Origin of the sequence: Streptomyces sp. NPDC021020 (assembly GCF_044333285.1) — a bacterium.
Classification (GTDB): Bacteria; Actinomycetota; Actinomycetes; order Streptomycetales; family Streptomycetaceae; genus Actinacidiphila.
Window position 1 is genome coordinate 1 of record NZ_JBIRQQ010000007.1, and the last position, 113,880, is coordinate 113,880.

General features: G+C 73.9%; 95 protein-coding genes and 2 pseudogenes (1 of these 97 only partly in view). 52 read left to right on the plus strand and 45 right to left on the minus strand.

Annotation, left to right across the window (positions count from 1 at the left end):
* Window positions 1–1,131: 1,131 nt before the first annotated feature.
* From ACH4SL_RS21425 to ACH4SL_RS21435, 3 genes are read left to right on the plus strand one after another with little or no spacing between them, the layout of a single operon-like run.
* A complete protein-coding gene (locus tag ACH4SL_RS21425; RefSeq protein WP_398447832.1) occupies window positions 1,132–1,677 on the plus strand; it encodes a hypothetical protein in 546 nt (181 codons plus the stop codon).
* Window positions 1,674–2,138 carry a hypothetical protein gene (locus ACH4SL_RS21430; RefSeq protein WP_398447834.1) on the plus strand — a complete coding sequence of 155 codons (465 nt, stop codon included), beginning with the start codon at window positions 1,674–1,676 and terminating at the stop codon, window positions 2,136–2,138. The genes ACH4SL_RS21425 and ACH4SL_RS21430 overlap by 4 nt, the downstream gene beginning before the upstream one ends.
* Window positions 2,139–2,140: 2 nt before the next feature.
* Window positions 2,141–4,822, plus strand: a complete 2,682-nt coding sequence (locus ACH4SL_RS21435; RefSeq protein WP_398447836.1) for a Helicase associated domain protein — start codon at window positions 2,141–2,143, stop codon at window positions 4,820–4,822.
* Between the two features lie 126 nt (window positions 4,823–4,948).
* Here ACH4SL_RS21435 and ACH4SL_RS21440 read toward each other — a convergent pair whose 3' ends face one another.
* Window positions 4,949–8,113, minus strand: coding sequence for an AAA family ATPase (locus ACH4SL_RS21440; RefSeq protein ID WP_398447838.1), 3,165 nt, complete (start codon window positions 8,111–8,113; stop codon window positions 4,949–4,951).
* Window positions 8,110–9,432: an exonuclease SbcCD subunit D gene (locus ACH4SL_RS21445; RefSeq protein ID WP_398447840.1), complete on the minus strand. Its 1,323-nt coding sequence runs from the start codon at window positions 9,430–9,432 to the stop codon at window positions 8,110–8,112. The genes ACH4SL_RS21440 and ACH4SL_RS21445 overlap by 4 nt, the downstream gene beginning before the upstream one ends.
* A gap of 124 nt (window positions 9,433–9,556) precedes the next feature.
* Here ACH4SL_RS21445 and ACH4SL_RS21450 point away from each other — a divergent pair, with 124 nt between their 5' ends.
* The 9 genes from ACH4SL_RS21450 to ACH4SL_RS21490 all read left to right on the plus strand — a co-directional run bounded on the left by ACH4SL_RS21450 (window position 9,557) and on the right by ACH4SL_RS21490 (window position 24,132).
* Complete coding sequence (locus ACH4SL_RS21450) at window positions 9,557–10,381, plus strand: hypothetical protein (protein ID WP_398447842.1); 825 nt, start codon at window positions 9,557–9,559, stop codon at window positions 10,379–10,381.
* 45 nt (window positions 10,382–10,426) lie between these two features.
* Window positions 10,427–11,566 (plus strand): hypothetical protein, encoded by a 1,140-nt coding sequence (locus tag ACH4SL_RS21455; RefSeq protein ID WP_398447844.1) that lies wholly within the window; start codon window positions 10,427–10,429, stop codon window positions 11,564–11,566.
* On the plus strand, window positions 11,563–13,062 hold the full coding sequence (locus tag ACH4SL_RS21460; protein ID WP_398447846.1) for a hypothetical protein: 1,500 nt from the start codon (window positions 11,563–11,565) through the stop codon (window positions 13,060–13,062). Before ACH4SL_RS21455 ends, ACH4SL_RS21460 begins: the two co-directional genes overlap by 4 nt.
* Window positions 13,052–14,398: an AAA domain-containing protein gene (locus ACH4SL_RS21465; RefSeq protein ID WP_398447848.1), complete on the plus strand. Its 1,347-nt coding sequence runs from the start codon at window positions 13,052–13,054 to the stop codon at window positions 14,396–14,398. Before ACH4SL_RS21460 ends, ACH4SL_RS21465 begins: the two co-directional genes overlap by 11 nt.
* Window positions 14,399–14,556: 158 nt before the next feature.
* A complete protein-coding gene (locus ACH4SL_RS21470) occupies window positions 14,557–16,092 on the plus strand; it encodes a DUF2397 family protein (protein ID WP_398447850.1) in 1,536 nt (511 codons plus the stop codon).
* A complete protein-coding gene (locus ACH4SL_RS21475) occupies window positions 16,089–17,393 on the plus strand; it encodes a DUF2398 family protein (protein ID WP_398447852.1) in 1,305 nt (434 codons plus the stop codon). The genes ACH4SL_RS21470 and ACH4SL_RS21475 overlap by 4 nt, the downstream gene beginning before the upstream one ends.
* 89 nt (window positions 17,394–17,482) lie before the next feature.
* Window positions 17,483–22,402: an SbcC/MukB-like Walker B domain-containing protein gene (locus ACH4SL_RS21480; protein ID WP_398447854.1), complete on the plus strand. Its 4,920-nt coding sequence runs from the start codon at window positions 17,483–17,485 to the stop codon at window positions 22,400–22,402.
* On the plus strand, window positions 22,402–23,634 hold the full coding sequence (locus ACH4SL_RS21485; RefSeq protein WP_398447856.1) for a DUF2399 domain-containing protein: 1,233 nt from the start codon (window positions 22,402–22,404) through the stop codon (window positions 23,632–23,634). The genes ACH4SL_RS21480 and ACH4SL_RS21485 overlap by 1 nt, the downstream gene beginning before the upstream one ends.
* A 339-nt stretch (window positions 23,635–23,973) precedes the next feature.
* Window positions 23,974–24,132, plus strand: coding sequence for a hypothetical protein (locus tag ACH4SL_RS21490; protein WP_398447858.1), 159 nt, complete (start codon window positions 23,974–23,976; stop codon window positions 24,130–24,132).
* 322 nt (window positions 24,133–24,454) lie between these two features.
* Here ACH4SL_RS21490 and ACH4SL_RS21495 read toward each other — a convergent pair whose 3' ends face one another.
* The 10 genes from ACH4SL_RS21495 to tap all read right to left on the minus strand — a co-directional run bounded on the left by ACH4SL_RS21495 (window position 24,455) and on the right by tap (window position 36,550).
* Window positions 24,455–25,222 carry a TatD family hydrolase gene (locus ACH4SL_RS21495; protein WP_398447860.1) on the minus strand — a complete coding sequence of 256 codons (768 nt, stop codon included), beginning with the start codon at window positions 25,220–25,222 and terminating at the stop codon, window positions 24,455–24,457.
* On the minus strand, window positions 25,219–26,517 hold the full coding sequence (locus ACH4SL_RS21500) for a hypothetical protein (RefSeq protein WP_398447862.1): 1,299 nt from the start codon (window positions 26,515–26,517) through the stop codon (window positions 25,219–25,221). The genes ACH4SL_RS21495 and ACH4SL_RS21500 overlap by 4 nt, the downstream gene beginning before the upstream one ends.
* Entirely contained in the window at window positions 26,510–27,283 is a 774-nt protein-coding gene (locus tag ACH4SL_RS21505; RefSeq protein ID WP_398447864.1) for a hypothetical protein, read from the minus strand. The genes ACH4SL_RS21500 and ACH4SL_RS21505 overlap by 8 nt, the downstream gene beginning before the upstream one ends.
* Entirely contained in the window at window positions 27,283–29,145 is a 1,863-nt protein-coding gene (locus ACH4SL_RS21510; protein ID WP_398447866.1) for a P-loop NTPase fold protein, read from the minus strand. Before ACH4SL_RS21510 ends, ACH4SL_RS21505 begins: the two co-directional genes overlap by 1 nt.
* A 745-nt stretch (window positions 29,146–29,890) precedes the next feature.
* Window positions 29,891–30,640: a transposase family protein gene (locus ACH4SL_RS21515; protein WP_398447868.1), complete on the minus strand. Its 750-nt coding sequence runs from the start codon at window positions 30,638–30,640 to the stop codon at window positions 29,891–29,893.
* Between the two features lie 141 nt (window positions 30,641–30,781).
* A complete protein-coding gene (locus ACH4SL_RS21520) occupies window positions 30,782–31,480 on the minus strand; it encodes an XRE family transcriptional regulator (RefSeq protein ID WP_398447870.1) in 699 nt (232 codons plus the stop codon).
* A gap of 12 nt (window positions 31,481–31,492) precedes the next feature.
* Window positions 31,493–31,792: a hypothetical protein gene (locus tag ACH4SL_RS21525; RefSeq protein WP_398447872.1), complete on the minus strand. Its 300-nt coding sequence runs from the start codon at window positions 31,790–31,792 to the stop codon at window positions 31,493–31,495.
* Between the two features lie 1,509 nt (window positions 31,793–33,301).
* Window positions 33,302–33,859, minus strand: a complete 558-nt coding sequence (tpg, locus tag ACH4SL_RS21530; RefSeq protein WP_398447874.1) for a telomere-protecting terminal protein Tpg — start codon at window positions 33,857–33,859, stop codon at window positions 33,302–33,304.
* Window positions 33,860–33,862: 3 nt separating this feature from the next.
* On the minus strand, window positions 33,863–34,321 hold the full coding sequence (locus ACH4SL_RS21535; protein WP_398447876.1) for a protein kilB: 459 nt from the start codon (window positions 34,319–34,321) through the stop codon (window positions 33,863–33,865).
* 6 nt (window positions 34,322–34,327) lie between these two features.
* Window positions 34,328–36,550, minus strand: coding sequence for a telomere-associated protein Tap (tap, locus tag ACH4SL_RS21540; protein WP_398447878.1), 2,223 nt, complete (start codon window positions 36,548–36,550; stop codon window positions 34,328–34,330).
* A gap of 343 nt (window positions 36,551–36,893) precedes the next feature.
* Here tap and ACH4SL_RS21545 point away from each other — a divergent pair, with 343 nt between their 5' ends.
* Window positions 36,894–37,199, plus strand: a complete 306-nt coding sequence (locus ACH4SL_RS21545) for a hypothetical protein (protein WP_398447880.1) — start codon at window positions 36,894–36,896, stop codon at window positions 37,197–37,199.
* 736 nt (window positions 37,200–37,935) lie between these two features.
* On the opposite strand, the gene ACH4SL_RS21550 is transcribed toward ACH4SL_RS21545, so the two are convergent.
* Together ACH4SL_RS21550 and ACH4SL_RS21555 are read right to left on the minus strand one after the other, a co-directional pair.
* Window positions 37,936–38,331 carry a hypothetical protein gene (locus ACH4SL_RS21550; RefSeq protein ID WP_398447882.1) on the minus strand — a complete coding sequence of 132 codons (396 nt, stop codon included), beginning with the start codon at window positions 38,329–38,331 and terminating at the stop codon, window positions 37,936–37,938.
* Between the two features lie 122 nt (window positions 38,332–38,453).
* Complete coding sequence (locus ACH4SL_RS21555; RefSeq protein WP_398447884.1) at window positions 38,454–38,906, minus strand: hypothetical protein; 453 nt, start codon at window positions 38,904–38,906, stop codon at window positions 38,454–38,456.
* A gap of 108 nt (window positions 38,907–39,014) precedes the next feature.
* Between ACH4SL_RS21555 and ACH4SL_RS21560 the strand changes: the two are divergent.
* Window positions 39,015–39,803 (plus strand): annotated as a pseudogene (locus ACH4SL_RS21560) (transposase); the annotation flags it as partial.
* Window positions 39,804–40,703: 900 nt separating this feature from the next.
* Here ACH4SL_RS21560 and ACH4SL_RS21565 read toward each other — a convergent pair.
* Window positions 40,704–41,150 (minus strand): hypothetical protein, encoded by a 447-nt coding sequence (locus ACH4SL_RS21565; protein WP_398447886.1) that lies wholly within the window; start codon window positions 41,148–41,150, stop codon window positions 40,704–40,706.
* A 386-nt stretch (window positions 41,151–41,536) separates the two neighbouring features.
* Between ACH4SL_RS21565 and ACH4SL_RS21570 the strand changes: the two genes are divergently transcribed.
* Together ACH4SL_RS21570 and ACH4SL_RS21575 are read left to right on the plus strand one after the other, a co-directional pair.
* Window positions 41,537–41,857 carry a hypothetical protein gene (locus ACH4SL_RS21570; protein WP_398447888.1) on the plus strand — a complete coding sequence of 107 codons (321 nt, stop codon included), beginning with the start codon at window positions 41,537–41,539 and terminating at the stop codon, window positions 41,855–41,857.
* Window positions 41,858–41,996: 139 nt separating this feature from the next.
* A complete protein-coding gene (locus ACH4SL_RS21575; protein WP_398447890.1) occupies window positions 41,997–42,935 on the plus strand; it encodes a hypothetical protein in 939 nt (312 codons plus the stop codon).
* 481 nt (window positions 42,936–43,416) lie between these two features.
* Here ACH4SL_RS21575 and ACH4SL_RS21580 read toward each other — a convergent pair whose 3' ends face one another.
* On the minus strand, window positions 43,417–44,094 hold the full coding sequence (locus ACH4SL_RS21580; RefSeq protein ID WP_398447892.1) for a hypothetical protein: 678 nt from the start codon (window positions 44,092–44,094) through the stop codon (window positions 43,417–43,419).
* 366 nt (window positions 44,095–44,460) lie between these two features.
* On the opposite strand from ACH4SL_RS21580, the gene ACH4SL_RS21585 reads away from it, so the two are divergent.
* A complete protein-coding gene (locus tag ACH4SL_RS21585; RefSeq protein ID WP_398447894.1) occupies window positions 44,461–45,240 on the plus strand; it encodes an SDR family NAD(P)-dependent oxidoreductase in 780 nt (259 codons plus the stop codon).
* Window positions 45,241–45,285: 45 nt separating this feature from the next.
* Here the strand turns inward: ACH4SL_RS21585 and ACH4SL_RS21590 are convergent, their stop codons facing one another.
* The 5 genes from ACH4SL_RS21590 to ACH4SL_RS21610 form a co-directional block, all read right to left on the minus strand.
* Window positions 45,286–46,089 carry a family 1 encapsulin nanocompartment shell protein gene (locus ACH4SL_RS21590; RefSeq protein WP_398448739.1) on the minus strand — a complete coding sequence of 268 codons (804 nt, stop codon included), beginning with the start codon at window positions 46,087–46,089 and terminating at the stop codon, window positions 45,286–45,288.
* Window positions 46,090–46,111: 22 nt separating this feature from the next.
* Complete coding sequence (locus ACH4SL_RS21595; RefSeq protein WP_398447896.1) at window positions 46,112–47,104, minus strand: Dyp-type peroxidase; 993 nt, start codon at window positions 47,102–47,104, stop codon at window positions 46,112–46,114.
* 137 nt (window positions 47,105–47,241) lie between these two features.
* A complete protein-coding gene (locus tag ACH4SL_RS21600; RefSeq protein WP_398447898.1) occupies window positions 47,242–49,308 on the minus strand; it encodes an iron ABC transporter permease in 2,067 nt (688 codons plus the stop codon).
* Between the two features lie 4 nt (window positions 49,309–49,312).
* Window positions 49,313–50,326, minus strand: a complete 1,014-nt coding sequence (locus ACH4SL_RS21605) for an iron-siderophore ABC transporter substrate-binding protein (RefSeq protein WP_398447900.1) — start codon at window positions 50,324–50,326, stop codon at window positions 49,313–49,315.
* A complete protein-coding gene (locus ACH4SL_RS21610) occupies window positions 50,323–51,129 on the minus strand; it encodes an ABC transporter ATP-binding protein (protein WP_398448741.1) in 807 nt (268 codons plus the stop codon). The genes ACH4SL_RS21605 and ACH4SL_RS21610 overlap by 4 nt, the downstream gene beginning before the upstream one ends.
* 209 nt (window positions 51,130–51,338) lie before the next feature.
* Between ACH4SL_RS21610 and ACH4SL_RS21615 the strand changes: the two genes are divergently transcribed.
* Window positions 51,339–51,818, plus strand: a complete 480-nt coding sequence (locus ACH4SL_RS21615; protein WP_398447902.1) for a macro domain-containing protein — start codon at window positions 51,339–51,341, stop codon at window positions 51,816–51,818.
* Between the two features lie 11 nt (window positions 51,819–51,829).
* Here the strand turns inward: ACH4SL_RS21615 and ACH4SL_RS21620 are convergent, their stop codons facing one another.
* From ACH4SL_RS21620 to ACH4SL_RS21660, 9 genes are all read right to left on the minus strand, one after another.
* Window positions 51,830–52,300, minus strand: coding sequence for a hypothetical protein (locus ACH4SL_RS21620; protein ID WP_398447904.1), 471 nt, complete (start codon window positions 52,298–52,300; stop codon window positions 51,830–51,832).
* Between the two features lie 22 nt (window positions 52,301–52,322).
* Window positions 52,323–52,694, minus strand: a complete 372-nt coding sequence (locus ACH4SL_RS21625) for a toxin Doc (protein ID WP_398447906.1) — start codon at window positions 52,692–52,694, stop codon at window positions 52,323–52,325.
* Window position 52,695: 1 nt separating this feature from the next.
* Window positions 52,696–52,941, minus strand: a complete 246-nt coding sequence (locus ACH4SL_RS21630; RefSeq protein WP_398447908.1) for a toxin-antitoxin system HicB family antitoxin — start codon at window positions 52,939–52,941, stop codon at window positions 52,696–52,698.
* A gap of 333 nt (window positions 52,942–53,274) precedes the next feature.
* Complete coding sequence (locus tag ACH4SL_RS21635) at window positions 53,275–53,433, minus strand: hypothetical protein (RefSeq protein ID WP_398447910.1); 159 nt, start codon at window positions 53,431–53,433, stop codon at window positions 53,275–53,277.
* A 6-nt stretch (window positions 53,434–53,439) separates the two neighbouring features.
* A complete protein-coding gene (locus tag ACH4SL_RS21640; protein WP_398447913.1) occupies window positions 53,440–56,445 on the minus strand; it encodes an AAA family ATPase in 3,006 nt (1,001 codons plus the stop codon).
* A gap of 254 nt (window positions 56,446–56,699) precedes the next feature.
* Window positions 56,700–58,886, minus strand: a complete 2,187-nt coding sequence (locus tag ACH4SL_RS21645) for a M4 family metallopeptidase (protein ID WP_398447915.1) — start codon at window positions 58,884–58,886, stop codon at window positions 56,700–56,702.
* Window positions 58,887–59,109: 223 nt separating this feature from the next.
* The gene (locus ACH4SL_RS21650) at window positions 59,110–59,868 is read right to left on the minus strand and encodes an EI24 domain-containing protein (RefSeq protein ID WP_398447917.1); all 759 of its coding nucleotides are present in this window, start codon (window positions 59,866–59,868) and stop codon (window positions 59,110–59,112) included.
* Between the two features lie 78 nt (window positions 59,869–59,946).
* Window positions 59,947–60,333 carry a TraR/DksA family transcriptional regulator gene (locus ACH4SL_RS21655; protein ID WP_398447919.1) on the minus strand — a complete coding sequence of 129 codons (387 nt, stop codon included), beginning with the start codon at window positions 60,331–60,333 and terminating at the stop codon, window positions 59,947–59,949.
* 87 nt (window positions 60,334–60,420) lie between these two features.
* Window positions 60,421–61,008: a TetR/AcrR family transcriptional regulator gene (locus ACH4SL_RS21660; RefSeq protein ID WP_398447921.1), complete on the minus strand. Its 588-nt coding sequence runs from the start codon at window positions 61,006–61,008 to the stop codon at window positions 60,421–60,423.
* Between the two features lie 147 nt (window positions 61,009–61,155).
* Here ACH4SL_RS21660 and ACH4SL_RS21665 point away from each other — a divergent pair, with 147 nt between their 5' ends.
* On the plus strand, window positions 61,156–62,067 hold the full coding sequence (locus ACH4SL_RS21665) for an SDR family oxidoreductase (protein WP_398447923.1): 912 nt from the start codon (window positions 61,156–61,158) through the stop codon (window positions 62,065–62,067).
* 25 nt (window positions 62,068–62,092) lie between these two features.
* Here ACH4SL_RS21665 and ACH4SL_RS21670 read toward each other — a convergent pair whose 3' ends face one another.
* Both ACH4SL_RS21670 and ACH4SL_RS21675 read right to left on the minus strand, forming a co-directional pair.
* The gene (locus ACH4SL_RS21670; RefSeq protein ID WP_398447925.1) at window positions 62,093–62,941 is read right to left on the minus strand and encodes a PhzF family phenazine biosynthesis protein; all 849 of its coding nucleotides are present in this window, start codon (window positions 62,939–62,941) and stop codon (window positions 62,093–62,095) included.
* 73 nt (window positions 62,942–63,014) lie between these two features.
* Complete coding sequence (locus tag ACH4SL_RS21675; RefSeq protein WP_398447927.1) at window positions 63,015–63,890, minus strand: hypothetical protein; 876 nt, start codon at window positions 63,888–63,890, stop codon at window positions 63,015–63,017.
* A 425-nt stretch (window positions 63,891–64,315) separates the two neighbouring features.
* Here ACH4SL_RS21675 and ACH4SL_RS21680 point away from each other — a divergent pair, with 425 nt between their 5' ends.
* Window positions 64,316–65,206 (plus strand): cupin domain-containing protein, encoded by an 891-nt coding sequence (locus tag ACH4SL_RS21680; protein ID WP_398447929.1) that lies wholly within the window; start codon window positions 64,316–64,318, stop codon window positions 65,204–65,206.
* A 29-nt stretch (window positions 65,207–65,235) separates the two neighbouring features.
* On the opposite strand, the gene ACH4SL_RS21685 is transcribed toward ACH4SL_RS21680, so the two are convergent.
* Together ACH4SL_RS21685 and ACH4SL_RS21690 are read right to left on the minus strand one after the other, a co-directional pair.
* On the minus strand, window positions 65,236–65,541 hold the full coding sequence (locus ACH4SL_RS21685) for a hypothetical protein (protein WP_398447931.1): 306 nt from the start codon (window positions 65,539–65,541) through the stop codon (window positions 65,236–65,238).
* A 79-nt stretch (window positions 65,542–65,620) separates the two neighbouring features.
* On the minus strand, window positions 65,621–66,178 hold the full coding sequence (locus ACH4SL_RS21690) for an SRPBCC domain-containing protein (RefSeq protein ID WP_398447933.1): 558 nt from the start codon (window positions 66,176–66,178) through the stop codon (window positions 65,621–65,623).
* A gap of 289 nt (window positions 66,179–66,467) precedes the next feature.
* Between ACH4SL_RS21690 and ACH4SL_RS21695 the strand changes: the two genes are divergently transcribed.
* From ACH4SL_RS21695 to ACH4SL_RS21775, 17 genes are all read left to right on the plus strand, one after another.
* Complete coding sequence (locus ACH4SL_RS21695) at window positions 66,468–68,213, plus strand: hydrogenase maturation protein (RefSeq protein WP_398448743.1); 1,746 nt, start codon at window positions 66,468–66,470, stop codon at window positions 68,211–68,213.
* A 39-nt stretch (window positions 68,214–68,252) separates the two neighbouring features.
* The gene (locus ACH4SL_RS21700) at window positions 68,253–69,323 is read left to right on the plus strand and encodes a hydrogenase expression protein HypE (RefSeq protein WP_398447936.1); all 1,071 of its coding nucleotides are present in this window, start codon (window positions 68,253–68,255) and stop codon (window positions 69,321–69,323) included.
* Between the two features lie 82 nt (window positions 69,324–69,405).
* Window positions 69,406–71,193, plus strand: coding sequence for a nickel-dependent hydrogenase large subunit (locus tag ACH4SL_RS21705; RefSeq protein ID WP_398447938.1), 1,788 nt, complete (start codon window positions 69,406–69,408; stop codon window positions 71,191–71,193).
* Window positions 71,190–71,750, plus strand: a complete 561-nt coding sequence (locus tag ACH4SL_RS21710; RefSeq protein WP_398447940.1) for a hypothetical protein — start codon at window positions 71,190–71,192, stop codon at window positions 71,748–71,750. The genes ACH4SL_RS21705 and ACH4SL_RS21710 overlap by 4 nt, the downstream gene beginning before the upstream one ends.
* The gene (locus ACH4SL_RS21715; protein WP_398447942.1) at window positions 71,747–72,394 is read left to right on the plus strand and encodes a DUF5947 family protein; all 648 of its coding nucleotides are present in this window, start codon (window positions 71,747–71,749) and stop codon (window positions 72,392–72,394) included. Before ACH4SL_RS21710 ends, ACH4SL_RS21715 begins: the two co-directional genes overlap by 4 nt.
* Window positions 72,391–73,047 (plus strand): DUF6084 family protein, encoded by a 657-nt coding sequence (locus tag ACH4SL_RS21720; protein ID WP_398447944.1) that lies wholly within the window; start codon window positions 72,391–72,393, stop codon window positions 73,045–73,047. Before ACH4SL_RS21715 ends, ACH4SL_RS21720 begins: the two co-directional genes overlap by 4 nt.
* Window positions 73,044–74,432 (plus strand): hypothetical protein, encoded by a 1,389-nt coding sequence (locus ACH4SL_RS21725; protein WP_398447946.1) that lies wholly within the window; start codon window positions 73,044–73,046, stop codon window positions 74,430–74,432. Before ACH4SL_RS21720 ends, ACH4SL_RS21725 begins: the two co-directional genes overlap by 4 nt.
* Window positions 74,429–75,031: a hydrogenase maturation protease gene (locus tag ACH4SL_RS21730; protein ID WP_398447948.1), complete on the plus strand. Its 603-nt coding sequence runs from the start codon at window positions 74,429–74,431 to the stop codon at window positions 75,029–75,031. The genes ACH4SL_RS21725 and ACH4SL_RS21730 overlap by 4 nt, the downstream gene beginning before the upstream one ends.
* The gene (locus ACH4SL_RS21735) at window positions 75,025–75,132 is read left to right on the plus strand and encodes a DUF6893 family small protein (protein WP_398447950.1); all 108 of its coding nucleotides are present in this window, start codon (window positions 75,025–75,027) and stop codon (window positions 75,130–75,132) included. The genes ACH4SL_RS21730 and ACH4SL_RS21735 overlap by 7 nt, the downstream gene beginning before the upstream one ends.
* A 150-nt stretch (window positions 75,133–75,282) precedes the next feature.
* The gene (locus ACH4SL_RS21740; RefSeq protein WP_398447952.1) at window positions 75,283–75,681 is read left to right on the plus strand and encodes a hydrogenase maturation nickel metallochaperone HypA; all 399 of its coding nucleotides are present in this window, start codon (window positions 75,283–75,285) and stop codon (window positions 75,679–75,681) included.
* A 3-nt stretch (window positions 75,682–75,684) separates the two neighbouring features.
* On the plus strand, window positions 75,685–76,617 hold the full coding sequence (hypB, locus tag ACH4SL_RS21745; protein WP_398447954.1) for a hydrogenase nickel incorporation protein HypB: 933 nt from the start codon (window positions 75,685–75,687) through the stop codon (window positions 76,615–76,617).
* Window positions 76,614–78,950 (plus strand): carbamoyltransferase HypF, encoded by a 2,337-nt coding sequence (gene hypF, locus ACH4SL_RS21750; protein WP_398447956.1) that lies wholly within the window; start codon window positions 76,614–76,616, stop codon window positions 78,948–78,950. Before hypB ends, hypF begins: the two co-directional genes overlap by 4 nt.
* A 65-nt stretch (window positions 78,951–79,015) precedes the next feature.
* A complete protein-coding gene (locus tag ACH4SL_RS21755) occupies window positions 79,016–79,330 on the plus strand; it encodes a HypC/HybG/HupF family hydrogenase formation chaperone (RefSeq protein ID WP_398447958.1) in 315 nt (104 codons plus the stop codon).
* On the plus strand, window positions 79,327–80,451 hold the full coding sequence (gene hypD / locus ACH4SL_RS21760; RefSeq protein ID WP_398447960.1) for a hydrogenase formation protein HypD: 1,125 nt from the start codon (window positions 79,327–79,329) through the stop codon (window positions 80,449–80,451). Before ACH4SL_RS21755 ends, hypD begins: the two co-directional genes overlap by 4 nt.
* The gene (gene hypE / locus ACH4SL_RS21765) at window positions 80,444–81,529 is read left to right on the plus strand and encodes a hydrogenase expression/formation protein HypE (protein ID WP_398447962.1); all 1,086 of its coding nucleotides are present in this window, start codon (window positions 80,444–80,446) and stop codon (window positions 81,527–81,529) included. The genes hypD and hypE overlap by 8 nt, the downstream gene beginning before the upstream one ends.
* A 102-nt stretch (window positions 81,530–81,631) precedes the next feature.
* Window positions 81,632–83,143 (plus strand): N,N-dimethylformamidase beta subunit family domain-containing protein, encoded by a 1,512-nt coding sequence (locus ACH4SL_RS21770; protein ID WP_398447964.1) that lies wholly within the window; start codon window positions 81,632–81,634, stop codon window positions 83,141–83,143.
* A gap of 148 nt (window positions 83,144–83,291) precedes the next feature.
* Window positions 83,292–84,803, plus strand: coding sequence for an alkaline phosphatase family protein (locus tag ACH4SL_RS21775; RefSeq protein WP_398447966.1), 1,512 nt, complete (start codon window positions 83,292–83,294; stop codon window positions 84,801–84,803).
* A gap of 27 nt (window positions 84,804–84,830) precedes the next feature.
* Here ACH4SL_RS21775 and ACH4SL_RS21780 read toward each other — a convergent pair whose 3' ends face one another.
* Window positions 84,831–85,541: a ScbR family autoregulator-binding transcription factor gene (locus ACH4SL_RS21780; protein ID WP_398447968.1), complete on the minus strand. Its 711-nt coding sequence runs from the start codon at window positions 85,539–85,541 to the stop codon at window positions 84,831–84,833.
* A gap of 137 nt (window positions 85,542–85,678) precedes the next feature.
* Between ACH4SL_RS21780 and ACH4SL_RS21785 the strand changes: the two genes are divergently transcribed.
* Window positions 85,679–86,596 carry a ScbA/BarX family gamma-butyrolactone biosynthesis protein gene (locus tag ACH4SL_RS21785; RefSeq protein ID WP_398447970.1) on the plus strand — a complete coding sequence of 306 codons (918 nt, stop codon included), beginning with the start codon at window positions 85,679–85,681 and terminating at the stop codon, window positions 86,594–86,596.
* Between the two features lie 449 nt (window positions 86,597–87,045).
* A complete protein-coding gene (locus ACH4SL_RS21790; RefSeq protein ID WP_398447972.1) occupies window positions 87,046–87,768 on the plus strand; it encodes an HAD family hydrolase in 723 nt (240 codons plus the stop codon).
* Between the two features lie 64 nt (window positions 87,769–87,832).
* Here the strand turns inward: ACH4SL_RS21790 and dhaL are convergent, their stop codons facing one another.
* A complete protein-coding gene (dhaL, locus tag ACH4SL_RS21795) occupies window positions 87,833–88,528 on the minus strand; it encodes a dihydroxyacetone kinase subunit DhaL (protein WP_398447974.1) in 696 nt (231 codons plus the stop codon).
* Window positions 88,525–89,580 (minus strand): dihydroxyacetone kinase subunit DhaK, encoded by a 1,056-nt coding sequence (locus tag ACH4SL_RS21800; protein WP_398447976.1) that lies wholly within the window; start codon window positions 89,578–89,580, stop codon window positions 88,525–88,527. The genes dhaL and ACH4SL_RS21800 overlap by 4 nt, the downstream gene beginning before the upstream one ends.
* A gap of 592 nt (window positions 89,581–90,172) precedes the next feature.
* Between ACH4SL_RS21800 and ACH4SL_RS21805 the strand changes: the two are divergent.
* Window positions 90,173–91,219, plus strand: a pseudogene (locus tag ACH4SL_RS21805) (MFS transporter); the annotation flags it as partial.
* Here ACH4SL_RS21805 and ACH4SL_RS21810 read toward each other — a convergent pair.
* From ACH4SL_RS21810 to ACH4SL_RS21830, 5 genes are all read right to left on the minus strand, one after another.
* Window positions 91,171–92,226 (minus strand): helix-turn-helix transcriptional regulator, encoded by a 1,056-nt coding sequence (locus ACH4SL_RS21810; RefSeq protein ID WP_398447978.1) that lies wholly within the window; start codon window positions 92,224–92,226, stop codon window positions 91,171–91,173. The pseudogene ACH4SL_RS21805 and the gene ACH4SL_RS21810 sit on opposite strands and share 49 nt — an antisense overlap.
* Window positions 92,227–92,376: 150 nt before the next feature.
* Window positions 92,377–92,844 (minus strand): RbsD/FucU family protein, encoded by a 468-nt coding sequence (locus tag ACH4SL_RS21815; protein ID WP_398447980.1) that lies wholly within the window; start codon window positions 92,842–92,844, stop codon window positions 92,377–92,379.
* 33 nt (window positions 92,845–92,877) lie between these two features.
* Entirely contained in the window at window positions 92,878–95,604 is a 2,727-nt protein-coding gene (locus tag ACH4SL_RS21820) for a hypothetical protein (protein WP_398447982.1), read from the minus strand.
* A gap of 257 nt (window positions 95,605–95,861) precedes the next feature.
* Window positions 95,862–97,418: a purine-cytosine permease family protein gene (locus ACH4SL_RS21825; protein ID WP_398447984.1), complete on the minus strand. Its 1,557-nt coding sequence runs from the start codon at window positions 97,416–97,418 to the stop codon at window positions 95,862–95,864.
* A gap of 35 nt (window positions 97,419–97,453) precedes the next feature.
* Entirely contained in the window at window positions 97,454–98,458 is a 1,005-nt protein-coding gene (locus tag ACH4SL_RS21830; RefSeq protein WP_398447986.1) for a PfkB family carbohydrate kinase, read from the minus strand.
* A 92-nt stretch (window positions 98,459–98,550) separates the two neighbouring features.
* On the opposite strand from ACH4SL_RS21830, the gene ACH4SL_RS21835 reads away from it, so the two are divergent.
* Window positions 98,551–99,522 carry a LacI family DNA-binding transcriptional regulator gene (locus ACH4SL_RS21835; protein WP_398447988.1) on the plus strand — a complete coding sequence of 324 codons (972 nt, stop codon included), beginning with the start codon at window positions 98,551–98,553 and terminating at the stop codon, window positions 99,520–99,522.
* Window positions 99,523–99,568: 46 nt separating this feature from the next.
* Here the strand turns inward: ACH4SL_RS21835 and ACH4SL_RS21840 are convergent, their stop codons facing one another.
* A complete protein-coding gene (locus tag ACH4SL_RS21840) occupies window positions 99,569–100,423 on the minus strand; it encodes an NmrA family NAD(P)-binding protein (protein ID WP_398447990.1) in 855 nt (284 codons plus the stop codon).
* Between the two features lie 305 nt (window positions 100,424–100,728).
* On the opposite strand from ACH4SL_RS21840, the gene ACH4SL_RS21845 reads away from it, so the two are divergent.
* Genes ACH4SL_RS21845 through ACH4SL_RS21860 form a run of 4 tightly spaced genes read left to right on the plus strand, consistent with a single transcriptional unit; the run spans window position 100,729 to window position 103,909 of the window.
* Window positions 100,729–101,658, plus strand: coding sequence for an ABC transporter substrate-binding protein (locus tag ACH4SL_RS21845; protein WP_398447992.1), 930 nt, complete (start codon window positions 100,729–100,731; stop codon window positions 101,656–101,658).
* Between the two features lie 54 nt (window positions 101,659–101,712).
* Window positions 101,713–102,600, plus strand: coding sequence for an amino acid ABC transporter permease (locus ACH4SL_RS21850; RefSeq protein ID WP_398447994.1), 888 nt, complete (start codon window positions 101,713–101,715; stop codon window positions 102,598–102,600).
* On the plus strand, window positions 102,597–103,391 hold the full coding sequence (locus ACH4SL_RS21855) for an amino acid ABC transporter ATP-binding protein (protein WP_398447997.1): 795 nt from the start codon (window positions 102,597–102,599) through the stop codon (window positions 103,389–103,391). Before ACH4SL_RS21850 ends, ACH4SL_RS21855 begins: the two co-directional genes overlap by 4 nt.
* Window positions 103,388–103,909, plus strand: coding sequence for a cupin domain-containing protein (locus tag ACH4SL_RS21860; protein ID WP_398447999.1), 522 nt, complete (start codon window positions 103,388–103,390; stop codon window positions 103,907–103,909). Before ACH4SL_RS21855 ends, ACH4SL_RS21860 begins: the two co-directional genes overlap by 4 nt.
* Here the strand turns inward: ACH4SL_RS21860 and ACH4SL_RS21865 are convergent.
* Window positions 103,906–104,712, minus strand: coding sequence for an IclR family transcriptional regulator (locus tag ACH4SL_RS21865; protein WP_398448001.1), 807 nt, complete (start codon window positions 104,710–104,712; stop codon window positions 103,906–103,908). The two genes, ACH4SL_RS21860 and ACH4SL_RS21865, sit on opposite strands and share 4 nt — an antisense overlap.
* A 417-nt stretch (window positions 104,713–105,129) precedes the next feature.
* Here ACH4SL_RS21865 and ACH4SL_RS21870 point away from each other — a divergent pair, with 417 nt between their 5' ends.
* From ACH4SL_RS21870 to ACH4SL_RS21900, 7 genes are read left to right on the plus strand one after another with little or no spacing between them, the layout of a single operon-like run.
* Window positions 105,130–106,149 carry an ABC transporter substrate-binding protein gene (locus ACH4SL_RS21870; protein ID WP_398448003.1) on the plus strand — a complete coding sequence of 340 codons (1,020 nt, stop codon included), beginning with the start codon at window positions 105,130–105,132 and terminating at the stop codon, window positions 106,147–106,149.
* A 41-nt stretch (window positions 106,150–106,190) separates the two neighbouring features.
* Entirely contained in the window at window positions 106,191–107,219 is a 1,029-nt protein-coding gene (locus ACH4SL_RS21875) for an NrtA/SsuA/CpmA family ABC transporter substrate-binding protein (protein WP_398448005.1), read from the plus strand.
* Window positions 107,216–108,082, plus strand: coding sequence for an ABC transporter permease (locus ACH4SL_RS21880; RefSeq protein ID WP_398448007.1), 867 nt, complete (start codon window positions 107,216–107,218; stop codon window positions 108,080–108,082). The genes ACH4SL_RS21875 and ACH4SL_RS21880 overlap by 4 nt, the downstream gene beginning before the upstream one ends.
* Complete coding sequence (locus ACH4SL_RS21885; RefSeq protein WP_398448009.1) at window positions 108,079–109,044, plus strand: ABC transporter ATP-binding protein; 966 nt, start codon at window positions 108,079–108,081, stop codon at window positions 109,042–109,044. Before ACH4SL_RS21880 ends, ACH4SL_RS21885 begins: the two co-directional genes overlap by 4 nt.
* Window positions 109,041–109,949 (plus strand): ABC transporter substrate-binding protein, encoded by a 909-nt coding sequence (locus ACH4SL_RS21890; RefSeq protein ID WP_398448011.1) that lies wholly within the window; start codon window positions 109,041–109,043, stop codon window positions 109,947–109,949. Before ACH4SL_RS21885 ends, ACH4SL_RS21890 begins: the two co-directional genes overlap by 4 nt.
* On the plus strand, window positions 109,946–111,037 hold the full coding sequence (locus tag ACH4SL_RS21895; protein WP_398448013.1) for an LLM class flavin-dependent oxidoreductase: 1,092 nt from the start codon (window positions 109,946–109,948) through the stop codon (window positions 111,035–111,037). The genes ACH4SL_RS21890 and ACH4SL_RS21895 overlap by 4 nt, the downstream gene beginning before the upstream one ends.
* Window positions 111,034–112,197, plus strand: coding sequence for a M20 family metallopeptidase (locus ACH4SL_RS21900; protein ID WP_398448015.1), 1,164 nt, complete (start codon window positions 111,034–111,036; stop codon window positions 112,195–112,197). Before ACH4SL_RS21895 ends, ACH4SL_RS21900 begins: the two co-directional genes overlap by 4 nt.
* Window positions 112,198–112,282: 85 nt before the next feature.
* On the opposite strand, the gene ACH4SL_RS21905 is transcribed toward ACH4SL_RS21900, so the two are convergent.
* A protein-coding gene (locus ACH4SL_RS21905) for a protease pro-enzyme activation domain-containing protein (protein ID WP_398448017.1) crosses the window boundary here: on the minus strand, window positions 112,283–113,880 show its 3' portion. 28 nt of this gene lie beyond the right edge of the window; the window shows 1,598 of its 1,626 coding nt (coding positions 29–1,626); the start codon falls outside the window, past its right edge; it ends in the stop codon at window positions 112,283–112,285.

Below are 113,880 nucleotides of genomic sequence, written 5' to 3' on the forward strand. Positions count from 1 at the left end.
CCCGCGGAGCGGGTACCACAGCGCTGCGCGCTGTGCAAGCGAAACCGCTCGCTACGCTCGCGGTTCGCACCCGCTCCGCGGGTGCGAGGCCACGCTCCGCGTGGCTTGCCCGGCTTCGCCGGGCCAACCCTTTCGCTTCGCTTCAGGGTTGACGGCCCGCCTCCTGGCGGCCCTGGCCCCTCGCTCCGCTCGGGTCACCGCGGCAAGGGAGAAGGGAGCGGGGCAACGGGCGGCTCCCTTGAGGGATGGGGGTGGGGACTGGTTCAAATGCCGGGTCTCAGGCGACCCATTAACCCACCCCCGTTGCCGCGAGTTCCTCACGATCTCCGACCGGCCTACTGCCCACACCGTACAAGCCGGCACCGACATCGAGACTGCACAGGATCCCTTCCGCTCGATTCAGAACAGGTCCGGACGCACAGTCCTACGCGGGGTCGCTCGTTAGTGTTGGGTTCCAGCATGAGGGTGCATCAGACTGATGCAGCATGTACCTTTGGCGGAAGGACAGGACATCCCCGGCTGCCGGAACGGGGTTCTGGAAACGAGGATGCTGTGAATTCTCTGGGCTTCGAAAGGCGCTTTAAAGCGCGGAAGGAAATTAATCGTGAGGTTACCAGACTGACGGCAGAGCGGATTCGCGAACTCTGGGTGACCGCTGGCGGCCTAGAGAATCGGGAAGATCAGCCGGGCCCGCTGAGCGCGGAGGACCGGCTGGCGGCGGTACGCCGGAACGAGTTGAAGCGCATCTGGTCCCTGATGGCCCGCGAGGGTTGGGAGACCTACTCCCCTGAGGGCGACCCGGAGGCGGCCCGCTTGCTCCAGGCGCGGCGGGGATCGTGAGAGCGGTGAAGCCGCAGGGCTGGTGGAGAGCGCGACCAGCGCGGTGCGGGAGTTGGAGGACGCCCGCCGGCGGTACCTGACCGTCATCATGGAGAACGCCGTCGCCACCGTGCGCGGGCGCGAGCCGGACAGTCCGGATCCGGAGCTGCTCAGCCTCCTGGACGACTTCTTCACCCGTGCCGTCGTCTTCCCTGACCCGCACGGTAGCGGGGTGCCCCCCAGGCCACGTTCGGCTGGACCAGCGAGCGGCCCTTCATCGAGCACGCCAGCGACCCCGGCCGTGCCCTGGCCGTGTTCCTGCTGGCCTACCTGGACCACCACGGCGTGGCCCTGGGGGAAGCCGCCCGGCCCGCCCCGCCTGGGGACCGCAGCGGTAATGGCCGGCCTCCTGGCCGAGGTGCGGGCGCGGACGAGGCGGGCGAGGCGCCGGCGGAGCTTGTCGAACGTGTCCTGGCCGTGTGCGAGGAGCACTTCACGGCCGTCACCGGCACCAGCGGCGACCGGTGGGAGGCGGAGTCCCGGGACGTGGTGGGCATCGCACTGCGGACCGTGCACCTGGCACACAGGGACGCCTACCCGCAGGTCCTGGAGGAGTTCCTGCGGGCCAACCGCACCCGGTTGGAGCGGCTGTGGGCCCGCTACGGGCCCGGCGGGCTGTTCGCGGAGGAAGTCGTCCTGGTCGACATGACGGCCTGCTACGTGCTGTGCGAGCGGATCGAGACCGTCCCGCTGTGGCTCGAAGGGGTCTGGGCGGAGCACGGCCAGGAGGAGACGGCGCTGGAGCGGCTGCACGACGCCTGGCGGTACGCCACCAGGGACAAGGACGGCGGGCGATGACCACTCCCGAACCCGGGATTCGCGCCGCCTCGGCACCCGACCTCAGCGCCGACCCCCGCCGCCGCGTGGGCGACTACATGACGATGCAGGTCAACGCCCGCATGCGGATCTTCGCGGCCCTGGCGGCCGTTAAAATCGAGCCGGACGAGGCCGACCAGCTGGTGTGCGCGGTGAAGGCCAGCGCCGTCGCCGGGGGCCACAGCTGGGTCGAGGAGCAGTGCGAACTGGCACCCGATGAGCAGGGCGAGGCCTACCGGCAGGGCTGGGACGGCGCCATCACCGCGGCGACCAACACCCTGGTCTCCACCGCCGACAGCGTGTACCGGCAACGGGGACGCGCTCACACCACAAGCGCGCTCATGAAGTTCGCCGAAATCGTCCACCGCCACCAGCAGACAGACGAAAAGGCCGGACAGGCCGACAGCGTGGACGTTTCGAATACGCCGGAAGCTGGGGTGTAGAAGTGACCGGGATTCAGCTCAAAGAACACCAGGTGAAGCAGAAGGCGGCTGTCCGGAAATGGGTCGGATTTCCCGCAAGATCATCCGTACCCGCCCGGGGAGTGCGGGGCACCATCGTGTCCGCGACCGGCTCCGGTAAAACGATCATGGCCGCTGCGAGCGCGCTGGAGTCCTTCCCCGACGGCAGGATCTTGGTCACCGTCCCGACGCTGGACCTGCTGGTGCAGACCGCCCAGGCGTGGCGGGCCGTGGGCCACCGCTCCCCGATGGTCGCCGTGTGCTCCCTGGAGAACGACGCGGTGCTCAACGAACTGGGCGTGCGCACCACCACCAACCCGATCCAGCTCGCCCTGTGGGCCGGGTCCGGGCCGCTGGTGGCGTTCGCCACGTACGCCTCACTCGTGGACCGTGAGGACCCCGAGGACCCATCGGGCCGGGAGAAGGTCCGCGGGCCGCTGGAGGCCGCCCTGGCGGGCGGGGACCGGCTCTACGGCCAGCGCATGGACGGCTTCAACCTCGCCATCGTTGACGAAGCCCACGGCACGGCGGGTGATCTGGGGCGGCCGTGGGCGGCGATCCACGACAACACCCGCATCCCCGCCGACTTCCGCCTCTACCTCACCGCCACCCCGCGCATCCTGGCCGCGGCCCGCCCGCAGAAGGGCGCGGACGGGGCGGAGCTGGAGATCGCGAGCATGGCCGACGACCCGGACGGCACGTTCGGGGCCTGGCTCCCAGGGGCTGAGTTGGGGCTCTCGGAAGCTGTGGAGAGGGGCGTCCTGGCCGGGTTCGAGATCGACGTGCTGGAGATCGAGGACCCCGACTACTTCGTAGGAATCTCTCAGGAGGCACGGCGCGGGCGGCGCCTGGCGCTGCTGCAGGCCGCGCTGCTGGAGCACGCCGCACGCCTCAACCTCCGCACCGTGATGACGTTCCACCACCGGGTCGAGGAAGCCGAAGCGTTCGCCGACAAGCTCCGTGAGACGGCCGCCGACCTCTACACCGACGCGGTCACCGAGCACGTCCTGGACCAGGCCGACGAGCGCCCGCCCTCCCCCATGGGAGCCGAACCGGACGATCTGTGGGCCGGCCGCCACGTCCCCCCGGACCGGGTCTGGTCCACGTGGCTGTGCGGCGACCACACCGTCGCCGAACGCCGCGAGGCCTTGCACCAGTTCGCCAACGGCATCGACGCCGACGGCCGCCGCGTCCACCGTGCCTTCCTCGCCAGCGTCCGCGTCCTCGGTGAAGGCGTCGACATCACCGGGATCCGGGGCGTCGAGGCGATCTGCTTCGCCGACACCCGCGGCTCCCAGGTCGAGATCGTCCAGAACATCGGCCGCGCCCTACGCCCCAGCCCCGACGGCACCACCAAAATCGCCCGAATCATCGTGCCCGTCTTCCTCGAACCCGGCGAGGACCCCACCGACATGGTCGCCTCCGCCAGTTTCGCGCCCCTCGCAGCCGTCCTCCGAGGGCTCCGCTCGCACGACGAGCGCCTCGTCGAGCAACTCGCCTCCCGCGCTCTCACCCGGGGGAAGCGCAAGGTCCACATACACCGTGACCAGGACGGGCGGATCACCGGGGCCGGCAGCAAGGGCGACGGCGAGGACCAGGAGCAGGACCACGCCGACGCGGCCGCCGAGTCGGCGCTGCTGAACTTCGCCAGCCCCCGCGACGCGGCCACTATCGCGGCATTCCTACGCACCCGCGTCTACCGCCCCGAGTCGCTGGTGTGGCTGGAGGGCTACCAGGCCCTCCTGCGCTGGCGGAAAGATCACGGCATCACCGGCCTGTACGCCGTCCCGTACGACACCGAGACCGAGGTCGGCGTGACGACGGACTTCCCGCTGGGCAGGTGGGTGCACCAGCAGAGGAAGGCGGCGCGGGCCGGGGAGTTGGAGCCGCGCCGCAAGGAGCTGTTGGACGCACCGGCCGCCGGAATGGTCTGGGAGCCGGGTGAGGAGGCGTGGGAGGCCAAGCTGTCCGTCCTGCGGTCCTACCGGCGGGCCACCGGACATCTCGCACCGCGCCAGGACGCGGTGTGGGGTGAGGGCGAAACGATGGTGCCCATCGGACAGCACATGGCCAACCTCCGCAGGAAGGGAACCAAGAACGGACTCGGCAAGGACCCGGAGCGGGCCGCCGCCCGCGCGGCGCAGCTCGCGGAGATAGACCCCGACTGGAACTGCCCCTGGCCACTGGACTGGCAGCGGCACTACCGGGTGCTCGCCGACATCGTCGAAGACGAAGGCGGACTGCCCTACCTCGCGCCCGGCGTCATCTGGGACGGCGACGACCTCGGCAAATGGCGCTGGCGCCAACAAGAACCCGGCACCTGGAAGCAGCTCTCGACCGAGCAGCAGGAACGGCTGACCGCGCTCGGCATCAACGCCCCTGTGACCCCCTCTCCCGCCCCGGCAGCCGGGGGCGCGGCGAACGGGGCGGGCAGGGCGGCGCAGGCGTTCCAGCGCGGCCTGGCAGCCCTGACGCAGTGGGTGGAACGCGAAGGCACCGACCGGCCCGTACCCCGCGCACACACCGAGACGATCGCGGTCGACGGCCAGACCGAACCGGTGACCGTCAAGCTCGGCGTATGGATCTCCAACATCCGCGCGAGGCGCGACAAACTCACCACGGAACAACTGGACGCACTACGAAAGCTCGGCGTCGACTGGATCTGACGGTCATCGGCAAGGTCCGTCTTCTGTGGCGATTGTCCGGGGCGAAGTCAGGGACGCGGGGGCGGGGTGGTGAGGTACGGCGCGAGTTGGGCTTCAAGAGCGGAGCAGGCACGGCACTCCAGGGGTCTACGGTGCGAGGGTTTGGAGGCCGCTTGCCAGGTCGGCCTGTACCAGATCGTCGCGTTCGGCTGCGGTGAGCCAGCGGGCGCTGGAGCCGGAGCTGGTGCGTTCCACCCACAGCACGTCGTCGACGGCTTCGGCGACGGCATGCAGGTGGCTGATCACCACGACCAGGCGGTCTCCGCCAGCCTGGGTGCGCAGGACGTCCAGGGCCGCGTCGAGAGCGGTGGTGTCCAGGGCGGCGAAGCCCTCGTCGAGGAAGAGCGATCCGAGAGCGGGGCCGCTGCGTGAGTGCAGCTCGGCCAGCGCCAGGGCCAAGGCCAGGGAGGCCAGGAACTTCTCGCCGCCCGAGAGCCGGTTCGGGTGGTGGACGACGCCGGAGCTGCGGCTTACGATGTCGAAGCTCTCCGCGAAGCCGAACTGACCGTCCGACATCTGTCCGAGCATGTCGCTGGCGACGCCGAGCAGCGCCTGGGTGCGCAGCATGGTGAGGTGGCCCAGAAACTTGGCGTCGACCAGTTCCCTGCGCAGGACTTCCAATGCCTCGTGGCGGGCGGTGGCTGCGGCGATGGCGTAGTCCAGGTCGGCGGCCGGCTGGATCAGATCCTGCGCCTGCAGCTGCTTGTCGCGCTGGTCCTGTTCCTCCTGGGCAGCGCGGGCGGCCGCGGCAACAAGGGGGTGGACCGCCTGAGAGTTGGTCAGGTCCGCTGCGGGGTCGAATCTGTCGACGTCGGTGAGGGTGGCAGCGTGCCGGCGCAGGTCCGTGGCTGCTGCTTCCGCCCTGGTTCGGGCCTTGTTGGTGCGCTCGGTCAGCGTCCCGGCCAGGGCTGATGCGGTGGTCCGGAGGTCGACGGTGTACTGGCGGATCTCGGTGATCCCGGCGCCGGTGGGGGTCTTGGGGACCTGGTGGTGGGCGGATGCGTCGAGGTGTGCGATGGCGCGGCCGGCTGCCCCGGCCCAGGCGTCCAGATGGCCGCGCAGGTCGTTCAGCGGGCGTTCCACCGTGGTGCGGTGCTCGTTTTCGAGGGCGCGCTGGTCGGCCAGGAGCCCGATCTTCTCCTCGCGTGCTGCTTCCCTGCGGTCGGTCAGCTCCTGGAGTTCGGTGCGTCGGGCGTCCACGGCCGCCGCCGCGGCGGCGGCCTGGTCGGCGGTCACCGTGATCGTCTCGTCAGGCAGCGTCGCCCGGAAGCGGGCTGGTAGGGCGCGGGCGTCGGCGACGGTTCTGGCGAGGGCGCGGGTGTGACGCTCGAAGGCTGTCTTCAGTTCTGTGGTGCTGCGCTGGTGGGATGTGCGGTTCCCGTCTAGGGTCTTGCGGTCCGCTTCCAGGGCTGCGGCCTGTCGGAGCTGTTCGGTGTACAGGTTCTCGGCCTTTGCTTCGGCTGCCTGCTCGCAGACGGTGATCGCGCCGGTGATCGGTGCGGTCGTCTGGTCGCTGTGGGGGGTGGCGGAGCGGATCGCGGTGGTGAGTGCGGTCAGGGTGGCCGTTGCCGCTGCGGCGTCGAAGGCGTCGTTGGTCCGCGTCGCGAGATCCTGGAAGCTGTGTGCCGCGGTGATGGCGGCGCTGTGCTCCTTGTGTTGGGCGTCCTGGTGCTCCTCGGCGCGGTCGAGCACGGCCTGCTCGGCGACCTGCAACGCGCCGTTCGCTTGGGCGAGCCGGCGGCGGGCGGTGTCGCGGGCGGTTTCGGCCTCCTTCAGACGGGTTCTGGCTGCGGTCAGCGCGGTGACGTCGGCTGCTGCTGGTTCGAAGTCGGGGGGAAGTTCCTGGTGGCAGACGGGGCAGTCGCTGCCGGGGTGGAGGTCGGCGGCGACGGCAGCGGCCTGGTCGTGTCGCTTAAGGGTCTCCAGTTGGGTTCGGGCGGCGTCGTGGTCCGCGTTCGCGCGCTGCTCGTCCTCTTCCCGGCGGCCTTCGTCGGCCCGGGCGTTGTGGGCCTTGTGCTGGGCGGCGGCGTGGGCGGCGGCGGTGTCGGCGGTGTGCTGTGCTGCCGTGAGGGTTGCGGTCAGCAGGGTGCGTGCGGCAGCCGCGTGGTCGCGGATCTCGCGGCTGCTCTGCGCGGCCGCGCGTGCCTGCGCTGCCAGCGGCTCGCTGTGTGCGGTTCGCGCCGTGAGATCGGCCTCGGCGGCGGTGAGGGCAGCGTCCTCGTTTGCGAGCTGGTCGGTGAGCGCGGTGAGCCGGTCGCGTTCGCTGCGGTGCCCGTGGGCGTCGGCCGCGAGGGTGCTCAGGGTCGTGGCGGCCTTGGCGAGGGCGTCGCGGCTCTCCCCTGCCGCGTCGGCCGCGTTGATCTCCTCGGCGAGGGCGCGTTCGTCGGTGTCGGCCTGGTCGATGCTGCGCTGGGTTGCGTCGCAGCGCTTGGCGATGTCTGCGGCGAGGGGCTCGAGCGCGTCCAGCACGGCGTCGGCGTTGGCCACGGTGTGCTCGGACAGGTCTTGGGCGACCGTGTTCGCCTGCGCTGCCGTCTCGCGTGCTGCCGTCACCTCTTCCTGTAGCCCGGTGATGTGCTCGACTGCGGCGTTCAGATACTCGGCGCGGGCGGCTGCCGCATCGGCGGCCTCGGCGGCTTCGGCTGCGGCCTGAGCCGGGTCCTGCGGCATGGGGTCGCGTTTGGCCCTCGCTTGGATCAGCAGTCCGTTGAGGGTCTGGGCGTGGCGGGCGGCCAGCTGCTGCACCGACTCCAGCGACTCGGCTCCGAACAGTTCACGCAGGCGTTCGCTGCGCTCCTTGGGTGGCGCGGTCAAGAGCTGGTCGAACCTGCCCTGTGGGAGCAGGCCCACGCGCAGGAAGGTGTCATAGCCCATCTGCAGCACCGCCTTGACGCGGGCGTCGACGGCGGTGGCGCTGTCGACCTGCTCGCCGGTGTCCAGGTTGGCCAGATGGTGGCGTCCCGCGTTCGGGTTGCTGGCATGCATGGTGCGGTGCACCTGCCAGCGCTGCCCGCCCTGCAGGAAGGTGAGCTCGACGCTCATGGCCTGGGCGCCGTCGGCGATGAGCTGGCGCGGTTCCCTGGCATCCCAGGAGCTCTTGCGGAACAGTGCGAACGTGATGGCGTCGAGCAGACTGCTCTTGCCGGCGCCGGTGTCGCCCAGGGCGGCGACCAGGCTCCTGCCGGTGAAGTCGATGGTGGTCCGCGTGGGGTAGCTGCGGAATCCGGTGAGGTCTAGTGTCAGCGGCTTCATCGCTTCGCCTCCATTGCGGTGGTGTCCGTGCCGATGAGCAGGCGCGAGGGGTCGACGGCGGTCACGGGCGTGCCGGCGATGACTGCGGTCAGCAGGGTCTCCTCGCAGCACGGTGCGGGGTCGTCGAGGTCGGGTTCGGCCTGGAGGTGGGCGAAGGCCTTCATGACGCGGTCCCGCGCCGGACCGGAGGTGCCGCGGCCGGACAGGTAGTCGCGCAGCAGGTCCTCGATGGCAGGCAGTTCCCTGCGGGAGGTCTGCCGGTCCAAGACACGGTCGCCTGCTCCGGTGCGGCGCTCGTCGATGTCGACGAGGGTGGCCTGCGGGAGCATCCGGGCGAGGATGTCCGCCAGGCCCGGGGTGAAGGTGTCGACGTTGACCACTGCCTTCACCCAGGCGTCCCCGACGCGGGCGGCACGCTGCTCGATCTCGTCCAGGGTGCCTTCGAGGCGCACCAGGCGGCGGCCGGCGGTCAGCGGCACCAGTTCGGTGCGGGGCGCTGAGCCGGGGCCGACCTCGACCAGGACCACGCTCTTGGTGTCTCCGCTCTCGCCGAAGTCCATCTGCAGGGGGCTGCCGGCGTAGCGGGCGGGGAATCCGGCGCGGTCGACGGCCTGGGGCTTGTGGATATGGCCGAGGGCGCCGTAGGCGACGTCGGGCATATCGGCGGGAGTGATCGCGTAGTCGGAGGCGATAGAGATCTGCCGTTCCGAGTGGGAGGGGGTGGCGCCTTCGACGAACAGGTGGGCGGCGAAGACCAGGACGTCGCGGGCGCCGCGGCCGGCGGTCAGCCGGTGGTGGACGTCGGCCTGGACGGCGCGCATCCGCTGGGCGTACGTCGCGGTCAGCAGGTGCGGGTCGGCGAAGTCGTAGGTGAAGCGGTTGGGGTGCAGGTAGGGCAGGGCGCCGATACGCAGTGTCAGTTCCCCGTCCCGGGTGGGGTAGTCGGCCATCAGGAGGCCTTCGGGGCGGGCGTCGGCCGCGAAGCGCACCCGGATGTCGGCGGTGTCGCGGGTGCCCATGTCGTTGAGGACGAACTCCACGAATGCCAGGACGTTGCGGGTGTCGTGGTTGCCGGCGACCACGACCACGGGGGCGATCTCTGCGAGGCGTCGCAGGGCGTGCGCGGCGCGGCGCAAGTCGTCCAGGCCGGGGCGGGAGCTGTCGAACAGGTCGCCGCTGTGGACGATCAGGTCGGGGGCGAAGTCGGCGGCTATGGCGGTGATCTCGTCCAGGACGGCGTCGACTTCGCCATCGCGGCGGAAGCGGCCGATCTGGCGCCCCAGGTGCCAGTCGGAGGTGTGGAATACGCGTCCCGTCACGGGGCTCTCCAAGGGAAACGGTCTGCGGTCTCGGCGCGGATGCCGGAGGCTTCGGAGCCACTGACCATACACCGGTACTCTGGAAAAATCTGGAAGAGAATGGAAGTCTGGTATGGTCGGCGGCATGAGTGATCCTCTGGACGCCCTGGAGAAGAGCATCAGCGCCCTGCGCCGCGCGATCCGCGACGCTTCCGCCGCCGGTGACACCGAGCGCGCCGGCGAGCTGCGTGGCCAGTTGCGCCGCGCGGAGCGGGCCTGGGACACCCTCGTCGAGACCGACGAGTCAGCCGAGCCGCCTGTCGCCCCTACTGCGGGGCCCGCGGCCCGGGGCGCGAGCCTGCCGGCGCGTGAGCACGTCCACCGGGCCCTGACGCTGCTGCAGACCCCGGCGGCGCCCAAGCTGATCGTCGGGGTGCACGAGGCCTTCTTCCCGGGCGAACTGTCCGCGTCCAAGCTCTCCAGCCTGCGCCGAGACGAGGAGCGCTCGTACCGCTCCAGCCCCGGTGCCCGGCCGTACTACCTGTGCCCGGCGCTCGCGTACGACCTGCTGACGCCAGTGCGGGCACTGATCACGATCAGCACCTGGGATCCGGAGCAGCGCCTCGTCGGCCCGCTGTCGCCGCGCGTGAACTTCCTGCGCAGCGCGGTGCGCGTCGCCGAGACGGTGCACGCCTCGCAGAGCCCGCCGAGCGCGGCGGCGCTGCGGCTGCTGTGGCGCTTCGCGATGAACATCCCCGACGCCGCGCCCGTTGCCACGGTAGGCCGGGCGAGCTCACCGGACCCCCAGCGTGTGATCGATGCCGCCCACAGCGAGCTGGACGTGCACCAGGAGACCGACCGCGCCACCCGGGCCACGGCGGCACGACGCGCCCGCAAGAAGCTGAACGACGACGAACTCCTTTTCGGCGCGCCCCCGCAGGGCGTCATCCGCCTGCAGGCACGCGCCTGACGGCCACACCTCCGTGGTTACCCTCCCCGCAAGGACCCCCAGACCGTGAGAGCACCTGTCGACGACCGCCTGGCCGTACTGCGCGGCCCCGCGCCGCGCCGGGCCTACACCGCCCGGGCGCTGGCCGCCCTGGAGAACAACCCACGCTGCACGCTGCGCGCCCTGCTGGACGCCTCCGGCTCCGACAAGGCCGCCATCGCCGAGCACGCCGGCTACCCGTCCGCCTTCGGCCAGTCGTCCTTCGCCCTGGCCCGGGGCAACGTGTTCGAGGCGCTGGCCAAGGAGGACGGCGGCGCGGAACTGCTGCGCCTCCTGCGCGAGACCCTGGGCCTGACGCTCCCCGAGGTCGGCTACGCGGACCTCAACGACTACGGCGGCGACGGCCGACCCGAGTCCCGCTACCAGTACACCCGCGAGCTGATGGTGGCTGCCGCCCGGGGCGAGGAAGCCCCCACCCTGTACGACCGCCCAATGCTGCGCCTGCAGGTCGCCGGGCACGACGCGTACCTGGAGCCGGACCTGGTAGCCTTCCGCGCCGGCGACCGCTTCCACGTCGTGGAGATCAAGAGCTTCCCCATCATCGACGGTCAGGCGGACCCCGCGCAGGTGCGCTCGGCGACCACGCAGGCCTGCGCGTACATCATCGCGCTGCGCGACCTGCTCGCACGCGCGGGCATCGGCCCGCAGGCCGTGTCCGACGACGTCGTCCTGGTCACGCCGAAGGACTTCACCAACCGCCCGACCGCGGCTTTCGTCGACGCCCGCAAGCAGGTCGCCACCCTGACCCGGCAACTGTCGCGTCTCGAGCGGGTCGGCGACCTGGTCGCGCTGCTCCCCGAAGGCCTGACCTTCGACCTGGACCTCGACGGCACGCGGCCGCAGCGGCCTCCCGCCGAGCTCGTGGCTGCACTGGACGAGGTCGACGCGACGTACCGCCCGGACTGCCTGAACCACTGCGAGATGGCGTTCTACTGCCGCTCGCGAGCCCGCACCGGGGCGTCGCTGGACGTGCTCGGCGCGGCCGTGCGCGAGCAGTTCGGCGGCATCGACACCACGACCATGGTGCTGGGCCTGGCGCGCGGCCAGCTGACGCCCGGGCCCGACCAGAGCGAGATGGCCGTCGCGCTGCGCCACGCCGCACAACTGCGGGCCGAACTGACCGGCACCGATGGAGGGTCGATATGAGCATGCTCTCGGCGCTGGCGCGCGCGGAGGCAATGGAGGCGATGGAGGTGGTTCCCCTGACCGCGTTCCGCCACCGGCGCCTGTCGGACCGGCCGCTGGTGATCGTCCCGCTGACGATGGCCGGGGAGGCCGGCGCGCCCCTGGCCGCGATCGCGGGCACCTCCCGGCGCAGCCCCACGCTGCTGGTCGTACCCCAGCCGCGCAACCGGGACCACCGCTTCGCGTTCGCCGCCGACCTGGGGCAGATCGTGACGCAGTACATCGACTCCTTCCGCCAGGACCGCCGCGGCGAAGGAGCCAAGTCGCGGTACACCGACGCGCCGCAGATCCTCGTCCCCAACCCCGGCGGCATCAAGGCGCTCGCCGATCTGGGGCGCATGTGTCGGTTCCGTTCGACGTCGGGTCCCTACGCCGTCCCGCAGGTCGTGCCCGAGTTCGGCAGGTGGCTCACATTCCTGGTCGAGCAGGCCGAGCAGGCCGGGACCTCGGTGCTGCTGCCCGTCACCGGCCTGCTCGCCGAGCACTGGGCCACCGGACAGAGCTCCCTGGAGGACCAGAACCTCGCCTCCCTCATGGCCTGGATAGCCCCGCCGCCGGGGGTCGGCGTCGAGCAGGCCATGGCCGACGCGGAGAACCCGGACGTGTGCCCACCGGCCGGACCGGCGACCTCGCCCCAGTTCGACAACCGCGAACTGGCTCCGGCAATCAAGCGCTTTGACACCGCTGAGGACGAGCAGGCGCTGGCCGCCGCCGAACAGGAACTGCGGGAACTGGTGGCGGAACAGGTCCACCCGACCTGGCGCATAGTGTGGGACGCCGTCGCATTGCTGCGCTCGGTGCCCCAGGCGCCCCGCGCCGCCCGGCGCTTCGAGGACGACTGCTTTGCCTTCACCCGCTTCTGCGACTACCAGGACTCCGGTACCGCGCTGCCCCAGCGCAAGCGGGACACCGCGATCGGCGCGGCACGGCGGCTGAGCCGGCTGGAGCGGGCGCTGGAGAGCTTCGAGGCCGACAAGGCGTTCGACGACCCGTTCGTGCTGGCCGACCGGCGCAGCGTCGGGGAAGCGTTCGCGGGGCCGGTCACGCAGGCCGAACCGGGCCGGGTCCAGATCGGTGCCGGCAACCGGCGCCTCCCGCGGCCGCTGGTTGCCGTGCGCACCGAGGACCCCGTGCGGCTGACGCCCGGCACCCGGCTGATCAGTCCCGACATGCCCGCCGGCCACAAGGCGCAGATCGTCTCCGTGCAGCCCGAGGGCGAGGCGACGCTGATCGTGGTGGAGGTCACCGGTGGCATGGGCCGCGCCCGCATCCCCCAGGCCGGAAGCGTGCCGGTCCTGGGGCAGCGTCTGGCCTACCTGCCCGACCCGGGCTGGCGGCCGAGCCCGCAGTGGCCCGCGGACGAAGGCACCGCGTGGACGCACCACGGCGCCGGGCCCGACCAGGAGAGCACCACTTCCCAGGACGACGCGGCAGAGGGTTGGGGACATGACGACTGACGACTCCACCACACGGGTGGCGGCCGCCGAAGCCGCGGCCGCCACCGCGGGGATCCTCGCCGACCTCGCCGACCCCGGGCATCGGGCCGTCGTCGTCGACTCGCCTCCCGGCGCCGGCAAGAGCACCCTCGTTGTCAGGGCCGCCCACGAGCTCGCCGACCACGGTGAGCACCCGATCATCGTCGCCCAGACCAACAACCAGGTCGACGACCTGATCGAGCGCATCGCCTCAACCCACCCGGGCATGACGGTCGGTCGGCTCAGCAGCAGCACCTACACGCCGGCACCGGCGCTTTCGGGCCTGGCGAACGCCGCCATCGGGCGCACCCTGGCCGATCTGCGCGGCTGCCAGGTCATCGTCGGCACGGCCGCCAAGTGGGCCACCGTACGTGACGCCACTTTCGGCTGGGCGATCCTGGACGAGTCCTATCAGATGCGCTCGGACATGCTGCTGCAGATCAACCCGCGTTTCGAGCGAGGCCTGTTCGTGGGCGATCCCGGCCAGCTGGACCCCTTCACCATGGTCGACACGGAGCGCTGGATCGGGCTGCCGCACGACCCCACGCAGAACGGCGTCACCGTCATGCTCGAACACAATCCGGGCACCCCGGTACACCGGCTGCCGGTGTCCTGGCGCCTGCCCGCGTCCGCCGCTCCCACTGTCTCCCAGGCGTTCTACCCGTTCACCGGCTTCAGCGCCGGCACCGCGCAGGGCGCACGCTCCCTTCAGTTCGCCACCGCCGGGTTCGGGAACACCTGCGTCGACGAGACCCTCGCGATGGCGTTCACCACCGGCTGGGCGCTGCACGAACTGCCGCGCCGTCACGTGCCGCGCACCGACGCCGAGACGCTGCAGGCCGCCGCGGACATCGCCGCCCGGCTGCTGCACCGCGGCGCGGTGGCAGCCTGCGAACGCCACCCCGGCGGCCGGCCGCTACAGGCCGAGGACATCGCGGTCGGCGTCGCCCACCGCGACCAGGCGGACCTGGTGCGCACCGTGCTCGCCCGCGCCGGCGGCCCCCAGGCCGCTCGCGTGGCGGTGGACACCGCCAACCGGTTGCAGGGCCGCGAGTTCGAGGTCGTCATCGTCGTCCATCCGCTGTCCGGGCGCCGCGACGCCACCGCCTTCCACCTGGAGGCAGGACGGCTGTGCGTGCTCGCCTCCAGGCACCGGCAGGCCTGCATCGTCGTGGCCCGCGAAGGGATCACCGACCTCCTGGACACCCATCCCTCCACCGACCCCGTGCACCTTTCGGTGCCGGCGAAGTTCCCCGACGGGTGGGAGGCCAACCAGGTCGTCCTGGCCAAACTCGCCCAGCACCGGATCGCCGCATGAACACGGGGTGAGCCGAGCGGGGCTCAGGAGGCGGGTGGCTGCCTCCTCGGGAGCTCCTTCCGCCCCTCGGAAACCGGCAGCCATCTCCCGGGCGGGGGGATCTACCTCTCTTAGGGGGCGTGTGCACACACGGAATGGCATCGAAACGAGGGGGTGGCATGGATCCGGCACGACAGTGGTGGCGCAGTGTCCTGTCCAGTGACTGGACGGTGTTCGCTCTGCCGGAGGACCTGGTACGGGAGCGCTACACGTCCCTGCTGGCAGCGCTGGAGGAGCTCTCCACGCGCGGCCCGATGTGGACGCCGGCACAGATCCTGGAGCAGATGCGCGCCGTGGGCTTCCACGATCCACTGACCGAGGAGCAGTTGCTGGCGCTGCTCGAGCAGGTGGCCAGGTGGGAGCTGGCCAAGCCGTTCCGGGACTACGCGGCCCCGGTGCGCAACTACCGCGGCGTCATATCGCGGCAGGAGTCGTGGGCGCTGACACTTCGGGGGCGGGCGGTCGTCGCCGCGGTGCGGGCAGCCGTGCTGGATGCCCGCCGTGCACTGCAGCTGCCGACCCGGCTGCTGGACGGCGTGGAGAACACGGTCCGCCGGCTAGTGGAGAACTTCAAGTCCGATCCGGGACTGCTGACGGGCGATCTGGACGACATCCGCACGCGCATCGACGAGCTGCAGCGGGTGACGGCGGACTTCTACGGTGCGCTGGCTCAGATGGTCCAGTCCGATGTCACCGACGACAACGTGTTCGGCAGGAACCGGGACCGGGTGCTGGAGGCACTGCGGCAGTTCCCCCGCGAGTACGGGCGAGCGCTGCGCCGGGTAGAAGACGCACTCACGACACTGCGCGAGGTGGGACACGGGGCCGTCGTCGAGACGGCAGCCGTGCACGCAGGCCTGGTGGATGCCGCAGAGCAGCAGCGCTGGGTGGACGAGCGGCTGCGGCGTCTGGCCGACCTGGAGGCCTGGTTCACCCCCGAGGGGACCGTGTACCGGCTGATCGCTTCGGCGACCGGCGCCGTCCACACGCTGCTGATCGCGATCGACCGCCGCTACGCGGCCCGCCGGCGGGGCGCGGACCTGGGGGCCGATTTCCGTTCCCTTGCCCGCAGTCTGCACCGGCAGAGTGATGAGCGGCAGGCGCGCCGGGTGTACGGGGCCGCGTTCGGCGACTGGCCCGCATGGCACGCCCAGATCGGTCCGGCCGAGGAGGACGTGGCCCACGCGACGGTGGCCGCCGCGGGCACCGCGGTGCGCCGCGTGGAGGTGACGCTGCGGGAGCACGAACGGGTGGGCAGGCCCAGCGGCAGGCCCCGGAAGGTGGCCGACACCACCGCCGACCGCGAGAGCGCGCTGGCAGCGGCGCGCGAGGAAGTCCTGCGCAGGCGGCGGTTCGCCGGCCTGCTGGTGACCCCTGGCGAGGTGGGCCTCGATCACTTCGCCGGGCTGCCGGCGGACGCGGTGACGATCCTGCTGCGGGCGGTGGAGACGGCGCTGCAGGAGTTCGACCAGGAAGCGGGCTGCGGTGCCGCGGTGGCCGAGGGAGCCAACGTGGTGGTGCGGGTGCGGCCGGGAGTGGCGGGGCGTCAGGTGCGGGTTGCACTGGCCGAGGGCGTGCTGACCGGTCCTGACCTGAGGATCTGTGTGGAAGCGAGCGAGCGACGGCACCGGGCGACGGTGCGGGGGGTGGCATGAGCGGCGAAGTCCTGGAGGCGGATCTGCGCGAGGCGGCGCGGGTGCTGGTGGACCGGGGACGTCTTCGCCCGGAGTCGGAGCCGGAGCTGTACCGGACCGCGGTCAAAGGGCAGGCGGCGCTCGCAGCGCTGTTCCGCTCGGAGCTGGGCTGGACGTGCGAGGTGCTGGAGGTGGCGCAGCTGGTCCGGGTGCACAAGCGGCGCGCGGACGTCCCCGGGGACCGGGGACCTTCGCTTGCGCGCGAGCGGGGGCGGCGGGTCCTGCTGTCGCAGGAGGCGCTGCTGCTGGTGTGCCTGGTGTGTGAGCAGTTGTGGCGCCGGCCGCGGATGAGTGTGCGCGAGCTGATGCAGGCGCTCGCGCAGGTCTGCGCGGAGGAGGCGGCTACGGGCACGCTGCCGCAGGTGTCGTGGGTGGCGGGCGAGGGGGTGTCGAAGCAGCAGGCCAGGTATCACCGGCAGAACCTGGTGGACGCGCTGCAGGTGCTCGCGGCCGAGGGCTCGCTGGAGACGGACGCCGACGTGGAGCGGGTCGTGTTCGACGAGGACGCCGACATGGTGGTGACCGCTTCGCGGGACCGGCTGGCGGCACGGTTCTCCTCGCTCTCGCCCGCCCTGCTGGGCCTGGATCGCCTCCCTGCGACGGAGCACGCTACCGCGCTGTCGGCCGCTTCCCTGCTGGAACCGGTGCCGGTGGAGCCCGAGCAGGGCGCGCCGGTGGAGGAGCGGCGCCTGCAGGCACTGCGGCGGCTGGTGGACGACCCCGCAGTGGATCCCTTCGACGAGGTGACGCCGGGGACGGCGTACCTGCACACGCTGGCCGGTCGCGAGCGGGGGCTGGCGCTGCTGGCGAACCTGGGCCTTGGGGTGACGGTGCGGCGGGACTGGTGGGAGGTCACCGATCCCACCGGGCTCGGCAGTGCACTGGACTTCCCCACCGGACGGCGGATGGAGCGCCAGGCTGCGCTGGCGCTGCTGGCGTATCTGGCCGAGCAGCACGCGGCACGGGACCCGCTGCGGGTCGAGGACGTGGTGAACCTGCTGGAGACGGTGCGTGAGACGGTTCCCAACTGGGCTGCGGGGCACCGGATGCAGCTTCCCGCGCTGGCGCGGGCCGCGATCGAGGAGCTGGTGGCGGTGCGCCTGCTGACACCGGTCGCCGGGGAGGGCGAGGAGCAGTGGCGGCCCACGCCCGGGGTGCACCTGTGGCGGGTGCGGGTGACGCATGCCGCCCGCACGGCGAAGGAGCCGCAGCACGGTGCGGCGAACGGCGACGGCATCGAACCGGATGAGGGGGACGCATGAGGATCACTGGACATGGGGGCGCCGGGAGCGAAGCCGCGGGGCTGGGGGTGCCTGTCGCGGAGGGCAGGTGGCAGCCCACGCGGGCGGGTGTGGTCAACTCCTGGGCCTGGGCCGAGGAGGAGCTGCTGTTCGCCGACGGGTGGCTAACGCTGGCGGGGCCGAACGGGTCGGGCAAGTCCCTGTCGGCGTCGATGCTGGTGACGGTTCTGCTGGACGCGGACGTGTCGCAGACGGCCCTGTCGGTGTCGGGGAAGGCGGCGGGGACGCTGCTGAGCAGGCACACCGACTGGGACGAGGACCGGGACCGCACGGGTGTTTGGTGGCTGGAGTACGGGCGCCGCTCAGAAGGCGGGACCGTCGAGCACGTGACGACCGGTCTGTGGCTGCGGGCGGTCGGCAAGACGGTGCAGCGGGTGTTCTTCATCGCACGCGGGCGCGTCGGGCGGCAGCTGCGGCTGCAGACGGAACGCGAGCCGGTGCGCATCGGCGATCTCGCGGCGCAGTTGGAGGCGTGCGAGGGGCAGGCGTTCACCTCGTCCGGGACCTCGGCGGCCTCGAACCGGGCGCGGCTGTCGGAGCACCTTCGCGTGGTCGGCGATGAGCAGGATTACCGTCGCACAGTACGTGAGGAGCTGTTCGCACCCCTGGACGACGTGCAGTTCGACGCACTGGTGGGGGTGTTGCGCAGCCTGCGGAGCGTGCGCACGGCTGAGGCGATCTCCGCCGCGGAGATGGGCCGGCTGCTGTCCAGCGCCCTGCCGGCGCTGGACGGTGAGCGGCTGACGGTCATCGCCCAGGCGATGGAGCGGATCTCCGAGCTCGAGGACCAGTTGGATCGTGCCCGGGCGGAGGAGAAACTGCTGACGGACGCAGAACGCTCCTACTACCGCTACGTGGAGGCGGTGGCGGTGGTCGAGGCAGCGGCGCTGATCGCCGCGAACACCGGCTTCGACGATCAGACCCGACGCGAGCGCCGGGCGGGCGAGGAGGCGCAGCACGCCGCTGCGCAGCGCAAGGAGGCCGAGAGTCAGCTGGCCGACACGCGGGCCGAGATCGAGGGACTCGAGGGACGCAAGGAGGCCGTGCAGGAGGAGTTGCGCGGCCATGCCGGGGCTGTCCTGCCGCAGCGTGAGCAGCGGGCGCTGGAGCTGGAGGCGACCGCGCGCAACGCGGCCGCGAGCAGCGCCGACCTCAGCCGTGAGGCCGCCAAGGCTCATGAGTGCGCCTGGGAGTCAGCGCGCAGCGTCGCATCCGCTTGCAGCGCCCTGTCCTCGGTGTCCAGGCCTTTGCGGCTGGTGGGCGGCCGGCTGGGTGCCGATGCCGCACTGGAAGGGCTTCTGCTCCTCGACGGGCGCCTGTGCCGGGGCGAGGGCGAGGCGGCGGGCGAGGCACCGCTCGATGAGGTGTGCGCGGCGCCTCTGGCCTGGGCGGAGATGAGGAGCGCTCAGGTGCGAAAGGTGGAGACCGCGCTCAAGGACCACGCTGCGGCGCAGGCGGTGGAAGTGGCCGCGGCCAAAGACCTGCGCGTGGCCGAGGACGACGAGGACACGGATCGCGGCGCTGCGGAGCGGGCGGCCGAGACGAGGACAGCGTGCGAGGACTCGCTGCTGCAGGACGTCCAGCTCTGGGCCGATGACTCCGTGGAGTTGCGCGGGCCTTCCGTCGATCTGCTGGTGCGCGATGGCCGGGGCGAGGGGGAACGCCTCGTCCCCGGGGAGCTGACGGCGGCACTGGCGCAGGCGGTGAGAGAGGCCCGGGCCAGGATCGACACCGCGGGCCGGCAGCGGCAGGCAGCCGCGGACCTCGCCGTGGCCGAGCAGGCGACCAGCGCCTGGCAGGCGGCACGTGCGCAGGAGGAAAGGGACGAGCGTGCCGCACACGAAGCCGCGCAGGCGCTGCACGCCGCGCAGCAGGACGACCAGGAGCAGGAGGCGGCCGAGGAACTGGCTCGCGAACAGCACCGGCAGACCCTCAGGCGGCGACAGGAGCAGGCGGACACTCTCGTCGCCAATGCCCGACAGGCAGCCGAAGAGGGTGAAACAGCTGTGGCCGCGACGTGGGAGCAGTGGCGAGGCCTGGTCGGCGTGTGGCGGCGCGAAACCCAGTTGATCGACACCACCACGGTGGCGGAGCCCGCCGAGAACGGCAGCGCCGACGGCGCCGTGCGGGCGGTGGCGCGCGTCCATGTGGCCCTCGAACGCGCCCACGCGGCAGCGGCGCAGCAGTTGCAGCGTGCGGTGGACAGTGCCGACCAGGCCGCCACGAGGGCGCAGGAGTCGGTCTACGCGTTGGAGCAGCAGCTGGCGCAGGCCCGGCAGGCGGCACCGGTGCCGACGGCGCCGTGGTGGCGCAGTCGGCAGCCGCAGGACGGCACCCCGCTGTGGGCGCTGCTGGACTTCGCCGACGGCGTGGCCGACGACGCCAGGGACCGGCTCGAGGGGGCCCTGCTGGTCAGCGGCCTGTTGGACGCGCTGGTCCGTGCGGACGGGTTGACGGTGGCCGGGGACGTCACTTTGCACCCGGGAGCGGCCCCGGCACCGGGTGCGAGCCTGGCCGACGCACTGCGGCCCGACACACGGGGCCAGGTCCCCGCCGAGGTGATCGAGCAGTTGCTGTGTTCCGTCGCCGTGGACCCCTCGGTCAGTGACCAGATCACCTTCGCAGTGGCGACCGCAGTCGCGCCCGCCGGGTACCGTGCCCGGTTCATCGGGCAAAGCGCCCGCGAACGCGCCCGGCTGCAGCAGGTGGCCGATCTGGAGCGACAACTCGACGACGCGCAGCGAGTGTCGCGCGACCTGCGCCAGGTGACGGTGGATTTCCGCGCCCAGGTGACCGCTGCTGCTGCGGAGCGTGACCGCTTCCCCTCTCCCGCGGCATGGGAGCAGGCCCGTGGGACGTGGCAGGGTCTGCTCGGCGCTGTGCAGGAGGCACAGCAGCAGTGCACTAGGGACGTGCGCTTTGCCGAGCTCCAATTGGCGCAGGCGGTGCAGGCTCTCGACCAGGGGGCGGCGCGGCGTCGTGCCGCCCTGGAGCTGCAGGTCCAGGAGGTGCGGCACGCCGAGCAGGTCGCCGCGGCGGCACAGACAGCGCTGCGGCGCGCTGATGACGCCAAGTGCGAGCGGGCCGAGGCCGCGACCGCCAGCCGTGGTGCGTGGGAGGACGCGAAAGCGGCTCAGCAGCGAGCCGATTCCGAGGCGGCCTCTTTCCCGTCCCTGGAGCAGGTCGTCTCGGCCCAGCAGCGTGAGGACGACGCGGCCGGACGCCTGGAGCAGGCCATCGGTCGTGTCGCCGATCACCGCGAGGGTCACCGCCGTGCCGGCGATGCCGTGCGGCAGACGCTGCGGGCCCTGCACCGTGCCGCCGACGCAGGAGGCGGCGCGATGCTGCCCACGGATCCCAAAACGGTGGACGCCCATCGCGAGGACTGCACGGTGATGCAGCGTCAGGTCGAGGCGTGGCGTGGTGCCGGTGCGCGGGTGGTCGATCTCGTGCGCAGGGCGCGGCACGATGCGGACGCTGCTGGTCGGCTGCAGGGCCTGACGGATCAGGCCGCTGCGCAGGCGGAGCGGGACGCGCTGGCAGCCGAGCGGGAGAAGTCGGCCGTGGAGGAGATGCGGCGAGTGTACGGGGCCCAGTACGAGCAGTTGCGTGCCTCGCTGGCGGAGGTCACCGGGGCGCTGGAGCGTGCCCGGGAACGCTCGGCGACTTTGCAGCGGGCTAAGGAGCAGGCCACCGCTGACGCGGCGTCCGCCCAGGCACGGCTCGATGAGGTCGCGCCGCTGCGGCGGGCTGCCGAGCAGCACCGTGACTCCTGCCTCGCGCAGTTGGGCCGGCTCGTGGAAGAGGGCCTGGCCGTGGTGGGCGAGGACATCCCCACCGGACCGCAGGGCCGTCCGGCGCACCTGACCGCCGGCCTCGCCTGGGCCCGCCATCTGCTGACCGACCGCGCCAGCAACGCGGGCACGGCGGCGGTGGGGGCAGACCGCCTCGCGACAGCAACCCGCGTGCGTGACGGCGCGCTCAAACACCTGGAGGGCACCGCTCGCACCGCCAATGGGACGCTCGCCAAGTTCAACCGGCAGATCATCCTCACCAACGTCTCCGGGACCGCGTGGCAGCGCTGTGAGGTCGCCGATCCTGCCGCAGCCCGTGGCCAGGACCTGCGCACCGCGGTGGAGGCATTGCGCGCTGCCGCCACCCAGCTGGAGCAGGACCTGCGTGCCGACATCAAGAAGGCCATCAAGACCAGCATGTTCGCCCAGCTGCAGCGCGACGTGCAGGTCCGCCAGGATCTGGCGCAGCAGCTGGTCCGGCAGATCACCACGACGCTACAGGGGGTACGCACGGGGGTCGCTCGAGTGGGGGTGAAGGTTGAGTGGGCGGTACGCGGCGACGCGGACGCGCAGGCGATGGTGGAGCTGGTCAAGAGTCCGCCCTCAGACGAGATGTTCGAGCGTATGTACGACGTTCTGCGGCAGCGGATGGAGGAGTCGATCGGGGACACCTGGACCGACCGTGTCGCCCACACGTTCGACTACCGTGCCTGGCACGAGTGGAAGATCTCGGTGACCCACGCCTCGTTCGGCGACGGGAATGGCGACCACTTCAAGGAGGTCAAGCCCCGCGGCGCGAACCCGCTGGAGACTTTGTCGACGGGGGAGCGGCGCCTGGCCACAATGCTGCCGCTGCTGGCCGCCGCGTGGTCGATGTACAGCGGGGACTACCGCGGGCCCAGGCTCTTGTCGATCGATGAGCTCGACGCGGCATTCGACGATGCGAATCTGCGTCAGATGCTGGGCTTGCTGCGGCGTTGGGAGTTCGACGTCCTGGCCACGGCGCCGTCGATGACTCCGGTGATCAAGAAGGAAGCGGGGCGGGTGGTGATCCACCAGGTCGTCGCCAGCGGGCAGCAACGGGTGACGGTGCCGTGGCTGTGGCAGGGCCAGGGGGAGGCCCAGCCCCTCACCTTGGACCTCGACTTGGGCTGCGGCGAAGGAACGGTCGACTGATGGGCGGCTCGTGGCAGTGGGTTGCGGCCGATGCGGAGCTCGCCCCGCTGTGGGAGGCGGTCCACGACCGGCTCTGCGGCGGGACGGTCCCTGCCTCGCTGGCGAGCGTACGCGTGCCCGGGCTGGGGGCAGCCGCGGTCGCGGCGCTGCGGTCGTGGCTGGACAGCGCGCAGCAGGTTCGGCGCGGCACCAGCGCGGTGACGGTGACCGCCACCGGGACGGTGGTGCCGGTACGGGCGCTGCTCCAGGCGCTGTCGCTGGAGCCCTCGGACCTGGTGCCGCTGGTCGAGCAGGCAGTGGGAAGAACGGTGGTCAACCGGTCCCATGAGCGGGCGAACTCTGCCGCGATGCGCGAGGACGTGTGGCAGTACGCTGCCACACGCCTGTACCGGTTTCCGGCGGTGCTGGCGCGCATGCGTGCCGCCGGGATCAGCCAGGGCGCGCAGCACGAGGTCCGGCGCCTGGTGGACGCCCTGGCCGCAGTGGCGGACCAGTTGCCGGCCAACCCGCCGGTCTCGCTTCCCAAGCTCGCCCACGACACCGCCGGCGACCCGCACTTCTTCGACCTGGACACGGCGGCGGGCGCCCGGCTGGTCACCCTCGCAGCCGAACTCGCCGGTGCGGAGGAACCCACCCGACCCGACCGGATCCGCGCCCTGCTCGAGCACGTAGGCGTGGTGGCCGACCGGCTCACCGCCACAGTGCTGCTGCACCGCGTCGCCGCGGTGGGCCACGGCCCGGTGGACCGGCGCCTGCGCGAGGCGGCGGTCCCGGTGGCGCTGCACCTGCTCGACCTGACCCGCACTCCCCCGCACCTGGACCCGGGCCAGGTGCTGACCGTGGTGGAGAACCCCTCCGTCCTCGAGGCCGCGCTCGTGCGCGGGCACACCGCCCCGCTCGCGTGCACCAGCGGCCAGCTGCGCGCCGTGGACCACGCACTGCTGCAACTGGCCCTGGACCAAGGCGTGGCGCTGCGCTACGCGGGCGACCTCGACGGACCCGGCTTCGCCATCGCCCACACCGTCGCCCGCACCTACGGTGCCGAGATCATCGCCATGGACCTGGCCACAGTCCACGACGCGGCCCACCGCCCCTGCGCTGTACCGTTGGGCCCGCTGCCGACCGAGGGGCTGGACCTGCGGCTCGGGGACGTGCTGCGAGACGCGGGACACACGGTATTTCAGGAACACGATGCCGTCCTGGAGCGACTGCTACCGCACGACCACCGGTGACCAGGGCGTGCCGTTGCCCTCCGGGGCCGGGGGCGCACGCGCTGCGGTCGACGCAGGCGATCACGATGCGGGGCATGGGTTCTCATCCCCGGGGGCACGAGAGGGACTGATCCACTGGTCCCGGTGCGACGAGATGGGACCGGTCGTGTAGAGGCAGGGCAGTACGGGCGGCACCGCGCGAGGCCCGGGACGGCTGGGGAGGCAGTGCAGCCGGGGCCGGCCGACGGCGTGATGGTGGCGGCCCTGTCTGCTCAAGGGCCTAGCGCCGGTCGGGGGGCGGTCACCGCGTGGTGCGGCAGCATCGTGTTCAACCCTTACCCCAGTTGCTCCAGCACGCGGATGGCGTTCGCGTTCGCCGGGGAGCTGCCCGGCACCTTTCTCGTCCACGGCGCCACAGGTGGCCTGATCTACAGTGCGCACCCGGTCTCCGATGTGGTCGGCGACATCGTTCTGGTCCGCAGAGGCGATGGCCTTCAGGCGCTGCGTCCGACGCACTGAGCCGTCAACTGCTGGCCGGTCCGGCGGCAGCCGACCGCGGCCCACCTCGCCCGCCGCTATGTGGTGGCGCCCAGTACGGTGCGAAGTCCGGCGCGCGAGAAAGCCGTCAGCCGGCAGCGACACGGCCCCGGCCCACGCGCAGGCTGACGGGCAACCGATCACGGCGGGCCCGCTGAGGCAACAGAACCACGAACGGCTGCCGTGCTCACGTCGCCCGCAGCCCAGATGGCGGCGACGAGTGGCGGGAGCGCGCGGGAAACGCTCCCCTGTCCGGCAGCACCCGAGCGAGCAAGGCCGAGCCCAGCCTGCCGAGGCCGCTGCTCTACGGGGTTGCGGCCAGCACGGTGCGCAGGGCGCGTGGGAAGAGGCGCCCTGTGCGGGTGGCGCTGACGAGACGGGCTAGGTTCTGCCACACTTGTGCGCGCACCTGCTGGGGTTGGAGCTGCTGGGCTCGGGCCAGGGCCTGCTCGACCGGCTCGACACCGCCGGGGCGACGCTCGGCGCCGGATGCGCGGTCCCCGAAGGGGTGATCGGTCTCGGTCAGGACCCGATCCAGTGGCAGGACGGCCATGAGTTGCGTGTCGCGCAGCATGGCGGCGTTGACGGAGAAGTAGCAGCCGAGGTCGAGGGCGCGCCGGGTCTGTTCAGGGGTGCCGAGCCACCAGTGAAGGACGGAGCCAGCGATGGGGCGCTGTTCCAGGTGGTCAAGGACGGTGTCGGTGGCCGCGTAGCTGTGGATGCTGGCGATCCGCGGCTGCTCCTGGAGGATTGCCAGGATGCTGGCCAGGGTGGCCTGTTGCGTGTCGAGAGCGATGCGGGACTTGCCGTCGAGTCCGATCTCGCTGACGTAGGCAGTGCTGTTGATCAGGTCGGTGAACCGGTCGGGGGTGAACGTCTTTTGGGCGCGCGCCAGCCCGGGATGGCAGCCGACGCCCCAGATCGTCGCGGCGTCCGCGCGTTTCAGGGCCTGCTCGGCTTCGTCCAGAGTGCGGGTGGCGGCGAACAGGACCGCGTTCAGCACCTGGAGTTCGCCGGGGGCGATATCGGGTGCGATGTGGGTGTGCAGGTCGATGGGAGGCAGTGGTCTCATGAGGGCAGCGTCTCGAGTTCGGCCAGGCCGCGGCGGCACAGGTCGAGTGCCGTGCGCAGCGGGTAGGTATCGGGCAGGCTCATGACGGCGACGTCGCGTCCCGTGACGCCGCGCTGGACGAGGTTGCGTACGGGCTGGCGTACCGATTTGTTCGCGAGCCAGGCTACTGCGGCGTCGTCGGCGCCCGGGTCGATGTAGTCGGTGCGGTCCTCGATCCCGGAGGCCGTGAAGGATGCCCGGCGCAGGGTGCAGCCGAAGCAGACCCCGCAGGAGCGGTTGGCCCCGAAGCCGTGGGTCCACTGACCGACGAGGGAGCAGGAGTGGGTGGCGCTGAGATAGGCCGAGGCTTTCTCCTTGCCCAAGAGCTCGGCGGCCCAGGTGAACATCTCGCCCTTGGTGCTGGTCGCGAAGGGGTTCTCGATCGTGGCGTGGACGCCAATGCCGGCCAGCGTCTGGGACAGGTCCTCGAGAAAGCGCGGGTGGGTGGTGCGGGTGGACAGGCTGCCGAGGCGCTCGGGGCCGAGCGGGGGATTGAGGGACGCGAAGCCGTTCTCTGGGATCCACAGTGGCACCCGGTAGGGTGCCGCCGCGGCCAGGCCCAGGGCGAGGAAGAGCAGGGAACGTGTGCGGGTGGTCGACTCCGAGGGGTAGGGGGTGCCGTCGATACGCTTGCGGCCGCGTCCGAGCTGGATGGTGATGTGGTCCTGGCCTGGGCCGGGGGTGAGGTCCTGGGCCTGCTCGGCGACGTGTCTCTGGATCGGGGGCAGCATGGTGTTGCTGAAGTGGGAGAGAAGGACATGGCTCTCGCCGTCCTCCAGTTCGGTGCGTGAGCGCAGCGCTCCAACTGCGGAGTCCGCGCCACCGCTGAGGAGTACCACTCGGCGCGGCGCGTGACCGGCCGGCGGTTCGTCGGACTGGGCGGTGTGTGGCTGTGGGGTGTCTTGGTGGAAGGTCAGCGTCCAGTGGTCGCCGCTGAGGAAGGCCAGCACGCCGGCGAGTTCCGGGGCGGCTTCGTTCCAGCGGTGTGGGTCGGAGACTGGGACGGTCAGGTTGATGCGGCGCTGGTTCCAGTCGGAGCCTCCGCCTGCGCGCCGGACGGAGCGGTCGGCGGCCAGGACGGTGGCGGCGACGCGGATGAAGTCGCGGTTGAGCGCCGGCACGGCGGTCAGGGGGTGGAGTGTCGGCGGTATGCCGCGGAAGGAGGATCGCGGGTCCGGCAGCCAGTAGAAGGAGGAGCGGGCTTCGTGGTCCGTGATGGGCTCGTCAGCGGTGAGCCGCAGGGTGAAGTCAGGCATCCGGTCCTCCTAGGATCTCGCGGAGCGTGTTCAGGCCCTCTTCCACCGCGCGGGTGATCTCTTGCTCGCTGGTGCCGCCGACCGACAGCTGAGCCTTGGTGGCCAGTGCCTCCGCGGCGTCACGGATGTCGCGCTCCGTGCCCACCGCATCGGGGTGGTGGTTGATGAGGTCACCGGATTCCACCAGCACGGTCTGCGTGATGATTGCGGCGATGGTCTGGCGGACGATTGCCTCCGGATTGTTCTGCTCGTTCTCGATGATCCATTCAGCGACGCCCGCGGCGACCCACCGCTGTTCGGCGTCGCCGATGGTGCTATCCGGGGTGCCGCAGGCGCTGGCGACGATGCGGCGCACCACCTCGAAGTCGTCGCCCAAGGCCTGCAGTTCGGCGAAGTTGAGGCCGAGCGCGTCCAGCGCTGCGGCATCGCCGGTGGCGTAGGCGTGGGCTGCGGCCGCGGCCCGGCCCGCACTGCCGGCCGCTGCGGCCGCGGTGCGCTGCGGGCCTCCCCCGCCGCGGCCCCCGCCTGCGCCGCCGGGCCCGTCACCGCCCCCGCCGCCGCCCGTGCTGGGCCGCAGCAGTTGCAGGGCGGCGCGGAACACCGCCGGGTTGATCGGCGGCCCGTGCCGATGGTCTGTTTGATCGGACTGGCCGGGCGGTGTGGCCGGGGGTGATCCGGGTGGCGCGCCGAGGAACTCCTTGATCCCGTCCCGTAGGTCTTTCCCGATCTTCCCGCCGCTGCCCGTGTACGCGCCGCTGGTCCCCATCAGGCGCCGCTCCCGTGACTGGCCGGCCTCAACGCGACGTCCAGGGAGCGTCTGACCCGCTCGTTGGTGACCGCGCCGGACTGCTGCCAGTGCGTCAGGGCGTCTCTGATCGGGGCAGGATCGGTCGGCTGGAACTGCATGGGTGTGGCGAGCGTGAGGTCGCTGGGAGGCAGCATGCGCAGTGTCTCCCCCGCCACCTCGACTGCGGCGGGGCGCAGTCGGGCGATACGCAAGATGGCGTTGACCGCCGCCTTCTGACGTTCGGGGCGGTCACGCATGGAGCGTCCCAGGTGGCGCAGCAGGTCGGATGTGTCGCCCTCGCCGATGGCCGTCAGCTGTGCATCGGTGACCAGATGCCGCTCCGTCTCGGAGAGCAGATTCGCGGCGATGTCGCGCAGACGCTCCGGGAGGCTGTCGTCGATCAGGGAGATGCCGGCGTAGGAGGCGGCCAGTGTCAGGTAGGGGGCCAGGTCCAGGCCCTGCAGCGGCGGCGCGAGGGTCGCCCAGCGCAGCATCGCCTGCGAGAACTGCCCGGCAGGTGCTGGCTGCTCAGGGGGAGGAGTAGTCCCGGCCCGCGCACCCGTCTGCGCGGTGGACGCGGGCGCGGGTTCCTGCCGTCCGGCGGCCTGTTCCAGCGCCTCCAGCTGCAGCCGCATCTCACCCTTGGCCAGCCAGCTGAGCATCTGCCCGAACTCGGCCTTCATCAGCGCCTCGAGCGCCATCAGCTTGGCGACGACGCCCGGGTCCAGGTTGATCCCGCGGCGACGGGCAACCGCCTGCCGCACATGAAGATCATTGAGGAACCGCTTGATAAATCGGGGGTTTCCATGGAGCTTCTCGTACAGCAGCGGGGTCAGTCGCGTGGCGAAGGCAAGTTCGTCAGCGAATTGAATACCAGGGATGCCGCCGATGGCGTCGATGCTGCCGCCTTCGCGCCGCACCTGCGCGCAGCGCGTCACCAGGACCCCGTACGGCGTGGTTCCGGCGCTGGCATGCAGTTGCAGCAGGAGGAGGTAGGCCTGAGTGTCGAAGTGGCTGAGCGCGGGCAGGGGCACCGTGGTCTGAACGATCTTGTGCAGGTAGAGCGTGGCGGGATCCTGGCGGTCCTCCGTGCCCGGCTCCGCGGCGCCCGTCGAGGCGAAGCGGGTCCGGATCGCATCGGCGACCCTCTCCTCGTCCGCAGCGATGACGAAGGACATCTTCGGGACGGCGAGGAACAGCCTCATGGCCTCCAGGGTCTCCACGACCGTCTGCGGAAGGCAGCGGTCCAGGTCATCGACCAAAACCACCATGGTTGTGACATGAGAGAGCTCTTCAGAGGCCATCAGCTGGGCAAACTCGTCGCGGAACGCATCAAGCCCCCGCTCCGGGGCAGCATCCCCTTCACCGGGCTTGACCAGCTCGAAGAGGCTGTCGATGCTCGGGATCTGCAACGTCAGCGACGACGTGGCCGCCAGCTTGAGGGCCTTGGCCCACTCGATGCGCTTGCTCAGCCGAAGGAAGAGGGCCTTCGCCTTGCCCGCGAACGTCTTGTGGTCGTCGAGCTCCGCCTTGAGCGCGGCGAGGACCTCAGAGATCAAGGTCTCTTTCGCGCCTGACGCGGGGTCATAGCGCCACGGGTCGGTCCGCAGGACCAACACCTTGTTGGGCGCCGCGACGCGGCTGGTCAACTCGTCAGCCACCAGATTCAGAACGGTCGTCTTCCCCGACCCCCACCGCCCGGACAGCCCCAGCGCAACCGGATCCAGGTGAGGGTCCAGCAAGGCGTCCACGACGGTGTGCGCCACCGCATCGAATGACAGCAGGTCAACAGCCGCCGGGTCGTCAGACAGCAGCGTGGAAACCGCGCCGCCCCCCGTCACCGCCTGCCCCGATCAACCGCTGCCCGAGCGCCGACGTCCCATTCCATGCCCACACTTCAACCACCGTCGCAGTCGATCCTCCATGTGCTCCGCCCCCGCCTCGGCACACGAACCTACGGACAACCCTAACGACACCCACCGACACACCAGAGCGAATCACCTCGACACCGACGTGCACTTGGCGACTGCGCCGGGTCCAACCCCTACGGTCCAGGCCCGCAGCAGGCGGATCCGCTCTCCGCCTCAATACACAGGGGCAGCCCCACCTCGCCGGGCACCTTGCCCAAGATCATCAGCGGCGAGTCCAACGCCCCTCTGTTGGCCACAAAGGAAGTCTCAGCACAAGACGCATCGTCGCATTAGAAACAGGACATCGAGCCGACCCGCGACGTAGCAGCGAGTGCCTGTCCGAGATAAGCGAATAGCACCTTCTACCCGATCTCACTTGAGAAGTAAAACCACAGGTCAGAGCATCACTGCTTTGAGGCCTCCGGTGCGACTGGACAGCAACCCCACGGCAACGCCCGCGCCGATCATCACGCAGGGGCTCCCGAACGGGGCTCGCGGCCACCGCCAGGACCCGCCCGGCATCACCCCGAGGACGGGGCCCGGGCCACGGCGGACACCCCCCCCCGCCCCACCCACCGGCACCGGACGGAGACCCGCGCGTCGCCGGAATCACGGCAAAACACCCCGGAACGCGGAATGCGTTCCGGGGTGTTTTGCCGTGATTCAGTGAGCTTCTTCAGCGTTGTCGCTCCAGAGTGAGGACGGCCTTGGCGATTGACGTCATGCGGTTGGGGCTGCACCGCGATCGGCGGAAGATCCGCCAGGACTTCAGCCTTGCGACGCCGCGTTCGACGGGTGCTCGTGCTGCGGCCAGGGCGCGGTTGAGGGTGTTTTCGGTGGGGGTGAGTTCCTGCAGGGGCTTGCGTTTGATGCCGGTGGTCAGCCAGGGGCCGGCGCCCTGGTAGGCGAGGTCGGCCAGGATGGGGACGCCCTGGCGTTCGCATGTGCGGATGATGCGGTGGGTGCGGGCGGCAGTCAGGTCGTGGGCTCGGCCCGGCAGTGCGGGTGAGAGCCACAGCAGCCGGCCTTCCGGGTCGGTGACGACCTGGACGTTCACGCCGTGGCGGCGGTGCTTGGCCGAGTAGTCGGCCCGACTGTCGCCGACCCGGTCGCACTCGGCGAGGGTGCCGTCGAGCAGGACGAACTCGGGATCTGCCTCGCGCAGGACCTTCAGCAGGCCCGGCGCCCGCTCGGCGAGCAGGCCGATGACCGTGCTGGTGTAGGCGTGGGCGGTGGCCTCGCTGATCCCGAACCCGGCAGCGATCTTCGCCAGAGTGATGTGCTCTCGGAGATAGACCAGGGCCACCATCGCGCGATGCGACGGGCGGAGCTTGCAGCGCCGGTCACCCTCGCGGGTGACGATCAGCATGGTCACCCACTCCACGAGCGCATGCGGCAGGTCGAGTGCGGCAGGATAGATGACCAACGAGGCCCCCGAGCAGCGTGATTGAGACGTCAGACATCTCGATCAACAGCCCGGGGGCCTCGCCCGTTGCGCTTGTGGCCGTCGGCCAGTTGGAGACTGCTGACCGTCACCCGATCGGTGGCCCCCCCCGAAGAAGCTCAGTTATGCAACGGAATGCAGGGCCGCAGGTTCCACGTCGATTCCCGCAAGCGCCCTGCTCAGTGCTCGGCGCTGCCGGAGACGCAGATAGGTCTTCTCTGCCCGGTGCCAGGCGTCGAGCCAGAGTTCATGCTCTTCCGCCTCCACGTCGCAGGCGCGGAGGAAGCCGGTGAACTGCGGCTCGTCGACCGGCACGGTGCGGCCTTGCAGGATGCGGTTGGCCGTGGTGTGCGGCAGGACGTTGTGCTGTCCGGCCCGCTCCTCCATCGCGCGGGCGGACGGCGACCCGGCCCACACGTGGAGGTCGCGCAGCGCCCGGCTCATGTCTGCCATGGTGGACACCAGCTGCGGGTCGGGCGCCCGGTACAGGTGGTACCGCGCCCGGACCGCCCGCCTGGCCCGCTCGTGCAGGTAGGACACCTCGCTGACCAGGGGCTGCACGTCGAGGACGTCGAGGTGCCCGGTGGTGGCCACCACGTAGACCTGGACCGTGGTCACGGCCGGCAGGGTCTTGCCGGAGGCCGCGCGCTTGAGCGTCGCGGCGGAGACGGGGTAGGGAGCGAACCGTTCGCCCGTGCGGGCGATCAGCTCCATCTCGCCGTAGGTGAGGCAAGCGCGCCGTTTGAGGGTGCGCAGGTGCTCGGCGAGCTTGGCGAGCGCCGGCACCGTGCGGTCCACGGGCTTGTCGGGTCGTCCTGCCATGGCCCGGCCCCCTCAGCTGCCCGAGTTGAGGTAGGCCCGCAGGAGGCGGCCCAGGCCGCCGGTGCGGCCGCCGGTGCCTACCGCGACCACGACCGCGGCGCCGATGCCCGCGGCACCGCCGATGAGCAGCAGGACGTCGCGGGCGTCCATGCCCAGCTCGGCGAGGACCGCTGCGGTGATCACGCACGCGATGATGACCAGCGCGTGCGACAGGCCGAACCCGGGCGCCGAGGCGGGCTTCAGGTCCGACGGTGAAGCCGGCGCGGACGCGGATGCGTCCGGCCGGCGGCGGGAAGTGGCGTTCTGGGCCACGAGCGGCTCCTGATGTGTGCGGGGAACCGTCCGGCGATCTGCGGACCGCCGGACGGCTGCTGGCTCCAACTGACGTCCTTCGTGCGAGGGTTGGCGCCCTCGTGCGCGCGAAGGGGGATTACTGCAACCGAGCATCGCAGTACCCGCGCCGCAACGTGGATACCCACGGCCCATTGGCTCACCGCCATCCGTGTCCATCCGTGTCCGACGGAAAGCGGCGGAAATTCACCGGGCCCGGTCTCGTATGCCGGGAGCAGGCACAACAGGGGTGCGGCCCGGCCGTCCCCGCCCCCGGGGCGGGCGCACCGGAGCCCCGATTGGCTCAGATCCGGCCCGCTTCGTCTCTGCACGGATCTCGATGAGGCATCATGCTCGTACCCACAGCAGGACGCCCTTCCAACCGGAGCGTCTTGCGGCCCTGATTGCTGCTGGCTCCACCACTGCACAGGGAGGGACGGGGGGACGCTGCGCGTCCGCCGCCCAACGCTGGGGGACGTTGGCGCGTCCACCAGAGAAGCCGATGCAGCCGCCGGTTGAAAAGACCGGAGGGGAAGGATTTCCCTCCGACCTGCCGGGGCGGGCATCGGCTTCGCCGTATCCACCCCGCTCCTCCCGGACCGCCCGCCCGCTGGCCGGCCGGCCGGTGAGAAGCGGGGTGTCAGGCATGCTCTCGTCCCGGTGAGGCCGGGAGCGTTCTCGGGCGGCAGCGCCGGCGGCTCCCAGTCCTTCGGGCTGCCGGCGCTCCGACCATCGCGGGTATCCCAGCCGGGCGACACCCCGGGCAGAAGCGCAGGGGGCTGGGCGGGGGCTGGGCGGCCGCGGTGGCGGCAGGCGCCGCCGTTCCCCGGGCGTCCAGGGGTGCCGCGGGCGGCCCGGAGGCAGGCGCGCAAGCGGCCCGGAGGCAGGCGCGCAGCCTGGCGGGTCGGGCTGTTCCAGGCCTGCGAGAACCTGCCCCGGTCCGCCTCGCCCGTGCAAGGCCGGCGCCGACTGCGCTGGACCGGGGTGAGCAAGGTGTAGCGGCTCGGCACGAGGAAGGAGCGGTGACGGTGGCGGTCGCAGCGAGCGCCGAGGCGGTGGACACCGTCCCGGCGATGACGCCGTTGCCGCACCAGGTCGAGGCCTCGGACGCGGCGGTGCGCAACCTCGAACTCCTGCCCGGGGCAGCGGCTCACCACCACGGCACGGTGCGCAAGGCGCGCTCCACGACGGCCGGAAACCGGTGCCGGCCGCACACCGGCACCGGCCGCACACCGGTGCCGGCCACAGACCGGTGCCGGTGCACAGGCAGAACGGGCCTCCGGGCAGGCGGGGCCGCGGCCCGGGCGCCCGGGGAGGGACCGCGCGCCGAGCCCGCCGCAGACATGCGCGTCAAGGCACTCCGGGACGCCCAAACCCACACCCCCACCCCCGCACACGACGACAAGCATGCACAGATACGCCCGGGATCGCCGGTCACGGTGCCGGAGCGTAGACGGACACCGGTAAGTGCCGCCGTCGGGCGTCCGGGACTCAGAAGTCCAGCTCGACGTAGTCGATGTCGGTGAACTCGACCACGAGGCCGGCCGCGCGGCGGCCGCGGTCCGTGAAGTAGACCTCCTGCAGACCCTCGGCGGCGATGGCCCGCAACTCCTGCTCGGTCGCACCGGCGGACTGCGCGTCGAACAGCTTCGCGGCGTAGACCGGTGGGAGATGCTGGGTGATACGGCGGACCCGGCTGTCGTCGGTGGACCCGGGAGCGGCGGTGAACCCGAACCGGGCCCTCGTCTCGATCACGATGCCCGTGGCCGACGCAGCCTGCTTCTTCGCCCGGGCCCGCACACGGGGCTGCCAGTCGCGGCGGACCTCGCGCTCCAGGCGGGCCGCCAGCTCGGCGCGGGGGCGGCGCAGGGTGCCCTTGAGATAGCGCTCCACGGTGCGCTGGGTGACCCCGAGGCGGGCGGCCGCGGCCCGGGTGGAGCCCTTCTCGGCCCTGACCAGGAACCGCATCCGGGCCTGCGCGCTCCTGGGGATGGGGCGGGTCGCGGTGTTCGCCGCCGCCCGGCGCAGTGCATCGTCGACCTCACCCACGGTTCAAGCTCCTTGAAAGGTGCAGCCGGCGGCGGCGACCAGGTTGTCGGTGGCGGTGACGGCGTGCTCCCGCATGGCCGCAAGGGTGTCGAGGTCGGAAACGCCGCGCAGGTCGAAAGCGGCCCGGGCGGCGGCCGGGGCGGCCGGGGCGAGGTCGGGCTCGAGGCCGGAGACGGTGACCAGGGGTGCGGTGACGGCGGAGCGGGTGGTGTGGCTGGCCGCCCGCGCGGTGTCGTAGTCAGCGGCGGACGCGCCGGTCAGGCGCAGGTGCTCGCGGTGCCACATGGTGCGGCGCTGGTCGCCTATCGCAGCCACCAGGGCGCCGAGCGCGGCGCGCAGGTCGTCCACGCGGCGCTCCGCGCGATCGGCGATGCGGGCTGCGCGGGTGCTGCGGGCCTGGAGTAACCCAGCCAGGAGGCCGCCGAGCAAGGTGCCGGCCACCGCGATGACGGTGTCGCCCACGGAGTCCTACTCTCCCTCGCCGGCGGCGTCGTGGCCGTCGCCCTTGATGTGGCGTGCGGGGTTGTACTGCTGCTCGAGCAGATCGACCGCCCAGTACAGCTCGCGGGTGCCCTCGTGCTTGACCATGCCGGGCGAGACACCGAGCCGGAACGTCCCCGGCGCCGGCTTGCCCGCCCCGTCGTAGGGCAGGACGTCCAGCGGCGAAGGGCCGGCCGAGGGGTAGACGGCGCAGTCCGACAGCAGCGCGAACGGCATCAGCGCCCGGTCACCGAACCGGACCGCCCACACACCGGCCTCCTGGACCGCGGGCAGCACGCCGCCGGTCACCGTGGCGGTCCTCAGCAGCTTGCGGTGCATGTTGACCCGGGCCGCCGAGATCACCGCCGCGCGGATGTCGGGGCGCCACGTCGCACGCTCCAGCGCCGGCCACCGCTCCCCCGGCCGGTACGAAGTGCCCTGCGGGCGCTCGCGGAGCTTGCCGATACCGCCCTTCACCGTCGACTTGATTGCGGACAGCACCGCGGCCATGCCCGGGTCGCTGTCCTTGTGGCCGGCCATCGCGGTGAGGAACTGCTGCGGTGCCAGGCCGGCGGTGACGCCGAGGTCGGCCATCGTCTGCTTGTAGGCGTCCGCGAGGTGCTTGTACCAGGGGTCCAGGTACGGGCCGCTCTCCGGCCGCAGGTACGCCTCCAACGGGCGCAGCTGGACCGGCAGCCGGTAGGTGTCGATCAGCTCGGCGGCGTAGGCAACGGTCGGAGTGGCGTACCACGCCGGGCCGGTCGGGCGCTCCCCGTGCGGCGTGAACGGCGACGGGAGCCGGGGATCGAGGGTGATGCCGGACAGGTCGACCAGCCACGCGCCGGGCACGCTCTTGTCGAACCGCGGGGCCGTCACGTGCTCGGGCGCTCCGAGACCGACGACCAGCCGGTTCGCGGCGGCCAGGAACGCGGTGTTCACGTCGATACCGACCGCGAACGGCCGCGCGCACTCGGCGTCGGTGAGCAGCTCGGTGGGCCGGATCCAGTCGAAGGCCTCCTCGTCGAGGACCTGGTCCGGTGTGCGCCGGTGGCCGCGCGGGAAAAGCCCGGCGACGACCGGGTGCTCGTCCGGAGCCTCCGGCGGCGCCGGATCCACCGCCGCGGCCAGCGAGCCCGGGACGGGCCCGGACACCCACGTGCCGGTCGCGTCGTCGCGGACCGCACGCGTCGGCGGCCGCAAGCTCGTCATCAGCTCCAGGCCCGCCACCGCCGTACTGCCGCGCGGCGTCAGCACCCGAGCCGCATACACGGACAGCACCCGGGCGAGCTCCGCCGCGGGCAACCGGCCGGCATCGCCCCACGAACGGGAGTCCAGCGCACCCCAGGGCAGCACAGCCAGCTGCACGCACCGCCGCCGGTCGCCCTGCGCCGGGCGGTAGACCCGCGCCCACGGCCCGAACCCCCGCTTCGTCAGCAGCCACTTCGCCCGTCCGATCTGCCTGACCACCGGGTGACCGTCCGGCAGCCGCATGGAACGCCGGTCCTCCAGGTGCTCCGGCAGCCCCAACCGCAACGCGGCCGCGGCCGTCAGCACCACCAGCGGATCGCAGTCCCTACCCGAACGATGCAACCGAACCGCCCCGAGCCCCGCCTCGGCCAGCGTCCACTCCACCAACTCCGGCACCGTGCCCGCCGGACAATCCAGCACCAGGCCCCCGGCACAGTACAACTGCCCGTCACCGTCCAGCACACCGAGCGGACCGTGCGCGAACCGCGAACCCACCACCCCAGCCGGCACAGACACCAGACCCACCACCCCGCGGGACGCAGCCGGCCGATGCGACACCGACGTACTCCCGGCCCCGGCCGCCGGGCGGGGCGCAGCAGCCGGCGCGGAGGCAGCGGGCGAGACGGTCAACGGCGGGACACCGACACCGACCGGAGCGGAGGTGGACGGCACCTGCGCTTGCGGCAGCTCCGGGATGTCGGCCGGCGCCGCGGGGAACCGCGCGGCGAGCCCTTCCAGCAACCGGGCGTAGGCGGCGCGCTGCGGCGGCCGCGGCTCGCGCAGCCCGGCCTCCCAGCTCCCGACCGTCTCACGCCGGGTACCGAGCGCCGCGGCGACCTGACCCTGACTCAGCCCCGCAGCCTCCCGCAACCGCTTGCGCTCCGCAGAAGGCGGCAGATCATCGGCCGGGACCTGCTCCAGCAACGCATCGACAGCGCTGAACAGCTCGTTCTCCGTAGGCACAAGACTCACCTCCGCGAGACCACACTACCGAAGACCGCACACCCGATCCCACACGAATCACACCACCGCCTCGAAAGCTCCACCACCCGGAGCGAAAAAAGGGGGGCACCGGCCGGACCACCACGCCACGCCACGCCACGTAGCGCAGCGCAGCGCAGCGCAGGAGCCCGCCGAGGCGGAACCGCCCCCCTGCGGGGGCCAGCCGTTTCCGCTCGGAAGCAACCCGGCCACCCGCCGATCCGGGGGCGGACACCGGCAGCCACGGCCGACACACCGCGAAGGTATGACGGAGCGTGAGGAGGGCACACGAGCCGTAGCGAATGACCGGACGAGGAGGACAACGATGACCGAACACGTGCACGCCCCCTGCGTGGCGGACGAACTGCGGGAACGAGCGGGATCCTTCGTCAACGCACACGTGGGACTGTGGGTCGCGGTCGAGGACGACGGGGTACTGGTACTGGCCGCCGACAACGCCGCAGACATCTTCCAGGCCGCCGCGGACTGGCTGACCGAAGGAGACGCCTACACCGTGACCGGGCTGGCCTGGCAGCACCAGACCGACGAACCCCATTACACCGCCCGCCTGACCCTGCGCCACCCAGGACAGACCGACACCCCCACCGCCCCCACCCAGGCGATCCCCTGACACACACCCGCAAGCCCCCCCAGGGGCCACGCCGGTGCCCCCTGCACAGCAACCACCAGCGCCCACCGACCGGCTACCACGGAGACAGACCGCCCGGACACAAGACCCCCCGTCACACGTCCAGCACAGGGGCAGCACCCCCTCGCACTCCCAGCACGGGGACGGCACCGCCGTCGCGCCTCGGCTACGCGGGGGGGGGCGGCACCGTCGTGGCCACAGCCCGGCAGGCGCTCGCAGACACCGGAGAACACGCAGCAGCACGTACCGCCCGGCCGCCGGGCAACCACCACCTACCCCGCCAGCACAGCAGCGACCGCCCGCCGGAAAACACCACGCGAGACAGCACGGACCAGGCCGTCGAAAACACGCGGCAGACCGCGCACCCGCAGATCCTCACGCCAGCGCACGTACGTACCACCACCGTCCGCACACACCTCGATCTCAGCCCAACCCAGAACCACCCGGCCCACCTTCTCCAACCGGCACCGACCACCCCCACCACCACCGCCGCCAGGCGGCTCCCACACCACAACCCGCATCGGATCAGCGAACACCACCCGGCCCACACCCGTCACGGCAACCACAACCGAACCCACCCCCACCGGCAACCCCGTGACAACAACCCGGGTGAACGGCACACACCCGGAATGCCGCTCCCACGCAGTCACACGACACCACGCCTCACCAACCGACAACCCCGTACGACACACAACAACAAACACAGACACACACCAACCTAACCACCCACACACACCACGCGGTCGACCAACACCACAACCCCACCCAAGGCACGACCGAACACCCCGTCACGCCAAGCAACAACAACCACGACCCACACCACGACACCGATGTGGCTCCAGCTGTGCGGTACGTCGAGGTCACCGGGATAGGACACAGGCTGCCCGGCCAGCACCGCAGGCACCACCAGCAGGGTGCAGAGCGAGGCGGCGCCCGGGCCGAGGTATTCACTGGCGCGTACCTCGGCGACGCGGACCCGCCCCGCCTGGTGGGCGGCCAGCGCGTCCGTCCACATCCGCGCGCGGACCCGGCCCTTCACGGTCGTCGCCGCCATGGGCAGGTCCTCGGTGAGGGGGCCGTCCACCGGCCCGTAGCCGTACGCGTTGCCCAGCATTGACGTACGGTGCGCGTGAACGACGCCCGCCCCCCGAGCGGGTACGCGAGCGAGCCCGGACCAATCGGTCCTGTGACCGAACGTCGCAGTCGGTCGGCACGGCCAACCAGACACTCAGCGAGTCAGTGGAACCACACGACAAGACGTACGTTCTCAGCTCCGTGGACCTCGCTGAGGATCCGCATGACGCCCCAGACCCGGCCCCAGCCTGTGCCGAACCCTGCCGCCGAGGCGCGGGTCCGCGTGCCCGAGGCATCGGTCTCCTCCCAATCTGCGCTGTCCAGCTCGGCCCAGGTCAACCACGTGGCCCCGTACACATCGCGGGAGCCGCCGCACCCGGCGAACTCACCCCTCAGCCCGTCCGAGGCGTCGTCCGGGAAACCACGACCTTCCGCCACAGGACGGAACCCGAAGGAATTCCGGACCCCGAACAGGCACGCCAGACCGTCATAGGCGTTGCCCCTGTTGAGGAGGAAGAGACCGATACCGGCCTCCCACACACAATCCTCGTCCCCGAAGCCCCACAACCGGGCCCCCGACCGGCACTCGATCATTCCGCTCACATCCGTCGACATGGCGAAGATCCTCCCCACGCAGACAAGGAACCAGCACCCCCACCCCCCACACTCGCGAACTCAAAACCGACCCAGCGGCGACCGCGGCCCTCGACATAGATCTACTGCGTCGTGGGCTTCGACGACGACCTGGCCGGCGAAGCCACCCGAGTCGCCAACCGGCTCCACGGCCTGCTGACCCAGATCCACCCGTCGCTGGAACGGGTCCTGGGACCGCGGTTGCAGCACCCGGCCGTCCTGACGATGCTGGAGCGGTTCGGGTCACCGGCACAGATACGCAAGGCGGGACGGCGGCGGCTGGTCACGCTGCTGCGGCCGAAGGCGCCGAGGATGGCCGAGCGGCCGGTCGAGGAGATCTTCGGCGCGTTGGACGAGCAGACCGTGACCGTTCCGGGGACCGAGGCGGCCGCGCTGATCGTCCCGAGCCTGGCCGGATCCCTGACGGCTGTCCTTGACCAGCGCAAGCTGTTGGCCGGGCGGATCGAGGAACTCCTGGAGGATCACCCTCTTTCGAAGGTCCTGACGTCGATGCCGGGAGTCCGCGTCAGGACCGGAGCCCGCATCCTGATCGAGGTCGGCGACGGCAGCACCTTCCCGACCACCGGCCACCTCGCCGCCTACGCCGGCCTCGCCCCGGCGACCCGGAGCTCGGGGTCCTCGATCCGAGGTGAACAACCCTCCAGGAGACGAAACAAGCAGCTCAAACGGGTCTTCTTGCTCTCCGCGTTCGCAGCCCTGGGCGACCCCGCATCGCGGGCCCACTACGACAAGAAGGTCGCCCAGGGCAAGCACCACACCCAGGCCCTGCTCTGCCTCGCCCGACGCCGGGCAGATGTCCTCTTCGCGATGCTCCGCGACGGCACCTTCTACGAACCCCGGCTAGCCTCAGCCGGCTGATCTTCAGCGGCCTCGCCGCACACAGGGCAGTCCCGCTCGTCGACCGAGTCCAACACGACCGGATGACCGCAGAAGTCGCACGGCCGCATGCTCTCGCCCGCCGACTCTCGAACAGGCACGTCATCACTCATGACAGCCACACTGCCACCCGATCACCTTGACCAAAGACATAGGGGCACCCCCCCCGCCACCGCGAACCACCGGAGCCGCTTGCTCCTCGACGCCCACGAACCGCGCATCGAACACGCGCACCACGGCACGGACGGCTTTCTTCTGGCCTCTTCGCAGCCGCGGCCCAGGCAGGCCAGTTGATCGATTTCTCATCCGGCATCCGGGCGCGTGCCGGGGTCCGGGTCGGCCGACTGCTCCGCCAGCACCGCCGTGCACTCCCCCACCCGGGCCCCAGCGCTTCACGGAACATGCACAGCAGGACGGCGGTTGGCGTAACCACACGGGTGGGACGGCCGAGGTCCCCGAAGGCAGCGGCGATCTGGGCCGATGCCGTATTCGCCGGCGCGGTTTTACGGACCGGTGCGGTGGCACATAGACCGCGCCGGCAAGGCGACGGCGGTAGGCACGGCGTCCTCGCCTATCTCCTCCGGGGCAGCGGGCCCGCTGAACCAGCGCTACCGGTTGCGTCGTCGGGGCACGGGCCGTAACGGCGGCGAGACCGGTAAGCCAGTCCTTCACCCGCCCTCGGGGCGGCAGCAGACGCAACGCCGACGTGGCCGCCGCCTCGACGAACTGCAGCCACGCCGGCGTCCCGGGTACGCACCAGCACCAGCACCGGCCCCGGCCGCACCCGGCCACGGCCTGCCCCCTGCCCAACCCGCCGACCCGACCGGCCGCCGCACGCGACCGCGTAAATCCGCCCGTCGACCCCGAGAGCCCCACCGCCCCTCACGAACGCAGAGCCGCACGCATTGCCCCGAGCAGCGCGCGACGGGCATCACGAACCGCCCGCCAGGCCTGGACGTATTCCGTTGAATCCGGGGGGTGGCCGGCGGTCACCGCATCGTAGAAGTCGAGCACCGCGAGGGTGACCCCGCCGGCCATGTCGGCAACTGCTTGAGGGGCCACCAACTCCACCTGCTGCTGCGCGCTGTACACGCCGTGCTCGCCCATGGCCAGGTGCCCCCGGCCGACGCGGTCGGGGGCGGGTCCGGCTCGGGCGAAAGCGTCACGCGCCTGGGTGACGGCTGTCAGGTACAGCGTGAACGCCGCGCGAAGCGCATCACGATCCCGCTCCGACCTCTCACGTCGCCACCGAACCTGATCGGCAGCGAGCGTGCTGACCACGCCGAGGATCGTGCCCACAGCCGTCGCAACAATGGCCGTCCCGTCCATGGCCCCCCAGAACCAGATCCGCTGCCACCACACCCGCACACCCGGGCGGGAGATCCCTCCCGCCCGGGTACGCAGTCGCCGGCCAAGGGCCGTACGCCGAGGGGCTCCCTGCCGACCCCGGCCAACAACGCCACCACACCGGCTCCTACTTCCGCACCCAGCCTGTGGCATCCGGCAGCAAACCGTCCAACGGCCCCCCGGCCAACCCCGCCTAACCCATGACCCGGCACCCGGCTCCGAGCCGAGGACCAACAGGCTCGGTGCCGTCCCATTCGCCGGCCGGTGTCAATGCAACGAGCGTGCCGGCCGGAGGCGGACGGCGGACGGGTGGGCAATGTCAGCCCAGAGGGCGAACATCCGTGGACAAGTGCGGCAAGGGAGGCGGAGTGGCCAGGCAGCGGGTGAGCCAGCAGGAGCAGAACCTGCGAACGTCCGCCCGGGGGTTCGTCGGCCGGGCCGAGAAGCTGACGTTGTTCCGGGAGAACCTGGGGCACAATGCAGAGGACGAGGACTTCCAGCACCTCTACCACGTCCACGGCAACGCCGGCGTGGGCAAGACCTCACTGATCCGGCAGTGGGAGACCACCGCGCAGGCGCGCGAGGCGGCCACGGTCTACCTGGACGACGACGTGCACGACCCCCTCGAGGTGATGGAAGCCGTCAGCATCCAGCTGGCCCGCCGGCGCCCGACGGGCAGGCGTCGGTGACCGGCACCGCGCCGGCCCAGGCCGGGGTGATGGGCCTGGCGATGCTGCCGATCCCCGGCACGGGGGGACGCTGGCCGGAGTGCCGGACTCCCAAGCAGGTCGCCGAGCAGCTGGATTGCGTGCGGACCGGCTCCGTGCGGTGGCCGGCTCCCGGCTGCGCAGCCACGACGACGTCCAGCTGGTCGTCCCGCCGCTGCGGGTGCTGGCCCCGGTCTTTCTCCGGGACCTGGTCGAGGCGGCCGAGCGATGGCCCTGGGTGGTGCTCTTCTTCGACGTGTTCGAACGCACTGAGGAGCTGCTGAACCAGTGGCTTCCCGACGTGCTGGTCGGCAAGGAGTACGGCGCGCTGCCGCTGAACGTGATTGCCGTGCTGTCGGGCCAGGGCCGACTCGCCGCCCGGCGCTGGGGCGAGCACCGCAGCCTGGTCCGAGACGTCCCGCTGGAGGTCTTCACCGAGGACGAGACCCGCGAGCTGCTCGCCGTGCACGGCATCACCGACGAACAGGTCATCGAGGTCGTGATGCAGCTGGCGGGCCAGCCGCCGGTCCTGACCGACCTGCTCACCCAGACCCGGCCGGAGGACCCCACCGCCGTCGAGGACCCCGCCGACACCGCCGTGGACCGCTTCCTGAAGTGGATCACTGGACGTCTCCCCTCGCTGACGCCCGGGCACAACCGGGGCGGCGGCGCTCGCCCCTGGGCTCAGGGGATGTCGCCCTCCGCCAGCCAAACCCACGACCGCGCGAGGGTCCGGTGGCCTCAGGACAAGGGGCCTGGCCAGGCAGGACACTCCGGTCGTACGCGAAGGGGCCGGGGCACCGTCGGGGTACCAGCGGTAGCCGGTCCTGTGCTGCCGCTGCCGGAGCCCGCCGTGGCGTTCGAACGGGCAGCTCGGCTACGGCTGGTACTTCGGCTGGAAGGGCCATATCGGATAGCCCTCGTAACACGTGCCGTCCGGCTGAACGACCGGCGACTGCATCCCGGCGCGATAGACGGCGGTGAAGAGAATGACGGCGGCCACAGGCAGCAGCCACTGGACACACCGCACGGCAGGAACAGGGAGCGCGACAGCCCATAAGGAGAGCTGGGTCAGCAGCATCGCCACTGTCATCGCCGCCCAGACCACCGGCATCGTTCCCATCACGAGTCCGACGCCGTTGGAGGCGGATATCCCGAGCGGGCAGTCGGCCCAGGCCCGCTCGGTCAGCACGGTGCCGATGTACGTGCCCACGGCCGCGAACACCGGCGCGCGAGCCAGGAGTTGCCAGGGCGGGAGAGTCACACGCGGTTGCCGGCCGCTACCGAAGGAACGCGGCGGCCAGAACGGCATGGGCGGCCACGCGGGCGGTGGTGGATAGGCCGGCGGCAGAAGGTCCACAGCGAGAATCACGCACACCCGGCCACACCCGGTTCCACCCCGGGCTGCCGCGGATCGGGGGCGTCAGGCGGCCCGGGTTCCTCGCCCGCGAAGAATCCGCCCGACACCCCCATGCTCCCCACACCCACCCAGACGTGCTCTCTTCCTCCCCGGGGCCACAGGACGGTGCTGCGGGGACCGGTCAGGAAACGGGCTCGGGGCCAGGGAGCCCTACCGAGCGGCGCAGCACTTGGCAGGTGCTCCGCGGGCCGCAGGCCACCGTCGCGTCCGGTGTCAGGGCGCGTTGCGCGCACCGGCTCGGTGGCTCGTGGAAGGGCTCCGCGGCGAAGCGGACCGTGGAGGAGGCCAGCTCCTCACCGGCCTCCTCCACGGTCGCGTTGCCGTGGCCGACCTCGTAGCCGGTCTCCGTGATCGGTTCGAGGAGGTTCTCGCTCAGCCAGCCGTCGGACAGGTCACCGCAGAACTCTCCGGTGCGCTGCCCGCGCACGAAGACCTCGTCGATGCGGCCGATCGCGGCGACCCACAAGGCTTTCGGCTCCTCGTCGAGCCAGGGGCCTTCGTCCAGGAGGAACGTCACAAACGCCGACTCGGGTATCAGCCGGCGCACCACACGGTGCACGGCCCGGGCCGGCTCCTCCCCCTCGGGGCCTGCGGCCTCCACCGCCGCTGCGACCCGCTGCGCGGCGAACAACTGCAACGCTCCGTGGACGGCCTCGCCGTCCGGGAACAACTCCCGCACCTGCTCCGGGCCGACCCCCAACGCCTCCGCCAGCACCTCCACCGTGGCACTGCCACCCTCGACCTCTATCCCGACGGCAGCCACCAGCACAGCCTCGCGCCCCACGGTCATGACAGACATGCTGCCACCCCCCGAGTGGACCCGCCCTCTTCCCGACAACTACGCCGGGCCGGCGCGGCACCACCCCCTATCCGCCACCCGCCAGGATGCGCGTGTGCAGATCCTCGGGACGGCCAGCTGCGTCGGTTTGCCGGCCGTCCCATGGGATGCGGTGCCGCCGATGCCCTGCACCGGCCCGATGCGCAGGAGGTGCTGTACCGGGGCGGCTGTCCGCCCGCCGGGCCTCGGAAGCGGCCGGGCCGAAACGAACCGTGGCCGGAGCCCAAGGGCATCGGCCACGACCGCGATGATCGGGGTCGGCAGCTCCGGCGGGATCGGCGCTGCCCCCGCCGTCGGTGTGGGGGGTCCGCCGTCTAGGGTTCGGTCATGACCTCGCAGAACTACCTCTCCGAACTGTTCTCGCTGGACGGACGGGTCGCCGTGGTGACCGGTGGCAGTTCCGGCATCGGGCGGGCCGTTGCCGGGGCTCTCGCGCGGGCGGGGGCGGGGGTCGTGGTGGTGGCGCGCAGGGAGGCGGAGCTGGGCGCGACGGTCGGGGAACTGGTCGCCGACGGGTGCCGGGCGGCCTGGGTGAGCGGTGACCTGAGCACGCGTGACGGCGTGCGCGCGGCGGCCGAGGAGGCTGCGGAGGCATTCGGCGAACCCGACATCCTCGTCAACTCCGCAGGGGTCAACCTGCGGCCCCCGATGGGGGAGCTGGGCGAGGAGGTGTGGGACACCACGATGGCGGTGAACCTCGAGGCGCCCTACCTGCTGGGGCAGCGGTTCGGGCCCCGTATGGCCGAACGGGGCTTCGGGCGGATCATCCACATCACCTCGCAGCAGGCGCACCGGGCGTTCGTCCAGAGCGGCGCCTACGGTGTCTCCAAAGGGGCGCTGGAATCGCTGGCCCGCTCGCAGGCGGAAGCCTGGTCACCGTACGGCGTCACCTGCAACACCCTTGTCCCGGGGTTCGTCATGACGCCGCTCAACGCACGGTTGTCCTCCGATCCCGAGAGGGTGGCGGCGCTCGCTGCCCGCACCATGGTCGGGCGCAACGGGCTGGCGGAGGATTTCGCGGGCGCGGCGGTGTTCCTGGCGAGCCGCGCTTCCGCCTATGTCACCGGGCAGGCCCTCTTCGTCGACGGCGGATTCTCCGTTCACTGAGCCGAGGACGTGGAGCGGCACCCTGCGGAATTGCCCGCAGACGCCCTACGTCTGCGCGGCGAGGGCCACGACGGCCTCGGTGGTGTGGACCAGGAAGGTCAGCGTCTGGCGGAAGTACAGTTCGATCTCGTGGGCGTCGTGCCCGGTGTAGCCGATCGCGAGGTCCTCTCCCAGGCGCAGTTCGAAGTCGCCGCCGCGGGTGGAGAGCAGGAAGGCGCCCTCGATCGCGGGGGCCCAGACGGGCGGCTCGTCCAGCAGGCGGCCGAGGTGCCGGGCGATGGGGTGGCCGTGGTCGGAGGTCTCGCTCACCGCGGTGTAGGCGTCGGCGCCCAGGACCAGGGCGTAGGGGCCTTCGACTCCGGCCAGGTGCAGGGTCGTGAGGGCCTGGCTCACGGCGTCGGGGTAGGCGCGCGGTTCGGCCGGGAGGGTGGCGACGGGGTGTGAGGTGCGGCGGCGCAGTCCGTCGATGCCCGCGGCGGCGTATCCGTCGAAGACCGCTCCGTCCTCGGCCAGTGCCATGGCGCGCGCGCCGTCCTTGACCGGTTGCCAGTCGGAGTCCTGCGCGCCGCGTGCGACGTCGTCCACCGCGTCGCGGGTGACCGTGAAGGGGACGCGCAGCTCGACCAGGGGCTGCGCCTGGCGCACTCGCGCCCTCACACCCGGCGCGGGGGCGTCGACGGCCGTGAGGTGGCCGGTGCCGACCGCGGCCAGGGCGGGTCCGTCGGGGCCGGTCACGTCCACGACCCGGCGCCCGCCGAGGTTGCGTCGGAAGGTGCGGGCGGCCTCGTCCTCGATCTGGGCCCACGCCGCGGGGGTGATCGGGGCGAGGTCGCGGTGGAGATTGGTCATGCCGGCGGACGTGGACATGTGATCACGCTCCTTTGAGGCTCCCGATGCCCAGGGAGCTTTCGGTTCCGGTGGCCCGCGCGGGCGGGGAAGGCGGATCGTCGAGGAAGTCCGCGGTCGGCACGTAGAAGAGGGAGCCGGTGACCGCCGTGGAGAAGTCGAGGATCCGGTCGTGGAGGTCGCGGGTGCGGGGAAGGTCGCCGAGGAACATGTTGCGCAGCATGTGCTCGGTCACGTCGGGGGTGCGCGCGTAGCCGATGAAGTAGGTGCCGAACTCCCCGTCCCCGATACGGCCGAACGGCATGTTGTCCCGGACGATCTTCTGCTCCTCGCCGTCCGCGCCGGTGACGGTGTTGCGGGCGACGTGGGAGTCGGGCGGCTTGACGTCGTCGGGCAGTTCCCTGTTGTCCAGTTTGGTCCGGCCGATGATCCTCTCCTGCTCCTCGACCGGCAGGGAATTCCAGGCGGCGAGGTCGTGCAGGTATTTCTGCACAATGACGTAGCTGCCGCCCGCGAATTCCGCGTCCTCGTCGCCGATGTACACCGAGTCGGCCGCGAGTGCGCCTTCCGGGTTCTCCGTGCCGTCGACGAATCCGAGCAGGTCACGCTCGTCGAAGGACTTGAAGCCGTGGACCTCGTCGACGACGGCGGCCGCTCCGCGCAGCCCTTCGCCGATCAGCCTGGCCAGTTCGAAGCACAGGTCCATACGGCGGGCCCGTACGTGGAAGAGCAGGTCGCCGGGGGTGGCGGGGGCGAAGTGGCGGGCTCCCGCCAGCGGTACGAACGGGTGCAGGTCGCGCGGGCGCGGTCCGTCGAAGAGGCGGTCCCACGCGACGGAGCCGATACCGGCCACGCAGGTGAGCCCGCCGCCCGGGGACCGGAAGCCCACCGACCGCTTCAGTCCGGACAGGTCCTGGAGCAGCTCGCGGACGACGGCCTCACCGCCCGGCGCGATGGTGCACACGAGGAAGACCGCGGCTTTGGCCGGCGGCGCGAGGACGGTCTGCGGTTCGGCCACGGAATTCGCCCCTCGTCTGTTTCCGCCACTGCTCCCATGGCACCAATGCCGACATATCGCCGCAAGCCGGGAAAAGGCTAACATCCGCCGGTCTCCTTCGCCGGGCGCCGGAGCGTGTCTACCGCCGGGTCGGCCGGTCACCTCCTCGTGCGGACCAGGAGGTAGAGGAAGTAGGGCGCGCCGATCACCGCCGTCATCAGGCCCGCGCCGAGCTGGGCCGGGGCGATCACCGTGCGGCCGGCCAGGTCGGCGGCGCAGACCAGCGTGGCGCCCAGCAGTACCGCGGTCGGGATGACGCGGGCGTGGCTGCGGCCGGTCAGGGCGCGGGCGGCGTGCGGGGCGACCAGGCCGACGAAGCCGATCGTGCCCGCGGCGGCGACGGCGGTGGCGGCCAGCAGCACGCTCGTGGCCAGGAAGGCCAGGCGCGCGGGGGCGAGGCGGACGCCGAGCAGGCGCGGGGTGTCGTCGTCGAGGCTGACGAGGTCCAGGTCGCGGCGGCGGGTGACCGCCACGGCCAGGCCCACGGCGAGGGCGGCGGCGACCGGGAGGGCGTCCGGCGTCGTACGGCCGTAGGTGGAGCCCGACAGCCAGGTCAGGGCCTTCGTCGCGTTGAACGGGTCGGTCAGGACGATGAGCAGGCTGATCACCGCCGTTGCCGCCGTGGACACGCCCACGCCGACCAGGACCAGCCGGTTCTGCCGGAATCCGCCGCGCGCGGCCAGCCCGAAGACGAGCGCGGCGGCGAGGGCGGCGCCGGCGAGGGCCGAGCCCGCCACGCTCCACGCGCCCGCGGTCGGGACCGTCGTGACCAGGGCCACGGCGCCCAGGCCGGCTCCGCCGGAGACGCCGAGGATGCCGGGGTCGGCGAGCGGGTTGCGGGTGACGGCCTGCACGAGCGTGCCGGACAGGGCGAGAGCGGCCCCGGCCAGCAGCGCGGCGAGGACCCTCGGCAGCCGGGTGTCGAGGACGAAGGTGACGACGCGGTCGCCGCGGCCCTGGGCGTAGTTGAGGACGTCGCCGAGCAGCAGCGTGGTGTCGCCGAGCAGGACGGCCGCGAGGACGGTGCCCGCCAGCGCGGCGGTGAGGGCGGCGGTCACGGTGACGAACGCCGCCCGGCTCGGGATACGCAGCCGGTCCGGTGCGGCGGGCGCGCCCGGCTCCCGCGCGCGCAGCGCCATGCCGACGAGGAACACCGCGCCCACGGCGCTCGTCACGAACCCGGTGGGGACGGCCGCCGCGGACTGCGGGCTCACCGTCAGGCGCAGGGCCACGTCCGAGCCGAGGACGAGGGCGGCGCCGGCGAGTCCGGCGACGGGGACGGCCGCCCGCGCGCGCAGCAGGCCCCGGTGGCGGCGGGTCAGGGGGCGCAGGAGCGCCGGTGCGCACAGGCCGACGAAGCCGATCGGGCCGGCCAGGGTGACGGCCGCGCTCGCCAGCAGGGCCGCGAGCGTGACGGCCGTGACGCGCGTGCCCCACACGGGCACGCCGAGCCCGCGCGCGGCGTCGTCGCCGAGTGCCAGCGCGTCGATCCGGCGGGCGATCAGCAGCAGCCCGGCGAGGCCGGCCACGGCGACCGGCAGCATCTGCAGCACGCCGCCGAAGCCGTTCTGGGCGATGCTGCCCTGGCTCCACTGGTAGAGGCCGTTGGTCCGCTCGGGGAAGAGCAGCAGCAGCGCGTCGGTGACCGAGCCCAGCCCGAGGGCCAGGGCGCTGCCCGCCAGGACCAGCCGGACCGTCCCGGAGCCGGGTCCGGACAGCCCCAGCACCACGGCCGCGGCGGCGAGCGCGCCGGCGAACGCCACGCCGGAGGAGGCGAGCAGCGGGACCGAGACCCCGGTGACGGTGAGCACTCCGAGCGCGAGGTACGCGCCGGCGTTCACCGCGAGGGTGTCCGGCGCGGCCAGGACGTTCCGGCTCACGGCCTGCATGGCCGCGCCCGCGGCGCCGAGGGCGGCGCCGACCAGGAGGCCGGCGGCCGCTCTCGGCAGCCGTGAGGCGACGAGCACGGACGCGTCGCCCGGGCGGGCGTGCCCGGTCAGGGCCCTCCACACGTCGGCGGCGCCCACGTGGGAGGTGCCCTGGGTGATGTCGACGGCCGCGAGGGCGGCGATCAGGACCACGAGGGCGGTGACCGCCACGGCCGCCGGGGCGGCCACGGCCGCGCGTCCGGGGGCGGCCGTGACCGGTTGTTCGGTGACGGTCATCGCGTCACTTCGTCAGGGCGGCGACGACCGCGTCGACGTACGCGCCCATCGACAGCGGGCCGCCGAACATCCAGATGCCGTCGGGGAGCCGGTGGACGTGGCCGGCCTTCACGAACGGCTGGGACGTCCAGACCGCGTTCTTGGCGAGGCTGTCGGCGAACGGGTCGTCGCCGTCCACGTCGTTGGCGATGTAGGCGAACTGGGTGTCGCCGAGCCCGGTGACTCCCTCGACGTCGGTGGTGGCCAGGCCGTAGTCCTTGTCGCCTTTGAGCTTCCACGGGCTCTTCAGGCCGAGCCGCTCGTTGACGGCGCCGACGAGGGATCCGCTGGTGTACGCACGCACCGAAACCTGGTTGGAGACGACGTACCCGTCGGCGAAGGCGTACGAGGCGCCGGACTTGCCCGCGGCCTTCAGGGCCGCGGCGCCCGCGGCGAGCTTGGCGTCGAAGGCGGACTCCGCGGCCGCCGCCTGCTGGGTCCGCCCGGTGGCCTGGGCGATCAGGTCGAGGTCGCGGGTCATCAGGCCTATCTGGTCGGAGGCGTCGGCGGACCGGACGACGAGGACGGGGGCGAGCTTGCGCAGCTGCGCCACCGCGGACGAGGTCAGGTCGGTGGTCGCCACGATGAGGTCGGGGGCCAGGGCCGCGATCGTGTCCGTGCTCGGCTCGCCGCGCATGCCGATGTCCTTGGGGGTGCCGGTGAGCGGGGCGGCGGTGTCCCAGGCGCGGTAGCCCTTCACGTCGGCGACGCCGACGGGGGCGACGCCGAGCGCGACGAGGTCCTCGACGGCGTTCCACTCGGTGGCGACCACGCTGGTCGCGGGGTGGTCCAGGGTCACCTTCGTGCCCGTCGCGTCGGTGAGGGTGACCGGGCCTGTCGAGGCTGTGGCGGAGGCGGAGGCGGTGTCCTTGCCGGGCGCGGTGTCCTTGGCGGGGTGCGTGGTTCCGCAGCCGGTGAGGGCCAGGGCGGCCGCGGCGAGGGCGGCGGTGACGGTCGCGGTGGCGTGGGAGTGCTTCATGACGTGCGGTGGAGCCCTTCGGTGCGTGCGTGGTGGCGGCCGACCGCGCGGGTGCGCAGGCGTCCGGTGGAGGGGTCGGTGTCGACGTCGACGCGGATGCCGTAGACGCCGGACAGCCGCTCGGGGGTGAGGACGTCCTCGGGTGTCCCGTCGCGGACGATCCGGCCCTGGTGGAGCAGGGCGACCCGGTCGGCGACGGCGGCGGCCTGGTCGAGGTCGTGCAGGACGACGCCGACGGCGATGCCGTGGTCGTCGGCGAGGTCGCGGACGAGGTCGAGCAGTTCGACCTGGTAGCGCAGGTCGAGGTAGGTGGTGGGTTCGTCGAGGAGGAGGACGCCGGTGTCCTGGGCGAGGCAGCTCGCGAGCCAGACCCGCTGGAGCTGGCCGCCCGAGAGGTGCTCGACGCCGCGTTCGGCGAACGGCTCCACGCCGGTGAGGGCGAGGGCGCGGTCCACCGCGGCGGTGCCGCCGGGGTCGGGGCGGCCCCACCGCCCGCGGTGCGGATAGCGGCCGAACGCGACGACGTCGCGGACGGTGAGCCCGCTCGGCGTCGGCCGGCCCTGCGTCATGAGGGCCACCCGCCGGGCGAACTGGCGCGACGTCAGGTCGAAGCCGTCCACCCCGGCGTCCCCGCCCCCGCCGAGGGAGAGGGTGCCGGTCCGGGCGTGCTGCAGACGGGCCAGGGTGCGCAGGAGCGTCGACTTGCCGCTGCCGTTGGGGCCCACGAGGGCCGTCACCTCGGCGGTCCGCAGCGTGAGCGCGGCGTCGTGGACGACGTCCACACCGTCGTAGGCCACGGTCACACCGCACGCCGCCAGCCCGGGGCCGCCGACGGATGACCTGCCGGAAGCGTCTCGTTCACCAATCACGCGCTTAGGTTAGCCTAACCTCAGTTCCACTGAGTGACCACCCCTGGGGCAATGCCCCGGCTGCCACCCTCCGGAGCTGCGCACACCGGCAGCGGCGGGAAATGGCAGGCCCGTTGTCAGTGGCCAGGAGTAGCGTTTCGACCATGACCGGGGGAATCGCATACGTGCGCGGGGACGCGACCACACCGCTGGGGAAGGGCCCGAAGGTGATCGCCCATGTCTGCAACGGCCTGGGGGGCTGGGGGAAGGGCTTCGTGCTGGCGGTGTCCAGGCGCTGGGCCGAACCCGAGGCGGCCTACCGGCGGTGGCACCGGGAGCGGGCCCGGAACGACTTCGGGCTGGGGGCCGTCCAGATCGTCCAGGTGCAACGGCTGGTGTGGGTGGCCAACATGGTCGGCCAGCACGGGATACGCACCGGCAGCAAGGGCGTGCCCGTGCGCTACGAGGCGATCGGCACCGCCCTCGGCACCCTGGCCGAGCGGGCGCGCGAACTCGGGGCCTCCGTGCACATGCCCCGCATAGGCTGCGGGCTCGCGGGCGGTACGTGGGCGCGGGTGGAGCCGCTGGTCGCGGAGCGGCTGGCCGGAGCGGGCGTGGCCGTCACCGTGTACGACCACGACTGACGGCCTGGCGGTCAGCCGTCCTCGTCCGACGGCTGCATGCCCGACGCCCGGGCGATGCCGTCGACCTCCTCCTCGTCGAGTTTGCGCCGGCGCTGCTGTGCGTCGATGCGGTCGCGCATCGCCCGCAGGCGCTCGGGGTCGGCGGCGACCTCGGGCGGCACCAGGGACATCGCGCCCTTGACGTGCTCGCCGTCGCCGAGTTGGGCGACGACGTGGTCGGCGCGGTCCTCGTGGCCGGGCTGCATGGCGCCGAGCAGGCCCATGAGGTTCAGCATCTCCTGCTGCACCTCGGGGGTGAACAGGTCGCGCTCCTCCTCGGTGGTGAAGTGCAGCCGGGCGGCGCCGCCGCCGTGCTCGGCCCACAACCGGATGACCTCCATGAGCAGGTCGAACTGGGCCTGGGGCATCCGGGCGCGGAGCGCCTCGACGTACAGGTGGTAGCGCAGCCGCACCATCTGCTGCGGATCTTCAGCGTCGGCCATGCCTGCTTCCCCCTCCGGGTGGTCAGACCCGCCAGGAGCGGATCCGGTCGGCCGTGCCGTACCCGTCGGCACGGCCGGCGTCGATGTCTCGGGCGAGGTCGATCATCGCGCCGCGCGGCGGGGCGACGGCCTCGCCCGCGGCGTTCATGTAGGCCACCGCGACGGCGGCGCCGTACAGGGCGTTGCGGGCCGGCAGCGGGCGGAGCCTGACGACGGTGTGCAGAAGGGCGGCGGCGCGCCAGGCGCCGTCGACGGCGGCGCCGACCGCCGGAACGCTCACGCGGTGCCGGGCGACGGCCGCGGCCAGGCCCGAGAAGTCGTGGACCTCGGGCTGCTTGGGCAGGACCTCCGCCTGGCGTTCGAGCAGCCAGCGGACGTCGATGTGCAGCTCCACCTCACGCCGCCCGCGAGGCGTCCGTGGCGGCGGGGGCGTCGCCGGGGAAGGCCGCGTCGAAGTCGGCGGCGTTCTCCGCGACGAACCGGCGGAAGGCGTCGGCCGCGCCGTCGAGGCGGGGGTCGCGGACGGCGTGGTACGCGGCCTCGGTGATGAGCGCGGTCACCGTGGTGCCCTGCGTCTCGGCCCGCTGCTTCAGCTGGGCGTGGAGCTCCTCGGAGACCCGGATCGTCACCTGCTTCGACATGCTTCGACCGTACAGCAGGACGTACAGCAGGGGTGCGGATACGGCACTTCCGGGCGTTCCGGTGTGCTGTTGTCCCGTCAGCACCCGGTGCGGAAGGCGGGTTGGGTCGGGGGTCGGGCGACGGAGGTGCGCCGAGGGCGCGGCGGAACTCGCCCGGGGACGGGCCGGTCGCGGCGATGAGACGTTTGGCCTCCAAGATCCGGCGGTCGCGGATCCATCGGCCGGGGGGCCGCCCCGTGGTGCGTTTGACGGCGGTGTGCAGGTGGCCCGGCGACACGCCGAGCTCGCGGGTGTACTCGGCCGCGGAGCGCGGGCGGCCGCCGGGCCGGGCCGTCAGATCGCGGAAGCGGTCGGCCAGTTCCGCGGTACGGCCGACGCCGGGCCCGGCGGGCCGATCGAGTCGGAGGTGCCCGTCGCGAAGGGCAGCGCCGCGGGGGGGTCGGGGACCTCCAGTTCGTGCGCCTCCTTGGATCCGCCCGCGTCGCCGCCCATCGGCCGTCAGCCCGCCTGCCCGGCCATCACGATGCGCGTGACCTCGACGCGCGACCTGGCGCCCAGCTTGCGGTACGCGCGGGTGAGCGCCGCCTCCACCGTCTTGACGCTCACCACCAGGCCCGCCGCGATCTCCCGGTTGGTCGCGCCCTGGGCGACCCGGGCGACCACGCAGCGCTCGGTGGACGTCAGGCGCTCGGACCAGGCGCAGCCCTCCCCCGGTACGGCGGCGGCGCGGGACCTGTCGCGTTCTGCGCGGGCCACCGCGATCCAGCCGCGGGCACCGGCCCGGGTGAAGATCCGCAGGCTCTCGGCGAAGGCGGCCCGGGCGGCGGTCTCGTCGCCGAGGCCGCGGCGGACCCGGCCGAGCGCCAGCGCGGTGCGGGCCTCCTCCAGCGGGTAGCCGGCCGCGCGCAGCCGCCGCACGGCGTCCTCCAGCAGCCCGGCGGCCGGCAGGAGGTCGCCCCGGGCCTCGCCCACCACCGCGGCGGCCCGGTCCAGCACCGCGACCACGCACGCCCTGCCCAGCCGCTCGGCCTGCGGGCGCGCCCAGGACAGCACGCGCTCGGCCTCCTCCAGCGCGCCGCAGCCGGCGAGCGCCTCCGCCAGGTCGCCGTGCCACCGCCGGGTCGCCGGGTCGCGCTGGCCCTGCGCGGTCTCCAGCTCGCCGGTGCGCCGCAGCAGTCCGGCGGCCGCCTCGTACTCCCCGCCCAGCAGCCGGATGCGGCCCTCCGCGTGCAGGGCCCGCGGCAGGAAGAGCCGGTCGGCGTCGTCCTCGCTGTGCCGCCGGGCCGCCTCGGCGGCGGCGAGCGCCTGGCCCGCGCTGCCCCCCGCGGTCTCGGCGAGCGCCACCGCGTACCAGGCCGGGCCCAGGCTCAGCCCGGCCTGCTCGGCGACCCGCAGGCTCTGCCGGGCCACGCCCAGCGCCTGCCGGCAGCGGCCCCGGTCGATCTCGACCTGCGCGAGCGCGCCCAGGCACTGGCTCAGGCTCTCGGCCGAGCCGCGCTGCCGCTGCGTGAACACCAGGGCGCGCAGCTCCGCGCGCGCCTCGTCCAGCCGGTCGTGCACCACGTGGAAGCGGTGCTTGAGGTAGACCGGCCCGTTGTGGTCGGCCATCACCCGGCCCTCGTACGGGGCGGCGAGCGCCGCACCGAGCGTCGTCTCGGCGGCCGGCATGCCCAGGAACAGCTCCAGGGCCGCCTGCTGGGTCAGCGCCATCAGCTCGGTCCGCCGGTCCCCGGCCCGCCCGGCGAGCCCCGCCGCCCGCACCGCGTGGCCGTGGGCCCGCGCCGCGGAGCCGCCGACCATCCACTCGCGCCAGCTCATCCGGTAGTGCAGCTGGGCCAGCAGCCCCGGGTCGCTCCCCGCGTCGCGCACCGCCTCGGGAAGGACGTCGGCGACCTCGGCCAGGGCCTGCCCGCACGAGTCGACGACGACGATCCAGGCCCGCACCCGCACCGCGGCGTCCCGCGCGTCGGCCAGCACCTCGCGGGCCAGCCGCCGCGCGAACGCGAAATCCCCCGCCGACACCGCGTCCTCCGCGGCCGTCAGGCGGCGGTCGGCGTCGACGGCGCCCTGCCCCGCGGGTGTGCGCTCGGCCGCCAGCCGGCCCAGCCGCGCCGCGGTGCCCGGTGCGCCCCGGCGCCGCGCGGCGCCGGCGGCCTCGGAGAGCCGCGCGGCGACCTCGGCGTCCGGGCCCACCGTCAGCATCGCCAGGTGGTGGGCGCGTTCGACCGGGTCGTCGGTGGCTCCGGCCAGGGCGCGGTGCGCGTCCACCCGCGTCTCGTACCCGGCGTCCGCGCGCAGCACCACCGCGACGAGCGGGTCGGCGAACCGCAGCGCGCCCTGCGCGGGGCGTTCCAGCAGGCCGCGGCGCACGCACAGGTCGATGTGCGCGGAGGCGTCCGCGCAGCCGGCCCGTACCAGCAGCTCGGCGGTGGGGTTCGCCGCGAGGCTCGCGGCCAGCAGCATCCGCCGGGCCTCCCCCGGCAGCGCGTCCAGGCGGGTCCGGACGGGCAGGCGCAGGGCGGCGGGCACGGGCAGCGGGTCGGCGGCGTCGGGTAACTCCCCGCCCGCGCCCTGGACCTGCTCGCCCAGGGCGCGGCTCAGCGCCAGGACCGTCCCCGGGATGCCGCCGCCCGCGGCGTGCAGGCGCGCCACGAGGGGGCGCGGCCAGACGGGCTGGTCGTGGGCGTCGAGCAGTTCGGCGGCCTCGGGCACGGTCAGCGGCGGTACGGCCACGCCGCGGACCGGGCGCGGGCACAGGGCCTCGGCGGCCGGGCCCTCGGCGCCGGGGCCGGCCGTTCCCCGTCCGGCCGCTCCCGGGCCGACCGCTCCCGGGTCGTCGTCCCGCAGCGCCACCAGGACCTCGTGGCCCGCGCCCGTACGGCGCCCGGCGGCGAAGCCCAGGACGTCCGCCGTCGGCTCGTCCAGCCACTGCGCGTCGTCCACCGCCAGCAGCAGCGGGCCCTCCTCGCGCAGCAACCCGAGGACCCTGGTGGCCGCGAACCGCAGCACCAGCCGGTCCCGGCCGCCGCGCAGATCCGCCCCCGGCGGCAGCGGCGCACGCAGCAGCGCCCCTTCGAGCAGGGCCCGTTCGCGTGCCTCCAGCCGGACCAGCAGGTCGTCGCCGACACCGGACAGCAGGTCGATCAGGCCCAGGTAGGGGCTGTGCCGGTCGGCGGGCGAGGGCGAGCAGCGCAGGACCCGGTGGCCGCCGGCCGCCCGCGCGCCGGCGACCCGGTCGAGCAGGGTGGTCCTGCCGATGCCGGCCGGTCCTGTCAGCAGCACGCCGTCTCCGTCGTCGAGGTGGGCCAGGACCGTGCCGACGAGCGTCTCGCGGCCCGCGGGCGGGCGGTGGCGGGGGGCCGGTGCGGCGGGCCGCGTCCTCCCCGGTCCGTGGGCGGGCGCGCGTCCCGGTCCGGTCCGCGGCGTGGCGGCCGGGCCCGCGGCCGGTCCGCCCGTCGGCCCGTCGGCCGCCCCGGCCTCCCGCGGAACCGCCAGCTCGGTCATCGCAAGCCCCCTCCGGGCACGGGTCGTTCACGCGCCCGACGCGGATCGGAATTGGTCTAGCCCTTTGCCGCGTGAATGTAGGGCGGCCGCCCGCGCGGGTCAACCGGGCGAGCGGCCGGGCGGGTCGGCCGGGCGGTCGGCCGGGCCGGCGGTGGGGAGAGCGCCGGCCCGGCCGCGTCGCCGGTGCCCCCGGCTACGGCCCGGGGCACCGGCGGCCCGCCGCCCTCAGCGGCGGCCGGTGCCGTTCCCGGCCGTCAGCAGGCCCCCTGGTCCTGCCAGACCGCCCAGGAGCCCGGGGCGCCGGGCTCGGCTCCGGTCGAATACCACTGGGAGAGCCACTTGTGGCCGCTGTAGGAGACCTGGTCGCCCGGCACGTAGGCGGTCGTGGCGCCCCAGGCCGGGAGGTTGCCGCAGCCGGTGGGCGGGGTTCCGCCGCCGCTGATCGTCCAGGTGAAGGCGGCCGAGCCGGCGGCGCCGGCGGTGTTGGTCGCCGTGACGGTCACGGACGAGGTCACCGCGGTGGTCGGGGTGCCCGAGATCAGGCCGCTGGTGGCGTTGATCGACAGCCCGGCGGGCAGGCCGGTGGCGCTGTACGTCAGTGCGGAGCCGCCCGGGTCGGTCGCGTGGATCTGCAGCGAGACGGCGGTGCCGACGGTGCCGGTCTGGTTGCCGGGGCTGGTGACCGCGGGCGAGCCGGGCTGGCCGCCGCACGTGCCGGGGACCGGATCGGCGCCGGTGACGCTGACCGCCGCCCAGGCCGCGGCGATGGTGTTGTACTCGGCGCAGTGGGCGCCGTAGAGGTCGGCGGCCGCCTTCAGCGAGTCGATACGGGCCTGGTGGTAGTTCTCGGCGCTGTTGGCGTAGGAGGCGAGGGCCTTGTACCAGATCTTGGCGGCCTTGTCGTTGCCGATGCCGGTGACGGTGGAGCCGTTGCACGTGGGGCTGTTGCCGTAGCCGTGGTTGCCGCTGCCGACCGCCGCGAGGAAGAACCAGTGGTTGAGCGGGCCCATGGAGTAGTGCGGGTCGAGGCCGCCGTTCGACGTGCTGTAGCAGTCGGGCGAGCTGCCGTCGAGGGAGGGCTGGTACATCCAGCGCAGCGGCTGCCCGTTGCCGCTGATGTTGATGAGCTCGCCCATGGTGTAGTCGGGGGTGTCCACCGCGTTGTTCGCGTAGAACTCCACCATGGTGCCGAAGATGTCGCTGGTGCCCTCGTTGAGGCCGCCGGTCTCGCCGGTCTCGTCCCAGCCGGTGAGGGCGCCGCTGACGCCGTGGCTCATCTCGTGCCCTGCGACGTCGAGTTCGACCAGCGGGCGGGCGTTGCCCTGGCCGTCGCCGTACGTCATCTCGCTGCCGTCCCAGAAGGCGTTGACGTAGGAGTTGCCGTAGTGGGTGAGGGACGGGACGCCCTGGCCGTTGCCGAAGATGCCGTTGCGGCCCTGGATGTTCTTGTAGTAGTCGAACGTCTCGGCGGCGCCGTAGTGGGCGTCCACGCCCGCCGAGGCGGGGTCGCTGGTGGAGCCGTTGCCGAAGGTGCCCGACGAACTGGTGAAGACGCTGCCGGTGCCGCTGGTGGCGTGGTTGAGGTTGGTGGTGTAGCCGTTGCCGTGCGAGGGGTCCTGCATGACGTAGCCGCTGCCGGACTGGGTGACGTCGACGGAGACCTGCCCGCTGTAGAGCGACCGGCCGTTGACGGCGACGTTCGGGCCCGCGGCGGCCGGGGCCTTGGCGGCGGACGTCGCGCTGGCGGACGTCGCGGCCGGGGCCCGGCCCGGTGCGGCGAAGGTGTCGACCTCGTCGCTGGTGCGGACCACGGCGCCGGAGGCCGCGTCGACCAGGACGTGCAGCCGGCTCGGGGTCTGGTCCGGGCGTACGCCGCTGACCACGGTCTCCCAGACCAGGGTGGCGTCGGCGCCGTCCATCTGCACGGCCAGGTGCGGCGCGGAGACGGTGCTGACGCTGCCGCGGAAGGCCGCCTCGGACACCGCGGCGGCACGCGGGGCGGTGAGCCGGGGCGTCGTGGCGACCGCCCCCGTGGTCCGCGCGGCGGTGGCGAGCGACCGGTACGTCCCGTCCTTCGCCAGGTGGACGACGACGTCGCCGCCGTACGCGGGCAGGCCCTTGTACGTACGGTCGAAGCGGACGTCCGCGGAGCCGTCCTGGTCGACCACCACGTTCCGCGCCGAGAAGGCGTCGCCCGCGGCCCGGTGCGCGGCGGACGCGTGGTCGGTGAGCGCCTGCTGCGCGAGATCGGTGACGCGGCTGCGGACGGCGGCGGACGGATCGGTCGTGAACGGGGCCGCGGTGAAGGCCTCGTGACCGGCCGGCAGCGGTTCCGGGCGGGCCGCCGGGGCGGCGGACGCGACCGCGGGCAGGCCGATCGCCGCGGCGGACACGCAGGCCAGCGCGGCGGCGGAGAGCCGCGCGATTCTTCGTATGCGCATGGGACGGGGGTTCCTTTCACCTCGTGCATGGGGGGACACGCCCCTGGGGTGCGGGGCGGCGAGGAGACATCCGGCGCGGACGGTCCGGCCACGGATCCCGTGGCCGGACCTGCGCCGACGCATGAGTGTGCGGAACGGCCGGGCGCGGGCGGCAGGCACTGGGCGTACGCGTAGGGGTATCCCTATGTGCCCCCGTCGGACGCGGCGGGGGCGGGCGTACGCGTCAGGTGCGGTCCTTCGCGGGCTCGGCGGGCAGCAGCTCGCGGGTGAGCAGCGTCGCGCCCGCGACCGCGCCGGGCATCAGCACGACCGCGGCGAAGGGCACGAGGAAGGCCAGCACCAGCGGCACCCCGAAGCCGAGGACGAGCGTCAGGCGGCCGCGCATCAGGCGCAGTTGGTCGCGCAGGTCCACCTCGCGGCGGCGCATCGGCACCGATGCGGTCTCCACCGCGAGGAAGAAGCCGGACACGCAGAAGCCGGCCGCCGGCACCACGGTCTGACCGGCGACCGGCACGAAGCCCAGGCCGAAGAGGACCACGGCGAAGGCGGCGACCCGCAGCAGCACGCGCACGCTGTCGCGCAGGCCCGTCCACAGCTCGTGCAGCAGGGGGCGGTGGGGTGGTTCGGGGGCGCCGCCCTCGGCGTCGTCGACCCGGGCGGCGAGGGCCTCGTAGAAGGGCTGGCCGACCAGCAGGGTGACGGCGGTGAAGGTGACGACGGCGAGCAGCAGCCCGCCGCCGATCAGGACGGCGGTGAGCAGGTCGCGGAAAACGCCGCGCCAGGGGGAGGCCCAGCCGCCCGCGAAGGGGGTCGCCCAGCTCGCGAGGTCGTCCGACCAGATCACGAGCGCGGCGAGCGCGGCCGCGTACCCGGCGAAGGTGATCAGCGCCGGGAGCATCCCGAAGCGCCATTCCCGCCCGTGGCGCAGCATCCGGCGCTGCCCGCGCACGAGCAGTGCGAAGCCTCTCGCGAGATCGCCCATGGCGCGGATCCTACGTGCCCCGGGGGCGGGAGCGGGCGGCCGCAGCGGGAGGCGTCTCGGCGCGGGCGGCGCCGCCGCTCAGCGGCCGCGGGCCTCCGCGCACCGGATGCAGAAGGCGGCGGCGGGGAGGATCGCGAGGCGCTCGGGCGCGATCGGCTCCCCGCAGCCCTCGCAGCGGCCGTACGCGCCCTGGCCGAGGCGTTCCAGCGCGTCGTCCAGGGCGGCCAGCCGCTCCCGGGCCTGGTCCAGCAGGGCGGCGGTGTGGGCGCGTTCGAAAGCGGTGCTCGACCCCTCGGGGTCGTGCTCGTCGTCGACCGCCGTGAGGGCGTTCGCGGCCACGATGGCCTCGATGTCCCGGCCGAGCGCGTCGATCTGGGTGGCCGCGGCCTCCCGCGCCTCGACCAGCCGCTCGCGGACGGCGGCGGTGTCGACGCCGGGCGCCGCCTTTCCGTGCGAATCGCTCATTACGGTGCGAACGCCGCGGGTCCCGCCGGCATTCCGCGGGCCCGTGAGCCGACCGGCACGGAGGCGGGTGCCTGACCGGGGCCGGGGTCAGGTCCCGGCGCGGTCCCGGTCCTGGGGAGCTGCCGCGGAGAGGGTGCACAGGTCGTCGAAGGCGCGGCGGAGGTAGGCGTCCAGGGTGTGCCCCGGGTCGTCGATCCACGCCGCGGCGGCCTGCTGGAAGGCGGCCCAGCCGGCCTGGGCGGCGAGGACGGCGAGCCGGTCCGGGACGCCGCGCCGGCGCAGGGCCCCGGCGACCGCCTCGGTGAGGGTCGCGGCCTTGGCCAGCTCCCGTTCGCGCAGCGCGGGGGTGGCCGCGATGACCGCGCAGCGCGGCTCGGAGAAGTCGCGGTTGTCCTCCAGGATGTGCTTGGCCCTGAGGAAGGCGTGCAGCAGCAGTTCGAGCGGTTGGCCGTCGGGGGCGGTGGCGACCTCGTGGACGAGGGTGTCGCGCAGTTCGGCCTGGCCGTCGAAGAGGACTTCGCGCTTGTCGGCGAAGTGGCGGAAGTAGGTGCGCTCGTTGAGGCCGGCGCGGGCGGCGATCTCGGCCGTGGTGGTCCGGTCGAATCCGCGTTCCTGGTACAGCTCCAGGGCCGCCTGCTGGAGGCGGCGGCGCGCTTCTGCTCCGCTGCGTGGCATCCGCCCAGGATCGCACATGCCAGTGACCGGCATTTCTTTGCGCCAGTGTCTGGCGTTTCTTGACGCCAGCGACTGGCGCTACGTAGTGTCAGTGGCTGGCGCAAAGAACCGCGCCGCACACTGGCGCCACCTGAGAGCGAGTGCTTCATGCATGTCTTCGTCACCGGCGGATCCGGGCTGACCGGACCCGCTGTCGTCGCCGGGCTGGTCGCGGCCGGCCACACGGTCACCGGGCTCGCGCGCTCGGACGCCGCCGCGGCGCGGCTGGAGTCGCTGGGCGCCGTGCCGCTGCGCGGCTCGCTGGAGGACCACGGCAGCCTGCGCGACGGCGCCGCCGCCGCGGACGGCGTCCTGCACATGGCCTTCGGCGGCGACTTCGCCGACCCCGACGATCTGGTCCGGCGCGACCGGGGCGCGATCGAGGCGCTCGGCGAGGCGCTGGCCGGCACCGGCAAGCCGTTCGTCAGCACCTCCGGCACCCTGGTCATGGCCGCGGGTCGCGAGGGGTTGGAGACCGACCGGCCCGACCCGGGAGCCGTCGCCGCGTTCCGCATCCCCGGGGAGGAGGCCTGCCTCGGCTTCGCGGCGTCGGGGGTGCGGGCGAGCGTGGTGCGGCTCGCGCCCACCGTGCACGGGCCCGGCGACCACGGCTTCGTCGGGATGCTCGTGGCGACCGCGCGCAGGACCGGCGTGTCGGCGTACGTCGGCGACGGCGCCAACCGGTGGCCCGCGGTGCACCGGCTCGACGCGGCGGACCTCTTCCGGCTGGCGCTGGAGCAGGCGCCCGCGGGCAGCGTGCTGCACGGGGTGGCCGAGAGCGGGGTCGCCTTCCGGGACATCGCGGGGACGATCGGGCGCGGGCTCGGGCTGCCCGTGAAGGGCCTCGCCCCGCAGGAGGCGGCGGTGCACTTCGGCAACCCCTTCATGGCGACCGTCTTCGGCCTCGACGCGCCCGCCTCCGGCGCGCGGACCCGCGAGCTGCTCGGCTGGACGCCCACGCGTGCGGGGCTGCTCGCCGACATCGAGGACGGCGACTACCTCACCGCGCCGGCCGCCTGATCCCCGCCGGCCGCGGCCGGACCGCTCAGGCGGGGTCGGGGAGGGGGACGGCGGCGCCGCTGACGGCGATGCCGCTGCCCGGCTCGGCGGGCACCTTCACGGTGATGACGCTGGGCCGGCCGAGGTCGTCGCCCTGGTGGACGGTGAAGGCGGCGGGCAGGTCCAGCAGGCCCAGTTCGCGCAGATAGCCGCCGAAGGCCGCGGCGGCCGCCCCCGTCGCGGGGTCCTCGACGACACCGCCGGGCGGGAAGGGGTTGCGGGCGTGGAAGACCTGCGCCGACTCGCGCCACACGAGGTCGACGGTGGTCCAGCCGCGGCGGGCCATCAGATCGCCGAGCGCCGCCATGTCGTAGTCGAGGTCCGCCAGCCGCTCCCGGCTCGCGGCGGCGACGACCGGGTGCCAGGCCCCGCCGTACGCCAGGCGCGGCGGCAGGGCCGGGTCGAGGTCGGCCGGGCTCCAGCGCAGCGCGGCGAGCACCCCGGCCAGGTCCTCGGGCGCGAGCGGCTCCACGCGCGGGGCGACGCTGACCAGTTCGGCCCGCACCACGCCGTCGGCGTCCTCCCGGGTCGTCACCCGGACCAGGCCCGCCGCGGTGTGCAGGGCGAGCTCGCCCGTGCCGTGGAGGCCGGCCCAGGCGACGGCGGTGGCGACCGTGGCGTGCCCGCAGAACGGCACTTCGGCCTTGGGGCTGAAGTAGCGGACGTCCAGCTCGCCGTCCGGCCGGGGCACCACGAAGGCGGTCTCGGAGTAGCCGACCCGGGCGGCGACGGCGACCATCTCCGCGGTGTCGGCGCCGGTCGCGTCGAGGACCACCCCGGCAGGGTTGCCGCCCGAGGGCCGCGTGGCGAAGGCGACGTACCGCAAGATCTCCATGCGCGCACGCTAGTGACGGCCGCGCGGCCCGGTCAAAGGCGTTTCCGCAAAGCAACGGCAGGTCGGCGGGCGGTCAGGCGCAGCCGTGCCCGGGGGTGACGGCGGGCCAGGCCTCGACGCCGTGGGAGGTGCGGACGTAAACCCGGGAGGTGTCGGGGGTCGTCCACAGCTCCTCGCCCTTCCGGTGGTAGCCGGTGTCCCGGGCGTCGGCGGGCAGGGCGGCGTCCGGGTCGTACGGCGCGGCGAGGCTGCCGGGCGGGAGGACGCCGTGCGGGTCGCGGGCGTACTCCCGGCTGCCGGTGGCCGCGCCGAGTTCCAGGAAGCGGGCCTGCTGCCAGCCGCAGTGGGCGGGGCCTTCTGTGGTGTTGAGGGTGGTGACGGGCACACGGGCGCCGTGGCCGTCGGTCCAGATCTGGTACGGGCCCCGGTCCGTGAAGCTCGCGGGGAGTTCGGCCGGGTCGCAGGACGCGCTGGTCTCGGGGCCCCAGCCGGGTCGCCCCGGCTGGTCCTTGGCGACGACCACGGCGACCTTGGTGCGCAGGCCGACGTCGTAGGAGAACAGCACACGGTCGGCGTCGCGGCGCTCCACCCGGTAGCCGGTGCGCGGCACGTCCGGCTCCTCCATGTCGAAGTACGCCGTGAGGCCCTCCTCCGGTGTGCTGCCCCCGTCGCCCTCACTCCACGCGCCGGAGCTGCCGCCCGCGTAGATCCGGCTCGTGCACTCCAGCGCGCGCCCGGCCGCGCCGGAGGCCGCGAGCAGTGCGGCCGGGTCGTCGCCGGTGGCCTCCCGGGTGGCGATGTGCAGCGGCCCGGCGTACGGGACCGGTGGCGCCGTACCGTCCACGACCGGCCCGGAGCCGCCGCCACCGCAGCCGCTCGCCGTCGCCGCCAGCGCCACCGCCGCTGCTGCCGCCGCCGCGCCGCGCCCGTACGCCCCGCTCACCCGCATGCCCGCCCCCTGGTCAGCTGTCCGGCGCGCCGTCCGCCGGGCGCCGCGCCGGTTCGACGTGGGACCCGCCGCGGCGGTTCCGCTCAGCGGCCGGGAGGTTCGGACACCTCCTGCCGACGCAGGCGCAGGCGAGTCGCGGGCAGACCGGCGCGGCGGCGGAGCGGGGGTCGCGTCGGGCTTCCGCCCGCTCCGGCGCGCGTACACTCCCGCTGTCGCACGCGGTCCGCAGCACGCCGGCCACCGCCTTCCCGTTGCCCGCCGGTCCTGCCCCGCCCCCGCCCTTTCGGCCGGTCACCGGCCGGGAGGGGACACGTCGGGACGCACGTCGCCCTCGGCGCCGGCAGGCGGCGCGGGGGCGGGGTGTCACCCGGACGGCGTAGCGGCATGACGAATCCGCGGGAGCGTCCCGCGGGGAAGGGGCAGCGATGGCGGAGGACGGACGGCCGCGGACCGCGCGGCTGCTGGGGCTGGAGCCGCATCCGGAGGGCGGCTGGTATCGCGAGACCTGGGTCGCGGGCGGGCAGGCCGAGGTGCGGCCGGACGGCTACCCGGGCGGGCGGCGCCTGGCAAGCGGCATCCACTTCCTGCTGGAGCCGCGGCAGGAGTCGCGCTGGCACCGGGTGCGTTCCGACGAGCTGTGGCTGTGGCACCGCGGCGGCCCGCTGCTGCTGTCGCTGGGGGGCACGGGCACGGCTCCCGACCGCGCGGACGTCACGCAGATCGTGCTGGGGCCGGACCTGGAGGCGGGGCAGCAGCCGCAGGCGCTGGTGCCGGGCGGGCACTGGCAGGCGGCGCGGCCCTACGGGCGGGACGAGGTGCTGGTGTCGTGCGTGGTCTCCCCCGCGTTCGACTTCGACGACTTCGTCCTGGAGGAGCCGGCCACGACGTGCGCGGAGGCCGCCGCCGAGCTGCCGGTGCCGTACGCGCGGGCCTGGCCGCTGGTCGCCGCCTTCGACGACATCGCCGCCTGGCATCCGCTGATCGCCCGTTCCGAGCCGGAGCCGGGCCTGCCGACGGGCGCGCCGGGGCATGTACGGCGGCTGGTCACGGAGACCGGCGAGGCCATCAGGGAGCGGCTGCTCGCGCTCGACGGGGGCCGCTGCGTCTACGAGTTCGCGCAGTCGCCCTTCGCCGTACGCGCCTACCGGGCGGCGCTGACCCTCGAACCGGGGCCGGGCGACGCGGTGTGCCGGGCGCGCTGGACGGCAGACTTCACGCCGTCGGACCCGGCGCAGGGGCCGGCGCTGCGGGACTTCTTCGCCTCCGAGGTGTTCGGGCCGGGGCTCGCCGCGCTGGCGGAGGCGGCACGCGGCTGACGGGACGCGGGCGGCGGCGAGACGGGGCGTCAGCTGCCCAGCGGCGGGAGCTTGCGGCGGCGGTTCCGGCGGGCCGGCCCCCTCGCCTCCCGGTCCCTCCACACCAGCAGCGCCCCGCAGACGGCGGAGACGGCCGAGCACGTCGAGAGCACCACACCGGCCGGTCCTCCGTACCCGGCGAGCGTCCCGGCCGCATGGCACAGCTGGCTCACGCCGAAGGCCACGGCGCCCCACGCCGCGCGCGAACCGACGCCGGCGCGCCGCGGAAAGGCCGCCAGCAGGCCGAGCGCCACGAAGAGGAAACCGCCGGTCCCCAGGAGAATCGCGTCGGTCACGGCCGCCTCCGCGCGGCGGCGCGGACGCGGAGGCCGTGGGCGGTGACGGCCGCGGGGCGGGCCATGCGGCGGGCGGGTCTCAGGCTCTCGGGAGCGGTCCGGCCGCGGGCGGGGTGACCGCGACGGTGAGGCCGTTGAGCACGAGGCGGGTGCCGCCGCGCAGGTGCGCGAGGTCCTGCGCGCCGTCGCCCGTCCACACGAGGTAGGTGTACTGCTCGGTCCACGTCAGCCGGGATCCGCCGGGGGCGTCGGACAGTTCGACGGTGACCAGCGAGGCCCAGCGCCGCAGGCCGTCGACCTCGGTGCTGTAGGCGTGGACGATCCGGGCGTCCGGGACGATGTCGAGGAAGCGGGAGCGGTAGGCGAGGCGCTCCTCGGTGCCGCCGGAGACGAAGACGTTGCGGGCGGTCTCGCCGCCGCCGACCCGGAAGTCCAGCTCGTGCTCGGCGGTGGCCGACGGGCCCGGCAGCCGGAACCAGCGCCGCCGCAGCGGCGCGTCCGCGAAGGCCTGGAAGACCCGGGAGCGCGGGACCGGGAGGTCGAGCCCGACGGTGAACGTCCCGTGCAGGGCCGGTTCCGCCGTGCCGCCCGGGGCTTGGGCGGGGTGCACTGCGCTGCCGTGGCCTGCTGCGTCCATGGCGTCAACGTAACACGGCGCCCGGGGCCGCCCTGCCGGGCAACTCCGCCCGGATCCGGGGCGGTTCGGGCGCCCTGCCCGCACGCGCCGGGTCTGCCCGGCGCCGCGCGGACCGTCCACGGCGCCGGAGCGGCGGCGGGACGGCGCCGACCGGGCGCGGCCGCGGCAGTGCGGCACCCGGGCGAACCCGGCGGGGGCATTCGTGTGACCGCGCGGGCGGGGCGCCGCGGGCACCGGCGGCGCGGCCGTAGCGTCGCGGGCGTCCCGCTCGTACCCCCCGGAGGTGCCCGTGCGCATCCTGCTGGTCGCCAGCGCGTTCAACAGCCTCACGCAGCGGGTGCAGGCCGAGTTGCAGGACCGCGGGCACCAGGCGGCCTTCGTGCTCGCCGCCGGCGGGGCGGAGGTCCGCGACGCGGCGCTGCGCGACGCGGTGCGGGCCCACCGGCCCGAGCTGCTGGTCGCGCCGATGCTGACGACCGCGATTCCGGACGACGTCTGGCGGGCGGTGCCGACGCTGATCGTGCACCCGGGCCCGGTCGGCGACCGCGGCCCGTCATCGCTGGACCGGGCGGTGCAGGAGGGCGCGCGGCGGTGGGGCGTGACGGTGCTCCAGGCGACGGCCGAGATGGACGGCGGCGACGTGTGGGCCACCGCGGGCTGCGACCTTCCGGCGGCCGGCAAGAGCGACCTCTACCGGGGCGAGGTCGCCGACGCGGCCCTGGACGCCGTGCTGCTGGCCGTCGTCCGCTTCGGGTCCGGCACCTACCGGCCGCTGCCGCAGCCGGCCGACGCGGTCGTGACCCGCCCGTACCTGCGCCAGGAGCAGCGGCGTATCGACTGGTCCGCCGACGGTACGGCGGCGGTGCTGCGCAGGCTGCGGGCCGCCGACTCGCGGCCCGGTGTGCTGGACCGGCTGCTCGGCGAGGACTGGTACCTGCACGGCGGCCACCCGGAGGGCGCCCTCACCGGGCCGCCCGGCGAGCTGCTCGCCACCCGCGCCGGGGCGGTGTGCCGGGCCACGGCGGACGGCGCGGTGTGGATCCCCGAGCTGCGGGCGCCGCGCGCCCGCGGTGGGCGTACGGCCGGGGTGAAGCTGCCCGCGGCGGTCGCGCTGGGCGACCGCGTCGCGGGCCTGCCGGAGCTGCCCGCGGCGCCGGACGGGCCGGAGCGGGAGTGGAAGGACATCTGCTACCGGGAGGAGGGCCGGGCGGGCTTCCTCGAATTCTCCTTCCCCGGCGGCGCGATGAGCACCGCGCACTGCGCGCGGCTGCTCGCCGCCTACCGGCAGGCGTGCACGCGGCCCACGTCGGTGCTGGTGCTGGGCGGCGGGCGGGACTTCTTCGGCAACGGCATCCATCTGAACGTCATCGAGGCCGCCGCCGATCCGGCCGCGGAGTCCTGGGCGAATCTCACGGCGATGGACGACCTGGTCGAGGCCGTGCTCACCACGACCGACAAGCTGGTGGTCGCCGCGCTCGGCGGCAACGCGGCGGCCGGCGGGGTGATGCTGGCGCTGGCCGCCGACGAGGTGTGGTGCCGCACCGGCGTGGTGCTCAACCCGCACTACCGGCTGATGGGCCTGTACGGCTCGGAGTTCTGGACGTACTCGCTGCCGCGCCGGGTGGGCGCCGCGGCGGCCCGCCGGCTGACGGAGCGCGCGCAGCCGGTGAGCGCGGCGGCGGCGCTGCGCACCGGGCTGGTGGACCAGGTGGTCGCTGCGGCCCCGCAGGACTTCCGGAGCGTGGTGGCGCGGCAGGCCGGCCGGCTGGCGTCGGGCGGCGGCACGCAGGGGCGGATCGCCCGCAAGAAGGAGGCGCGCGAGCGGGACGAGGCGGTGCGGCCGCTCGCCGCGTACCGGGAGGCGGAGCTGGCGGTGATGCGGCGGATCTTCGACGACCCGGCCGCGCCCTACCACGCGCTGCGCGCGGCCTTCGTCCGCAAGCAGCCGCGGCCGCCCCTGCCGGACGCCGCCGCCCCCGGAATGGCGCAGCCAGATGTCACCACCGGCGGCGGACGGCGGAACAGTGATGTCTGACATGCGGGTTTCGTCCCCGCACCCAGAGGAGGATTCCCCATGACGACCTCGCCACCGGACACCGAAGCCGCCGCCGGCCAGGACGACAAGCCGATCCACGTGCTGTGGATCAACGCGGGGCTCAGCTGCGACGGCGACTCGGTGTCGCTGACGGCGGCCACGCAGCCGAGCATCGAGGAGATCGCGCTCAGCGTGCTGCCGGGCCTGCCGAAGATCGAGGTGCACTGGCCGCTGATCGACTTCGAGTGCGGGCCCGTGCAGGGCGCGGACACGTTCATCGAGTGGTTCTTCAAGGGCGAGCGCGGCGAGATCGACCCGTTCGTGCTGGTGGTCGAGGGGTCGATCCCCAACGAGGCGATCAAGCCCGAGGGCTACTGGTGCGGCTTCGGCGACGACCCGGAGACCGGCCAGCCCATCACCACGAGCGAGTGGATCGACCGGCTGGCGCCCAAGGCGCTCGCGGTCGTCGCGATCGGCACCTGCGCGGCGTACGGCGGCATCCACGCGATGGCCGGCAACCCGACCGGCGCCATGGGTGTGCCGGACTACCTGGGCTGGGACTGGACGTCGCACGCGGGCATCCCGCTGGTGTGCGTGCCCGGCTGCCCGATCCAGCCGGACAACTTCGCCGAGACGCTCGTCTACCTGCTCCACCAGGCCTCGGGCGCGGCGCCGATGATCCCGCTGGACGAGCAGCTGCGCCCGGCGTGGCTGTTCGGCGCGACCGTGCACGAGGGCTGCGACCGCGCGGGCTACTACGAGCAGGGGCAGTTCGCGACGACGTACGACTCCCCCAAGTGCCTGGTGCGGCTGGGCTGCTGGGGTCCGGTCGTGAAGTGCAACGTGCCCAAGCGCGGCTGGATGAACGGCATCGGCGGCTGCCCGAACGTCGGCGGCATCTGCATCGCGTGCACGATGCCGGGCTTCCCCGACAAGTTCATGCCGTTCATGGACGAGCCGCCCGGCGCGCTGGTCTCGGCGACGGCCAGCAGCGCGTACGGCTCGCTCATCCGCCGGCTGCGCAAGGTCACCCAGCACACCGTGGACGCCGAGCCGAAGTGGCGCGGCCCCCGCGAGAAGCTCACGACCGGCTACCGGCCCCCCTGGTGACCGGGCCCGCCCCGCACTGACCGCACGACTCCCCCGACCGCACGACTTCCCCGACCGCACCACGAAGGGCACGGCACAGACGATGGCATCACCGACGACGAAGGCGGCCGGGGACGGCAGCGGCCTGGTGGAGATGTCCTGGGACCCGATCACCCGGATCGTGGGCAGCCTGGGCATCCACACGAAGATCGACTTCAAGCAGAAGAAGGTCGCCGAGTGCTACAGCACCTCGTCGGTCTTCCGCGGCTACAGCGTCTTCATGCGCGGCAAGGACCCGCGGGACGCGCACTTCATCACCAGCCGGATCTGCGGCATCTGCGGCGACAACCACGCGACCTGCTCCGTCTACGCGCAGAACATGGCCTACGGCGTGAAGCCGCCGCACCTGGGCGAGTGGATCATCAACCTGGGCGAGGCCGCGGAGTACATGTTCGACCACAACATCTTCCAGGAGAACCTGGTCGGGGTCGACTACTGCGAGCGCATGGTGAAGGAGACCAACCCGGGCGTGCTGGAGCTGGCCGAGCGCACCGAGGCGCCGCACGCCGCCGAGCACGGCTACCGCACCATCGCCGACATCATGCGCTCGCTGAACCCGCTGGAGGGCGAGTTCTACCGCGAGGCGCTCCAGGTGAGCCGCTACACCCGGGAGATGTTCTGCCTGATGGAGGGGCGCCATGTGCACCCCTCCACGCTCTACCCGGGCGGTACGGGCACGGTCGCCTCGGTGCAGCTGTTCACCGACTATCTCAGCCGGCTCATGCGCTACGTGGAGTTCATGAAGCGCGTGGTGCCGCTGCACGACGACCTGTTCGACTTCTTCTACGAGGCGCTGCCCGGCTACGAGGAGGTCGGCCGCCGCCGGGTGCTGCTGGGCTGCTGGGGCGCGCTCAACGACCCCGCGCACTGCGACTTCACCTACCGCAACATGTCGGACTGGGGCCGGCGGATGTTCGTCACGCCCGGTGTGATCGTGGACGGCAAGCTCGTCACCAACGACCTCACCGAGATCAACCTCGGCATCCGCATCCTGCTCGGCAGCTCCTACTACCAGGACTGGGAGGGGCAGGAGCAGTTCGTCACCCACGACCCGCTGGGCAACCCGGTCGACCCGCGGCACCCGTGGAACCAGCACACCATCCCGGCGCCGCAGAAGCGGAACTTCGACGACAAGTACAGCTGGGTGATGTCGCCGCGCTGGTTCGACGGCAAGGACCACCTGGCGCTCGACACCGGCGGCGGCCCCATCGCCCGGCTGTGGTCGACCGCGCTGTCGGGCCTGGTCGACATCGGCTACGTCAAGGCGACCGGGCACAGCGTGGTCATCAACCTGCCGCGGACCATGACCAAGCCGGAGACCAGCTTCGAGTGGAAGATCCCGAAGTGGAGCAACGCGCTGGAGCGCAACCGCGCCCGCACGTACTTCCAGGCCTACGCGGCCGCGGTCGCGCTGCACTTCGCCGAGCAGGGACTGGCCGAGGTGCGCGCCGGGCGCACGCAGACCTGGGAGAAGTTCGAGGTGCCCGACGAAGGCCTGGGGGTCGGCTTCACCGAGGCGGTGCGCGGGGTGCTGTCGCACCACATGGTGATCCGCGACGGCAAGATCGCCAACTACCACCCCTACCCGCCGACCCCGTGGAACGCCAGCACGCGCGACAGCTTCGGCACCCCGGGCCCGTACGAGGACGCGGTGCAGAACACGCCGATCTTCGAGGAGAACACGCCGGAGAACTTCAAGGGCATCGACATCATGCGCGCGGTCCGCAGCTTCGACCCGTGCCTGCCCTGCGGGGTGCACATGTACGTCGGCGGCGGGAAGACGGTGCAGACGATGCACGTGCCGACCGGGCTGAGCGGGATGGGCGGATGACCGCGCCGGCGCAGGCCCCCGTACGGGACGCCGAGGCGGCCGGGCGGCGCGTCGAGGACATCCTCGACCGGCTCGCGGCCACCGGCGACCGCGCCGTGTGCGAGGCCGCCGAGGACCTGGTGCGCACCGTCATGGACTTCTACGGCGCCGGGCTCGCCCGGGTGCTGGAGCTTGCCGGGCAGCAGGGTCCGCGGGCGGTGGAGGGGCTGCTCGGCGACGACCTGGTCTCGGGCATGCTCGTGCTGCACGACCTGCACCCCGAGGACCTGGCGGCGCGTATCGCGCGGGCGCTGGGCCGGCTGCCCGGCGGCCCGGTCGAGCTGGCCGGCTTCGACGCGGACACCGGGGTGCTGCGGCTGCGGGCCGCCGCCTCCTCCGGCGGGTGCGGCTGCTCCGGCGGGGCGTCCGCCGGGGACGACGCCGGGCGGCGGGCGGTGGAGGACGCGCTGGCCTGCTTCGCCGCCGAGGTGACCCGGGTGGAGCTGGAAGCGGCGGGGCCGGGCGAGCCGGTGCTGCTGCAGATCGGGCCGCGGCCCGGCGCGGTGGGGGCCTCATGACGGTCGGTCAGGGCGCGGTGCAGCGCCGCGCCACCGGGCTGCGGCGCTTCACCGCACCGGCGCCGCCGCGGCCCGAGCGGTGCGAGCTGTGCGGGGCCGGTACGGGCGGCGGGCACCGGCACCTGGTGGACACCGAGCGGCGCACGCTGGCCTGCGCCTGCCGGGCGTGCGCGATGCTCTTCGAGAACCCCGGCTCCGCCCACGGCCGTTTCCGTACCGTGCCGGACCGCTGGCTCACCGACCCCGGCCACACCGTGGACGACGAGGCCTGGGAACTCCTGCGCATCCCGGTCGGGGTGGTGTTCTTCTTCCGCAACGCCGCCCTGGACCGCTTCGTCGCCCTCTACCCGAGCCCGGCGGGCGCGACCGAGAGCGAACTCGACCCGGCGTCCTGGCAGCAGGTGCTGGAGCGCACCCGGCTCGCCGCCGAGCTCCAGCCGGACGTCGAGGCGCTGCTGCTGCGCCGCGACGGCGACGGCTGCGCCTGCTACCTCGTCCCGATCGACGCCTGCTACGAACTCGTCGGCCGGATGCGGCTGCTGTGGCAGGGCTTCGACGGCGGCGCGGAGGCCCGGGCCGCGCTCGACAACTTCTTCACGTCGGCCGCCGGGCGCGCCCGGCCGTACCAGGGGGGCACGGCGTGACGTCCTTCTCCTTCGCGTGCACCGGGGTGCGCGCCGACCGCTACGCCGCCGGGCCCACGCTGGTCTTCCGGCTGCGGGTGACCGCCGACCCCGGCACCCGGGTGCACGCGATGGCGCTGCGCTGCCAGTTCCGGATCGAGCCGGCCCGGCGCGGCTACTCGGCGGGCGAGGCCGCGGGCCTGGCCGACCTGTTCGGGGTGCGGTCGCGCTGGGGCGGCACGCTGCTGCCGCTGCAGTTCGCGCAGGTGTCGCTGGTGGTGCCGGGCTTCACCGGTGAGACCGAGGTGGATCTGCCGGTGCCGTGCACGTACGACATGGACGTGGCCGCGACGCGCTACTTCGGTGCGCTGGAGGACGGCGAGGTGCCGCTGCTGGTGCTCTTCGCCGGGACGGCCTTCACCGGGCCCGGCGGCTTCCGGGTGGAGCCGGTGCCGTGGGACCGCGAGGCGACCTGCCGGATGCCGGTCGCGGTGTGGCGGGAGATGGTCGAGCAGCACTTCCCCGGCTGCGGGTGGCTGCGGCTGCCGCGCCCGGCGATGGACGCGCTGCTCGCCTACCGCTCCCGGCACGCGCTGCCCTCGTGGGAGGCCACCGTGGAGTCGCTGCTCGCCGGGGCGGACCGGGACGTCGTCGCGGGCGGTGCGGCCTCATGACGGCGACCGGTGCCGGGGAGCGTTTCGCGGCGGCCCGCGCGGTGGCGGACGCGGTGCTCTTCGAGGGCTACGTCCTCTACCCCTACCGGGCGTCGGCGGCGAAGAACCGGCTGCGCTGGCAGTTCGGCGTGCTCGTGCCGCCGAGCTGGGGCGAGGCGAGCGGCGAGCACTCCTGCCAGCGCACCGAGGTGCTGATGGAGCCGCGGCGCGGCGCCGTCCTGCACGCCGAGCTGCGCTTCCTGCACGCCCGGCGGCGCCGGGTGCAGCAGGCGCTGCCCGGCGGCGGTTTCGCCGACACCGGCGGGCTGGAGCTGGCCGACCGGGTGCTCACCGCGTGGGACGAGGGCGTGGAGGAGCGCGTCACGGTCGAGGTGCCGGTGGCCGGACTCACCGCCGGGCACACCGCGGACTTCACCGTCGCGGGACGCGAGGAGACCGAGGACGTCCACGAGGACGGGCGGCTCGTGGGCCGCCTGGTGCACACCCGCGAGCCGCTGCACGGCCGCGTCACCCTCACCGCGGCCGAACTGCCCGGCCCGTACGCGGCGCTGCGGCTCACCGCCGTGGTGGACAACACCGCGCAGGCGGGCCCGCCCGCGGACGCCGACCGTACGGCGGCGCTGCCGCGGGCGCTGATCTCGGCGCATCTGATGCTCGGTCTGGACGCGGGCCGCTTCCTGTCGCCGACCGACCCGCCGGAGTGGGCCAGGGGCGCGACCGCCGAATGCGCCAACGTGCGGTCGTGGCCGGTGCTCGCCGGGCGGGACGGCGGCGCGGACGTGGTGCTGGCCTCGCCGATCATCCTGGAGGACCACCCGGCCGTGGCGCCGGAGAGCCCGGGCGCGCTCTACGACGCGCTGGAGATCGACGAGATCCTGGCGCTGCGCACGGCGACGCTGACCGAGCAGGAGAAGCGCGAGGCCCGCGGGACGGACCCGCGCGCCGCCGCCGTCGTGGACCTCGCCGAGTCGATGCCGCCGGAGGTGCTGGAGCGGCTGCACGGCGCGGTGCGCTCGCTGCGCGAGGTCACCGGTCCCGGCACGCCGTCGGGCGAGGTCGACCTGCTGGTGGAGCCCGGCACACCGTGGTGGGACCCGGGCGGGGACCGCACCGTCGACCCGGACACCGACCGGGTCCTGGTCGCCGGGCGGGAGGTCGGCGCGGGCAGCCGGGTCGTCCTGCGGCCGGGGCTGCGCCGCACCGACGCGCAGGACGTCTTCCTGCACGGCCGCAGCGCGCTGGTCGAGGCGGTGCTGCACGACGTGGACGGCGGGGTGCACCTCGCGGTGACCGTCGACGGCGACCCGGGCGCCGACATCCGGCGCGAGCAGGGCCGCTTCCTGTACTTCCAGCCCGACGAGGTCAGCCCGCTGGAGGACGTATGACCGCCCCGCCCCCCAGGACGCTGGTGGCCGGGGTCGGCAACATCTTCCTCGGCGACGACGCCTTCGGTGTGGAGACCGTACGGCGGCTGCCGCGCGCCGGGCTGCCCGCGGGCGTCGAGGTGCTGGAGGCAGGGGTGCGCGGGGTGGACCTCGCCTACCGGCTGCTGGACGGCTACGACACCTTCGTGCTCGTCGACGCGACCGCGCGCGGCGGGGCCCCCGGCACGCTGTACGTCCTCGACGCCGGGGAGTGCGGTACGGCCGCGAGCCCCGGCGCCGTGCTCGACGGGCACCGGATGACGCCGGACGCGGTGCTGGCCCTGCTGGGCACGCTGTGCGCGGGCACCGGCGGCACTCCCCCGCGCCGGGTCGTGGTCGTGGGCTGCGAACCGGCGGACGTCGGGGAGGGCATGGGGCTGAGCCCCGCCGTCGAGGCGGCCGTCCCGGCGGCGGTCGGGCTGGTCCGCGGGCTCGTGGGGGCGGCGGACGAGCCGGCGGCGGGGGCGGTCGGGGGCACGGACGGCCTGCCCTTGTGGCAGGACGGGGACCGCGCGGTCCCGGACGCGGTCACACACGAGAGGAGCACCTCGCCATGGTGAAGAAGATGCTGGCCGTCGGTACCGCCGCGGTGGCCGTCGGCGCCGCCATCGCCCAGGTCGTCCCGGACATCCGGCGCTATCTGCGGATGCGCGCGATGTGACGGCGCCGCGGCGCTCGGGGCACGGGCACAATCGCCCGCTCTTGCGCCGATCGGGTCACCGGGCGCCGCCGCCCGGGCGTGGCGGCGGCCGGCCGCTGCCGCCGCGTCCTTGACTGGACGCGGCGGGGACGGCCGGCAGGGAAGACGACGATGCACGAGATGTCCATCGCGATGGCGGTGATCGGGCAGGTGGAGGAGGCGGCGCGGGCCGCCGGCGCCACCGGCGTGCACAGCGTGCACCTGCGGATCGGCGAGCTGGCCGGGGTGGTGCCCGACGCGCTGTCCTTCGGCTTCGGGCTGGGCTGCGAGGGCACGGTGCTGGAAGGCGCCGAACTGGTCACCGAGACCGTGCCGGGGCGCGCCCGGTGCGCGCCCTGCGCCGGTGAGTGGGCGGTCGGGATGCCGCCCGACCTGTGCTGCCCGGTGTGCGGTTCGGCTGCGGCCGAGCTGCTGAGCGGCCGTGAACTGCAGATCACCGGGGTGCGCTTCGCGGACGGCGGCACGCCGCCGGTCGCGGCCGGGCCCGTACCGAGCGGCGAGGAGCGCTGAATCATGTGCCGAGTGGTGGACCTCCAGCAGGCCGTCCTGGCGGGCAACGACACCCGCGCGCAGGCGCTGCGCGCCGAACTCGCCGCCCGCGGCACGGCGGTGGTCAACCTGCTGTCCAGCCCGGGCAGCGGCAAGACCGCGCTGCTGGAGCAGGAGCTGCTGCTCGCGACCGGCCGCGGCCTGCGGGTCGCGGCGCTCACCGCCGACCTGGCCACCGAGAACGACGCGCGGCGCCTGGCCCGTTCCGGGGCCCCCGTCAAGCAGGTGCTCACCGACGGGCTGTGCCATCTGGAGGCGCACATGCTCGCGCGGCACCTGGACGGCTGGCTGCCGGACGGCACCGGGATCCTCTTCGTGGAGAACGTCGGCAACCTGGTGTGCCCGGCCTCCTACGACCTCGGCGAGACGCTGCGGGTGGCGCTCGCGTCCGTCACCGAGGGCGAGGACAAGCCGCTCAAATACCCGACGGCTTTCGGCCTCGCGCACCTGGTGGTGGTGACGAAGACCGACCTCGCGGACGCGGTGGGCTTCGACGAGGCCGCCTTCCGCGCCAACGTCGCCCAGGTCAACCCGGGGGTGGAGGTGCTGCTCACCTCGGTACGGGACGGGCTCGGCGCGGGCGCCCTGCTGGACCGCGCCGCGGCCGCGGCCGTCGGGGGCCCGCGGCACGAACCGGTCATGGCCCGCAGCGGGGCGCCGGGCCATTCGCACACCCACGACGACTGGCCCGCGTACGCGAACGGGCCCGCGCGCGACGAGGCCCACGCTCATGTGCAGGCCCACGACCAGGGGCTCCCGCACGAGCACGCGCACGAGCACGCGCACGAGCACGGGCCCGAAGCCGGGACCGCGCACGCGCGCACCCCGGGGCACGAGGGCCCGGGGCAGGGGCGGGCGGACGCCGGGGTGTCCGGCCCGGTGGCCGCGGAGTCATGACCGGCCTCGCCGGTCCGGCCGCCGCCCCGCCGGTGCTGCGCAGCCGGGTGACCGTACGGGGCGTCGTGCAGGGCGTCGGTTTCCGGCCGTACGTGCACGCGCTCGCGACCGGGCTCGGGCTCACCGGGTGGGTCACCAACACCGGTGAGGGCGTGCTGGTGGAGGTGGAGGGCGCGGCCGGCGCGGTGGCGCGCTTCTGCGAGCGGGTCGGGCCGGGCGCGCCGCCGCTCGCGGCGGTGGAGTCGGTGCAGCGGTGCGACCTGGCCCCGGCGGGCGGTGCCGGCTTCGCCATCGTGCCCTCCCGCGGCGCTGGGCCGGTCCGTACCACGGTGCCGCCCGACACCGCGACCTGCGCGGACTGCCTGGCCGAGCTGGCCGACCCGGCCGACCGGCGCCACCGGCACCCGTTCGTCAGCTGCACCAACTGCGGGCCGCGGCTGACGATCGTGACCGGGCTGCCGTACGACCGTGTGCACACCACGATGGCGGGCTTCCCGATGTGCGCCGTGTGCGCGGCGGAGTACGCCGACCCCGCCGACCGGCGCTTCCACGCCCAGCCGATCGCCTGCCACGACTGCGGCCCCCGGCTGCGGCTGGTGGTGCCTGGCGCCGCGGCCCCGGACGGCGATCCCGTCGCGGCGGCCCGCGCGCTGCTGGCCGCGGGCGCGGTCGTCGCCGTCAAGGGCCTCGGCGGCTACCACCTGGCCTGCGACGCGGACGACGCCGCGGCGGTGGCGCGGCTGCGGGAGCGCAAGGCGCGGGGCGGGAAGCCCTTCGCGGTGATGGTGCGGGACCTGGCGGGCGCCGAGCGGCTGGCGCGGACCACCCCGCAGGAGCGGGAGTTGCTCACCGGGGCGGTGCGGCCGGTCGTGCTGCTGCGCGGGCGGCGCCCCGGGGCGGGCGGCGCGGCGGCGCCGGGTGTGCCCGACATCGGGGTGATGCTGCCGTACACGCCCGTCCACCATCTGCTGCTGGGGCTGCCCGGCGACCCGCCGGGGCCCGCGGCGCTCGTGATGACCAGCGGCAACGTCTCCGGGGAGCCGATCGTCACGGACGACGCGGAGGCGGTGGCGAAGCTGGGCCGGCTCGCGGACGCGCTGCTGGTGCACGACCGGCCGATCCGGGTGCCCTGCGACGACTCGGTGGTCCGGGTCGTGGACGGCGCGGTGTCGCCGGTGCGCCGCTCGCGCGGCTACGCGCCGCTGCCGGTCGCGCTGCCGGTCGACGTCACACCCGCGCTGGCGGTCGGCGGCGACCTGAAGAACGTGCTGTGCCTCGGCGAGGGGCGGCGCGCCTGGCTGTCGGCGCACATCGGCGACATGGACGGCCCCGCGACCGTCGCCGCCTTCGAACGCGCCGGGCAGCAGCTGGCGGACGTCACGGCGGTGCGCCCGCGGCTGCTGGCCGCCGACCGGCACCCGCGCTACCGCTCGGCGGGGTGGGCGCAGGCCCATCTCGACGGCCGCCCGCTGGTGCGCGTCCAGCACCACCACGCGCACGTGGCCGCCGCGATGGCCGAGCACGGGCTGGACGGCAGCCGCCGGGTCATCGGCGTGGCCTTCGACGGCACCGGTTACGGCGACGACGGGGCGGTGTGGGGCGGGGAGTTCCTGCTCGCCGACTACGCCGGTTTCACCCGCTGGTGCCGGCTGGCGTACGTACCGCTGCCGGGCGGCGACGCGGCGGTGCGCCGCCCGTACCGGATGGCGCTGGCGCACCTGCGGGCCGCGGGGCTGGGCTGGGACGCTGGGCTGCCGCCGGTCGCGGCCTGCCCGGCGGACGAGCTGCGGGTGCTGGAGCGGCAGTTGGAGCGCGGGCTGAACTGCGTGCCGACCTCCAGCATGGGGCGGCTCTTCGACGCGGTCTCCTCGCTCGCCGGGGTGTGCCAGCTGGCGGGCTACGAGGCGCAGGCGGCCGTGGAGCTGGAGGCCGCGGCGGTGGCGGCGGGCGCGCCGGACGGTGACGGCTACGCCTTCGGACTGGGGCCCGGTACGGGCGCCGAACTCGTCGCCGACCCCGGCCCGGTGCTGGCGGCGGTGCTCGCGGACCTGCGGGCGGGCGCCGGTGCGGGCACGGTCGCGGCGCGCTTCCACACCGCTGTCGCCGCTCTGGTGCGGCGCGGCTGCGCGGCCGCTCGCGAGCGGCACGGGCTGGACACGGTGGTGCTGACCGGCGGGGTGTTCGGCAACGCCCTGCTGGCGTCAGCCTGCGGCCGCGGGCTGCGCGCCGACGGTTTCACGGTGCTGGCGCACCGCCTCGTCCCGCCGGGCGACGGCGGCCTCGCGCTCGGCCAGCTGGTGGTCGCCGCCCACCGCGGCGCGGCGGGCACCTGACGACGTACCGCATCCCCCTCACCCACGACAGCCCCACAGCAGCCCCACACGAGCGAGGAGAGCCCATGTGCCTGGCGGTGCCCGGCAGAGTGCTGGAGATCGAGGACCGGGACGGCACCCGGATGGCCAGCGTCGACTTCGGCGGTGTGGTCAAGGAGGTGTGCCTGGAGTACCTGCCGGACCTGGAGGTCGGCGAGTACGCCATCGTGCACGTGGGCTTCGCGCTCCAGCGGCTCGACGAGGAGTCGGCGCTCAGGACGCTGGAGCTGTTCGCCGAACTCGGCATGCTGCAGGAGGAGTTCGGCGACGCGTGGGAGATCGCGGCGCAGGCCGGTGCAGTGGAGCACGGCGCGGGGACGACGCGGGAGGAGCTGCGGTGAAGTACATCGAGGAATTCCGGGACCCGGACCTGGCCAGGCGGCTGCTGGACCGCATCCGCGCGACCGTGACCCGGCCGTGGGCGCTGATGGAGGTGTGCGGCGGGCAGACCCACACCATCATCCGGCACGGCATCGACCAGCTGCTGCCCGACGAGGTCGAGCTGATCCACGGTCCCGGCTGCCCGGTGTGCGTGACCCCGCTCGAAGTGATCGACAAGGCGCTGGAGATCGCGTCGCGTCCGGACGTGATCTTCTGCTCGTTCGGCGACATGCTGCGGGTGCCGGGCACCGGGCGCGACCTCTTCGGGGTGCGCGGCGAGGGCGGTGACGTACGGGTGGTGTACTCGCCGCTGGACGCGCTGCGGATCGCGCAGCAGAACCCGGAGCGGCAGGTGGTGTTCTTCGGCATCGGCTTCGAGACGACCGCGCCGCCCAACGCCATGACGGTCTACCAGGCGCGCAGGCTCGGCATCCGCAACTTCAGCCTGCTGGTGTCGCATGTGCGGGTGCCGCCCGCGATCGAGGCGATCATGGGCTCGCCGGACTGCCGGGTGCAGGCGTTCCTGGCGGCCGGCCATGTGTGCAGCGTCATGGGCACGGGCGAATACCCGGAGCTGGCGGAGCGTCACCGGGTGCCGATCGTGGTCACCGGCTTCGAGCCGCTGGACATCCTGGAGGGCGTGCGGCGCACGGTGGCCCAGCTGGAGCGCGGCGAGCACACCGTCGAGAACGCGTACCCGCGGGCGGTGCGCGAGGAGGGCAACCCGGCGGCGCGGGCGATGCTCGACGACGTCTTCGAGGTGGCCGACCGGGCGTGGCGCGGTATCGGCGTGATCCCGCGCAGCGGGTGGCGGCTGTCGGAGCGCTACCGGGAGTTCGACGCCGAGCACCGCTTCTCGGTGGACGGCATCCGCACGGTGGAGCCCGCGGCCTGCCGGGCGGGCGAGGTGCTCCAGGGGCTGCTCAAGCCGGACCGGTGCGAGGCGTTCGGCACCGTCTGCACCCCGCGCACCCCGCTGGGCGCCACGATGGTCTCCAGCGAGGGCGCGTGCGCGGCGTACTACCTCTACCGGCGGCTCGGTACCGCCCCGGCGCGCCAGGAGGCGACCTCCGTTGTCTGACACCCTTCCCTCGCCGGCCGCCCCCGCGCCGGTGGACATGCTGTCGTGGACCTGCCCCGCGCCGCTGCGCGACCAACCGCGGGTGGTGATGGGGCACGGCGGCGGCGGGGCGATGTCCGCGGAGCTGGTGGAGCACGTCTTCGCGCCGGCGTTCGGCGGCGAGGTGCTGGCGCAGCTCGGCGACGCAGCGGCCGTCACGCTCGGCGGCGCCCGGCTGGCCTTCTCGACCGACTCGTACGTGGTGCGCCCGCTGTTCTTCCCCGGCGGCTCGATCGGCGACCTGGCCGTCAACGGGACGGTCAACGACCTGGCGATGAGCGGCGCCCGGGCGGCGTACCTGTCCTGCGCCGTGATCCTGGAGGAGGGCGTGGAGATGGCGGTGGTCGCCCGGGTCGCCGCGGCGATCGGGGCGGCGGCGCGGGCGGCGGGCGTGGAGGTCGCCACCGGCGACACCAAGGTCGTGGAATCCGGGCACGGCGACGGGATCTACCTCAACACCGCGGGCATCGGCCTGATCCCGCCGGGCGTCGACCTGCGGCCCCAGCGGGTGGTGCCGGGTGACGTGGTGATCGTCAGCGGTCCGGTCGGCGCGCACGGCGTGGCGGTGCTGAGCATGCGCGAGGGCCTGGAGTTCGGGGTGGAGGTGGAGAGCGACACCGCGCCGCTGGGCTCGCTGGTCGAGGCGATGCTCGCCGTCACCGCGGATCTGCACGTGCTGCGCGATCCGACCCGGGGCGGGCTCGCCGCGTCGCTCAACGAGATCGCGGCGGCGTCGCGGACCGGCGTGGTGCTGGAGGAGCGCAGTGTGCCGGTGCCGCCGCCCGTCGCCAACGCGTGCGCGGTGCTGGGGCTCGACCCGATGTACGTCGCCAACGAGGGGCGGCTGGTGGCCTTCGTGCCGCGCGAGCACGCCGACGCGGTGCTGGCCGCGATGCGCGCCCACCCGCTGGGCGCGGGCGCGGCCGTGATCGGCGAGGCGGTCGCCGAGCACCCGGGCATGGTCGTGGCCCGCACGGGCCTCGGCGGCACGCGGGTGGTCGACCTGCCGGTGGGCGAGCAACTGCCCAGGATCTGCTGAGCGGTGGGCGGTCCGGCGCGGGGTGACGAGGGGGGCGCGTCCGCGGGAGCCTCCGCGCCCGGCTCCGGCCTCGGCCCTGCCGCCCGGGCGCGGCCCGGTTCTGTGCCGGGCTCCGGCGGCGGGGCGGGCCCCGGGCGGGCCTCCCGGCGCGGGGTGCTGCTCGCGGCGGGCGCCGGGGCGCTCGCCGCCGGGTGCGGCTCGGGTCCGGCCCCCGCGCCCCGCGGGCCCGGCCGGGTCCCCGCCGACTGGCGGCTCGGTTCCGCGGGGCCGGACGACGCCGTCCAGGGCTATGCCGACCGGGTCAGCGTGCTGCCCGGCGAGCGCTTCGGGCTGTACGTGTCGACGACCGCCCGCACCTTCCGCGTCTCCGCCTTCCGGGTCGGCTGGTACGACGGGGCGCAGGCCACCCGTGTGTGGGCCTCGGGCCCGGTCGCCGGCGGGCGGCAGGGGCGGGCCCGGCTGGCCGTCGCCCGGCGGACGGTGGCGGCCGGGTGGGAGCGGAGCCTGGAGGTGGCCGCCGACGGCTGGCCCGAAGGGGCCTACCTGCTGCGGCTGGAGGCGGACACCGGCTTTTGCCGGTACGTCCCGCTCGTCGTCCGCTCGGCGCACGCGGCGGGCCGCACGCTGCTGATGCACGCCGCCGCGACCTGGCAGGCGTACAACGAGTGGGGCGGCTACAGCCTCTACCGGGGGCGGGACGACACGTACGAGCACCGCTCGCTGGCGGTGACGTTCGACCGGCCCTACGCGGCGAGCGGCGCGGAGAAGTTCCTGGCCTACGAGCGTGCGGCCGTGGTGCTCGCGGAGCGGTCGGGTATCCCGCTGGCGTACACGACCGGGCTGGACGTGCACCGGGACCCGGCGGTGCTGCACGGCGCGACCACGGCCGTGGCGCTCGGGCACGACGAATACTGGACGCCGCAGCAGCGCGCGCACGTCACGGCCGCCCGGGACGCGGGCACCAACCTGGTCTTCCTGGGGGCGAACACCTGCTACCGGCGCGTCCGGCTGGAGCCGGGCGCGGACGGCACGGCGGGCCGCACGGTGGTCTGCTACAAGACCGCCTTCCACGCCGACCCGTACCTCGCGGAGCACCCGGACATGGCGACCACCGACTTCCGCACCGGGCCGGGCGCGGATCCGGAGTCGTCGCTGACCGGCGTGATGTACGAGGGCTTCCCGGTCGACGCGCCGTACGTGGTGGAGGCCCCCGACCACTGGGTCTTCCGCGGCACCGGGGTCCGCCGCGGTGAGAGCTTCGACCACCTGGTGGGCGTGGAGTACGACCGGGTCATGCCGCAGCGGCCCACTCCCGGGCCGCTCGAAGTCGTCGCGCACTCCCCGCTGACCTGCAAGGGCCGCTCCAGCCACGCCGATTCGGCCTACTACACCACGCCCGGCGGGGCGGGCGTCTTCGCCACCGGCACCATGCGCTGGGTGGAGGCCCTGATGGCGGGCACGGACCTGGACGGCCGCGACCACGGCATGGACGCGCGCACCGGGCGCTTCGTCACCCGGGTCACCGAGAACGTCCTGACGGCCTTCGCCGAGGGCCCGGCGGGCCGCGGCCGCCCGGCCCCCCGCGACAACACCGCGCGGCTGTACGGGACCTGACGGCACGAGGTCCGGCGCCCCAGCTGCTGGGCCCGTCTTCTTGTATCAGCCATCCACCGGTCACCGGGTGGAGCCCGTCGGGGAGCAGCCTTGCCGTGCCCCTCTCCCCTGCGCGCCCGGACGGCGCGCGCCCCAGGAAGGAACGCCGATGTCCGAGGCCCCGCACGACCCCGCTCCCCAGCAGGACCAGGCACCCACCCGGCGGCGGCTGCTCGGCGCCGCCGCGGCCGTGGGCGGCCTGGCCGCCGCCGCGTCGGTGCTGCCGCCCAACCTCAGCCGGGCCGCGGCCGCCGAACCCCGGTCGGGCGGACGGCTGTCCGACATCGAGCACGTGGTGATCCTCATGCAGGAGAACCGCAGCTTCGACCACTACTTCGGCACGCTGTCCGGTGTGCGCGGCTTCGAGGACCCGCACGCCGTCCGGCTGCCGGGCGGCCGCCCGGTCTTCTACCAGCCCGACGCCCAGAACCCCGACGGCTACCTGCTGCCGTACCACATGGACTCCCGCACCACCGCGGCGCTGGCCGTGCCGTCGCTCAGCCACGCCTGGCAGGCGCAGCACAACGCGTGGAACGGCGGCGTGATGGACAGCTGGCTGCCCGCGCACCGCGCCGCGGACGGCAACGCCAAGGGCCCGTACACGATGGGTTACCTGACGCGCGACGACATCCCCTTCCACTTCGCGCTGGCCGACGCCTTCACCGTGTGCGACGCCTACCACTGCTCGGTGATGGGCCCGACGCACCCCAACCGCTACATGCACATGACCGGCACGATCGACCCGGACGGCCTGGCGGGCGGCCCCGCGCTGGACAACAACGCCGCCAAGGGCACGTACTCCTGGACCACCTACCCCGAGCGGCTGGAGGCGGCCGGGGTGAGCTGGCGGATCTACCACGAGCCGTCCTCCGGTCCCGGCGGCGGCCCCACCGGTCTGGCGCCGATCGCCAACATGGCGCAGTACCAGGCGGCGAAGCCCGGCGACCCGCTGTACGACAAGGCGATCGCGGAGAGCCCCTTCGGGCAGTTCGAGTACGACGCGATGAACGGGACGCTGCCCAAGGTGAGCTGGCTGCTGCCGCCGTCGCTCTACGACGAGCACCCGGCCCGTACCCCCGCGGCGGGCGCGAACTGGCTGGCCGGCAAGATCGACGCGATCGCCGCCAACCCGGAGACCTGGGCGAAGACCGTCTTCATCCTCAACTACGACGAGAACGACGGGCTGTTCGACCACGTCGTGCCGCCGACCCCGCCGGCCGGCACCGCGGGCGAGTTCGTCACCAGGACCTCGCCGACCGGGGTGCCCGGCAACAACCTGCCGGTCGGGCTCGGCTTCCGGGTGCCCTGCGTCATCGTCTCGCCCTGGACGGTGGGCGGATGGGTCGCCGGCGAGACCTTCGACCACACCTCGGTGCTGCGCTTCCTGGAGCGGCTGACCGGGGTGGCCGAGCCCAACATCAGCCAGTGGCGGCGCCGCGTCACCGGTGACCTCACGTCGGCGCTGCGCATGGACGGGCCGCGCCACCCGGCCCCCGGCCTGCCGCAGACGGGCGCCCGCCACAACCTCGCCCAGTACGAATCGGCGAACCTGCCGCTGCCGTCGGTGCCGGCCCAGCAGCGGGCGCCCCGCCAGGAGCGCGGCCACCGGCCCCGTACCTGACCCGGCGTCACCGGCCGCGGCGGCGGTTCAGGCCGGCTGCGGGAGGGGCTCGGCCGGGTCGGTGAACCCGGCCGGCCCGGCGGCCCCAGGAGCTCCGGTCCGTCCCGCCGGGTCGGCGGCGCGGACGCGGGCGAGCAGCGCGGCGGGGTCGGGCTCGGCCTGGAGCGCGGGGAGCAGCACCTCCCACATGCCGCGCAGCCGCTCCTCGATGCGGGCCCTGTTGTCGACGGCCTCGGAGACGGTGTGCAGGCCGAAGAAGGCGTAGACGACGGTCAGCGCGGCCGTGTCCGGCGCGATGCCCGGGGCCAGCTCGCCCGACTCCTGCGCGTCGCGCAGCAGTCCGGTGACCGTCTCGGTCCACGCGGCGAACGGGCCGGGGACGGGGGCGTCGATCGCCCGGCGCTCCATCCACAGCCGGGACCCGGCCCGCACCACGACGTCGTCGCGGAAGGCGCGGGCGACGGCGAAGCTGAGCGACACCATCTTGTCCAGGGCCGGCGCGGGCGAGGCGCGGACCTCGGCGATCTTCGCGGGCCAGGTGTCGAGGGTCGCGGTGACGACCGCGAGGGCGAGTTTCTCCTTGTTGCTGAAGTGGAAGTAGATGGCGCCGCTGGTGCGGCCGGACTGCGCGCTGATGTCGCTGATGCTCGTGCCGGCGTATCCGCGTTCCTCGAAAAGCCGCGCCGCGGCTTCCACCAGGTACCTGCGCGTCGCCTCGGCCCGTTCCTGCACGTCCACTCCGCAATTTCCGCCCGCCGCGCGGTGGCGGCGTGTCGCCAATGGTGGCAGCAATCTAGCGCGTGATCGACTTCTGGCCGTCACATGCGCGAAGCAATGCGGGTGCGAATTCTCCGGACGCGGGTTTTTCTTGTCATATGAAGAATCTGGCCGGTCCTTCGTTCGCCTCGGTCCGCGTCCCTGATCTGACCTGGTCCCATCCCGTTCCCCGGGAGCTGGTGCACCGCAGGGCAGTCACCGAGGTACTGCTGACGGACGTCAGGGAGGGTCCGGCCGGCGGCTTCCGCGCCGCGGCCTGCTGGCCGTATCCGCATACCACCTTCCCCGCCGACGGCACCGGCCGGCACAGCCCGCTGCTCGTGGTGGAGACGCTGCGCCAGCTCGGCATCTACCTGCCGCTGCGGTGGTTCGGCGTGCCGCCCGCGACCCGCATGATCATCGACGACCTGCGCTTCGCGCTGGACCCCGAGCAGGAGCCGGCCGCGCTCGCCGGGCAGACCGAGATCAGTTGCGCGATACGCGTGACCGACCCGCGGCAGCGCCGCGACGGTTCGCTCGCCGCGCTGCGGCTGGCGGTCGACTTCCGGGCCGGCGGGCGGCTGTTCGCCCAGGCGGGCGGGGGTGCGCGGTTCCTGCCCGAGGAGAAGTACGCGGCCGTGCGCGGCGACCGGCTCGGCGCCCCGCAGCCGCCGCCGGGGCCCGGCACGCGGCCCGCTCCCGCGCTGCTCGGCGTGGCGCGCGCCGCCGACGTGGTCGTGGCGCACGGGACCGGCGGGCTCACGGTGGACCCGGCGGACCCCGCCCACCCCTTCTTCTTCGACCACGCGAGCGACCACGTGCCCGGCATGGTGCTGCTGGAGGCGGCGCGGCAGAGCGCCGCGGAGGCCACCGGCGGGCAGTTGCTGCGGCCCGTCAGCGCCGTCATGGCCGCCGTGCGCTTCACCGAATACGCACCGGCGCCGCGCATCGACGCCGCGGCCCACCACCGCACGTGCGCATTCCGGATCCGGCAGGGCAGCACGGTGACGGCATACGGCGTTCTCGGTTTCCGGTGATATGAACTGCACGCGAGGGGGCGCGCGGCACACGCGACACGATTCTTCACACCGGAGAATTGCTTGACCACTCCAGGTGGCCATCCATAACGTAACGATCGTTATGTTCCTGGTGACGCCCGGTGGCGCGGGCGAGCACCGGGTATCCCTTCGCGCGCCTTTTCCCGCATCTCGCTGTCGCGTGGTGCGCGGGGCCGCACCACCTCCTCGCCCGGGCAGACGGGCCGAATCCCCTTCCTGCCCGTGTGCCCGGGCATTCCCGAACGGAATTCTCGCCAATGAACGACCACCGCATTTCCGTTTCCCCGCCGTCCTCGCCGGAGTCCGCCGCCCCGTCGACGGCGCCGGCGCCCGTCCCGGCGCCCGCACCCGCACCCGCGCCCGCGCCCGCAGCACCCCAGAACGGCGCGGCGGCGGCCGCGCGTAGCGCGTCGGCCGACCACGCGGCCGTGACCGACGTACCCGCACCCGGGCGCTCCGCGGAGCGCGCCGCGCTGCTGGCCTGGACGCCGGACGCGGTCGTCTTCGACTGCGACGGCACGCTCATGGACACCGAGCGGAACTGGCAGGACGCCCGCGAACTGACGCTCAGCGACCACGGGCTGCGTGCCGCACCGGGATTCGCCGAGCGCGCCAAGGGCGTGCACTACACCGAGTGCGGCCAGCTCATGGCCGACGAGGCGGGCCGGCCGGAGCTGGCCGACGAGCTGACCGGCGCGCTCCTGGACCACTTCCGCGCGCTGGTCGCCGAGAACGCCGCGACCATGCCCGGCGCGGCGGAACTGGTCCGCCGGGCCGCGGCGTTCGCGCCGCTCGCCGTCGCCAGCAACTGCCCGGCCGACGTCGTCGAGACCTGCCTGTCCGCCGCCGGGCTGCTGTCCTTCTTCGACCATCTGGTGGTGCCCGACACCGCGGTGCGCCCCAAGCCAGCACCCGACGTCTACCTCACCGCCGCCCGGCTGTGCGGGGCGGCGCCGGAGCGCTGCCTCGCCGTCGAGGACTCCGCGTGCGGTGTGCAGGCGGCGCGCCGCGCCGGGCTGCGCATCCTCGGCGTGGGGCCGTGGCCGGGCAACCGCGTCGCGGGGGACGTCGACCTGTGGGTCGACCGGCTGGACGACCGGGATGTCACCGCGTGGGCGGAGCGCCGGGCGGCGCGGACCCATCCGCACTGAGCCGTACCGCGGGCCCGTCCGCCCGGGGCCGGGCGGTGCCGTCCCGGCCGCTTCCGGCCGCGGTTCAGGGCAGCAGCGGGGCGAGTACGGTGACCGGGCCCGCGGCCGCGGTGAAGAGCAGGGCGACACCGACCGCTCCGGGGTCGGGCACGCCGGCCGCGCGATCGCCGAGGTAACTCGCGCGGCCGCGCCGGGCGGTCATCCGGGCGGTGCCGTGCACCCCGCGCCACGCGGCGCCCGCCGCCTCGCCGAGGGCCTGCGCCGGATCGGCTCCGGTGGCCGCGGCCAGGGCCGCGGCGGCCGGGGAGAGGGCGTCGACGAGCGTCTTGTCGCCGACCTCCGCCTCGCCGACCCGCTGGATCGCGGCGAGCCCGTCGCGTACCCCCGCCGCGAGCGCGGCGGTGGGCGCGACGGCGGCGCCTTCGCGCACCGCCTCGGCCATCTCCTGGAAGAGCAGGCCGAACAGCGGGCCGCTGGTGCCGCCCACCTCGTCCAGGAAGGCGCTCGCCGCGGCGCCGAGCGGCGGCACGGGGCCGCGGCCGGGTACGGGCGGGGCGTCCAGCAGGCGCAGGGCGGCCTGCAGGCCGGCGACCAGGTTGGTGCCGAAGTCGCCGTCGCCGACCTGCTGGTCGAGGGCGGTCAGTTCGGCCTCGGTCGCCGTGGCCGTCGTCGCGAAGGCGCGCACCCACCGCTCGGTGAAGGCGGCGAAGGCGACGGGGCCGGGGCCGGTGTGCTCGGGTCGCATGGTCGTGTCGCTCATGGTGCCTCTCCCGGGATCTGCGGCATCGCGCCCGGCCAGTCGGGCGGCGCCGGAGTGGCGGGCCAGGCCGGGGTGGCGGCCGGCGCGTCGTAGAGCCGCAGCAGCTCGTCGTCGGCGTCGAGAAGCGTGACGGAGAAGCCGCGCATGTCCAACGCGGTGACGAAGTCGCCGACCAGGACGCGCACGGTGTCCGCACCGCGCTTGTCCAGCAGCCGCGCGACCTCCCGCAGCACCGCGTACAGCTCCAGTCTGGTGACGCCGCCGAGGCCGTTGACCAGCACGATCAGCCGCGAACTGCCGCCCAGGCCAAGGGCCTCGGCGAGCGAGGCGACCATCTCCTCGGCCAGGTCGCGCAGCGAGCGGGCCGGGAGCGTGCGGGCGGCGCGCTCGCCGTGGATGCCGACGCCGTACTCCAGCGTCCCCGGCCGCAGCTCGAAGGCGGGCGCCCCGGTCACCGGCGAGGTGTGCGGGGCGGATGCGACGGCGAGGCTCCGGCACCGCGCGACGACCTCGGTGCCGAGGGCTTCGAGATCGGCCAGGCCGCGGCCGGTGTCGGCGGCCGCGCCGAGGATCTTCTCCACCAGCACGGCGGCGCCCGTGCCGCGGCGCCCGGTGGCGGAGTCCGCGGACTGCGAGGCGACGTCGTCGTCGATCAGCACCCGCCCGCAGCGGATGCCCTCGTGGGCGAGCCGCTCGGCGGCGATGCCGAAGTTGATCCGGTCTCCGGTGTAGTTCTTGACCAGCAGCAGCACCCCGTCCTCGCGGGCGACCGAGCGGGCCGCAGCGAAGACCTGGCGGTTGTGCGGCGAGGCGAACACCCGTCCCGGGCAGGCGGCGTCCAGCATGCCGGCTCCGACGTACCCGGTGTGCAGCGGCTCGTGCCCGGAACCGCCGCCGGACACCAGTCCGACGCGGCGTGCCGGGGCGGGCCGCAGCGCACACAGATAGCCGTCCCGCTCGTCCCAGCGGACGGTGTCCGCATGGGCGAGCGCGAATCCGGCCAGCGCGTCGTCCACCAGGTCGGGGAGGGCGTTGGCGAAGTACAGGCTCATGGCGCGACCTCCTGTCCCCACCTCATCGTCAGGGCTGACCCGGCGACCGGCAACCGGGTGCCGGTCGCCGCCCGCCCGGCCCGGGGCGTCCTGCCTGCCCGGCGCCCGCGCACGGCGCGGGCGCCTCACCCGGACGGCGTAAGGGCGCGCCGCCCGGCGTGCGGGTGCCGGGAGCGCGCGCAGGGCGGTGGCGGCGCCCCCGGGGTCGCGCGCGCGGCGCGGGGCCCCGGTCCCGGCCCCGCGGTCCCGGGACCGGCTGCTGTCCTCCTGCCGTGCGGCGGCCTCCCGCACCCGGGCGCCGCGCCCGAGCGGCCTGCCACGGCGGCACCATGACGCCACGTCAGGCACTCCGGGCGCGCTCCCGGGCCGGTGCGGCTCGACCGCGGCGCGGGTCCGGTCCCCCGTGCCGCCCCGCAGATCTCCGGTACGTACGAGTTCGACTTCACTGACACAGGATGTCAGCGGACCTGCGGACAGTGGTGCCATGCACCTGGCTCACCACTCCTCCCGCCGGGCCGAGCGGCTGCTCGTGCCCGCCGCCTTCGCCACCGCCCTCGGCAACAACGTCCAGCTCATCGTCGGCGCGCTGCTCATGATCAGGGAGCAGCGCACCATGATGGCCGTGGGCTGGCTCTTCATCGCCGTCGCCGGACCGCAGGCGCTGCTGTCGCCCCTCTTCGGACGGATGGCCGACCGCTTCGACCGCCGGACCCTGTGGATCGGCTGCGACGCCGCCAGCGCGGCGCTGGCCCTCGCGCTGCCGCTGTGGCTGGTCTGCGGCGGCTCCCCCGGGCCCGGCATCTACGGCGCGAACCTGGCGCTCGCCGTCGTCAGCGCCCTCTTCCTCCCCGCCAGCTCCGCGCTGATCAAGGAGCGGGTCCCCGCGGAGCGGCTGCGGCGGTTCAACGCCCGCTACGAGATGGCGACCCAGGCGGGGATGCTGCTGTCGGCGACGGTGGGCGGGCTGTGCGTCCAGGCGTTCGGCGCCGTGCCGCTGCTGGTGTTCAACGCCGGGACCTTCGCCGTCTCCGCGCTGTGCGTGGCCGCGGTGGGGCGGCGTCCGGAAGGGTTCCGGACGGCGGCTGTGCCCGCCGGGAGTCCGGCGCCGGCGGCCCCGCGCGGGCCGCTGCGGATGCGCCGCTTCATCCTGCTCTACGCCCAGGGGAGCGTTGTCGTCACGGTCTTCAACGCCCTGCTGCCCACCGCCCTCATCGGTGAACTCCACCGCGGCGCGGGGGTGTTCGGCGTCGTGGACGCCCTCGGGTCGCTGGGCTTCCTGGCGGCGGCCGGCGCCTACCGGATCGTCAGCAGGCGCAGCCCGGACCTGCGGATCGCCGTCGCGGGCTTCCTGGTCTGCGACGCGGGCCTGGTGCTGCAGAGCCAGTTCGGGCTCACCGGCTACCTCGTCGCGGTGCCGCTGGGCGCGTTCTTCTTCGGGCAGGCCCGGATCGCCTCCCGGACCATGCTGATGGCCTCGGCGGACGACGCGACGGTGGGCAGGGTCTTCGGACTGGCGAACGGAGGCGGGCTGGCGGCCACGGTCGTCGTGATGCTCCTGGTCGCGGCGGTCACCGACCACAGCGACACGCGCTACGGCTTCGGCGTCCTCGCCGCTCTGGGGCTGCTGGCGACGCTGTCCGCCGGGCTGCTGCTGCGCTCGGCGGACCCGGACCCGGACCCGTACCGGCCGAGCACGGCCGCGGCCGCCTCCGCGACCGCGCGGCGCAGCTCCTCGGGGCCCAGCACCTCGATGTCCGGACCGAGGGAGAGCAGCGTCGGCACCGCCAGCTCGACGGACTCCAGGGGCACCGTCGCCGTCACCCAGCCGTCCGCCTCCGGCGGCCCCGCCGAGGCCTCGACCGCGCGGACCAGCGCCGCGTCCAGGCGGTCCGGCAGCGCGGGCAGCAGCACGGGGGCGAACCGGACGCGGGCCTGAAGCCGGAGCCTGCGCGCGTCGTAGGCGGCCAGGTACTCCTGCCAGTGGGCGGCGAGGTCGAAGCCGCCGGGGCGCTCGAAGCCGTCCTCGGTGACGTCGAGGCGGAGGATCGAGGACACCCGGTAGGTCCGGACCGCGCCGTCCACCGCTGCGACGAGATACCAGACACCCGCCTTGAGGACCAGCCCGTAGGGGTCGAGCGCGCGCTCGACCTCCTTCGGCTCCGCCCAGCGGCGGTAGCGCACACGGATCCGCCGCTGATTCCACACCGCGCCGGCCAGCGCCACCAGTTCGGGCGGGGAGTCCTGCTCGCGGTACCAGCCGAGGGCGTCGAGGTGGAAGCGCTCGCGGACCCGGCCGGCCCGGTCCCGCAGCGGGGCGGGCAGCGCGGCGGTCAGCTTGAGCTGCGCCGCCGCGAGCACTTCGCCGAGCCCGAGGTCGTCGGCCGCGCCGGGCAGCCCGGCGAGGAAGAGGGACTCGGCCTCGTCGGCGTGCAGCCCGGTCAGCCGGGTGCGGTAGCCGCCGAGCAGCTCGTAGCCGCCGTGGTGCCCGGCGTCGCCGTAGACCGGGATGCCCGCGCCGCTCAGCGACTCGATGTCCCGGTAGACGGTCCGGACCGACACGCCCAGCTCCGCGGCCAGCTCGCCGGCCGTCAGCCTGCCCCGGTTCTGCAGCAGGAGGACGAGGGAGAGGAGCCGGGCCGCGCGCATGCCCCGATCATCCCAGGCCCGCGGGCCCCGGACGACTGGCGCACGCCCGCTCCCGGTCCCCCGCGCGCCGGGTCGCGCGGCGGGCGCCGGTGCTGTGGACGGTGTGCGAGCCGGGTGTCGGTTTTCGACGCCGGTCGCGGCGCCCGGCGCTCACGCGGGAGCGAACTCGGGGGCGAACTCGGGAGCGAACTCGGGAAGGACCCCCTTCACCAGCAGGAAGCAGCCGTAGGGCCTTTCCTCGCCCGTGATCACCACGGCGAAGGCGGCGCGGGCCCGGTCGTAGAACGCCTGGCGTTCCAGCGCCTCGACGGCCACCGGCCTGCCCGCCTCCTCGGCGACGACGGCGAGGAAGTCGGTCTGCACCGCCGGCCGGCCGCCGGGGTCCGCGACGACCTCCATGCGCGCGACGGGTTCGGGGACGAACGTGTCGAGCGGCAGGAGCCCGAGGACGGCCCGGCCCGCCGAGACGACGTCGGCGCCGTCGAGGCGGATCACCCGCTCGTTCACGGAGTGGGCGGGGAAATTCCGGTCGACGAGGGCGATCATGTCCCCGTGACCCATCTGCGCGAGCGCGTGGAGCAGGTCCGGGGAGAGCAGCGGGTCGATCCCCTTGAGCATGGGCGGCAGCCTTCCTTCGTGGGTGCGTGCGGGTCAGCGGTCGGAGGTGGGCGGCGCGGTCCGGCGGCGCAGAAGGGGCGGCGCGAGCAGCCCGCAGGGCTCGGGGGCGGCGCGCAGGCCCGTGCCGGCGTAGTAGCGGTTGGCCGCCGACGGGGTGAGGCGGATGCGCAGCTCGTTCGGGCCCGGCCGCAGGTGTCCGGCGGGGATCGTGAACCGGTAGGGGGACCAGCCGCAATCCCCGGCCGGTTTTCCGCCGACCGACAGCGACGCCCCTCCGGCGACGGCGGGGAGCGTCAGCTCCAGCGTGGCCGGCGTGTCGAGCACGATCTGCCGCACGTAGTCCGCGGCGCCCGCGAAGGAGGGAAGGCCCTGCCGCTCCCAGCCGTGCGTGACGGCGATCGGGCGACTCGTGCCCGCCTCCTCGTGGGCGTCGTCCGGGATCTCCAGGGACCACCCGGAAACCAGCTCCTGCGGCTCCGACCAGGCACCGGCCGCCGGCTCCCCCGCGGCCGCCACCGCGCCGGGCACGGTCTGCCCGGCCCGGCACACACGCAGCAGACGCAGCGCGTTGGGCTCCAGCCGCCACGCGACCGTACCCTCGGCCGTTCCGAGGTCGTGCACGCTGCCGTCGGCGGCCGTCCACTCCTCGACGTGCCAGACCCCTTCGGGCAACGCGACCTCCACCGCGGACCCGGCCCCGGGGCCCGCGAAGCAGGCGAACCGGAAGGCGCCGGGGAATTCCGGGCCCCCGCGCCAGCGCACCGCCGAGCCGTCGGGCGTACGCACCTCGGGCACGTCCGGGTCGTGCGGGGCGAGCCCGCGCAGCGCCGCCGCGTCGGGAACGACGGCGGGGGCCTCCACCGAGGCCGCCAGCTCCGCCCAGTCCGCCGCCGCGGTCTGCGGCCCCTCCTGGTAGACGGCGGGGGTGGCCCCGGCGGCGAGTACGCGGACCCCCGCCTCGGCCATGCGGCGGACGCGGCGCAGCACCTCGGCGGAGCGCAGCGTGGTCACCGCGGGCAGGACGAGCGCCCGGAAGCGCCGCCCGCCGAGGAGGACCGCGCCGTCCGTCACGGTGCACGCCTCGATGTCGCGCTCGTCGACGAGCTGGAATCCGACCCCGGCCGCGGTGAGCGCGCGCGCCCAGTCACCCGTCGCGCGGGACTGCGGGCCGAGCTGGCCCTCGGTCCACAGCGTGCGCAGCGGGTAGAGGACCGCGACGTCGGCCCGAGGGGTCACCGGCTCCAGGAATTCGCTCAGCCGGGCGCTCTCGGCCGCGAACCGCGGATGGTGGTCGGCGAACCACGGTTCGAAGTTGATGCCCGGAGGGAAGTCGAAACGGGGGTTGCTCAGCGACGTGTGGTCGGCGTCGTGGCCGTGGGTCTGGTAGAAGCCGTGGAAGATCATCTGCCGCATGCCGTGCAGGTGGTGGGTGATCGCGGTGGCGCGCAACTCCTCCAGGCCCAGTCCCCAGTGGCCGGACCACGGGGCCCCGCCCTCGGGCGGGGTGAGGAAATACTGCTCGACCATCGTGCCGCTGCGTCCGTGGTGGCGGGCGACCGAGTCGCCGAACACCGGGCTGAGCTGCGCGACGGCGTCCTGGGCGTCCACCGCCGTCAGATCCCGGTATCCGTCCACGCCGAAGTGGTCGAGCCCGAAGTTGACCCGCAGGTCCCAGTGGGCGAACGCGGTGTCCAGCCGCCAGCCGCCGACGTGCCCGAGCACCTCGTGGCCGGACTGGAGCAGGCCGTGGGCGTGGCTCCAGGCCCGCAGCCGGCCGAGGAAGGTCTCGGTGGCGTACGCGCTGAAGTGCGCGTAGAACTGCGCGCGCAGGCCCAGCTGCTCGGGTTCCGTGCCGTCCAGCACCGCGGCGAGCACCTCGGGGGTGCGCCCGCCCCAGCGCTCGCGGATCGAGGAGGCCAGCGCTGCGTGGAAGGGCATCGCCGAGCGCAGGTCGCCGGTGCGGCCTTCCCAGTCGTAGTACACGGCGTGCGGCTGGTCGAAGAACATGTAGGCGACGGTGCTGGCGAAGAAGTCGCCGAGGGCGTCGGCGAAGGGCTGGTAGCCCGCCTCGACGAAGCGGTCGACGGCGGCCGGGTCGACGGGGTTGACCAGGCGCGAGGTGGCGCACCGGGCCGAGACGAGGACGACGGCCTCGGCTCCTTCCGGGACGGGCCCGGCGAGCTGGACGCGGCATCCGTCGGCGGCGCCCCGCACACGGTCGACGAGGTCCGGCCGCTCGGCGACCGGGCCCCGGGGGGCGGCCCTGAGCAGGACGTACTCGGTGTGCCAGTCGGCCCACAGGGCCGCGCCGCCCTCGTAGTGCCACCGCATCGCGGCCGGACCCAGATCCTCGGTCGCCGAGCGGATGCCCCGAAGCGTCCCCTCGCTCTGCCCCGCGCCGATCCGCACCCAGAACAGATGCCGCTCGCGCAGTTCGTCGTGCCCTTCCACCGCGCGGCCGCCGGCGTGGCCGGTCTGCCAGTTGTAGTCGTCGTAGATGCCGACGACCATGCCGTACCGCGCCGCCTCCTCGACCGCGCAGCGGCAAGCGGTGAGGTAGTCCTCGTCGAGGTAGCCCTCGATCGGGTAGGACAGCCGCGCCTGCACCTGGAAGCCGCGGATCCCGGCGTCGTGCATCTGCCGCACCTGGGCGCGGATCGTCTCCCGGTCGGGCAGGTGGTGCCAGAACCAGTACGTGGCGGGCGAGTGCCACGGGTCGGGATGCCGGAAGCGCTCCAGCGAGGTCTCGTGTGCGGACACCGGATGTCAGCTCCTCGGGTGGCGGGGGGGGGGGGGGGGCCCCCCCCCCCCCCGGGGGGGGGCGGGGGGGCGCGGCCGCGGGGGGGCGCGCGGGGGCGCCCCCGGGGGGGGGCCCCGGGGGGGCCCGGGCCCGCGGGGGGGCCGGCCCCCCCCGCGGGCGCGCCCCCCCCCCCCCGCCCCGGGCGGCCGCCCCCGCCGCCCCCCCGCGCCCGGGGGGGGGGGGGGGCGCCCCCCCCCCCCCCCCGCCACCGGGTCGGTCAGCGGTCGGTCGCGTCGGCCGGGGTACGGCCGGGGACGCCGCGGGAGGGGATCGCCGGGCCGCCGGCGCCGGCGGTCACGAGCGAGTAGTCGGGCTTCGGGTCCAGCCGGAATCCGAAGGTGAGCAGGGCGTAGAGCGCCCCGGCGATCGCCATGGCGATGACGATCCCGAGCCCGCTCGCGCCGAACACCCCGTGCTGCGCGCCGGACGTGAGCAGGAAGCCGGTGATCTTCGCGAAGTTCTTGTCGGAGCTGGTGACCAGGCCGAGGCCCAGGATTGTGGCGACCACCAGGCACACGATCGCCGTCCAGCGCCCGTCCCGCCCGCCGAAGCCGCGTCCTTCGGCCATGTCGGTGTTCCAGCCCATGCGGCGCTGCCGGACGAAGTCGACGAGCTGGATCGCGCCCATCGACCCCATCATCACGGCGATGAGCGACAGGAACGACTGGAAGGTCGCGAGGAAGGAGGTGGAGACGAACTCCAGGTAGAAGGCACCGGCCGCGATGATCGTCGCGTTGATCGCCGTCGTCGCGGAGCGGCGCAGGGGGACGCCGACCGCCATCAGCGCGAGGCCGGAGCTGTACATCCCGGTGATCGCCGCGGAGACCAGCGAGATGACGACGACGACGGAGAAGGGGACGAAGAACCACATCGGCAGCAGCGCGGTCAGCGCCCCGACGGGGTCGGAGGCCGCGGCGCCGCCCAGCTCCGGGTCGCCGCCGACGAGCAGCGCCCCGACGACGAGCATCACGACGACCGGTGCGCTCAGCCCCGCGACCGTCCACCCGACCACGCCGCGCGCCCGCGTCGCGCGCGGCAGGTAGCGCGCGAAGTCGCCGCCGTAGTTGAGGAAGCCCAGGCCGACGAGCGTCATCGCCATGATGATGCCGCCGACGAACTCCAGCGGTCCGCCCGCGTGCGGGTCGCCGAGGTGCGACCACTCGACCTTGGGCAGCACGAACCCGAGGAACGCCACCGTCATGAGGCCGGTCAGCCAGGAGATCCACACCTCGATCTTCATGATCAGCTGGTGCCCGAGCACGGCGACGGTCATCGTCACCGCGAGCACGGCCACGAACCACAGCGCGAGCGCCGGGGTGGTGCTCGAACCGTCGTCTCTCGCGAAGGCGGACGGCCACAGCTTGGCGAAGAGGTGGGCGCCGGTGCTGGAGGCGAGGGTGATGATCGTCACCTTCCAGCCCATGTTGGACAGGTAGGCGAAGAACGCGGGGATCCGGTTGCCCTTGGTGCCGAAGGCGAAGCGCGTCTGGGTGAGCGTCGGCAGGCCCGTGCGGGGCCCGCCCACGGCGAGGATGCCGACGAGGGTGGCGGAGGCGAGATAGCCGATGGTGCCCGCCACGATCGTCTGCCAGACGTTCAGGCCGAGACCGAAGACGAAGATGCCGTAGCTGACGGCGAGGATCGATATGTTCCAGGCGAACCACACGGCGAACAGGCCGCTGGCCTTGCCGCGCCGCTCGCCGTCGGGAACGGGGTTGACGCCGTTGGACTCGACGGTGGTGCCTCGTCGTCCTTGCTGAGCCGCATTGCTCATGGACGTGCGCCTTTCGGTGGAGGGCTGGTACGGGGTCAGGGGGTGGTGGGTCGGCTTCCGGCGGTCGCCGGTTCGCGGGCCGCGAGGGCGTCGACGGCCTCCGGGCTCAGTACGGCCCCGCGGGCGCCGGGAGCGGTCACCGCGAGCGCGGCCGCGGCGCACGCCCGTACGGCTGCCGCGCCGAGGGTGCCGCCCGCGGCGAGACCGGCGGCGAGCGCGCCGAGGAAGGCGTCGCCCGCGCCGACCGTGTCCACCGCCTCGACACGGAAGGCGGGTACGTGAGCAAGGATGCCTCGCTCGGAGACGACGGCGCCGCCGTGGCCCAGGGTGACCACGCAGTCGCCGAGGCCGCCCTGCCCGAGCAGGGCCGCGACCGCCTCCGGGGTGGCGGGGGCCGGTCCTGCGCCGAGCAGGTCGGCGAGCTCGCCCGCGTTGAGCACGAGGACGTCGACGAGGGCGAGCAGCCCGCGGTCCAGGGCACGCGCGGGTGACGGGTTGAGCAGCACACGCGCCCGGCCGGCGTAGGCACGCAGCGTGGCTTCCACCACCGGCGCCGGGACCTCGTGGTTGGTGACCACCACGGCGGGCGGCGCCGCGGACCCCGCGAGGGCGCGGACGTGCTCGGGCCGCAGCAGGTCGTTGGCGCCCGCGTCGACCACGATGCAGTTGTCCTCCGGGCCGACGAACAGCACCGCCGAGCCGGTGGCGGCGTCGTCGTGCCGCAGGACCGGAGCGAGGTCGACGCCCGCGGCCGCGAGGTCGGCGAGCGCCGGACCGGCGTCCCGCCCGACGCTGGCGAGCAGGGACACCCGCGCGCCGAGGCGCCGGGCGGCGAGCGCCTGGTTCGCGCCCTTGCCGCCGCCGGCCTGGAAGCGGCCGCGCGCCCGGACCGTCTCCCCGTCGCGCGGCAGCCGGTCGAGCCGGTAGCCGAGATCGAGGTTGACGGAGCCGACGACGAGCACTTCCCCGCCGCCCGCGGGGCGTTCACCCGGGCGGCGTTCTGGAGGTGTTTGCGGTGGATTCTCCTCTGGGAAATGCATTTCCAAAGGAAAGCACGGAGCCTTCCTCCTCGTCAACGGCCGGCCGCGGACCTCCCTGCTAGCATCGGCCGCCGGAAGCGGAGGGGATCTCGATGGGCGCACGCGTGAGCCTGAAGGACGTGGCCGCGCGCGCCGGGGTGTCGGTCACGACCGCGAGCCGGGTGCTCTCCGGTGTGCAGCGCAACGTCGACCCGGAGCTCGCCGAGCGCGTGCGCGCCGCGTGCGACGCGCTGGGCTACAAGGTCAACGCGGCCGCGCGGGCCCTGCGCGTCCAGTCCATGGACGCCGTCGCGCTGGTCGTGCCCGCCATCGCCAACGCGTACTTCGCCGAGCTGGTCTCGGCCTACTCACGCCGCCTGGGCCACCTGGGCAAGCGCCTGGTGACCATCGACACCGACGAGAGCCCGGAGGTCGAACGGCGCCAGCTCGGCGGCATGGACCGCGTGCTGGTCGACGCCGTCCTCGTGGTGCCCGCGGCCTACGAGCGCAGCGGCCCGGCGATAGCCGAACTCGCCCGCTCCGGCCGCGTCGTCCAGGTCGACCGCCGGGCACGCGGTGTGGACGCCCCGTCGGTGCGGCTCGACAACGCCGCGGGGGTGCGCCTGCTGGTCGAGCACCTGCGGGCGCGGGGGCGGCGCCGCATCCTGCTGGTCGACGCGCAGGAGGACTCGTCCTCCAGCATCGAGCGCACCGCGGCCTTCCGCGCGCTCGCCGGGCCGGGCGACCGCGTGCTGGAGATGCCCAGCTTCACGGTCGCGAGCGGCATCGAGGCGGCCGGGCACCTGCTCGCGGACCCGCGCGGGACCGACGCGGTCATCTGCACCGCCGACGTCGTCGCGGTCGGCCTGCTCACGGCACTCCAGCACGCGGGCAGGCGGGTGCCCGACGACTACGCGATCGCGACCTTCGACGGCACCTTCCTCTCGGAGACCGCGGCGCCCGGCCTGACCACGCTCGGCTCGGTCGCCGAGGGCATGGTCGAGGCCTCCTTGGCCCTTCTCGACGGCGGGGCGGACGACATCGTGCTGGCCCCCGAGCTGGTGGTGCGCGGCTCCACGGGCTGAGCCCCCGGCCGTCCGGGGCCCGCGCCCCGGTCCCGAAGGCGCCGGGTCAGGACGCCGTGCGCAGCCAGGCCCCGAAGGTCAGCAGGTCCGGCCAGCGCCCGCGGAGGGCGGCGACGTCCGCCTGGTATCCCGCGCCGTCCAGCCACGCGTAGAAGTCCACCAGGTACGGGGCCTCGCGCCGCAGCTCGTCGAGCGGGGTGCGCGCGAGGCGGGCCGGTGCGCCGTCCGCCGCGGTGAACGCCTCGGCGACCTGCCGTACCGTCAGCTCGTCCCCGGCGATCTCCAGCGTCCTGCCGGTGAATTCGCCGGGGTGCGCGAAGCAGTCCGCGGCGATCCGGGCGATGTCGGCGACGGCGATCATCTGCAGCGCGGTGCCCGGGGCCAGCGCGACCGCGCCGGACCGCCCGCCGCCTCGCGCCTGCGGCATCAGGTACGACCAGTTCTCCATGAAGAACACCGGGCGCAGCACGGTCGCGGGCACGCCGCTCGCGCCGAGGTGCGCCTCGACCTCGGCCATCGCCTCGAAGTGCCCGACGCCCGACCCGCGGCCGACCGGGGCGGCCGAGCTGTACACCAGGTGCGCGACGCCCGCGGCGGCCGCCGCGTCCACGAGGGCGCGGCCCCGGCGCACATTGCGGCCGGGATCCGGGTCGGGCAGGTCGCCGGGCTGCGGGGCGAACACGCCGTGCACGCCCCGCAGGGCCTCGGCCAGCGACGCCGGGGCGTCGAAGTCGCCGACGGCCAGGTCCGCGCCCAGCGCCGCCAGTGCCCTGGCCGCGGGCCGGTCCGCGTCCCGGACGAACGCGCGTACCGCGTAGCCGGCGCCGAGCAGTCTGCGGGCCACCGCTCCGCCCTGCTTTCCGGTCGCGCCGGTGACCAGAACGGTCGTCGTGGCGGGCATGCGGGGACCTCCAACGGTTCGGGATCGCGAGGGCCGGTCACGGGTGGAACGCGACGGGAGACACCGGCCGGTCCGTCGCACGAGCAGTCTCGTCCGGCGGCGATCGATGAGTCCAACACATGCTCGTCATCCCATCGATCGACGGAATCGATGGACACCGTGGCACCTTGACGGGCGGTCACCTTCGCCTCCCGGGCGCCACCCGGTGGCGGCGCCGCGAAACACCCCGGACACAAACGTCCGCCATCCGGACAACCGGCTCAATCGCGTGGACAGCCGAGCCGTCGCGGTGCCAGGGTCCGGCCATGAGTCCCGTGATTCCGCCGTCCCCGAGCCGCCCGGTCCTCGCCGCCGCCGTCCTGCTCCTCGGCACGGCCCTGACCGCGGCCCTCACCGGCTGCTCCCCGCAGAGCGACACGTCCTCCTCCCGTACGCCGCCGACGTCCGCGAGCGGCGCGTCCGCCACGAGCGCGGCCACCTCCTCGTGCGGCGCGGCCTCGCTGCCCACCCGCACGGCGGGCAAGCTCACGGTGGGGACCGACAACCCGGCGTACGAACCGTGGTTCTCCGACGACAAGCCCGCCAACGGCAAGGGCTACGAGTCCGCGGTGGCCTACGCCGTCGCCAAGCGGCTCGGGTTCGCGCCCGGCCAGGTGGTCTGGCAGAAGGTGCCGTTCAACTCCGCCTTCTCCCCCGGCGTGAAGAACTTCGACTTCGACATCAACCAGGTGTCCATCAGTGACGAGCGGAAGAAGACGGTCGACTTCTCGCCCGGCTACTACGACGTCCGGCAGGCCGTCGTCGCCCGCAAGGGCTCCCCGATCGCCGGTGCCACCACACTGGCGGAGCTCAAGCAGGCCAAACTCGGCGCCCAGGTCGGCACGACCAGCCTCGACACCATCACCGGCGTGGTCGAGCCGGCCAAGCAGCCGGCGGTCTTCCAGCGCAACGACCTCGCCGTGGCCGCGCTGAAGAACGGCCAGGTGGACGGGATCGTGGTGGACCTGCCGACCGCCTTCTACATCACCGGCGCGCAGGTGCAGGACGCGAAGGTCGTCGGGCAGTTCGACTCGGCGGGCGGCCCGTCGGAGCAGTTCGGCCTGGTCCTGGACAAGGGCAGCAAGCTCACGCCGTGCGTGTCGGCGGCCGTGACGCAGCTGCGCGCCGACGGCACGCTCGCCGGGCTGGAGAAGCAGTGGCTGTCGGACGCGGTCGACGCACCGGTGCTGAAGTGACAGTACGCGGGCGGTGGCGCGGGAAGGCGGCGGCGCCGACGTGGTGGTGACGCGATGACGGTACGGGACGAGGCCGCGCCGGACCTGCCGGACGGCGGGTACCGGCCGTCCGCGCGGCGGCTCGCCCGCGAACGGTACCGGCGGGCCGCCACCCGGCGCTCCTTCGCGGTGGCCGCGGTCAGCTCGCTGGTGACCGCGGGCGTCCTGGTCACGCTCGTCGTGCGGTCACCGGGCTGGCAGCGCACCCGGGAGACCTTCCTCGACGCCCACCACGCCCGGCTCGCGCTGCCCCAGGTGCTGGACGGGCTGTGGCTGAACCTGCGGCTGCTGGCGGTGTGCGGCGCGGTGGTGCTGGTCGCCGGGCTGCTGATCGCGGTGCTGCGCACGCTGCGCGGCCCGGTGTACTTCCCGCTGCGCGCGCTCGCGACCGCGTACGTGGACTTCTTCCGCGGGATGCCGCTCATCATCTGCATCCTGGTCTGCGTCTTCGGGGTCCCCGCGCTGCGGCTGACCGGCGTCACCAACGACCCGGTGCTGCTGGGCGGGTTCGCGCTGTGCCTGACGTACTCCGCCTACGTGGCCGAGGTGTTCCGGGCGGGCATCGAGTCCGTCCACCCCAGCCAGCGTGCCGCCGCCCGCTCGCTCGGCCTGAGCAGCGCGCAGACCATGCGGTACGTGGTGCTGCCGCAGGCGGTGCGCGCGGTGGTGCCGCCGCTGCTCAACGACCTGGTCTCGCTCCAGAAGGACACCGGCCTGGTGTCGATCGGCGGGGCGGTGGACGCCGTCTACGCCGCGCAGATCATGGCCAGCCGGGACTTCAACTACACCCCGTACGTCGTCGCCGGGCTGGTCTTCGTGGCGGTCACCATTCCCATGACCAGGTTCACCGACTGGGTGGCGGCCCGGATGAACGGGCGCCGGGCACAGGGAGGGACCGCATGACCACCGACGCGCTGTCCAAGGACGCCGCGGGACCGGTGCTGTCGGACGAGCCGGTGCTGCGGCTCGACGCCGTCCGCAAGACGTACGGCCCGGCGGTCGTGCTGCGCGATGTCGGCCTCGACGTGCCGGCGCACTCCGTCACCGCGCTCATCGGCGCCTCCGGGTCGGGCAAGTCGACGCTGCTGCGCTGCGCGAACCTGCTGGAGGAGGTGGACGACGGGGCGGTCTTCCTGGACGGCGAGGAGATCACCGACCCGCGGGCCGACCAGGACGCGGTGCGCCGCCGGATCGGTGTCGTCTTCCAGGCCTACAACCTCTTCCCGCACATGACGGTGCTCGACAACGTCACGCTCGCGCCGCGCCGGGTGCACGGGGTGCCCCGCGACCGCGCGGAGGCCGAGGCGCGGGAGCTGCTCGACCGGCTGGGGCTGGCCGGGCGCGCGGGGGAATACCCCGACCGGCTCAGCGGCGGCCAGCAGCAGCGGGTCGCGATCGCCCGGGCGGTCGCGACCAGGCCGCGGCTGCTGCTGCTCGACGAGATCACCGCGGCGCTCGACCCCGAGCTGGTGGGCGAGGTGCTCGCGGTCATCAGGGACCTCAAGGAGGAGGGCATGACGATGCTGATCGCCACCCACGAGATGGCGTTCGCCCGCGACGTCGCCGACCAGGTGTGCTTCCTGGACGCCGGGGTGGTCCTCGAACGAGGGTCTCCCGAGCGGGTGTTCGGCGCGCCGGCCGAGCAGCGCACCCGCGACTTCCTGCGCCGGCTGACCGAGGCGGGACGCCTGTGAGCGAGCAGCCGGCGGCCGCCGGGGAGGGCTTCCACCCGCACCTCCCGGACGCGGCGCGCCCGACCGCGGCCGAGCTGCGCTCCCGTCTGCACCACATCCGGGCGGACGCGCTGGACGGCGACACGGCGCAGACGGGCGGCATGCGCAGATTCGCCGCCGTCAGCGGGCGGACGGTGGGGTCGGAGAAGCTGTGGATGGGCCAGACCCGGGTGTCCCCGGCGACGTCCTCCTCCGACCACCACCACGGAGCGTCCGAGACCGCCATCTACGTCGTCAGCGGCCACCCCGAGTTCGTCTTCCTCGACGGCTCCGGCGGGTCGCCCGAGGAGGTACGGCTGCGCACCTCCCCCGGCGACTACGTCTTCGTCCCGCCGTTCGTCCCGCACCGCGAGGAGAATCCCGACCCGGACACGGAGGCCGTGGTCGTCATCGCCCGCAGCACCCAGGAGGCCGTCGTGGTGAATCTCCCCGGCCTGTACGCACTCCGCCCCGGCGAGCCGCCGGAGGAGGCCGGCTAACCGGCGGCGTCCGGGCCCTGGTGGCGCTGCGCCGGGGGCAGCAGCAGGACCTCCAGGGCGCGGGCGCAGGCGGTGGCGCGGGCCACGAACCAGCCGAGCCGGTCGTCGGTGATGACGTCGGGGGTGGCGCGCACCGCGACGGCCGCGTGCGCGTGGCCGGAGGCGTCGAGGACCGGCACCGCCGCGGTACGCACCCCGTAGGCCGATTCGCCGTCGTTCAGGGCGTGTCCGGCGGCCCGGACGCGCTCCAGCTCGGCGCGCAGCTCCGCCGCGCCGGTGATGGTGCGGTCGGTGTGCGCGTGCAGGGGCAGCAGTGTGCCGAGGTCCGGCTCGCCCGGACGGGCCCAGGCCAGCAGCACCTTGCCGAGCGCCGTGGAGTGCAGCGGGCGGCGCAGGCCGAGTCCGGCGGCGGCGTGCACCGAGCTGCCCGCGAGGATCACCGCGTGGGCGCCGCTGCGGATGGCCAGGTCGGCGGTGGTGCCGGTGGCCCGCGCCAGCGCGTCCAGTTCGGGGCCCGCGCGGTGCATGCCGCGCTGGTGCAGGGAGAGCCGCCCCAACTCCGCGACGGACGGGCCGAGCCGGTAGCGGGCGCTGTGCTCGTCCTGCTCCAGGAAGCCGGCCGCGACCAGCGTGCGGGCGAGCCGGTGGGCGGTGGAGACCGACAGGTCCATGCGGCGGGCGAGCTGAGAGGCGCTCAGCTCGCCCGCGTTGTCGCGGAAGCAGTGCAGGAGGTGCAGCGCGCGGGTGACCGCCTGCGCTCCCGGCGGCGCGCCGGCGACGTTGGTGCGCGCGTCCGTCGTCATGCCCCAAGCATGCGCAGGCTGCCACGATCTGGCAAATGTTGCGGGAGTATTGCGCAGTGTTCCCTCGCGTGAACACTGCCCGGCAAACCCCATGCCACATGGTGGGAAAGATTGCTTCGGGCCGAATACGTGTGCCAGCCTCCGTTGCAGACCGCACGCCGCACACCGCACCGGAGGGGAGAGCACCTGTGACGACGACGCCGGGCCTGCTCAGCCCGTTCCGCCCGCTGCTGGCCGCGCGGCTGTACCTGGACCTCGGCAGGTCCCGCGGCACCGCCTGTCGCTGACGGCCCGCCACATCTGCCCGTACGGCCTTCCCGCGTGGTGGTGAACCGCGCGCCGCCGCGCCGGTCCCGCCCGCGCCCCACCCCGCCCTGCCCCTGCCCCGCCGCCTCCGTCATGCCGCTTGGAGCACCCATGTCCTTTCCGGACGACATCTGGTTCACCCGCTGCCCCGTCCCGACCGCCACCGGCATCGCCGCCGACCGCGGCACCCTGGCCGCGGAGTTCGCCCCCGACGGGATCGCGGTGCGCTCGCTCGCCGAGGCCGCACGTGACGCCGGGTCGGACGGGCTGCCGCTCAGCCACTTCACCCACGAGCTGACCGCGCTGTTCCGCGAGGGCGGCAACGTCCCGGCCCTGTGGGCGCGTTCGCGCGGCGAGGCCACCCGGCTGATCGCGCTGACCTGGATCGAGGAGCGGCAGTCGATCCTGGTCCGGGAGGGCAGCAGCCTGCGCTCGCCCGAGCAGCTGCGCGGCGCCCGGCTCGCCGTGCCGCGGCACGACATCGCGATCGACTTCTGGCGGGCCATGGCCCTGCACGGCCACGCCGGCGCGCTCGGCCTGGCCGGACTCACCCTGGACGACGCCGAGATCGTCGAGATCCCCGGCGTCCGGCAGGGCCAGTGGGAGGGTGAGCTGGCGGCGCTGCGGGACGGGCGGGTCGACGCGGTCTACGTCAAGGGCGCGGTCGCCGTCGAGACCGCCCGCCGGTACGGGGCCGAGGTCGCGATCGACCTGGACGCCGTGCCGGACCGCAGGTCCCGGGTCAACAACGGCACCCCGCGCCCGATCACCGTCCACCAGCGGCTGCTGGACGAGCACCCCGACCTGGTGGTGCGCTTCCTCGCCGTGCTGCTCGACGCGGCCGGCTGGGCCGCGGACCACCCGGACGAGGTGGCCCGCATCCTGGGCGCCGAGACCGGGGCGGGCCCCGAGGGCGTGGCCGGCGCCTACCGCGCCGGCACCGCGGGCAGCCTGCACCTCGACCTGAGCCCGGAGCGGCTGGCGCTGCTCGCCGAGCAGGAGCGCTTCCTGCACGCGCACGGCTTCCTCCCGGCCCCGGTGGACGTCGCCGCCTGGGCCGACCACGAGCCGCTGCGGCAGGCCCGCGAGCTGCTCGCCGCCCGCGCCGCGGCCCCCTCCCCCACCCCCTGAACCCCGCGCCGTATCCGGCCGGCCACCTCCTGGAGAACCACGTGAACGTCCGTCAGCTCACCCTCGCCACCACGTCCCTGCTCGCCGCCCTGAGCCTGGCCGCCTGCTCCTCCTCGTCCGGCGGGTCGGCCCGCGCGGACACCGGCGGCTCGGGCGGCGGCGCCACCGTCACCGTCCGCATCCCCGACGGCGGCAACTCCGGGGTGCTCGCGCTGGCCCGCAAGGACGGCTCGCTCGACAAGGCCCTGGCCAAGGTGCACGCCAAGGTGGCGTGGACCGGGACGGCCGGGGCGTTCGCCCCCGCCGCGCAGGAACTCGACGCGGGCGCGCTGGACTTCGCCGAGGGCTCGATCACCTCCGCGATCGCCGCCCTGGCGCAGACCCCCGGCTTCAAGCTCTTCGCCGCCGTGGACCCCGACCAGCTGGGCGAGGGCATCCTGGTGAAGAAGGACTCCGGCATCAACAGCGTCAGCGACCTCGTCGGCAAGAAGGTCGCGGTGTGGCACGGCGGCACCAGCGAGTATCTGCTGCTCAAGGCGCTGGAGCAGCAGCACATCGCGGTGGACCGGGTCACGCGCGTCTACCTCCAGCCCAACCAGATCGGCCCGGTCTTCAACTCCGGCCAGGTGGACGCCTGGTCCACCTGGGCCACGTACTCGATCCCCACCATCGCCAACTCCGGCGCCCGCTTCCTGACCACCGGCGGCCAGGTCGGCTCGGAGAACTACGCGGTGTGGGCGGTCCGCAACGGCTTCGCGAAGGACCACCCGGAGATCGTCAAGGCGCTCTACGACTACCTGCACGAGGCCGGGCTGAAGCAGCAGCAGGACCCGGAGGCGTACCTCAACGTCAAGACCACCTCGGGCCCGGAGGCGGTCAGCCCCGCGCAGAAGGCCGTCGAGCTGCCCATCGACAAGGCCCTCGGCACCGCGCAGCCGATCGGCGCCACCCAGCTCGCGCACTTCGCGACCGTCGCGCGGTTCTTCGCCGACCAGAAGATCACCAAGGGCGCGCTCGACGTCACCCCGTACGTCATCGACATCACCGCGCCCGCGGCGGCGGCGAAATGAGCGCCCCCGCCGCCGCCCCCGGCCTGCCGCTCGGCACCTCCGCCGACCCGGCGGCGCCCGGGCTGGTCACCCCGCGACCGCGCATACCCCGCCCGCGCCCGCGGGCGCTGAGCGTCGGGCTGCGGCTGATCGGCCCGCTGGCCCTGCTGCTGGCCTGGTACGTGACGTCCGCGACCGGGACCCTCAGCTCCTCGCTGCTCGCCTCGCCCGGCCAGGTCCTGTCGGCCTTCCGGGAGCTGTGGACCAGCGGCCAGCTGGGCGACGCGCTGTCGGTGTCCCTCACCCGGGCCGGGCTGGGCCTCGCCTTCGGCGCGTCGGCCGGGCTGGTGCTCGGCGTGCTCACCGGCTTCTCCCGACTGGGCGAGGAACTCCTCGACTCCTCCCTCCAGCTGCTGCGCACCATCCCCTTCCTGTCCCTGGTGCCGCTGTTCATGGTCTGGTTCGGCATCGGCGAGACCGCCCGCGTGGTGCTCATCGCCGTGGCGACCAGCTTCCCGATGTACGTCTCGGCGGCGGGCGGGGTCCGCAACACCGACCGCAAGCTGGTGGAGGCGATGCGCAGCTTCGGCATGGGCCGGCTGGCGCTGGTCCGCGAGGTCGTGCTGCCGGGCGCGCTGCCCGCGCTGCTGTCGGGCCTGCGGCTGTCGATGACGCTCAGCGTCATCGCGCTGATCGCCGCGGAGGAGATCAACTCGACGGCCGGCATCGGCTATCTGATGTCCACCGCCCAGGAGTATTCGCGCACCGACATCCTCACCGTCTGCATCCTGGTGTACGCCCTCGTCGGACTGCTCGCCGACGGTGTCGCCCGCCTGCTGGAGAGGCTGCTGATGCCGTGGCGCACGCAAGGAGCCGCCCGATGAGCGGGATCACCGCCGAGCGGGGCACCCCGCGTCCCGCCACCGGGCAGGAGCCGGTCGGCCGGGCCGCCGTCCGTATCCGGGGGCTGCGCCGCACCTTCGGTGACCGCGACGTGCTGGACGGGCTCGACCTCGACATCGCCCAGGGCGAATTCCTGGCGCTGCTGGGCGCGAGCGGCACCGGCAAGACCACGCTGCTGCGGATCCTCGGCGCGCTGGACCGGCACGACGCGGGCACCGTGCTCGTCCCGCAGTCGCGCACCGTGGTCTTCCAGGAGCCGCGGCTGGTCCCGTCCAAGAGGGTGCTGGGCAACGTCACCGTCGCCCTGCCGCGCGGCCCGCACACCCGGGAGACCGGGCGGCGCGCCCTCGCCGAGGTCGGCCTCGACCGGCACGCCGACGCCTGGCCGGGCACGCTGTCCGGCGGCGAGGCGCAGCGCGTGGCGCTGGCCCGCGCGCTGATCCGGGAGCCCGAACTGCTGCTTCTCGACGAGCCGTTCGCCGCGCTCGACGCGCTGACCCGGCTGAAGATGCACGACCTGGTCGGCGAGCTGTGCCGCCGCCACCAGCCCGCGGTGCTGCTCGTCACCCACGACGTCGACGAGGCGATCAGGCTCGCCGACCGGGTGGCCGTCCTGCGGGACGGCCGGCTCGCCGTCGACGAGCGGATCGGCATCGACCACCCGCGCGACAGCGCCGACCCGGGCTTCGCCGCCCTGCGCACCCGGCTGCTCACCGAACTCGGCGTCCACCGGACGCCGGACGCCACGCCGACCGTCTCGTCCACCCCGACCACCCCGACCACCGCGACCACCGCGACCACCGCGACCACCGCGACCAAGCCGACCGTTCCGACGGACCGGGCCGCCGCCCCCGCCGCCGCCCCGCCCGCGAAACCCCCCACCCGCGCGGCCACGCCCGCCGCCGCACCCGCACCGGCCACCTCCGAGGAGCCCTCCGCATGACCGTCAACATCGGCGTCCACCCCGCCAATCCGTCGCTCTACCACCTCTCCCGGCTCGGCCTGCTCGAAGAGCTGCTCGCCGCGCACGGCGAGACCGCCGCCTGGCACCGGATCGGCGGTCTGGACACCGCCGCGGCCCTCGCCGACGGCACGATCGACTTCGGCGGCACCGGGTCCACCCCGCCGCTGTCGGCGCAGGCCGCCGGGCACGACCTGGTGTACGCGGCCGTCTCGGCGCCGCGGCCCGGCCACGGCGCGCTGCTGGTCCGCGCGGACGGCGACATCACCTCGCTCGCCGACCTCAAGGGCCGTACCGTCCACCTGGCGATCGGCTCCTGGCAGACCCACTTCGTGGCCAAGGCGCTCGCCGGGCAGGGCCTGTCGTACGGCGCCGACATCACCGCCGAGCGCTCCGCCGCCGGCTCCTACCAGGCACTGCTGGACGGCCGGATCGACGCCTGGGTCGGGCAGGGGGCTGAGCTGTCCGCCGCGCGCCGCGAGGGCCGGGTCCGCACCCTGGCCGAGGCGGGCGACCTGATCGCCGACCGCTCCGTCTTCTTCACCCGCCGCGACCTCGCCGACAGCCGCCCCGAGCTGGTCGGCCTGGTCGTCCGCGCGCTCGCGGCGGCCGACGCCTGGGCCGCGGGGCACCTGGACGAGGCCGCCGCGATCGCCGCGGAGGACCAGGGCGGCACCCCGGCCGACTGGCGCGAGGCGCTCGCCGCGCTGCCGTGGCGGCTCGAACCCGTCTCCGACGCCTTCGTCGCCGAGCAGCAGGAGGCGGCCGGCATCCTCGCCGCGGCCGGTTTCCTGCCCCGTCCGATCACCGTCGCCGACGCCCGGCACGCGGGTCTCGACGCCGTCGCCGCGCAGGCCCTCCAGACCGCCGACTCCCCGGAGAAGTGACCGTGCCCAGCCCCGAGATCCTCTGGTACATCATCCCGCGCGAGGGCGCCTACCCCTGGGAGCCGGAAGGCCGCCGGGCGGTCGACCTCGCCTACCTCCAGCAGCTCGGCGTCGCCGTGGACCGCCTCGGCTACGACGGGGCGCTGTTCGCCACCGACCTGTACGACGTGTGGCCGCTGGCGTCCGCGGTCGCCGCGGTGACCCGGCCGAGCTTCAAACCGCTGCTCGCCGTGCACCCCGGGCTCATCTCGCCCACCGTGCTGGCCAAGACGGCGCTCACCTTCAGCCATCTCTTCGGCCCCGACCGGCTGCGCTTCAACGTCGTCAACGGCTCCACCGAGGCGCTGCGCCAGGCCGGGCTGCATCTGGAGCACGACGAGCGCTACCAGCTCAGCGGGGAATACTGGGACATCGTCAAGCGGCTCACCGCCGGCGAGGTCTTCGACCACAAGGGCCGTTTCTACGAGCTGACGCAGGCCGGCGCGGGGCTGCGCGAACTGGCCCCGCTCCAGGGCGGCGCGCACACCCCGCTGTGGTTCGGCGGATCGTCCCCGGCCGGTATCGAGATGGCCGCCGAGCACGTCGACGTCTACCTCACCTGGGGCGAGCCGCCGCACCTGCTGGAGGAGAAGCTCAGGCAGGTGCGCGAGCGCGCCGCCCACCACGGCCGCGAGCTGCGCCTGGGGCTGCGGCTGCACCTCATCGTCCGCGACACCGAGGACGAGGCGTGGGCGGCGGCGGACCGGCTGCTGGACGTCACCAGCCAGGCCACCTACGCGCGGATGCTGGGCGACCCGGAGGGCAAGGACGGCGAGGGCTGGGCGCGGCAGTTCCGCCAGCACGGCGGCCGGGTGCCCGCGCACGCCCGGGAGCTGGAGAAGCACCCCAACCTGTGGCCGGGCATGAGCCTCTTCCGGCCCGGCCCCGGCACCGCCGTCGTCGGGAGCACCGCGCAGGTCGTAGCCCGGCTGCGGGAATTCCAGGACCTCGGGGTGGACACCTTCATCCTGTCGGGCAACCCGCTGCTGGAGGAGTCCTACCGGATCGCCGAGACCGTGCTCCCGGCGCTGCGCGGCGCCGCACGGTGAGCGCCCTGCTCGCGGACGCCCGCCTGCTGGGCCTGGACCGCCTGCGGCGCACCCTGCACGAGCGCCCGGAGACGGGTCTGCACCTGCCGCGTACCCAGCAGGCGGTGCTCACCGCGCTCGACGGCCTCGGGCTGGAGCTGCACACCGGCACGGCGCTCACCTCCGTGGTGGGCGTCGTGTCCGGTACGCGCCCCGGTCCGACGGTGCTGCTGCGCGCCGACCTGGACGCGCTGGATTTCCCGGAAGGGCCGCGGCACTCCTGCGGCCACGACCAGCACGCCGCGATGCTGGTCGGCGCCGCCCATCTGCTGGCGGCCCGGCGGGACCGTTTCGCGGGCGATGTGCTGCTGATGTTCCAGCCGGGCGAGGAGGGCCACGACGGGGCGCGGCTGATGCTGACCGAGGGGCTGCTGGAGACCACCGGCAGCCGCCCCGTCGCGGCGTACGCCCTGCACAGCTCCGCCAACGCGCCCGCCGGGCAGTTCGCCAACACCGCAGGTCCCGCGCTCGCCGCGAGCGGCACCCTCGCGGTCACCCTGCACGGCGCCGGCGGCCACGGCGCCTGGCCGCACCGCACGCGCGACCCGATACCGGCGCTCGCCGAGATCGTCACCGCGCTCGGCGCGCTGCCCGCCCGCAGGTTCGACCCGTTCGACCCGGTGGTGCTCACGGTCGGCACCGTGCACGCCGGCACCCGGCCCGCGATCGTCCCGGAGCGGGCCCGGCTGGAGGCGACGCTGCGCGCGCTGTCGGACGGGACGCTGGACCGGCTCGCGGGTATCGCGCGGGACACCGCCCGCGGTGTCGCGGCCGCCCACGCGCTGGAGGCCGAGGTCACGTACACGCCGGGCTATCCCGCGACCGTCAACGACCCCGCCGAGGCCGACCGCGTCCGGGAGGCCGTCACCGGGCTGTTCGGTCCTGAGCGGTTCGTGCGCGGGATCCGTCCGGCCCTCGTCTCCGACGACATCGGGCGGGTGCTCGCCGAGGTGCCGGGCGTGATGACCAGCCTGGGTGCCTGCCCGCCGGACCGCGACCCGCACACCGCCCCGGGGAACCACGCCCCGGACGCGGTGTTCGACGACGCGGTCCTCCCGGACGGCGCCGCCCTGCTCGCCGAACTCGCCCTGCGCAGGCTCGCGGCGGGCGGCCCGTCCTGACGGAACCTCCTGACGGCAGGCGGAGGGGCCCGGGTGCGCTTCGTGCGCACCCGGGCCCCTCGCCGGTCGGTGTGGCGGGATCAGCTCACTGGCTCAGCAGCTTCGTCGCCAGCGTGGCGGCGTTGTACGAGCCCCAGCCGGTGGTGAAGTCCCAGCCGGCGGCGGCGGAGTAGGCGCCGTTGCTGCCGCTGGTGATGTCGTGGAAGCCGGTGCCGCTCGCCTGGTAGAGGGCGGGGTTGGCGAAGCCCAGTCGGGCCTTGCCGGCGGCCGCGGCCTGCTGGTTGTAGAGCGCGGCGAAGGCCGCCCACTCGGGCGCCGCCGCGCTGGTGCCGCCCACCTGGCCCCAGCTGCCCTCGGAGTAGATGGACACGCCGGGCGAGGGGTTGGCGAGCGCCGCCACGTCCGGGACCTGCCGCTTGCCGCCGCCCTGGCTCTTCTGGACGGGCGTCTGCCAGCTCGGGATGGTGAACACGCTCGACTTGCCGCCACCGCCGCCGGACCACGCGGTCTCCCGGCTCCAGGCGTTGGCGGAGGTGACGGTCAAGGTGGTGCCGCCGACGCCGGTGACGTACGGGTCGCTCGCCGGGTAGTCGACGGCGGTGCCGCCGTTGCCCGCGTCGTCGGAGCCGCTGTCGCCGGAGGCGGCGAAGAAGCTCAGGCCCTCGGCCGCGCCCTGGGCGAAGACGGCGTCGACCGCGCTGATGTTGGAGCTGGTCCGCTGCGTCTCGGCGAGACCCCAGCTGATGGACGTCACGGGGATGCCGCTGTCCACGATCGCCTGGTAGGTGTCGACCTCGCCGGCGTCGGAGTTGGGCCCCTCGAAGACGGTGATCTTCGCGGCCGGGGCGATGGCGTTGAGCACCTCGATGTCCAGCTCGACCTCCACCTGGCCGCCGCCGAGCGGGCCGGAGCCGCCGCTCACCTTGTGCACGGTGGGGGCCGTGGAGCCGAGGCCGTAGTGGCTGTCGTACGTGGTGATGTTCGACTGCTGGAAGCCGTCGAACTCCAGCAGGGCGATCTGCTGGCCGCTGCCGGTGTAGGTGCCCGAGACGTTGTAGCCGCCCTTGATCTGCGCCGGGGTGTAGCCGCCGCCGGGGCCGTTGTGCGGGCTGACCGAGGCGGGCGCCTGGTGGTGGAGCTGGTTGCGGCTGTTGAGGCCGGAGACGTCGCTGACGAGGGCGCCGAGCGAGCCGGGAAGCGAGGGCGCGGCGTCGTTGGCGTAGAAGGAGCGGCCCGAGGCGCTGTCCTTCCACGTCGACAGCGTGGTGCCGAAGGCCTTCCGCAGCTGGGCCGCGGTGCCGCTCGCGTCGATCAGCAGGTTGCCGGAGTGCACGGTGCCGACGTGCAGCCCCTGGGAGCGCAGGTAGTCGGTGACCTTCCGGACGTCGGCGCCGCTGCGGCCGAAGCGCGCGGCGAACTGGGCCTTCGTCAGGTAGTGGCCGTAGGAGGCGGATGCGGGGTCGCTGACCTGCGCGACGAAGGCGTCCAGCGCCTTGCTGTCGCGGGGCGTCAGGCTGACCGCCACGGATATGCGGTCGGTCGCGGCGACGGCGCCGGTGCGCACCGCGTGGGCGCTCAGGCCGGGGAGCACGTCGCCGGGGAGCGCGACGCGGGCGGTGTCCGGCCGCTCCGCGGCGAAGGCGGCGGGGACGGCGGTCAGCAGCAGGGCCGGAGCGGCGGCAG

Excerpts from the sequence above, each read along its gene's own strand:
- ACH4SL_RS21430 (WP_398447834.1), top strand. The coding sequence starts at position 1,674 with ATGACCACTCCCGAACCCGGGATTCGCGCCGCCTCGGCACCCGACCTC.
- ACH4SL_RS21440 (WP_398447838.1), bottom strand. The coding sequence starts at position 8,113 with ATGAAGCCGCTGACACTAGACCTCACCGGATTCCGCAGCTACCCCACG.
- ACH4SL_RS21450 (WP_398447842.1), top strand. The coding sequence starts at position 9,557 with ATGAGTGATCCTCTGGACGCCCTGGAGAAGAGCATCAGCGCCCTGCGC.
- ACH4SL_RS21460 (WP_398447846.1), top strand. The coding sequence starts at position 11,563 with ATGAGCATGCTCTCGGCGCTGGCGCGCGCGGAGGCAATGGAGGCGATG.
- ACH4SL_RS21465 (WP_398447848.1), top strand. The coding sequence starts at position 13,052 with ATGACGACTGACGACTCCACCACACGGGTGGCGGCCGCCGAAGCCGCG.
- ACH4SL_RS21470 (WP_398447850.1), top strand. The coding sequence starts at position 14,557 with ATGGATCCGGCACGACAGTGGTGGCGCAGTGTCCTGTCCAGTGACTGG.
- ACH4SL_RS21475 (WP_398447852.1), top strand. The coding sequence starts at position 16,089 with ATGAGCGGCGAAGTCCTGGAGGCGGATCTGCGCGAGGCGGCGCGGGTG.
- ACH4SL_RS21485 (WP_398447856.1), top strand. The coding sequence starts at position 22,402 with ATGGGCGGCTCGTGGCAGTGGGTTGCGGCCGATGCGGAGCTCGCCCCG.
- ACH4SL_RS21490 (WP_398447858.1), top strand. The coding sequence starts at position 23,974 with ATGGCGTTCGCGTTCGCCGGGGAGCTGCCCGGCACCTTTCTCGTCCAC.
- ACH4SL_RS21495 (WP_398447860.1), bottom strand. The coding sequence starts at position 25,222 with ATGAGACCACTGCCTCCCATCGACCTGCACACCCACATCGCACCCGAT.
- ACH4SL_RS21500 (WP_398447862.1), bottom strand. The coding sequence starts at position 26,517 with ATGCCTGACTTCACCCTGCGGCTCACCGCTGACGAGCCCATCACGGAC.
- ACH4SL_RS21505 (WP_398447864.1), bottom strand. The coding sequence starts at position 27,283 with ATGGGGACCAGCGGCGCGTACACGGGCAGCGGCGGGAAGATCGGGAAA.
- ACH4SL_RS21520 (WP_398447870.1), bottom strand. The coding sequence starts at position 31,480 with ATGGCAGGACGACCCGACAAGCCCGTGGACCGCACGGTGCCGGCGCTC.
- ACH4SL_RS21545 (WP_398447880.1), top strand. The coding sequence starts at position 36,894 with ATGACCGAACACGTGCACGCCCCCTGCGTGGCGGACGAACTGCGGGAA.
- ACH4SL_RS21550 (WP_398447882.1), bottom strand. The coding sequence starts at position 38,331 with ATGCTGGGCAACGCGTACGGCTACGGGCCGGTGGACGGCCCCCTCACC.
- ACH4SL_RS21555 (WP_398447884.1), bottom strand. The coding sequence starts at position 38,906 with ATGTCGACGGATGTGAGCGGAATGATCGAGTGCCGGTCGGGGGCCCGG.
- ACH4SL_RS21565 (WP_398447886.1), bottom strand. The coding sequence starts at position 41,150 with ATGGACGGGACGGCCATTGTTGCGACGGCTGTGGGCACGATCCTCGGC.
- ACH4SL_RS21580 (WP_398447892.1), bottom strand. The coding sequence starts at position 44,094 with ATGTCTGTCATGACCGTGGGGCGCGAGGCTGTGCTGGTGGCTGCCGTC.
- ACH4SL_RS21585 (WP_398447894.1), top strand. The coding sequence starts at position 44,461 with ATGACCTCGCAGAACTACCTCTCCGAACTGTTCTCGCTGGACGGACGG.
- ACH4SL_RS21590 (WP_398448739.1), bottom strand. The coding sequence starts at position 46,089 with ATGACCAATCTCCACCGCGACCTCGCCCCGATCACCCCCGCGGCGTGG.
- ACH4SL_RS21600 (WP_398447898.1), bottom strand. The coding sequence starts at position 49,308 with ATGACCGTCACCGAACAACCGGTCACGGCCGCCCCCGGACGCGCGGCC.
- ACH4SL_RS21605 (WP_398447900.1), bottom strand. The coding sequence starts at position 50,326 with ATGAAGCACTCCCACGCCACCGCGACCGTCACCGCCGCCCTCGCCGCG.
- ACH4SL_RS21615 (WP_398447902.1), top strand. The coding sequence starts at position 51,339 with ATGACCGGGGGAATCGCATACGTGCGCGGGGACGCGACCACACCGCTG.
- ACH4SL_RS21620 (WP_398447904.1), bottom strand. The coding sequence starts at position 52,300 with ATGGCCGACGCTGAAGATCCGCAGCAGATGGTGCGGCTGCGCTACCAC.
- ACH4SL_RS21630 (WP_398447908.1), bottom strand. The coding sequence starts at position 52,941 with ATGTCGAAGCAGGTGACGATCCGGGTCTCCGAGGAGCTCCACGCCCAG.
- ACH4SL_RS21635 (WP_398447910.1), bottom strand. The coding sequence starts at position 53,433 with ATGGGCGGCGACGCGGGCGGATCCAAGGAGGCGCACGAACTGGAGGTC.
- ACH4SL_RS21640 (WP_398447913.1), bottom strand. The coding sequence starts at position 56,445 with ATGACCGAGCTGGCGGTTCCGCGGGAGGCCGGGGCGGCCGACGGGCCG.
- ACH4SL_RS21645 (WP_398447915.1), bottom strand. The coding sequence starts at position 58,886 with ATGCGCATACGAAGAATCGCGCGGCTCTCCGCCGCCGCGCTGGCCTGC.
- ACH4SL_RS21650 (WP_398447917.1), bottom strand. The coding sequence starts at position 59,868 with ATGGGCGATCTCGCGAGAGGCTTCGCACTGCTCGTGCGCGGGCAGCGC.
- ACH4SL_RS21655 (WP_398447919.1), bottom strand. The coding sequence starts at position 60,333 with ATGAGCGATTCGCACGGAAAGGCGGCGCCCGGCGTCGACACCGCCGCC.
- ACH4SL_RS21660 (WP_398447921.1), bottom strand. The coding sequence starts at position 61,008 with ATGCCACGCAGCGGAGCAGAAGCGCGCCGCCGCCTCCAGCAGGCGGCC.
- ACH4SL_RS21665 (WP_398447923.1), top strand. The coding sequence starts at position 61,156 with ATGCATGTCTTCGTCACCGGCGGATCCGGGCTGACCGGACCCGCTGTC.
- ACH4SL_RS21670 (WP_398447925.1), bottom strand. The coding sequence starts at position 62,941 with ATGGAGATCTTGCGGTACGTCGCCTTCGCCACGCGGCCCTCGGGCGGC.
- ACH4SL_RS21675 (WP_398447927.1), bottom strand. The coding sequence starts at position 63,890 with ATGCGGGTGAGCGGGGCGTACGGGCGCGGCGCGGCGGCGGCAGCAGCG.
- ACH4SL_RS21680 (WP_398447929.1), top strand. The coding sequence starts at position 64,316 with ATGGCGGAGGACGGACGGCCGCGGACCGCGCGGCTGCTGGGGCTGGAG.
- ACH4SL_RS21690 (WP_398447933.1), bottom strand. The coding sequence starts at position 66,178 with ATGGACGCAGCAGGCCACGGCAGCGCAGTGCACCCCGCCCAAGCCCCG.
- ACH4SL_RS21700 (WP_398447936.1), top strand. The coding sequence starts at position 68,253 with ATGACGACCTCGCCACCGGACACCGAAGCCGCCGCCGGCCAGGACGAC.
- ACH4SL_RS21705 (WP_398447938.1), top strand. The coding sequence starts at position 69,406 with ATGGCATCACCGACGACGAAGGCGGCCGGGGACGGCAGCGGCCTGGTG.
- ACH4SL_RS21710 (WP_398447940.1), top strand. The coding sequence starts at position 71,190 with ATGACCGCGCCGGCGCAGGCCCCCGTACGGGACGCCGAGGCGGCCGGG.
- ACH4SL_RS21715 (WP_398447942.1), top strand. The coding sequence starts at position 71,747 with ATGACGGTCGGTCAGGGCGCGGTGCAGCGCCGCGCCACCGGGCTGCGG.
- ACH4SL_RS21725 (WP_398447946.1), top strand. The coding sequence starts at position 73,044 with ATGACGGCGACCGGTGCCGGGGAGCGTTTCGCGGCGGCCCGCGCGGTG.
- ACH4SL_RS21730 (WP_398447948.1), top strand. The coding sequence starts at position 74,429 with ATGACCGCCCCGCCCCCCAGGACGCTGGTGGCCGGGGTCGGCAACATC.
- ACH4SL_RS21735 (WP_398447950.1), top strand. The coding sequence starts at position 75,025 with ATGGTGAAGAAGATGCTGGCCGTCGGTACCGCCGCGGTGGCCGTCGGC.
- ACH4SL_RS21740 (WP_398447952.1), top strand. The coding sequence starts at position 75,283 with ATGCACGAGATGTCCATCGCGATGGCGGTGATCGGGCAGGTGGAGGAG.
- hypB (WP_398447954.1), top strand. The coding sequence starts at position 75,685 with ATGTGCCGAGTGGTGGACCTCCAGCAGGCCGTCCTGGCGGGCAACGAC.
- hypF (WP_398447956.1), top strand. The coding sequence starts at position 76,614 with ATGACCGGCCTCGCCGGTCCGGCCGCCGCCCCGCCGGTGCTGCGCAGC.
- ACH4SL_RS21755 (WP_398447958.1), top strand. The coding sequence starts at position 79,016 with ATGTGCCTGGCGGTGCCCGGCAGAGTGCTGGAGATCGAGGACCGGGAC.
- ACH4SL_RS21775 (WP_398447966.1), top strand. The coding sequence starts at position 83,292 with ATGTCCGAGGCCCCGCACGACCCCGCTCCCCAGCAGGACCAGGCACCC.
- ACH4SL_RS21785 (WP_398447970.1), top strand. The coding sequence starts at position 85,679 with ATGAAGAATCTGGCCGGTCCTTCGTTCGCCTCGGTCCGCGTCCCTGAT.
- dhaL (WP_398447974.1), bottom strand. The coding sequence starts at position 88,528 with ATGAGCGACACGACCATGCGACCCGAGCACACCGGCCCCGGCCCCGTC.
- ACH4SL_RS21800 (WP_398447976.1), bottom strand. The coding sequence starts at position 89,580 with ATGAGCCTGTACTTCGCCAACGCCCTCCCCGACCTGGTGGACGACGCG.
- ACH4SL_RS21810 (WP_398447978.1), bottom strand. The coding sequence starts at position 92,226 with ATGCGCGCGGCCCGGCTCCTCTCCCTCGTCCTCCTGCTGCAGAACCGG.
- ACH4SL_RS21815 (WP_398447980.1), bottom strand. The coding sequence starts at position 92,844 with ATGCTCAAGGGGATCGACCCGCTGCTCTCCCCGGACCTGCTCCACGCG.
- ACH4SL_RS21825 (WP_398447984.1), bottom strand. The coding sequence starts at position 97,418 with ATGAGCAATGCGGCTCAGCAAGGACGACGAGGCACCACCGTCGAGTCC.
- ACH4SL_RS21830 (WP_398447986.1), bottom strand. The coding sequence starts at position 98,458 with ATGCATTTCCCAGAGGAGAATCCACCGCAAACACCTCCAGAACGCCGC.
- ACH4SL_RS21835 (WP_398447988.1), top strand. The coding sequence starts at position 98,551 with ATGGGCGCACGCGTGAGCCTGAAGGACGTGGCCGCGCGCGCCGGGGTG.
- ACH4SL_RS21840 (WP_398447990.1), bottom strand. The coding sequence starts at position 100,423 with ATGCCCGCCACGACGACCGTTCTGGTCACCGGCGCGACCGGAAAGCAG.
- ACH4SL_RS21845 (WP_398447992.1), top strand. The coding sequence starts at position 100,729 with ATGAGTCCCGTGATTCCGCCGTCCCCGAGCCGCCCGGTCCTCGCCGCC.
- ACH4SL_RS21850 (WP_398447994.1), top strand. The coding sequence starts at position 101,713 with ATGACGGTACGGGACGAGGCCGCGCCGGACCTGCCGGACGGCGGGTAC.
- ACH4SL_RS21855 (WP_398447997.1), top strand. The coding sequence starts at position 102,597 with ATGACCACCGACGCGCTGTCCAAGGACGCCGCGGGACCGGTGCTGTCG.
- ACH4SL_RS21865 (WP_398448001.1), bottom strand. The coding sequence starts at position 104,712 with ATGACGACGGACGCGCGCACCAACGTCGCCGGCGCGCCGCCGGGAGCG.
- ACH4SL_RS21870 (WP_398448003.1), top strand. The coding sequence starts at position 105,130 with ATGTCCTTTCCGGACGACATCTGGTTCACCCGCTGCCCCGTCCCGACC.
- ACH4SL_RS21880 (WP_398448007.1), top strand. The coding sequence starts at position 107,216 with ATGAGCGCCCCCGCCGCCGCCCCCGGCCTGCCGCTCGGCACCTCCGCC.
- ACH4SL_RS21885 (WP_398448009.1), top strand. The coding sequence starts at position 108,079 with ATGAGCGGGATCACCGCCGAGCGGGGCACCCCGCGTCCCGCCACCGGG.
- ACH4SL_RS21890 (WP_398448011.1), top strand. The coding sequence starts at position 109,041 with ATGACCGTCAACATCGGCGTCCACCCCGCCAATCCGTCGCTCTACCAC.